Source organism: Trinickia sp. Z7 (assembly GCF_056498045.1).
Window position 1 is genome coordinate 115,344 of the sequence record NZ_JAUEQW010000001.1, and the last position, 114,213, is coordinate 229,556.

Consider the following 114,213-nt stretch of genomic DNA (forward strand, 5'->3'; position numbering starts at 1 on the left):
GTTGCTCGGCACGATGAGCGCCGAGCAGCGGGTCGCCTCCTTCCTGCTCAATGTGTCGAATCGAATGAAGGCGCGGGGTTATTCCGCAGCCGAATTCAACCTGCGCATGACGCGCGAAGAGCTGGGCAACTTCCTCGGCATGAAGCTCGAAACCGTGAGCCGCATGTTCTCGAAGTTCCAACGCGACGGGCTCTTGCAGACGCACGGCAAGCAAATCCGCATCGTCAACCTCGAGGCGCTGAACCGAGTGTAAAGGCGCGCTTACCGCACCCTGGACGCCTCCCGGAAACGCGCGTTACGCGCGGACATCGAGCACCGCGGCGCCCGAGAGCCGCCCTTCCCGAAGATCGGCCAACGCCCGGTTCGCTTCGGCCAGCGGATAGACCGTGGTTTCGATCTCGAGCGGGATATCCGCGGCGAGCCGCATGAACGCATGGCCGTCCTCGCGCGTGAGATTGGCCACCGAGACGATCCGGCGCTCGCCCCACAAATCGTCGTAGGGGAAGGACGGGATATCGCTCATATGAATCCCGCCGCAGACGACCACCCCGCCTTTGACCACTGCTCGTAATGCCGCCGGCACCAAGGCGCCGACGGGCGCGAAAATGAGCGCGGCGTCGAGCGGCGCCGGAGCCGGCTCGGCGCTGGAGCCGGCCCAATGCGCGCCCAGGCGCCTTGCGAGCGTTTGCGCCGCCGTATCGCCTGCGCGCGTGAACGCATAGACTTCCCGCCCCTGATGCCGCGCCACCTGCGCGACGATGTGCGCGGCCGCGCCGAAGCCGTAGAGGCCGATCCGATGCGCATCCCCGGCCATCGACAACGCCCGGTAGCCGATCAACCCGGCGCACAGGAGCGGCGCCGCCTGGACGTCGGTATAGCGCGCCGGCAAATGAAAACAATAACGGCTGTCGGCGACCGTGCGTTCGGCATAGCCGCCATCGATCGTATATCCCGTGAACTGCGGCGCGTCGCACAAATTTTCCTTTCCCCGCCCGCAATACGGGCAATGGCCGCATGTATGGCCTAGCCAGGGCACGCCTACCCGATCGCCCACGGCGAACGTTTTCACGCCATCGCCGAGCGCGGCCACCGCGCCCACGATCTCATGCCCGGGCACGAGCGGCGTCTTCGGCCGGGTCAATTCGCCATCGACCACATGCAGATCGGTGCGGCAAACGCCGCAGGCATGCACCTCGATCAAAAGCTGGCCGGGCCCGGCCTGCGGCTCGGCCAAATCGCGCAATTGCAGCACGGGCGAACGCCCGTCGTACACCATCGCTCGCATATCGCTCTTCTCCTTGCGTTCCTGCCGCATGCGCGCCGCATATTCGTCTACCCACGAATCGCGTTCCTCGTCCATTTGAGCGCAATCAGGCCGCCTCATCTTGACCCAGCGCAAGGCGCGGGCATGCACATCGGGCGATCATCGTTCGTAAAGCGTAACAGCGAGGCAACGCAGCTCGGCCTATCCCTTGCCCGGGGATGCCCGGCCACCGAGCACCGGAACCCGAACCGAACGCAGTAAGAGGAGGACATGACGATGCGCATCACCATCCATCTCAGTACGTTCGACGAGATCAATCCCTGCGCCTACGCGATCGTCTGGATCGATCGCGACGCGCGCAGATGGTCGCGCGAGAGCCACTTCGGATTGGATCTGCCGACGTGGGGCGTCGTCGAGTCGCAGCCCGGATCGACGCGCCTGTGCAGGGCGCGCGATGGCGAGGCGATCTGCGAGTTGACTGGATTCGATCTGGAGAACGACGAAGGCCCGTTCGAGGGCGAAACGGGCGGCGCACAACTGTGCGGCATCAAGGCGCGCGGCCATTGGCACGTCCAGTGCGTGGACGAAGAACCCATATTGGCGGAGAACAGCGTGTTCGCCGACGACGAAAGCCTCTGACGCTGCGATCGCCGCCTCGCGCCGCAACAGCACCCGCGCGCGTGCGGCGCGCGAGTTTCTAGCCGGCCGGCCTGTGAGAATGCTTACTGCGCTGCGACCGTGCGCTGCCGCTGCTCGCCGAGCCCGGCGATGCCCAAGCGTATCGTCTGCCCCGGCTTCAAGTAGACCGGCGCCGGCTTGATGCCGAGCCCGACGCCCGGAGGCGTGCCCGTCGAGATGACGTCGCCGGGCTGCAGGCTCATGCATTGGCTCAGATAAGCCACGATTTCGGCGACCCCGAAGATCATCGTGCGCGTGTTGCCGTTCTGGTAGCGGTGGCCGTCCACTTCAAGCCACAAATCCAATTGCTGCGGGTCCGGCACTTCGTCGCGTGTCACGAGCCATGGCCCGAGCGGCCCGAACGTATCGAATCCCTTGCCCTTGTCCCATTGTCCGCCGCGCTCGATCTGCCATTCGCGCTCGGACACGTCGTTGACGACGCAGTAGCCGGCCACGTAGTCGAGCGCATCGGCCGCTCGGACATAGTTGCACGGTTTGCCGATGACGACTCCGAGTTCGACTTCCCAATCGGTCTTGGTCGAACCACGCGGAATGTGCACGTCGTCGTTCGGGCCGACGATCGCGCTCGTCCATTTATTGAAGACGACCGGTTCGCTCGGCACGGGCAGGTTGGATTCGGCCGCATGATCGGCGTAGTTCAGGCCGATGCAAACCATCTTGCCCACGCGGCCGACGCAAGCGCCGAGACGCACGCCCTCGGGGGCGCGCGGCAGCGTCGACGGATCGAGCGCACGCAGGCGCGCGAGACCGGCGTCGGATAGGACGTCTCCGGCGATATCATCGATCACCGACGACAGATCGCGCACGATGCCGTCGAAGTCGACCAGACCGGGCTTTTCCTGGCCCTTGGGACCATAGCGAAGAAGTTTCATGTAGTGCTCAATCCTCAGGATGGATAAAACGCGGCAGGCGTGGCCCGCTCAGTTCGACCAGCCGCCGTCGATCAGGTGAATCTGCCCCGTGGTGAATGCCGCTTCGTCCGAGGCCAAGTAGGCAGCCAGCGCCGCAATTTCCTCGGGGCGCCCGATCCGCCCCATCGGCTGCCGGGAAATGAACGCGCTCTCGACCTCGGCTACGCTCTTGCCCTGTGCCTGGGCCTGCTCCGCGATCCGCGCCGTCAGCGAGGGGGATGCCACGGTGCCGGGGCAGATCGCATTGCAGCGAACGCCGCGCGTGACGAAATCGGCCGCCACGGCCTTCGTGAGCCCGATCACGGCTGCTTTCGTCGTGCCGTAGACGAAACGGTTGGGCACGCCCTTCACGCTCGAGGCCGCCGACGCGAGGCTCACGATCGAACCGCCGCCGCGCTCGAGCATGCCCGGCAGAAACGTCCGTATTGTCCGATACATCGACTTCACGTTCAGATCGAACGAAAAATCCCAGTCGGCTTCCCCGCATTCCAGGATGGTACCGGCATGAACGAAGCCGGCGCAGTTGACCAGCACGTCCACGCCGCCTATCTCATCGGCCAGCGCCGCGATCGCCGCGCCGTCGCGCACATCGAGCGCACGCGCCTCGAACGGCGCTTGCGCCAGCAGATCGAGCCGGATATCGGTGGCGATGACGCGAGCGCCCTCTTGGGCGAGGCGCTCGGCGCAGGCGCGGCCGATGCCCTGGGCGGCGGCCGTGACGAGCGCGGTCTTACCTGCCAGGCGCGTGGCCGGGGACGCGGGAAAACTCGTGGCGATGGCGGTCATCGTTTGCAACACTCCGTCGAAAAGTAGTTATCAAAGGCCAGCACCGGCACGCGCGGCGAACCGTCCGCCGGAGTGCCGCGCAGCCGAGCATGGCCGCGGCATCACTCGCTCGGCGTGGGCGCTCTCGGATCCAACAAACCCTCGGCGCGCAACGCCGTCCAGAGCTCGCCCGGAATCGGCGCGGCGAACGCATCGATGCTGCTTTGCAGTTCGGCTACGCTGCTGGCTCCCGTCAGCACGCTCGCAACCGCTTGGTGCGCATACGGGAAACGCAACGCGGCGCTCGGCAGCGCGACGTCGTGCGCATCGCACAGCGCCTCGATTCGCGCCACCCGCTCGATCACTGCGGCGGGCGCCGTCCCGTAATTGAATTTGAGCGCGCTCGAAGCATCCCCGCCGGGCTCCCGCAGATGCCGAACGCCACGCGCGAGGATGCCCGAATTGAACACGCCGCCCACGAGCATCGACACGCCGCGCCGCTCGCACTCGGGCAGCAGGGAGTCGAGGCTCTGCTGCTCGAGCAGTGTGTAGCGCCCGGCCAACAATGCACAGTCGATCTCGAACTCGCGCATGGCATCGAGCACCGCGCCCGCCTCGTTCACGCCCAGTCCCACGGCCCGCACCGCACCGCAAGCGCGAAGCTCGTCGAGCGCTTTGAAGCCGCCTGCGCTCAATTGCCGCCAATAGTGCGCGCTTTGCTCGCCGTGCGTGAGCGCGCCGATGTCATGCAGGAGCAAAATGTCGATGCGCGCCATGCCGAGCCGCTGCAGGCTATCGTCGAACGAGCGCAGGATACCGTCGTACGTGTAGTCGAAAACGGGCGTGAACGGCAGCGGGTGCGCCCACCCGTCCCGCGGTGCGCGTGCCGACGCCTCGCGATTGGGGTGCATGATCCGTCCCGCCTTCGTCGAAAGCACGAACGTATCGCGCTCGCGCTCGCGCAGCGCCGCGCCGACGTAATGCTCGCTTTTCGTATAGCCGTAGTACGGCGCAGTGTCGAACAAGCGAATGCCGGCTTCCCAGGCCGCGTCGATGGTCGCGCGCGCACCGGCCTCGCCGACGTCGCGGTACAAGCCGCCTAGCCCCGCACATCCGAGCCCGAGGGCCGTGACTTCGAGCGAAGTGCGGCCGATTCGGCGGCGCGCGGCCACCCCCGTGCTTGCGCCCGCGCTCATGCGCCCTCCGGCACGGACGCAACCGGGACGATCGGCAAGCAGCCGGGGCCGATCGGCTCGAACGCCTTGTAGGTCAGGATGAATTCCTGATGGCCGAGCAGTTCCGACTTCGAGCGCTCGCCTCGCCCGAGCGCGAGCGTCGCCTCGAAGATCTCGCGACCGACCTCGTCGAGTGATGCGCGTCCTTCGAGGATGCGCCCCGCATCGACGTCCATATCGCCCGACAAATTGCGATACGTGGCCGGGTTCGCGCAAATCTTGATTACCGGCGAAACGGCGGAACCGACGACGGAGCCGCGCCCCGTCGTGAATAGGATGACGTGACAGCCGCAAGCGATGAGCTCGCCGATCTCGGCGTTGTCGCTGATGTTCGGAAAGCCGAAGCGCGGCTCTCCGTCGGGCACGACGTCGAGCAAGTACAGACCGCCCGTCGGCGGAATATCGCCGGGTTTGACGATGCCGACGATGGGCGAGGCCCCGCTCTTCGCATAAGCGCCGAGCGATTTCTCTTCCTGCGTCGTCAACCCGCCATCCGCGTTGCCGACGGCGAAGCTGCCGTGCCCCATGATCGTGTAGTAACGCGCGGCCTTCTCGACACAGGCCACGATGGCCTCGCCCAATTCGGCGCGCGCCGCGCGCGACTTCATGTGATGCTCGCAGCCTACGAGCTCGCCCGTCTCCTCGAACACGCAGGCCGCGCCGCGCTCGATCATCGCGTCGAACGCGCGCCCCACCGCGGGATTGGCCGTGATGCCGCTCGTGCTGTCGGAGCCGCCGCACACGGTGCCGACGATCAACTCGTCAACGCGCATCGGCACGGGGCGCATCTGGGCAAGCGTGCGCCGAGCGCGCCGGACCCATTCGACGCCGCGCATGATGGTGCTGCGCGTGCCGCCGGTTTCCTGAATCGTCAGCACTTCGACGGGCCGGCCGCTTTCGCGCACCGCATCGACCAGCAAGTGCTTGTTCATGCTTTCGCAGCCGAGCGAGACGAACAGCACCGCGCCGACGTTCGGGTGAGTCGCGATGCGTGCGAGCATCTTCTGCGCATAAGCGTTGGGATAGCAACCCGGAAAGCCGATCAAGTGGACTTCGGGCGCCGCATCGTGGGCGTTGACCGGATCGAAATCGGCAGCGGACAGGCCAACGCCTTGCCCACCGGCCTGTTCGTCCGCCGCTACGTCGGCATCGGCATGCAGCAAGCGCGGCGCGAATTGCGTCACGATTTCGCGTGCGACGTGATGCGCGCATTCGACCAGATACGCAACGGCGACGACATTGCGTATCCCCTTGCGCCCGTCTTGCCGCACATAACCCAAAAGCGGCGCGGCATCGGATGGGATCTCGTTCATATTCGTTTCCGCTGACAGTGGTTCAATCGTCGTGTCCGACGAAGGCGTGGCCCGCGTCGAGCGTGTAAGTGGGCAAGTAATCGCTTTCGAGGTTGTGCGTATGCAGATGCTCGCCTTTGGCGACGTCGCACGTGACATGACCGATCGGCGCGCCGTAGCGCACGACTTTCTCGCCCGCGCGCAACGCGCGGCGCGCAAGTTTGTGTCCGAGCGCGATCGTCTTCGAAAGCGCCACGCGCTCGCCTTCGATGTCCACCACCACACCGGCCTCGAGCGCGGTCGCGGCGATCACGCAATTGTCGTCCGGAGAAAGCAGCAGCAGCCGCGGGTCGAGCGTCATGGTCCCTTACTCCTGGCTGCCGGCTAAACGGGCGATCATCAGCGAGCCCAGAATGATGGCGCCGTAAATCGCTTGAATCCAAAACGACGGGACTTGCGCGAGCGTCAGCAAGTTTTGCACGACGCCGAGCAACAACACCCCCGTCAACGCGCCGAACATCGTCCCCTTGCCTCCGTCGAGCGAGATGCCGCCGATCACGGCCGCGGCAAACACGGTGAAGATCATCCCGTTGCCCTGATTGGCGTTGATCGCGCCCACATACCCCGTCACGACGAGGCCGCCGATCGACGCCAGCGCGCTACCGAGCACGAACACGCCCCAAACGATTCGTTCCACGCGAATGCCGGCTGCCCGAGCCGCTTGGGCATTGCCGCCAATCGCATAAAGTGCACGGCCGATGCGGTGATAGCGCAGCACGAAGGCGGCAACGGCAAACGCGGCGGCCGCGAGCCATACCGACAAGGGCAACCCCAGCACGGTCACGGTGGCCAACGCGAAAAACGAAGGCGGCATGTCGAACAGCGTCCCGCCTTTGGTCGCGCCGACCAGCATACCGCGCAAAACGATCAGCATGGCGAGCGTCACGATGAACGCGTTCAGACGCAAGCGCACGACGAGCAAGCCGTTGACCCAGCCGATCAGCGCGCCCACCGCGACGATCGCGACAAGGCCCGCCGCCGGCGGCCACTGCCAACCGAAGCCGGCAGACGCGGCCGGCATCACGAGCATCGCGCCAAGGGCGGGGGCGAAACCGACGGTCGATTCGAGCGACAGATCGAACTTGCCGACGATGACGATCAACGATTCGGCGAGCACGACCAACGCCAGCGCAGCCGATGCCCCGAGCACGCTGATCAAATTGGCCCGCGTGAGAAAGCTGGGGCTGATCCAGGCGCCGATCGCGATCAACAGGACCAACGCGGGCAACAGCGCCAGATCGCGCCAGCGCGCCACATCCCACCGGGAGCCTTGCGCCCGCGCGGCGCCCGCGACGGCGAGGGCGGCCGCGCGCGGCTGCGCCCCTGGGCTCGAGAAACTAGGCTTCATTCAGATCGACTCCTTCAATTGATGCGATCAATTCGTGATCGGCCCAACCGGCCGCGAACGCTTGGACGATGCGTCCGCGAAACATGACGAGGACACGGTCGCAGCCGCGCAAATCGTCGAGCTCGCCGCTCGACACGATGACTGCCCGCCCCTCGTCGCGCGCGCGTTCGGCCATCGCGAGCAACGCTTCCTTCGATTTGACGTCGACGCCGGCTGTCGGGTCGATCAGAACCAGGACGCGCGGATCCGTGGCAAGCGCCCGCGCCATGACGACTTTTTGCTGATTGCCGCCCGAGAGCCCCGACACCGGCGCGAGCGGACCTGGCGCCACGATACCGAGCGCGTCGATCGCCTCGCGTGCGAGCCGCGCCTTGACCGAGGGGGGCGCCAAACCGAACGAAGCCAGCCGCCGCGCGAGCGTCATCGTCGCGTTTTCGGCGATCGATTGCGACAGCACGAGCCCTTCTCGATGGCGGTCTTTCGGCACGCACCCGATGCCCGCGTCGAGCGCGGCCGGCACATCGCCATAAGGCAACGAGACGCCCGCGCCCGCCTGCTCTCCGAACACGCGCACGGCGCCCTTACGCGGGCGCCGCAGGCCCGCGATGGCCTCGGCCGCGCTCGTGCGTCCGCTGCTCGTCGCCCCGGTGAGGCCAATCACTTCGCCTCGCCGCACGCTCAGCGAAACGTCGTGGAAGTCCTCGCCGCAAAGCGCGTCGACTTCGAGCGCAAGCGGAGCATCACCCAGCGGCGCGCGCCGCGACGCGTCGTCACGCGCGACACTGCCGGCCTCGCCCGTCATAGCCTCGATCAGCGCCTCGCGCGTCAGTTGTTCGACGCCCGCTGTCAGGATCCGGCGGGCGTCGCGCAACACGGTCACGGCCTGACAAATCTCATAGACCTCTTGCAGATGATGCGAAATGAAGAGGAACGTCACGCCGTCGCGCTGCAGCGCCTCGATCCGATGAAAGAGCCGCTTGATTTCATCGCCGTCGAGTTGCGCCGTGGGTTCGTCGAGGATGATGAACCGTGCGCCGTGCGACAACGCGCGGGCGATCTCCACGAGTTGCCGCGCTTCGACGCCCAAGTCGCCGCAGCGCGTGTCCTCGCGCACATCGATACGCCAGTGATCGAGCAGCGCGCGCGCTTCCCGCCGCATCGCGCGCCAATCGATGATCCCGCCGCGCGTCGGTTGCCGATTCACGAACAAATTCTCGGCGACGCTCAGCTCGGGAATGACGGTGGAATGCTGATAGACGCACGCCACGCGCTCGCGCCAGGCGTCGCGATCGGCGATCGGCGGCGCCAACTCGCCGCCGAACCGGATCTCGCCCTGATCGGGCTTGCGCAGCCCGGTCAAGAGCGACACGAGGGTTGACTTGCCCGCGCCGTTACGGCCGACGAGCGCATGCGATTCGCCCGGCATCACGCGTAGATCGACGCTCGAAAGCGCCGTCGTCGAGCCGAAGCGCTTGGTCGCGCCGCGCACGTCGACGACGGGCGCCATCGGGCGCCCCGGGCTTTCGCTTGAGAGAGGAACGGCTGCCATGTCGGCTCGCTGGTTCGATGGATCGAAATGGAACGAGGCGCGCACGCCGCTTACTTGAGCGTATTGCCCCAAAGGTTCTTGTCGTCGACGTTCGCTTTGGTGACGAGCGGCGCGGGCAATTGATCTTCGAGCATGCCCGGGGCCAACTCGATGATCGTGCTGCCGTGATCGGTCGGGCCCGCCTTGAAAGTCTTGCCTGCAAGCGCTTCCTTCAAATACCAGAGCCCGTATTTCGCATAGGCATCGGCCGGTTGCGACACGGTCGCGTCGATCTCGCCCTTGCGGATTGCGTCGAACTCTTGCGGAATGCCGTCGTTGCTGACGATCACGATATGCTTTGCGTCACCGACCGGAAACAACATCTGCTTGCGGCGCAGCGTCTGCAACGTCGGCGAGAGATATACCCCGCCCGCTTGCATATAGATCCCTTTGACGTCCGGGTTCGCGGTCAGCAGGCTGTCGAGCGCGGAAGCGGCCACGTCGCCCTTCCAGGCCGCCGGAATCTCCAGCACTTGCAGCTTCGGATAGTGGCTCTTGATGCAGGAGCGGAATGCTTCGGACCGGTCCCGGCCGTTGACGGACGCGAGATCGCCCATGATCTGCACCACTTTGCCTTGCGATACGTGATCACCGATGTACTTGCAGGCTTTTTCGCCATAGGCCCGGTTGTCGGCGCGCACGACCATCGCCACCTTGCCTTGCGTCGGTGCGACATCGACGGCTACGACCGGCACGTGCTTGGCCGACGCCGCATCGAGCGCCCGGCTGATGGCCGCCGAATCGAGCGGCCCCGTGACGATTCCTTTGACGCGTTGATTGAGCAGCGTGTTGATGTCGGTGATCTGTTGCGCCGGGTCGCCGTTCGAGTTGACGGGCGCGAGCATGTCCACACCTAGCTCTTTCGCGTACTGCGGCAGATAGTTGTTGTACGCCTGCCAGAACGGCGACGTGAGCAGGGGCAAATTGGCGCCCACCGCATCGCTTCCTCCTTGTGCGGCTTGCGCCGCGGGCGCAGCCCCGCCGAAGGCCGCAAGCGCGGCCGCCGTGGCGAGACTGTAGCGAACCCATGCGCGGCGGCTGGCGCGCGCACGGGCACGTGCCGAGGGCGACACCGCGAGTCGAACGACGCGAAATGCCCGAATTGCCCAATGCCGGGTATCGGCAGGCTCAAAGCTGAACGTCATGGTTGTCTCCTTGTCCTCATGCGTCGGAAAGACGCAACGGCTCGGGCTTTTCGGGCCCGATCTATGGTCCGCTCTGCGGCGGCTTCGCTATGCTGCGGATTGCGGCCTTTGCGGATGTCTGCGCCAGCCGGGTTGGTCGGCGTCACCGGTCTTCGATCGACGCACTTGTTCATGGATGAACGTATTATTCATATACGGATGATTGAACGTCAAGGACGACGTTCGCCGTGTTTTCCCTTAGTGCCCCCAAGCTGTGAGGAAGCGACGCCAGTGAAACCTGCCAAGCAAACCGCCGCGAGCGAAGCGGCGCCGGAGGGCGCAACCGACGAAGCCGAGCGCTACCGCGCGCCGGCGCTCGACAAAGGGCTCGACATCCTCGAGTTGTTGTCGGAACAAAAGGAAGGATTGACCCGCGCCGAAATCATGAAGGCGTTGGGACGCAACGCGAGCGAGATCTACCGGATGCTCGAGCGGCTCGTCGCCCGGCAATACGTGATGCGCTCGGCCGCGGGCGATCGATACTCGTTGAGTCTCAAACTATTTGCGCTTGCGCACCGGCACCCGCCGATGAACCGATTCATCGCCGAAGCCTTGCCCGTGATGCAGGCCTTCGCCGAGACGGCCGAACAGTCGTGCCATCTGACGGTCTACGATCGGGGCAATTTGCTCGTGATCGCACAGGTCGACGGCCCCGGCACGTGGGGGCTGTCGATTCGCCTCGGCTCGCGCGTGGGGTTGGTCGACACCGCCTCGGGCCAAGTCATGCTCGCATTTCAAAGCGACGCCGAGCGATCGCGCATGCTCGCCGAGCACACGAAGGTCAAGGGCGAGATCGCGCTCGGCGCTGCGGCGCTTGCCTCCTTGCTCGCCTCGATTCGCGACCGAGGGCATCTGCGCAAGGACAGCGCGCAAACGTTCGGGGTGACCGACGTCACGTTTCCGATCCTCGGCCCGTCGGGTCATGCGATCGCCTCGCTGACCACGCCTTACATGCGACGCATCGACGAGTACGTCGCCCCGTCGCTCGATGACGTGACCGTCATGCTCGATGCGGCGGCGCGCAAGCTGTCGATGCACGAGGCGAGCTAGCGCGGCGGCGCGACATAGCGCCGCGCCTTGCGCGCTCAACTTGCCGGAGCGAGCGCCGTTAACCCAAGGAAAGAACCATCGACATCGCGCAGTAGAACCTATTACGAACTCGATATGAAACCAGGCACACCGAACGAAGCAAGCGGCCTCGAGGGGACCGGCGTCGCGTCGGTCGATCTATTCGACCTCACGCCTACCTCGCTTTGGCTCGAAGACTATAGCCGCTTGCATGCGCTGTTCGCGTCCTGGCGCGAGCAAGGCGTAACCGACCTCCGAGCGTTCCTCGAGGCAGACAGCGGCCGCGTCGCGCAATGTTCCGCTTGCATCCGCGTGCTGAAGGTCAATCGGCGCACGCTGGAAATGTACGGCGCGCGCGACTTCGACGAACTGTGCGCGCGCTTGGACATCGTCCTGCGCGACGACATGCTCGAAGCGCACGTCGACGAACTCGTGCAAATGTGGTCGGGCAAGCGCACGTTCGAAAGCCAAAGCGTGAATTACACGCTGGACGGGCGGCGGCTCGACATCTTGCTCAAGGGCGTCATTCTTCCCGGCCATGAGGCTTCGTGGGATCGGGTGCTCGTGGCCATCGACGACATCACCGCGCTCGAAGACGCGCGGCGGCGCGTGACGGCAAGCCGCCAATATGCACAAGGATTGTTCGAGCATGCGCCCGTTTCGCTATGGATCGAAGACTTCCGGCGCATCAAAGGGCTGATCGACGAGGTGCGTGAACAAGGCATCGTCGACTTTCGCACGTTCACGGACGTCCATCCCGATTTCGTCGAACGTTGCATGGCGGAAATCGTCGTGCTCGACGTGAACCGCTACACGATCGATCTGTTCAAGGCCGAGGACAAGGCCTCGCTGCTGGGCCGTCTGCCCGAAGTGTTCCGCGACGACATGCGTCAGCACTTTCGCGAACAATTGATCGACCTGTGGGAGGGACGGCTGTTCCAGCAGCGCGAGGTGCTGAACTACGCGCTCGACGGCAGCGAAGTCCATCTGCATTTGCAGTTCTCGGTCTTTCCCGGTCATGAAAACGATTGGGACCTCGTGCTGCTCGCGCTGACAGACATCACCGCGCGTAAAAAAGCCGAGGCGTACCTCGAATACTTGGGCAAGCACGACGTGCTGACCAAGCTGAAGAACCGCTCGTTCTATGTCGACGAACTCAACCGCCTCGAGCGCAAGGGCCCTTTCCCCGTCAGCGCAATCATCGTCGACTTGAACGACTTGAAGACCGTCAACGACCAATTGGGCCATGCGGCGGGCGACGCGCTTTTGCGCCGTGCCGGCGAAGCGCTGGCCAAAGCGATTCAAAAGCCTTATCACGCCGCTCGCATCGGCGGCGACGAATTCGTCGTGCTGCTGCCCGGCGCGAACGAGCGCGACACCGAAGTGGTGGCCGAAAGCATCCGGCAAATCGTCGAACTCAACAATCAGTTCTATTCGGGCCCGGCGCTGAGCTTCTCGATGGGCTATGCCACGTGCGACCACGGCGAGCGCATCGAAGACATGCTGCGCGAGGCCGATGCCGCGATGTACGAAGACAAGCGCCGCCATCACGCCCCTGAAGCCGCCGCGGAAAGCTGATCGCCGATTTTTCGTTTAGGGGTTGACTATCTATCTACCAGTAGATAAAGTGATGCACATGGAAACGACGAAGCCGGTGCGCGAACAGATCCTCGATCATGCGATCACGCTTATGATGCTGCGCGGCTACAACGGCTTCAGCTACCGAGATTTGTCCGAGCTCGTTGGCGTGAAAACGTCGAGCATTCATTACTACTTCCCGTCGAAAGACGATCTGGTGCTCGAGGCTGTTCATGCCTATACGCAGGAAGTGCAACGCGCGGTTCGAACGATCGACGTTGCGCTGCCGGCCGAGGCCAAGCTCGCCAAGTTTGCGAAAATGTTCGGCCGCACGCTCGGCGATGGCGATCAGATCTGTCTGTGCGGCATGCTCGCGTCGGACATCGAAACATTGCCCGAGCCGGTCCGCATAGCGGTGCAAGCGTTCTTCAAGGCGAACGAGAGCTGGCTCGCCGAGGTCTTCGCCGAAGGCATGCGCGACGGCACGCTCGCCACGAGCGCCAAGCCCGATCAGGCGGCGCGGGCCTTCTTCGCGGCGTTGCAGGGCGCAGGCCTGGCGAGCCGGTTGTTTCGCACCAGGAGCCGGCTCGCAGAAGTGGAAGCGTCGTTCAAGTCGTCGAAATAAGCTTTATCAGGAAATCGTCGAAGCAAGGGGCGCATCATAGCGCCCTGTTTTAAGGCTTATTTATCTATCTTTTGGTAGATAGATAACTGAGTCGTTGCCCACCCGCAGCGGGAGAAATACCCACTGCACAGTAGGGTTTTGCGCATGGCCTATCTTTTACGAGCGCAGCCGCGCGCAGCCCGCCTTCATTCATTGAAAGGAGCTACACCATGTCGATCGAAAAAGTTCTCTATCGTGCCCATGCTCGCGCAACGGGCGGCCGTGACGGACGCGCAGTCGTTCCCGACAGCGGCCTGGATCTGCGTTTGACGACGCCGCGCGAATTAGGCGGCGCAGGCGGCGACGGCGCCAATCCCGAGCAACTCTTCGCGGCCGGCTACAGCGCGTGTTTCATCGGTGCAATGAAGTTCGTCGCAGCGCGCGACAAGATCGCTTTGCCGCAGGATGTGGCGATCGACGGCAGCGTCGGCATCGGCCAGATTCCGAACGGCTTCGGCATCGAGGTCGAACTGAAGATTTCGCTGCCGGGCATGGACCGCGCCGCCGCGCAAGCGCTGATCGAAAAGGCGCATGGCGTCTGCCCGTACTCGAACGCGACACGCAATAACATCGACGTGACGCTTACCCTCGTCTGAATCGGGGCTGTACGCATCGAGAAAAAAGCCCAGGCTTCACCGGCCTGGGCAAACACCACCGGGAACCCCAGCGGCTCGGAGACGATGGCGTCGCATGGCAATGCGAAAACGGTCCTGATTCGGCGCTTCGCCGAGGCGAATCGCCGAATCGTCCGCTGCGCCGTGATCGATCCTTAGTTGTGCTGATAAACGGGCGGCGAGTACGTGCTGACAGCGCCGTCGTTCGTGCGGCTGCCTGCTTGCGACGCGCCTTCCACGCTCGGGCCGTAGCCGCTCGTATCGGCTTGCGCGGCGCCTTGCTGCGCGTTGACGCGCTGCTGAGCGGCTTGAATGTTTTCCGGATAGTGTTGCCAGTCGCGCGGGTTGTAGCCGGCCTGTTCGAGACGCACCAGATCGGCGCGCACTTGGGCGCGCGTGAGCGGTTGGTTCGATTGAGCGAAAGCGGCCACAGGGGCGACGAGGGCGACGGCAACTGCAATTTGCTTGATGATTGCGTTCATGATAACTACCTCCGAATACTCTTTTAAGGGGCTGCGACACGGCTCGTGTGCAGCAGGTAGAGGCAGTGTAGGCTTAGGGTCTTCCCGGATAAATATGGGAATTCGGAATTCATTGGTGCGTGTGGAATAACAATCCTGGCCCGCCGTTCGCGGCCGGGCTTGTGCGGTCAGAAGCGTCGCGTCGCGACTTGTTCGACAATGACGCCACAGTGGCGATCGTAAAGAAAACGATACGGAGGGAGGCGTCCTATGGACCGCTTCGTTGCAATGAAGGTGTTCGCGCGAGTCGTCGAATCGCACAGTTTCGTAAAGGCCGCCGAATCGCTGCACATGGCAGCGCCGCAGGTATCGCGGATCGTCCAGGCGCTCGAGGCGCATCTCGGAGCGCGCTTGCTCAACCGCACGACACGCAGCATCAGCGTAACGGACGACGGCGAGGCCTACTACCAGCGCTGTATCCGGGTGCTGGCCGAAGTCGACGAGATGGAAGCCGAGCTCACGCATGCGAAGCTCAATCCCAAGGGGCGTCTGAAGGTGAATCTGCCGGCGCTCGTCGCCAAACTGATCATCATTCCCGCCTTGCCCGAGTTTTTCGAGCAGTATCCCGATATCGAGATCGAGATGGGATTGAGCGATCGTCAAGTCGATATCGTCGAAGAAGGCGTCGATTGCGTGATCCGCACGGGCGAGCTCGAAGATTCGGGGCTCGTGGCGCGGCGCCTCGGCAACATGCGGCGCGTGACGTGCGCCTCGCCCGCTTACCTCGAAAAATACGGCGAGCCGAAGACGATCGACGACTTGCGTGAGCATATCGGCGTCAATTACGTATCGAGCAATACGGGGCGCGTTCGCAGTTGGGACTACGTGGTCGGTGGCCGTGTCGAGACCGTCGATATGCGCGGCATGATCGCGGTGAACGATGTGGACGCCTATGTGTCGTGCGGCCTGCATGGCCTCGGGTTGCTCAAGACGGCGATTTTCCCGATTGCTCGATATCTGGAGAGTGGCGAACTAAAAGAAGTCTTGACGGGCTATTGTTCGCCGCCGCGGGCGATTTCCATCATGTACGCGCGCAATCGCCACTTGCCGCGCAAGGTCCGAGTGTTTGCCGATTGGGTGCAGGCGCTCTTCGCTAGTCAGCCGTTGATGCAGACTGCCGCCAAGGCGGCACCGAGCGTGGACGCCGCAGAAGCCGCATAGCGGCGCGCACACGACAAAAAACCCGCAAGCCTTTCGGTCATGCGGGTTTTTGTTTGCCGGCACGGTAAGCAATGGCACTCGCGCCACGCATGCCAGTGATGCCAAGAATGCGGGCCGATACCGTTCGCGAACGATGGTGGGTGCTGAGAGGCTCGAACTCCCGACCTACGCCTTGTAAGGGCGCCGCTCTACCAACTGAGCTAAGCACCCGTTCGCGAAGCTTTCGCGGCTTTTTCGCTGCTCTCGCGAACGTCAGGACATTCGCAGCCAGCAAGCCCGCTAGTTTAGCGCATCTTTTAGGGCTTTGCCAGGCTTAAATTTGGGCACCTTCGCGGCCTTGATCTTGATCGCCGCGCCCGTGCGCGGGTTGCGGCCCGTCCGTGCCGTGCGCTTGCCGACGGCAAACGTGCCGAAGCCGACGAGCGTCACGGTGCTGCCCTTCTTCAGCGCACCCTTGACGCCGCCGATCACGGCGTCGAGCGCCCGCCCGGCCGCTGCTTTGGATAGGTCCGCTTGTTGTGCAATGTGGTCGATCAGTTCCGTCTTGTTCATCCGAATCCCCGATGATGAATGTTGGGCTGCAATCGTGAGAGCACCGTCACGTGCTCGAAAGGAAGCACAGGCCATGCTGCGCAGGCCCATTAAAGGTGGACGAAACTGGAGTGTCAACCGGGGTTGCGCCCGATGCGGGCCGTACCCGGCCGCAGGATCATCAGCGGGAAGAACGAGACACCCGAAGCCGCCGATTCGATCGGCTGCATTTTTTACGAAGCCCGAGTTCGCGCGGCGCGGCCCCGTGGCTTCTCGCCTTCACCGAGCGAAAACCGCTCGACCACCACACGCATCCAATTGGGCACTTTTACGTTTCTCGTCCGATTGTGTTTCAACTGGCTCCGTAGCGCTTGAAAGTAACCGTCGCGTAGCCCGAGATCGGTTGCCAGCGTTTTAACGTCGACCTCCCCTCGCGCCTTCTTAGGGAACCATCTCAGCTCATCGAGCTTCTGCACGTGATGCCGATCAAGCACCCTGATAAGCGCCAATTGGTTTCGGTGGGTGGTTTGCTGCGGATCGTCCGATCCTCGCGGGTACCTGCCGACGAATCGAACGATATCCGCATCGGAGATCGAGGATCGGAGATTTTCGGCTTCTGCGAGCACTGTGAAATATGAGAATGCCGGAGCAGGCGCGGCACCGTGACGGCTAGCGCCTGTGTTCGATGGACCCGGCGCATCCGCAGACGCCGACGTGCTCGCCGCCCCTGGCCCGCTTGCGGGCGCGCGCCATGGAGACATAGGGCGGAAGGTCACCACCGCCTCCGTCCAATCCATGGTGTCGAGAACGGGCGCCGGGTTCGCGTGGACGGCATCTTGCTGTTCATCGTCCGATGGCCCCGGTGTGCCCGCAACCTCCAGATCCGGGTCGGGATACGCGGGGCTCATGGGCTGTTGGATCACCGCCCCGTCCCCTTCCTCGTCCACTCCCACAGTCCACGAATATCGCCTGCCGGCGCTCGACGCTTGCGCGCGAATCGGGTCTGAGGACGCGGTGCTAAGCGGCTGGAAGATCATGTCGCCCGCCCCATCGTTGCCCACTCCCCGAGTCAACGGATCTGAACCCATGGCACTGGATTGCGGCGTAGCGGCGGACGCATCCATCGCGCCGTGGACCAGATGAAACGCTAGATCCCCGAGCGTCAGGTTCCTCATGTCACCCGCGCTCACGGCCCCGCGCCCCGAAGCGATATGGCGCATGCCATCCTGCAGCGAGCCTAGGCGGCGAGCCGTGGGCCTCGGGAGCGAGTGAGCTGCGCCCGCCATACGCGCCGGCGACTGCAAATGCGGCGCCGCCCACACGACCTCGACGTCGTGATCCGAGTCGGTGGCGGCACTGGAAGGTCCGCGCGGCGGGCTCCGGCGTCGCGCCCGCTTTAACTGCGGGGGGCTGTAGTCAGGTTTCATTCATTGAATTCCTCGCCGTCGCCGCGCTAACGTCGTCGGCGCTCCATCCTTTGGAGCCGAACGCACACGACGTTTGGCAAGGCCGAGCGGCAAGACGGGCGGATCGATGCTGCCTGATGGCTCTGCCGGCCGCTCCTGGGTGAAATGCGCAATCATTATCAACCGACAGGTTTCGGTACGGCAGCACAATGCCGTGAAACTCGCAACGAAATGCCACGTTGTGAGACGACACGGCATGGGCCGGAGCAACCGGGCGTTGCGGGGGCGTGAGCACCATTTAAAAAAACCGCCCTCCTGGGCGCGGGAATGTCATTCCCATTTCCAGGAGGGCGGTTCGTGAAGCCGTCGCGTCAACGCTTCTTTGCGCGCGGCTTCAGGGAGCAGTCGCCTTCGCGACGCTTTGTCAGTGCTTGACGACTTCCGTCGCTGTCGCATCCTTGGCCGCATCGACCGGTGCAGCCTTCACCTCTTCCTCGACCAACGGCTCGGGCACGCGTTCGAGCGCGAGCTCGAGCACCTTGTCGATCCAGCGCACCGGCACGATCTCGATCGCGTTCTTCACGTTATCGGGGATATCCGCCAAATCCTTGACGTTCTCCTCGGGGATCAGAACGAGCTTGATGCCGCCGCGATGCGCCGCCAACAGCTTCTCCTTGAGCCCGCCGATCGGCAGCACCTCGCCGCGCAGCGTGATCTCGCCCGTCATTGCCACGTTCGCACGCACGGGGATACTCGTGAGCACCGAAACGAGCGCCGTCGTCATCGCGATACCGGCGGACGGACCGTCCTTCGGCGTCGCGCCTTCGGGCACGTGGATGTGAATGTCCTGCTTCTCGAACGCTTCATCCTTGATGCCCAGACGCCGCGAACGCGAACGCACGACCGACCGCGCCGCTTCGACCGACTCCTTCATGACGTCGCCGAGCGACCCCGTGCGGATGACATTGCCCTTGCCCGGCATCACCGCCGCTTCGATCGTCAGCAAATCGCCGCCGACTTCGGTCCAAGCGAGGCCCGTGACCTGACCGATCTGGTTTTCTTTCGCTGCCAGGCCGAAGTCGTACTTGCGCACGCCGAGGAAGGTATCGAGGTTGCCGCTGTCGACCTTGATCGCGCCTTCGGCCTTCTTCAGCAACAACATCTTCACGACCTTGCGGCAGATCTTCGACACCTCGCGCTCGAGCGAACGCACGCCCGCCTCACGCGTGTAGTACCGAATGATGTCGCGGATCGCTGCCTCGGTCACGTCGACCTCGCCTTCGCGCAGCCCGTTGTTCTTCTTCTGCTTGGGCAGAAGGTAACGTTGCGAGATGCTGACCTTCTCGTCTTCCGTATAGCCCGCCAAGCGGATCACTTCCATCCGGTCGAGCAGCGGCGGCGGAATGTTCAGCGAGTTCGACGTAGCGACGAACATCACATCCGACAGGTCGAAATCGACTTCGACGTAGTGATCGGCGAACGTGTGGTTCTGTTCCGGGTCGAGCACTTCGAGCAGCGCCGACGACGGATCGCCGCGGAAATCCATGCCCATCTTGTCGACTTCGTCGAGCAAGAACAGCGGATTGCGCACGCCGACCTTCGTGAGACTTTGCAAGATCTTGCCCGGCATCGAGCCGATGTAGGTACGGCGGTGGCCGCGAATCTCGGCTTCGTCACGCACGCCGCCGAGCGCCATGCGCACGAACTTGCGGTTCGTCGCGCGTGCGATCGACTGGCCGAGCGAGGTCTTACCCACGCCCGGAGGCCCAACGAGGCAAAGGATCGGCGCTTTGACCTTGTCCACACGCTGTTGCACGGCGAGGTACTCGAGAATGCGTTCCTTGACCTTCTCGAGGCCGAAGTGGTCTTCGTCGAGCACGCGCTCCGCATTGGAGAGGTCGTTGTTGACCTTGCTCTTCTTGCGCCACGGCAATGCGATGAGCGTGTCGATGTAGTTGCGCACGACGGTGGCTTCGGCCGACATCGGCGACATCAGCTTGAGCTTCTTGAGCTCGGAATCGGCCTTCTTCTTGGCCTCTTTCGGCATACGCGCGGCTTCGATGCGCTTCTCGAGTTCTTCGAGGTCCGCGCCCTCTTCGCCCTCGCCGAGTTCCTTCTGAATCGCCTTGACTTGCTCGTTCAGGTAGTACTCGCGTTGGCTCTTCTCCATTTGGCGCTTCACGCGGCCGCGGATGCGCTTTTCGACTTGAAGAATGTCGATCTCGGCCTCGAGTTGGGCAAGCAGATGCTCGAGCCGTTCCACGACGGGGAACATCTCGAGAATGTGCTGCTTCTGATCGAGCTTGAGCGGCAAATGCGCCGCGATCGTATCGGCGAGGCGCCCCGCTTCATCGATGCCCGCGAGCGAGGTCAAGATCTCGGGCGGGATCTTCTTGTTCAACTTCACGTATTGGTCGAACTGCGACACGATCGCGCGACGCAACGCCTCGGTTTCGGCGCTATCGGCGTGATCGGGCTCGAGCGGCATGACTTCGCAGGAAAATTGCGTTTCCTGCTCTTCGATCGAGAGCGTCTTGGCACGCTGCAGCCCCTCGACGAGCACCTTTACGGTGCCATCGGGCAGTTTCAACATTTGCAGGATGTTGGCGATACACCCCACTTCATACATGTCTTTTTCGGTAGGCTCATCCTTGGCCGCGGTCTTTTGCGCGACAAGCATGATGTGCTTGCCGCCCTCCATCGCGACTTCGAGCGCCTTGATCGATTTGGGCCGCCCCACGAACAGCGGGATAACCATATGCGGGAAGACGACTACATCTCGCAATGGCAGCAGCGGGAGCGTGATGCGCTCTTGAGGAAGGAGTTGGGTTCCTGACATTTCATTTCCCCATGGATGGAATCAGTTCGTTCGGTAGTTGAGGCTCGCGGTACGAATTGCAAGCCTACGCGTGTGGGAAAAGTTCAGTGAATCGAGCAGTCGTCAGTGTTACCCACAAGATAAACGAAAAAAGCCGTTCACGTCTCCATGAACGGCCATTCCTGCGAAAGCTTTAGGCCAATCAATTCGAGCCTGCGACCTTTGGCGCTTCTTCGTAGATGAGAAGGGGCTTGCCGTCGCCATCGATGACGTTGTCGTCGATGATCACCTTGCTGACCCCTTTCATCGCCGGCAGCTCGTACATGACGTCGAGCAATGCCTGTTCCAAAATCGAACGCAGGCCCCGGGCGCCCGCCTTGCGGCGAATCGCCTTGCGCGCCACGGCTTGCAGCGCATCGGGACGGATCTCAAGCTCGACGCGCTCCATCGCAAACAGCTTGTTGTACTGCTTGACGAGCGCGTTCTTCGGCTCGACCAGGATTTTCATCAGCGCCACTTCGTCCAGCTTGCCGAGCGTCGCGACCACCGGCAAACGTCCGATCAATTCGGGGATCAACCCGAATTTGATCAAGTCCTCCGGCTCGACCTCGCGCAGCACTTCGCCGGCGTCGCGCTCTTGCTTGCTCTTGACGCTCGCGCCGAAGCCGATACCCGTCTTTTCGGTACGGTCGGTGATGACCTTCTCGAGGCCGTCGAACGCCCCGCCGCAGATGAACAAGATGTTCGTCGTGTCCACCTGGATGAAGTCTTGGTTCGGATGCTTGCGGCCGCCCTGCGGCGGCACCGAGGCCATCGTGCCCTCGACGAGCTTGAGCAGCGCCTGTTGCACGCCCTCTCCCGAAACGTCGCGGGTAATCGAAGGATTGTCGGACTTGCGGCTGATCTTGTCGATTTCGTCGATGTAAACGATACCGCGCTGGGCCTTCTCGACTTCGTAATTGCAGTTTTGCAGCAGCTTTTGAATGATGTTCTCGACGTCCTCGCCCACATAGCCGGCTTCCGTCAGCGTGGTGGCGTCGGCGATGACGAACGGAACGTTCAAAAGACGCGCCAGGGTCTGCGCGAGCAATGTCTTGCCCGATCCGGTCGGCCCGATCAGCAGAATATTGCTCTTGGACAGCTCGACTTCGTCTTTCTTGTCGAGATGCTTGAGCCGCTTGTAGTGGTTGTACACCGCCACGGCCAGAATCTTCTTCGCGCGCTCCTGCCCGATCACGTATTGATCGAGGATGTCGCGAATTTCTTGCGGGCTCGGCAAGTCGGATTTGGACAAGCCTGCGTCCGGGCCGGCTCCCGCGGCCTCGTCGCGAATGATCTCGTTGCACAGGTCGATGCATTCATCGCAGATGAAGACCGACGGGCCCGCGATGAGCTTTTTCACCTCATGCTGGCTTTTGCCGCAAAACGAGCAATACAGCAGCTTTTCGCTGTTCGAACCTTTCTTGTCCGCCATGGATATACGAGCCTCCGGACACTCGAATGACAGGCACGCCGATCGCCGCCCCTAACGCAGGGTCGGATCGATTCGGCCGGCCGGCGTAACGGGAGACGCATCGGCGTCCCCGCCGTCGGCGCCCAGCACTATTATCGACCATTTCTGGCATCGCTTGAGCCGGCCACCCCACATGTGCGGGAAGATGCCGACTGCCGCCGATGCGCTTATGGGCGCTTTTGTAGGACCTGATCGATGAGGCCGTACGCCCGCGCGTCCTCTCCCGACATGAAATTGTCGCGATCGGTGTCGCGCGAGATGCGCTCGACCGGCTGCCCCGTATGGTGCGCGAGCAGTTGATTGAGGCGCTCTTTCAAATAGAGAATCTCGCGGGCTTGAATCTCGATATCCGACGCTTGCCCGCGCGCCCCGCCGAGCGGCTGGTGAATCATCACCCGCGCGTTCGGCAACGCGAAACGTTTCTCCTTCGCACCCGCTGCGAGCAGGAACGCGCCCATGCTGGCCGCGAGCCCCATGCAAAGCGTCGAGACGTCGGGCTTGATGAACTGCATCGTGTCGTAGATCGCCATCCCAGCCGAAACCGAGCCGCCAGGGCTGTTGATATAGAGGCTGATGTCCTTGTCAGGATTCTCGCTCTCGAGAAACAGCAATTGCGCCACGACGAGGTTGGCCGTTTGGTCGTTGACTTCGCCGACCATGAACACCACGCGCTCTTTCAACAGGCGCGAGTAGATGTCGTACGAACGCTCGCCGCGGCCGCTCGTTTCGACGACGATCGGAACGAGCCCCAGCGCCTGCGCCTCGAAATCGCGCGGCGCATTCGATGCCAACGTGTCCAACAGTTGAGCGCGAGAGATCATGCAAAGGGTCCTTGTTCGGAATGGGTCTTGAAACGGCGGGAACACAGCCCGCGCTCGCCGCCGCAATACATCATCGAATCACCGCGACATGAAAAACGGCGTGAGGCCGTCGCTCCGACAGCCTGCACGCCGCTTTGGCGATGCCTTACGCTTGCGCCGAGGCGCTCGCCAATGCTTCGAAGCTGACTTCCTTGTCCGTCACCTTCGCCTTGCCGAGAACGAATTCGACGACGTTGCTTTCAACGACGTACGCTTCCATCTCGGCCAGGCGTTGCTTGTTCGAATAATACCAGCGGATCACTTCCTTCGGGTCTTCGTAGCTTTTCGCGAATTCCTCGACTTCCGCGCGGATTTGCTCGGGCTTCGCCTCGAGGCCGTTTTCCTTCACCAGCTCGGCCAACACGAGGCCCAGCTTCACACGCCGCTCGGCCTGTTCCTTGAACATCTCGGCCGGAATCGGCGCGTTCTGTGCGTTGGGCACGCCGCGCTGCATCAGGTCTTGCCGCGCCATTTCGACCAGGCGCTCCTGGTCTTGCTCGATCAGCGCGTTCGGCACTTCGAGTTCGGCGACCTTGAGCAGCGCATCCATCACCTGGTTCTTGACCAGCGACTGCGTGCGGCGCTTCGCCTCGCGCTCGAGGTTCTCCTTGATCTCCGCGCGCATTTTAGCCAGATCGCCGTCGGCCACGCCGAGCGACTTCGCGAATTCGGCATCGACTTCCGGCAGGTGCGGCCATTCGATTTTCTTCATCGTGATGGTGAACTGCGCCGTCTTCCCGGCGACGTCCTTGCCGTGATAATCGTCGGGGAACTTCAGGTCGAACCCACGTGCTTGGCCAACCGACAAACCCGTCGCGGCTTGCTCGAATTCGGGCAGCATGCGGCCCTCGCCCAGCACGAACACGAAATCTTCCGCGGTGCCGCCTTCGAACGCCACGCCGTCGAGCTTGCCGACGAAATCGACCGTGACGCGATCGCCGCTCTTGGCCGCAGTGTCCGCACCGCCGTCGCCGTGCTCGCCCGCTTCGCCGCGCGCGTGGTAATGCACGCGCTGCTTGCGCAGAATTTCCAGCGTGCGATCGACTTCGGCTTCACTGATTTGCGTCACCGCGCGCTCGACTTCGGCGCTCGACAAATCGCCGAGCTTGACCTCGGGGTACACCTCGAACGTGGCGTCGAACGCGTAGGCGTCGTCCGCAGCGCCTTCCTTCGGGCTGAAGCTCGGCTGGCCGGCAACGCGCAGATTTTCCGCGCGGCTGATGTCGAAGAACTGCTTGCCCACCTTGTCGCTCAGCACCTCGGCTTCGACCTGCCCGGCGTACTGCTGGGTCACCATCTTCAGCGGCACCTTGCCCGGGCGGAAGCCCGGCATGCGGACGTTCTTCGCGAGTTGGCGGATGCGCGAATCGATCTCCTTCTGCACGGTGTCTTTCGGCAGGGAAATCGTCACACGGCGTTCAAGCTTGCCGAGGTTCTCAACAACGTTAGCCATGGCTTCAATCGTCCTAAATTGTTCAAGCGAATCGGGTATCTTCGCCGTGCCCACGTGTTGCGCTTCGCCCAAAAAAGCGCCGCAATCACCGCCGGAAGCTGCCTGAGGCTGACCGCCAGCGGCACGGTTGGATCGGAAGAATCGAATATTCTAGCAAACTATTGAACGGTGGCACCCGATTTGGCGTGGCATAGGCGCACGAAGTCGTCTCGGGCCGATCGCGTCCCGCACGCGCAAGGCGCGTGGCGCCGACGCATGAGCCCGTGCGATGCCCGCTATGCCGCCGCGTCTATCCAACGAGGCCCTCGGACTGATAAGCTCGCGCCGAGTCGAACCTCTAATATCGAGCGCCGCGGCACGACCGCGGCGCCGGCTCATTTTCGGAGACATCATGCCTCGCAGCGCCCCCGTCGTCGTCATCGCCCCCGACTCGTTCAAAGGCTCGCTGAGCGCGCAGGAAGTGGCTCAGGCGATCGCGCAAGGCGTCAAGCGCGCGCTGCCCGCGGCCCAGGTGCGCCTATGCCCCATGGCCGACGGCGGCGAAGGCACGCTCGATGCCATGCTCGCGCAAGGCGGGGAGCGGCGCCTGCTGCGCGTGCACGGCGCATCGCAAGTCCTGCGCGAGGCTGCCGCGGGCTTGTTGCCCGATGGCAGCGCTGTCGTGGAAACGGCGGAAGTGGTCGGCATCACCGACGCCATCGCGATGCAGGCGGACGTCGAAGCGCGCAGCACGCGCGGCATGGGCGAAGCGATCGCCCTCTTGCTCGATGCCGGTGCGCGGCGCTTCTTCGTCGCGCTCGGCGGCAGCAGCACGAACGACGGCGGCGCCGGGCTGCTCGTCGCCCTCGGCATGAAGCTTTTGGACGCTTACGGCCGCGAACTCGAGCCGACGCCGCGCGCACTCGCCGCACTTGCTCGCGTGGATGCATCCGGGCTCGATGCTCGGCTCGCGCAGGCCTCGTTCGTCGCCATGTCCGACGTCGACAACCCGCTGACGGGCGAGCACGGCGCGACGGCCGTCTTCGGCCCGCAAAAGGGCGTGAAGGCCGAACGCATCGACGCAATCGACGCCGTCCTCGCACGTTTCGCGGAGCTGGCCGAAGCGGCGCTCGGGCGCCGCGCTCGCGATCTGCCCGGCGCGGGAGCGGCAGGAGGACTCGGCTTCGCGCTGCATTTGCTCGGCGCCCGCTTCGAGCCCGGCGCGGAAGTCGTGGCGGCCCAAGTAGGCCTGGACGCCGCGCTCGAGCACGCGGACTGGCTCATCACCGGCGAAGGTCGGTCCGACGTCCAGACGCTGCACGGCAAAGCGCCCTTCATCGCTTGCCGGCACGCACGCGCCGCGGGCGTGCCCGCCACCCTGCTCTCGGGCGGCGTCGATCCGAACGCGCTCGCACGGCTCGCCGAGCATTTCGCCGGATGTTTCTCGCCCGCCCCCGGGCCCATCGCGCTCGAAGCGGCAATCCGCGATGCGGCGAGCCTGCTCGCCAACGAGGCGCAGCAACTGGCGCGGTTGAAATTCGGCGCGTGAGTGGGAGCGGCATCGGCCTGCATGCGCGAACGTCGTGAAATGCCGCGTTGACCGCCGCGCCGGATGCGGCAACAATCGCCCGAGTGCTTTTTCACCTGCCCCTCTTTCGACAGGATCGACGACCCCATGAAGGCTGCAGCCAAAGCCGGGCTAGAGCAATTCTTGACCTACCGCATGCACGTGTTGAACAAGCTGTCGGACCGCGGGATCAGCGAGCGCTATCAAACGAAGCTCGACATTACGCTGCCGGAGGCGCGCGTGATCGCATCAGTGGGTTCGTTCGGCCCGTTCTCGATCATGGACTTGGCCAAGCATGCCAATCTGGACAAGAGCCAAGCCAGCCGCGCAGCGGAGGCGCTCATCAAGCGCGGGCTCGTCAAACGGGAAGCCAGCAGCGACGACGGCCGCGTGGTATTGATCTCTCTCACGCAGGAGGGCCGTGCGCTGTTTCGCAAAGTGATGCCGATCGCGCGCAAGTGGAATGCGGATCTGTTCAGTTGCCTGAGCGACGCGGAGCGGGAGGCGCTGGGGCGAGTGCTGGATAAGGTCATCGCGCGGGCGCAGGCCGAAGGCTAGGGGCACACCGCGCACGGATGGGCGACGGAAACCCGCCTGCCGGCCGGACGATTGAACCCAAGGACGATTGAACCCAAGAGCCGATTGAACCCAAGCCCGGAAAAAGATGGTGCGAGGAGCGGGACTCGAACCCGCACACCATTGCTGGCGTCAGGACCTAAACCTGGTGCGTCTACCAATTTCGCCATCCTCGCGCCGAAGCGCCCCGCTTCTCGCACGGCGCTTCGATGTCAGGCTCGCTTTCGGCGCCGATGGAGCGGCGCGACGATCTTGCGATCGAAAGCGTAAGCGCGAGATTCTAACTCATTCGCGCGTGGTTGTGTCGAGGAGTCGAAGCGTCGAACGTTGCGGCGTCCCGCTCATCGCCGCGCCCCCGCGCAACGGCCGACGCAACGGCGGCAACATGGGCGCAGGCGCCCTGCTCTTTCGCCGCCGCTCCGTAAAATGGTTGTGCGTACAACTAGCCACTGCCTCGAGCCGATGATCGATTCTTCCTACAAGGTACAAGGAGTCACGCGATGAACACTCCAGGCGGGCACGGCGCCCCGCCCATGCGCATCGCCGTGGTGGGCGCCGGCGCGATCGGCGGATTGCTCTGTGCGGCGCTCGCCCGTGCGGGCCAATGCGTGTCGGTGCTCGCGCGCGGCGCCACGTTGGCCGCGATCCGAGCGCACGGCATTCGCATCCGCGAACACGACGGCTCGATCGAAGCTGCGCGCATCGATGCCAGCGACGATGCGGGCGCGCTGGGCGCGCAAGACTTCGTGGTCCTCGCGTTGAAGGCCCAAGCGCTGCCGGGTCTCGCCGCTTCGCTGCAGCCGCTCATCGCAGCCGATACAGTCGTCGTCTCCGCCATGAACGGTCTGCCATGGTGGTTTCTGCACGGCCTGCCCGCGCCGCTCGATACCGAGGAGCCCCTTGCCGCCGTTGATCCCGGCGGTCGCGTCTCGGCCGTCCTGCCCGCCGCCCGCGCGCTCGGCTGCGTCGTGCATCTATCGGCGGCCAACGAAGCCCCAGGCATCGTCAAACGCGGACGCGGCAATCGGCTCGTCGTCGGCGCCGCGAACGCCGTCCGCGCGGCCGCGGCGCGCAGCTTCGCCTCAACGCTCGCGGCGGGCGGCTTCGACGTGCAAATCGCCGAGGATATCCGCGCTGAAATTTGGGCGAAGCTCTGGGGCAACATGAACATGAATCCGCTCAGTGCGTTGACGGGTTCCACCGCCGATCGCTTGCTCGACGATCCGCTCACGCAGGCGCTCGCGTTGCGGATGATGGAAGAAGCCGACGCGATCGGACGGCGCCTTGGGTTGTCCCCGGGGATGTCGCCGCAAGCGCGTGTCGCCATCACGCGCGAACTGGGCGCGTTCAAGACATCGATGCTTCAAGACATGGAAGCGGGCCGCCCGCTCGAGGTCGAGCCGATTCTAGGGGTGTTCCCCGAGCTGGGCCGCAAGCTCGGACTGGCCACGCCTTTTTGCGATGCCGTTCTCGGCTTGCTGCGTCAACGCGCCGAGAACGACCGGTCGCGAGCGACCTCGCGTTGAGCGGCGAGCGATCGTCTACACGCCGTCGTCGACGGTCGCTGCCTCACGCATCGATTTGTTCGTAGGCGTCGCGCCCCGCACGGGCAAGGTCGCGCCACAGAACCGCGGGGCACACGTGGCCCAGTGCGCGGCGGCCCAGCAGTTCGTCGCACAGGGCGGCCAGGCGTCGAAACGACGCCAAAGGCTCGCTCTCGCGTCTGTCGCGAGCGCCGAGCACGATGCTGGCTTGACTCATGGCCCGCTCGAGCGCCAGCCATTGGGCGTCTTGAACCGGCTGCCCGTGGGCGCCCAATTGTGCGGCAGCACCGGACACGAGAAACAACTCGCGGAACGCGGCGCGCACCTGAGCGGCGATAGCGGCGTCCCGACCGGTCGCAATCGATTCCATAGACGTAGTGGCGAGAGACATGTTGGGGTGCGTGACGAGACGCAATGCGTGGGCACGCAAATGCCGGCGGCACGGGTGCACCGCGAATGCTCAAGGGATTACGGCGTCAGGCCCTTTTACTTTAGATAGGGTAAACGCCGATCATGCTTGCCGGGCGGGACCTCGTGCAATGCGTCACGCGCGTCCGCCCCAGACCGAGCGCGTGATACACTGCGGCCCCATGTCACCGTGGCGCCGCTTCCTCGTCATCGTCCTACTCGTTCTGAGCCTGCCGGCCCAGTCGCTTGCTGCTATCTCGATGAGATACGCCGCGGCCAGCACAGGCGAGTTGCCGATGCACGACACGAGATCGGTCATGCACGAAAGCGGCCATCACGCGCGTCTCGCTGCGCTGAGCGGCGACGATCATCGACACCATCACCCAAGCGACGCCTGTCGCGCGCATCCGTGCTCGACATGCTCGCTCTATTGCTCGGGCGCGGGATTGCCGGCAAGTCCGTTCGTCGCCGTCGCACCCGATGTGCGTCACATCGCACTTGCCCCAGCCTCCTCGGCCGCTGCCGCGTCGTTTCTGACCGACGGCATCGAGCGCCCTCCTCGACTGTTTCTCGTCTAGCTCTCGATCGCGGCCCCGTTGCCGCGGTGCGCCATCCGCTCCGGCGAACCTACGGGTGTTCGTCGGACGACTCATGACGAGAAAACGATGCGACCTCTAGTTTTGACTCGAATGGCGGCGACGATCACCGTCGCCGCGTTTCTCACCGGCTGCGCGACGTTCTCGGATGACGGCGGCTTCGATGCCGTGTCTTCGATCGCCAAGCAGCGGCTCGGCAAGGACGTGGTCATGCTCAAGACCGACGCCGACCGCCAAGCCGCGGCCGAGCGTACGCGGTCTCTCCTGTCCCAACCGCTCGACATGGACAGCGCCGTCCAGGTCGCGTTGCTGAACAATCCCGGCCTGCAAGCTGCTTATGCCGAGCTAGGGCTATCGGAAGCCGACCTCGTCCAAGCGAGCCGCCTGCCGAATCCGGGCTTCACCTTCAGCCGCACGCGCGCGAGCAACGGCGACTTGAGCATAGGCCGCACTGTTTCGGCGAACGTGCTCGCCATCCTGACGCTGCCGCTCGCCGCACGAATCGAGCAGCGCCGCTTCGACGAGACCAAGCTCGAGACGGCCGACGCCATGCTCAAAGCGGCAGCGCAGGCGCGCCGCGCTTACATCGATGCGGTGGCGGCCGAGCAAGCGCAACGGTACGCCGAACAAGTGAAAGACTCGGCCGACGCCGGCGCGCAATTGGCCGCCCGCATGCGTCGGGCGGGAAACTTCAGCAAGCTCGAGGACGCACGCGAGCAAGCGTTCCACGCCGAATCGACGGCGCGCTTGGACCAAGCGCGCCGGCAAGCGGTGGCGGCGCGCGAAGCGCTCACGCGCGCGCTCGGTCTATCGGGCGAAGGCGGATCCTATACGCTGCCGGATCATCTACCTGACTTACCCGAGAAACGCCCCGCTCTGACGGATATCGAGCGATTCGCCATGGAAAACCGGCTCGACATTCGGGCCGCCAAGATGCGCACGCAGGCCGTGGCATCCTCGCTCGGGCTCAGACGAGCGACGCGCTTCATCGACGCGTTCGAATTGGGTTATCAAAACAATTACGAAACCGACAAGGGACGCGAGCACGGCTACGAAATCAGCGTCGAGATTCCCCTGTTCGATTTCGGCAAAGCCAAAATCGCCCGCGCCGAGGCCGCGTACATGCAGTCGGCAAATCGGCTCGCGCAAACGGCGATCGATGCGCGCTCCGAAGTGCGCGCATCGTACCGCGCATACGTGAGCAATTACGACGTTGCCAAGCGCTATCGCGACGAGATCGTGCCGCTGCGCAAGACGATCTCCGATGAACTGATGCTGCGCTATAACGGCATGCTCGCAAGCGTCTTCGATCTGCTCGCCGATGCGCGCGAACAGGCCGGCGCGGTCAACGGCTATATCGATGCGCTCAAGGACTACTGGCTCGCCGAAGCCGACCTCGAGCAAGCGCTCGGCGGCGCTCTGCCGCAGAGCGATTCCGCGCCGGCCGCATCGTCAACGCTTTCGCAAGGAAAATGACATGGTGTCTCGTCGACAATTTCTGAGCGGCTCCGGCGCCGCGCTCCTGGGCGCCGCGATGGTCGGCAAAGCCGGCGCGGCCTCGTTGCCCGAGGCGCCCATCATGTCGAGCGCCGCCACGCAACCGCCCTTGACGCCCCGCGACGGGCGCCCCTACACGCCGGTGGCCACGTTGAACGGTTGGACGCTGCCGTGGCGCATGAAGAACGGATGGAAGGAATTTCACCTGATCGCGGAGCCGGTCGTGCGTGAGATCGCGCCCGGCATGAAGGCCAATCTCTGGGGCTACAACGGACAGTCGCCGGGGCCGACCATCGAGGCCGTCGAGGGTGACAAAGTCCGTATCTTCGTCACCAACAAGCTGCCCGAGCACACGACCGTGCACTGGCATGGCATGCGGCTGCCGAGCGGAATGGATGGCGTCGGCGGTCTCACGCAGCCGCACATCCCGCCGGGCAAAACCTTCGTCTACGAATTCCGGCTCGAGCGGCCCGGCACCTTCATGTACCACCCGCACGCCGATGAAATGGTGCAGATGGCGATGGGCATGATGGGCATGTTCATCGTGCATCCGCAGGACCCGAGCGTGATGCCTGTCGATCGCGACTTCGTGTTTCTGCTCGCCGCCTACGATATCGACCCGGGCAGCTACACGCCGCGCGTCAACGAGATGACCGACTTCAACATGTGGACGTTCAATTCGCGAGTCTTTCCCGGCATCGATCCGCTGCCGGTGCGTGCAGGCGAGCGTGTGCGCATCCGCTTCGGGAATCTGACGATGACCAATCACCCGATCCACCTTCACGGCTATCACTTCGAAGTGGCGGGCACCGACGGCGGCTGGATCCCGCCGGCGGCGCGCTGGCCCGAGGCGACCGTCGATGTGGCGGTCGGGCAAATGCGGGCCATCGAGTTCGTCGCGGACCGGCCCGGCGATTGGGCGTTCCATTGCCATAAGTCGCACCACACGATGAACGCGATGGGCCACCAAGTGCCGAACATGATCGGCGTGGAGCAAAAAGACCTCGTCGAACGCATCGGCAAGCTCGTGCCCGATTACATGGCGATGGGAAGCACGGGCGGCTCGATGGGCGAAATGGAGATGCCGCTGCCTGAGAACACGTTGCCGATGATGACCGGCGCCGGCCCGTTCGGGCCGATGGAGATGGGCGGCATGTTCACTGTGGTGAAGGTGCGCCGGGATCTTGCCCGCAACGATTACCGCGATCCGGGTTGGTTCAAGCACCCGAAAGGCACCGTCGCCTACGAATACACGGGCGAGTTGCCCGATGGCTGAATGGCCCAACGAGGTCGCGCCCGTCGCGGCCTTCGATCTCAACCCCTTCCAACGTGGAGAAAGCATGATCAAGCAAGCCGTTGTTTCGATTGCGATTGCGAGCGCGCTCGCGTTTTCCGCCGCCGCTTACGCTGCGGGCGACATGAACGACATGGATATGAGCGGCGGCGCGAAGCCGAGCGCACAAGCGGCGCGCGCCATGTCGCACGGCGAGATCAAGAAAGTCGATACGAGCGCCGGCAAATTGACCATCAAACATGGTCCGCTCGAAAACCTCGGCATGGGTGCGATGACGATGGTGTTCAAGGTGAAAGATCCGGCGATGCTCGATCAAGTGAAGACCGGCGACAAGGTCGACTTCGTGGCCGAGCGGATCGACGGCGCGTTGACCGTCGTGAAGCTGCAGAAGCAGTAATGCGGCAAGGCCCGCGCGGGGGCGCGGCGCCGATCCCTAGCGTCGCTTGATGCGGGCGTCGTAGCCCGCTTCGTACAGCGCAACGAGGAACTCTTCCGGATAGAGCCACGAATCGACGTCGATCGCGTGGGCGCGAGCGTCCACCGTCACCTGCGCTTGCGGGTCGACGCTTTCGACAGCCGCGGCAATGCGCGAACCGTCATCGTTGCCCGTCAGTTCCAACACTTCGAATCTCATTGCCCCTCCTGTACATCTCGGCCCGGTGCGCAGCGTCGCACATGGGCCGCCTCGCGCGCTCCGCCGTCGTCAAGCGTCACTTTATATCACGTTGTGATATTTACAAGCGGCCGATTGCCGCGCGTTCATTGTCATTGTCCGGATATGCCGCACCGCCCCCTTGATCTTTCTCAACAGTTCTTCGCCGTGCCGCAACGATACTGGGCACCTCCGCCAACCGAATAGGAGTTATCGATGGCCACCGTCATGAAAGCCGCTGTCGTACACGCATTCGGCGAGCCGCTGCGCATCGAAGAGGTGCGTGTGCCAACGCCCGAACCCGATCAGATCCTCGTCAAAATCGAGGCGTCGGGCGTCTGCCACACCGATTTGCATGCAGCCGACGGAGATTGGCCCGTGAAACCCTCGCTGCCGTTCATCCCCGGGCATGAGGGCGTGGGCTATGTCAGCGCCGTGGGCTCGCGCGTCAAGCATCTGAAGGAAGGCGACCGGGTAGGCGTGCCCTGGCTCTACACGGCCTGCGGTCACTGCGAGTACTGCCAGACGGGGTGGGAAACGCTGTGCCACGAGCAGAAGAACACGGGCTACTCGATCAACGGCAGCTACGCCGAATATGTGGTGGCCGACCCCAACTACGTCGGACGCCTTCCCGACAACGTCGCGTTCGACGAAATCGCACCGATTCTGTGCGCAGGCGTCACCGTCTACAAGGGCATTCGCGTGACGGACACGCGGCCCGGCCAATGGATCGCCATCTCCGGCGTGGGCGGTCTAGGCCACGTAGCCGTGCAGTATGCCGTGGCGATGGGGCTGCATGTCGTCGCCGTCGATGTCTCCAACGATAAGCTCCAGCTCGCACGCACGCTCGGTGCGCAACTGACCGTCAATGCCGCCGAGCAAGACCCGGCCGCCGTCATTCAAAAAGAAATCGGCGGCGCCCATGGCGTGCTCGTGACCGCCGTCTCGCGCAGCGCTTTCGCACAAGCACTCGGCATGGTCAGGCGCGGCGGCACGATCTCGCTGAACGGGCTACCGCCCGGGGATTTTCCGCTGCCGATATTCTCGACCGTGCTCAACGGCATCACGGTTCGCGGATCGATCGTCGGCACTCGGCGCGATTTGCAGGAATCGCTCGATTTCGCCGCCGAAGGCAAGGTGCGCGCTCACATCCACCGCGACCGGCTCGAAAACATCAACGAGATCTTCGCCGCGCTCAAGGCCGGGAAGGTGGACGGGCGCATCGTGTTGACGGCCGACTGAGCGAGCAAACGCGCGGCGCGACGCGCCGTGCGCTTCGAAGCCGGCGCGAGCCGCTATTGAAGCGATCAGTGTCGACTTCGGCGGCGTCGACACCGCGCCCGCCGCTTGCGCCGCGGCGCTCAGCACGCAACCGCACCGCCGGCGAAGCTGCGCGGATCGACGCGTTCGCACGAAATCGTCGTCCCGGCCGTGCCCTCGACGAGCCGAACCACGTCGCCGAGCGCGCCGATCGCCGCCCTGCGGCCCGTGCGCTCGGCGAAACGCGCCGCCGCCCGCAGCTTCGCGCTCATGGCGCCCGTCGTGCAGGCCAATTCGTGCAGCACGCTCGGGTGTGCATGACGAAGCAGTTTCGAATTGGCCGTGCCCCAATCGAGAAAAACGCCCGCCTTGTCCGTCGCGATGACGAACAGATCGGCTTGCACCGTTCGCGCGACGAGGGCTGCGCCATCGTGCTCGTCGATGACGGCGTCGACCGGCTCCATGGCGCCGTCGTCGGCCGCCACGACCGGGATGACACCGACGGTGCAGACGACGAGCGCGCCCTGCTCGACCAAACGACGCAGCGGCTCGGCCTGCAGCAATCGCACCGGCTGGGGGCTCGGCACGACGTGCCGATATGCAATGCCGTCGTGGGCCAGGTGCCAGCGTTTTTCCCGTGCGGCGGCGAGCGCGCGCTCGCCCGTGAGCATCGGGCCGACGGCCTTGTTCGGCGATTCGAACGCGGGATCGTCCCGATCGACCTCGACTTGCGTGTGCAGCGCCGTGCATCGGCGCGCGTGCGCAAGCATATGGCGCAGCTCGCTTGCGACGCTCGTGCCGATTTGCATGTCGGCTGCCTGCGCTTCGGCGGGCTCGGTGGAGACAGCGCCACACTCCGCGCCTTCGTGATGATGGACCGCATTAGGCCCGATCCGACACCCGTCGCTACGGACGATGACGACATCGTTGCCCTGCGCGATCCGCGCCAACTGCGCAGCCGCCGAACGAACGATGTGCGCATCTTCCGGAGCGCCATCCTTCCCGCCCCGTGTGCGCAGCGCGTCGTTTGCCAATGCGATCACGATTCGCATGTCCTCAGTCCCCCATGGTCGTCGAGCGCGCAAAGCGTCGATCGCTTCGAGATCGCGGCGCGCCGTCGTTGCCCAACCCCTTGTATAAACGAAGCGGGCGCGCTCGACTGCGTCCTGGGACACATCCAGCGGTGCAACGCGGGTTCGCGCGGCGGGTAACCCGCTCCACCGAACGCGGCGAGCAAGCGTAAGTCATGCCATCAGCGCAATCGTCTTGCGAAAGCGGGCGAGCGACAGCGCGAACAGGACGGAGCCGATCGTCGCGAGCGCGAGAAACGGTGCCCAGACGGCCTCGAAACCCGCGCCCCGATAGAGGATCGCCTGCGCGAGCTCGACGAAATGCGTCGTGGGCGCCGCGAGCATGACTTCTTGCACGAGCCGCGGCATGCTCTCGCGCGGCGTCACGCTGCCCGACAATAGTTGCAGGGGAATCAGCACGAGCACCATCAGCATGCCGAACTGAGGCATGCTGCGCGCGAGCGTCGCGAGAAAAATGCCCATCGACGTCGCGGCGAACAGATGCAGCGCCGCGCCCAGCATGAACAAGCCGACCGAGCCTTGGATCGGCACGTGCAAAGCGCCGCGCACGACGAGCGTGAGCGATAAGAACGCGGCCGTCAGCACGACGAGCCCCATCGACCAAACCTTCGCTACCATGATTTCCAGCGGCGTCACGGGCATGACGAGCAAATGCTCGACGGTCCCATGCTCGCGCTCGCGAATCAGCGCCGCGCCCGTGAGAATGATCGACAACATGGTGACGTTGTTGATGATTTCCATCAGCGCGCCGAACCACGCATGTTCGAGATTGGGGTTGAAGCGCATATGCATGGCCAGATCCACGGGGACAGGCGCCGCGCCCTTCTCGCGCGCCAGAAAATCGCGCACCTCTCCCAGCACGATCTGCTGCACGTAGCCGCTGCCCGTGAACGCCTGGCTCATGCGCGTCGCATCGACGTTCAGTTGGATCTGCGTTTGCCGCCCGGCGAGCGCGTCGCGCTGAAAGTTCGGCGGGATATCGAGGGCGAACGTGAAGCGCCCCAGGTCGAGCCCGTGATCGACGCCGGCCGCATCGACGAGCAACGGCGGTGAAAATTGCGGCGGGAAGAACGCCGAAACGATACGTTGCGCAAGGGGCGAGGCATCTTCGTCGACGATCGCGATCGGCGCCCGATGCAGCGTTTCCGGTTGCGCCGTGGCCGCCGCATAGATCGAGGCCGTGAACGTATACACGATGAGCACGAGCATCATCGGGTCGCGCGCCAAGCTCCACAGTTCCTTGATGCCGAGCCGGTAGATCGTCGAGAGCACGCGCACTCAAACCTCCTGTTTGCGCAAGAGCGCGACGGTGGCGCCCAGCAGGACCGGGATCGCGATGGCAAGCGGCAGAAAATGCGCCCGAAGGTCGGCAAATCCAAGCGCCTTGTTGAATACGCCCCGGCTGATCGCGAACATGTAGGTCGCCGGATACGCTTGGCCGATCAGGCGGCCCGTTCCCTCCATCGACGAGACCGGGTTGATGAGGCCGCAAAATTCCACCGCGGGAATCAGCGTGCCGATCAGCGTGAAAAACATCGCCGCAATTTGGCTGCGCGTGAAGGTCGACGCCAGCAGGCCGAATGCGGTCGACACCGTGGTGAACAGCAGGACGGCCAACAGCAAGGTCGGCAAACTGCCTTTGACGGGCACGTCGAAGGCGAAGCGCGCGAGCAATGCCATCAGTGCGAAGTTCAGCATGGCGAGCAACACATACGGCACTTGTTTGCCGAGCAGAAATTCCATGCGTGTCACCGGCGTGACATACAGATTGACGATGGAGCCGAGTTCGCGCTCGCGCACGACCGCCAGCGCCGTGAGCATGGCCGGCAGCATCAGCAGCAAGAGCGGAATCACGGCCGGCACCATCGCCGGCAAACTTCTGACGTCGGGGTTGTAGCGGAACCGCGTTTCGATCGTCACCTGCGCGGCGCTATCCACGCCGAACCGGTGACGCAGTTGGTCGCGCAACCACTGCTCGTGCATGCCCAACACGTAGCCCCGAATCGTCTCGGCGCGCAGCGGCATGGCGCCATCGATCCAAACGCCGATCTGCACCGGCCGCCCGTGCGCCAAGTCGCGCCCGAAACCGGGCGGGATCTCGATCGCAAGCGAAAGCTTCCCCGCGCGCATGCGTCGATCGAGCTCGCCGTAATCGCTGATCGGCCGCTGCTCGATGAAGTAGCGTGAGCCTGCGATGTTCAAGGCGTAGTCGCGGCTCAGTTCCGATTGATCTCGGTCGAGGACGGCAAACGTCAGATTCTCGACGTCGAGACTGATCCCCAGCCCAATGACGCACATCAAGACGAGCGAGCCCAACAGAGCGAGGGCGGCGCGCACCGGGTCGCGACGCAGTTCCAGCGCTTCGCGCCAAACGTACGTGAGCGCACGCGAGGCGCTGAAGCCGCGACGCGCGGCCGAGGGGGCCGGCAGCGTCGCAGTTTGTGCGGCCGGTATGGCATCGGGCGCCGCCGCGGGCCCTCCTTCCGCTTCGATCAAGTACCCGACGAACGCTTCCTCCAGGTTCTTTGCGCCGCGCGCGCTCACGATCTCGGCCGGCGCCCCGCTCGCGAGCACACGCCCCGCATGCATGAGCGAGATGCGATCGCAGCGCGCGGCCTCGTTCATGAAGTGCGTCGAAATGAAGATCGTTACCCGATCGCGTCGCGAGAGATCGAGCATTAGCCGCCAGAACTCGTCGCGCGCGACCGGGTCCACGCCCGAGGTGGGTTCGTCCAGAATCAGCATCTCCGGGCGATGCACCATCGCTACAGCAAGCGACAAGCGCTGCCGCATCCCCAGCGCTAGTCGATCCGGCAAGGCGTCGAGCACTTCGGTCAGGCCGAAGCGCGCGCTCATTTCCGTCACGCGCTCGGCGATCTTGCCTTCTTCGACCTGAAACAACCGCGCATGCAAGACGAGATTTTGCCGCACAGTCAGTTCGCCATAGAGCGAGAACGCCTGCGACATATAGCCGACGCGTCGACGCGTATCGATGTCCCTCGGGTCGACCTCTCGGCCGAACAATGTGGCTTTGCCCTCGCTCGCGCTCAAGAGCCCCGTCAACATTTTCATCGTCGTCGATTTGCCGCAACCGTTCGAGCCGAGAAAACCGAAGATCTCGCCGCGGCGAATGCGAAAGCTCACATGATCGACCGCCACGAAATCGCCGAAGCGCATCGTCAAACCTTCCGCCTCGATCGCGGCGTCGTCGCCCTCGCCGGCGATCCACGGCTCGACGGCGATCGGCCGGTAATCGCCGCGCCGCGCTTGCGGCAGCAAGGCGATGAAGGCCGCCTCGAGCGTGTCGGCGCCCGTTTGCGCGAGTAGCGCTTGCGGCGAGCCGGCCGCGAGCACACGGCCCGCGTTCATCGCCACGAGCCAGTCGAAGCGCTGCGCTTCGTCCATATAAGCGGTAGCGACGACCACCGTCATCGCGGGCCGCTCGGCGCGCAGCGCCGCGATCAAGGTCCAGAATTGCGCCCTCGCGAGCGGATCGACGCCCGTCGTCGGTTCGTCGAGAATCAACAGGTCGGGGTCGTGGATCAACGCGCAGCACAGCCCGAGCTTTTGCTTCATGCCGCCGGAGAGTTTGCCCGCCGGGCGAGCGAGAAACGGATAGAGCCCGGTGCTGCGCGTCAGCGCATCGATACGGCGCCGGCGCTGCGCGGCGTCATGACCGAACAAGCGCGCGAAGAACTGCAAGTTCTCTTCAACGGACAACGTCGCATACAGATTTTTGCCGAGCCCCTGCGGCATATAAGCGATGCGCGGGCAGACTGCCTCTCGGTGGCGCGCCGAGCGCATGTCGCCGCCGAGCGCAAACACCTCGCCGGTCTGGATCACGCGCGCGCCGGCGACGAGCGCCAGCAGGCTCGACTTGCCGACTCCATCCGGCCCGATCAAGCCGACGATCCTTCCGGCCGGGATCGCGAGCGTCACGTCTTCGAGCGCGACGCTCTTGCCGTAATGCAAGCTCACGTTGGACATGCGCACGGCCGCAGTCGCGTCATCGGTGGACGCGACGCGCGGCGCCGCCAGCGTTCGGTGCGTATCGCTCACTGCGGAACCTTGATGGCCAGCTCGCTCGGCCAAGCCGCCTTCGGATCGACCTTGACCCAAGCCACGCCCGGCACGCCGGTCTTCACGATCGTCAGATGCTTGAGCAGCAAGTCGCGGTTGATGCGCGCTTTCACGCGAAACATCAGCTTTTGGCGTTCGCTTTGCGTTTCGACGGTCTTGGGCGTGAACTGCGCCGTGCTCGCCACGAACGACACCGAAGCCGGGATCACGTATTGCGGCGCTGCGTCCAACACGAGGCGCACTTCGCTGCCCATCGCGACCTTGCCGGCCACCGTTTCCGGCAGGAAGAAGATCATATAGACGTCCGACAGGTCCACGAGGTTCATGACCTTGCCGCCGGCGGGAAGGACTTCGCCCGCTTGGGCGATGCGGTATTGCACCCGGCCGTCGCGCGGCGCGGTGAGCCTGCTGTCGTCGATCTCCGATTGCACGCGTGCGATCGTCGCGTTGGCGGCCGCCACGGCCGAGCGCGCTGCAACGAGCTGCGCGCGCGTCGCCTCGATCGCCGCTTGCGCCGCGCCTACCTGTGCAACGGCCGCTTGCACGGTCGCCTGCATACCGCGAACGCGCGCGCGATCGTCGTCGCGTTCCTGCATCGACGAAGCGCCTTCGCGCGAAAGCGTCTCCGACCGGTCGAGACGCCGGCGCGCCGCATCGAGTTCGCTGTTGCGTTGGGCAACGATGGCCTGGGCCGCGATCTTATCGCTCTCGCGCAGGGCAACCTGGGCCGCAACGCTGGCCACCGTGTTGACCGCTTGTTGCGCACGCGCACGCGCTTCATCGAGCTGCGCACTCAACGACTGAACCTCCATCTTCGCTAGCGGTTGGCCGGCTTTGACGAAGTCTCCCTCCTCGACGAAGATGGTGTCGACGCGGCCCGGCAACTTCGTCGCGACATCGATTTCAGTCGCCTCGATACGCCCGTTTCCGCTCGCGAAGCCCTCGCCCGGTCCGCTTTGCCGAGAATGCAGCCAGGCATAGCCGCCGGCAAGGACAACTGCCGCCGCGGCCAGGGCGATCGTCGCTGATTGCCTCGTGATCTTCATGGTGTGAATGGGTGAGTGTCGTTGGGTGCGGCCGCCATGCCGCTGTCATCGTGCGCGTCGCGCATCGTCGCGCCGCCAAGCGCCGTGTAGAGCGCCACACGGCTTGCGAGCAGCGCGCGACGCAATTGCACGAGTTGCTGCTGCGCGGATAACAGATCGCGTTGCGCGTCGAGGACTTCGAGAAATGGTGTGGCGCCGTCGTCGTAGCGCAATCGCGCCAGGCGCGCGCGCTCCGTTTGCGCGGCGAGCGTCGCGCGGGCAGTTTGAACTTGCTCGCCGAGCCACGCGCACGCCGAAAGCGCATCGGCGACATCGCGGAACGCATTCTGTATTGCGCTTTCGTACTGAGCCACCGCTTCGTCTCGACGCGCCTTCGCCAGAGCGAGATTGGCGCGATTTCGCCCGGCATCGAAGATCGGCAGCGCGAGGTTGGGGACGAACGCCCACATGCCCGTGCCGGACGAGAATAGCTGGCTCAATTCGGTGCTGCTCGCGCCCACCGAGCTCGTCAGCGCAATGCGCGGAAAAAACGCGGCGCGCGCGGCCCCGATGTTCGCATTAGCGGCTCGCAACCGGTGCTCGGCGGCGCTGATGTCCGGGCGCGCTTCGAGCAGCGCGGATGGCAAGCCCGCTTCGAGCGTGGGCAACACCGCGGCGTCGTCGAGCGGCCGCTCGCCGGCGTCGAGACGAGCGGGCGCGCCTATCAGGGCATCGAGCGCATGGGCCTGCGCCGCCCGCGCTTGTTGCAATTGCGCACCGAGGGTGCGCGCCTGTTCGAGCAAGATCTCCGATTGCTCGAAATCGAGCTTCGACGTCGATCCGACTTCGTACCGGCGTCGAAAGATATGCAGCGACTTCTCTCGGCTTGCGATCGTATCGCGCGTGAAAGCGATGCGCTCGTCCAGCTCGCATAGGCCGAAGTAGGCGTCCGCGATGTGAGCGACCAGACTCAATGTCACGGCCCGTTGCGCCGATTCGCTTGCGAGTAGATCTTCGAGCGAAGCCGCACTCGTATCGCGCAGCCGCCCCCACAAATCGATCTCCCAGCTGCTTTGCAACAGCCCCGCGTCATACACGGTCGCGACGATGGGTTTGGGCGAGAGCAATCCAGCGGGCAAGCGCACGCGCGCCGCGGTCGCCGTCGCGTCGATGCTCGGCAACTGCGCGGCGCGGCGCAAACCGTATACGGCGCGTGCCTGCTCGATGCGCGCACTCGCGATGCGCAAATCCCGATTGTTCGAAAGCGCTTGCGCGATCAACGCGCGCAAGCGCGGATCGACGAAATAGTTGCGCCATTCGGGCAGGCCGGACGAGGCCAGTCGCTGCGAGGGCGCGCTCGGCTCGGTTGCGTGGTCGCTCGGATAGCTATCCGGCACCGGCAAGTCGGGACGGGTGTAGTGCGGTGCGAGCGACACGCAGCCTGTCAAGGCGAGCAGACATGCGAGCGTCGAGACGCCCGCCCGCCACGCTCGACGCGCCAGCCGGTGCGACCGGTTGCCGCCGTGACATGGCGGCGTCGGCTCGTGTTCGGGGGGAAATGCGAAATCGCGCATGAAGACGCCGTTGAGGATTGCTTGGATCGCCGCCGCCTATTGGGCGGAGTCGACTGCGGCGATCGCTTCGAGCGATTGCACCGCTCGGGCCGCTGACCCCTTTATATCCGAGCAAACCCTTATGCCGTCTTGATCCACGTCAAGCGAGGTCCGACCATGCAGTCGTTAACATCTTCGAATTGCCCCGGCCTGGACGCGAACGGGTTTTGCGTCTCCCACGGGTCACGAACCTTCAACGCCGATCCTCATGCACGCCATCTCCGCTCAACTGCTTCCCGACACGCGACGTCGCCGGCTGCCGCCCGACGTTCGCGTCGCGCAAATCCTCGACGCCGCGTACGACGTGTTTTCCACCCGCGGCTTCCCGCACACGCGCATCGACGACATCGCGGCGCGGGCTGGATTGTCCAAAGGCGGCATCTATGCGCACTTCGAGAGCAAGGATGAGATCTTCGAGGCTTTGCTCAACCGCACGTTGAAGCCGATCGGCATCGACGAACCGGCGTTGTTTCGCACTCCGGTCACCGTCGAGCGTATCGTCGATTTGCTCGGCAACCGTCTCTATTCGTGGGCCGTGAGCGCACCGGCCGTTGCAACGCTGCGCCTATTGATCGCGGAGAGCGCGCGCGTTCCGAACGCCGTCGAGCGGTGGCGCTGCTACATGGATCGGACGATCGTCGTGGCGGTGCGCACGCTCGTCGTCAAGGGCGTGCGCGAGGGTACGCTGCGCGACGGCATCGCGGCGCGATCGCCGTCTCTGTTGATCGCGCCAATCGCGCAGGCCTGCCTTGCCGAAGTGCTCCGAACGGCGGAGCGAGCGGCCGGCGAACTCGAGCGCGCCCGCGCCGATTACGCTCGCTTGCTGCACGAGCTGCTGGCGCTGCCTCGCCCAGCTTAGGCATACCCGCCTCGCCGACGAGAAGCTTCGCGGCGGTTGACCAATGTCAACCTGCTTGGTTCGCGTTGGCGAACAATGGAGCTGGGGCGCGGATCGCTCGCGCAGGTGCGGCTTACCGGCGCCGATTGCAAGCACGAACCGCGCGCTTACGCCCCGTCATTCTCTTTGGCCCATCGACTCAACCGATTATGAAACTACCCCTGGAAATCTCATTCGAAGGCCTGGACCGCTCCGCAGCGCTCGAAGACGCCGTGCGCAAGCACGCCGACAAGCTCGAGCAGCACCACGAGGACATCATGCGCTGCCGTGTCGCCATCGTGTGCGACGGCAAGCACAAGCATCAGGGCAAGCCGTTCGGCGTCGTGATCGATCTGACCATCCCCGGACACGAGATCGTCTCGAACCGCGAAGTCGGCGAAGACGTGTACGTGGCGGTGCACGACGCCTTCAAAGCCGTGTCGCGCCAACTCGATCAAGTTACGCAGGCGCGGCAAGCCAAACGGGTTTGAGTGCTGCCCGCGCCCCGCGACGCACGCACGGGGCGCCGGCCGGCGCAAGCCTCGAATCGGCGTGCACCGGCCCCTCTAATCTTCATCACCCTCTTGCACCTGCAAAATCTCATAGATGCGGGCGGCTTTTCCGTGCAATTCGTAATCGAGCCGGCGCTCCAGCAGTTGATCGGAGCGATACCTCGTATAAGCGTCGAGCACTTCAGCGCTCGTCGCGCCTACATCGACGATTCGGGCGATCACCTCGTCTTCGAGCTCTCCCACAATGTGACGAATATCGCTGGCCGTTGCGGCCGGTAGTCGCGTGCTGTCATCGGCAATCATCGTGCTTTCTCCGATAGGCGTCCAAGGCTTGGCGACCGAGCGAGACGCCGGTCGAGCCAACGATGCGGGCCGGCGCCGTCGCGCCGGCCCGCCCTCCGTCGCACATTCTCAACCGTTGCGCCGCGCGCCCGCGCTCAAGCGCCGCGAGCGCACGAGTTGATACGGACGCAACGCATAGGCCACCGTCCCGAACCCGCTCCAGATATGCACGAGGCGCGTGAACGGGAACAGCAAAAACACCGTCATCCCCAGCACCAGATGCAGCTTGAACGGCCACAGCACCGACGCCATGGCGCTCGCATCGGGGCGCAACGTGACGATGCGCTGCGCCCAATCGGCTAATACCAGCATCTCATGCGCATCGGCGCGCTGGGCATAGGAGAACGGCAGCGTCAGGAGCCCCAGGCACAATTGCACCCACAGCACGATGAGCAGCGCCAAATCCGTGCGACGGCTCGTTTTGCGAATGCGCGGGTCGAACATGCGTCGATGCAGCAACATCGTCAAACCGATGAAGCAAAGTGTGCCGGCCGTCCCGCCCGAGACGATCGCCAGCATTTGCTTCTGCGAAGCCGTAATGAAGACCGAGTAAAGCGCGTGCGGTGTCAACAGGCCCAGCGTGTGGCCGAACAACAGGAACAGCACCCCCACGTGAAACAGATTGCTGCCCCAGCGCAACTGCGCACGCCGCAACAACTGCGAGGAATCGCTCTTCCACGTGTACTGAGCGCGCTCGAATCGTCCCAAGCTGCCGATCAAGAACACCGTCAGGCAAACGTACGGATAGACCGAGAAGAAAAACGTATTCAGAGAAGTGCTCATGCCCGTGCTCCTTGCGCCGCGTTCGAAGCAGCATGTGAATCGGCCGCCGGAGCCCGGCGCACGAGATGCACCGGCTGGGGTTGCCCCGCTCCTTGCTGCCCTGCGTTGCCGCAGCCGTCGAATGCCGCCGGCTCCTGCCAGGCCTCGTCCAGGTCCTGCTCGGGCTCGGGCGGCTGAGCCGGCATGGCGCTATCGACGCCCGCCACGTCGAGCAGCGCGCCCAGCACCGCGGCATAGGCGCTGCCGCGCTTTTCGACGGCGCCGTGAATGCGCTGCAAGATGTGCGCGACTTCCCCGAGCAATGCCACCGCCGCTTCACGCGGCTGGGTCGACGCGTACTCGAGCAAGACCGTCAAATGATCGGGCAACTCGTCCGTGTTCAGCGCGAGTCCGGCTTGCTCGTAAGTCGCGATCAAATCGAGCATGGCAGGGCCGCGCTCGCGCGAATCGCCGTGCACGTGCTCGAACAAATGCAGCGCAGTGCCCCGGCCGCGGTCGAACAATTCGACATAGGACGCTTCCGCTTCGAGCTCTTCGGCGCGCCTGATCGTGTCCAGCAGGGCCTCGATCGCCTCCAGCCGGGCCGGGCCGAGCACGGCCGTCTCGCGCAGCGCGTCGCTCACTTCATCCAGATGCACGCGCCAAGCTGCATCGGGGTAGCGCAGCAAGAAAGACAGCGCGCGCAGCGTTTGCGCGAACGCGGCCTGCCGTGGGTCCATTCGTGCCATGGTCACTCCTCCACCTTGATCGGAATCGTCCGCTTGCCTTCGCCGCCGAACAGGCTCGGCTCGTCGTCGCCATGATGGCAGCCGTTGCCGAAGCTGAAGCCGCAACCGCCGCGCATATCGAACGCGTCCTCGGCATATTCGCGATGCGAGGTGGGGATCACGAAGCGATCCTCGTAGTTCGCGATCGCCATCACGCGGTACATCTTCTCCATCGTTTCCAAGCTCAAGCCCACTTGGCGCAGCACCGTATCGTCGGTTACGCCGTCGACATGCTTGGCGCGCTGATAGGCACGCATCGCCAGCATGCGCTCGAGCGCCCGCACAACCGGCGCTTCGTCGCCTGCCGTCAACAAGTTGGCCAAGTACTTCACCGGAATGCGCAACTGGCCGACGTCGGGGATCGCGCCGTTCGCGCCGATGTGGCCGGCTTGCGCGGCGCCCGTGATCGGCGAAAGCGGCGGCACGTACCACACCATCGGCAGCGTGCGGTATTCGGGGTGTAGCGGCAAGGCCACTTGCCATTGCACCGCCATCCGGTACACGGGGCTGTTGCGCGCGGCCTCGAGCCAGTTCTCCGGCACGCCGTCACGGCGCGCGGCCTCGATCACGGTGGGATCGTGCGGGTCGAGGAAGACGTCCAACTGCGCGCGATACAGGTCCTTTTCGTTTTCTACGCTGGCCGCCGCTTCGATGCGATCGGCATCGTAGAGCAGCACGCCCAAATACCGAATGCGGCCAACGCACGTTTCCGAGCACACGGTCGGCTGCCCCGCCTCGATGCGCGGGTAGCAGAAAATGCACTTCTCGGCTTTGCCTGACTTCCAGTTGTAGTAGATCTTCTTGTACGGGCATCCGCTCACGCACATGCGCCAGCCGCGGCACTTGTCCTGATCGATCAACACGATGCCGTCTTCCTCGCGTTTGTAGATCGAGCCCGAGGGGCACGACGCGACGCAGGCGGGATTCAAGCAGTGCTCGCACAAGCGCGGCAGGTACATCATGAACGTGTTCTCGAACTGTCCGTAGATGTCCTTCTGAATCGCCTCGAAGTTGCTGTCTTGGCTACGCTTGGAAAACTCGCCGCCGAGAATCTCCTCCCAGTTCGGGCCGCCGGTGATCTTCTCCATCGGTTGGCCCGTAATGAGGCTGCGCGGCCTAGCCGTCGGCGCCGCCTTCATCTCGGGCGCGCTTTGCAGGTGATCGTAGTCGAACGTGTAAGGCTCGTAGTAGTCGTCGATCTGCGGCAGGTTCGGGTTCGCGAAGATGCGCGAAAGCACCTTCAGCTTGCCCCCCTGGCGCGGCTCGATCGAGCCGTCCTTTTTTCGAATCCAGCCGCCGTTCCACTTCTCCTGGTTTTCCCATTGCTTCGGGTAGCCGACGCCGGGCTTGGTCTCGACGTTGTTGAACCATGCGTATTCCATGCCGGGCCGGTTCGTCCAGACGTTCTTGCAGGTGACGCTGCAGGTATGGCAGCCGATGCATTTGTCCAGATTCAGCACCATGCCGATTTGGGCGCGCACTTTCATTTTCCAGCTCCTTGCGTTTGCGCCGCGCTCACCGCAGCAGCGGGCTCGTCGAGCCAATCGACGCGCCGCATCTTGCGCACGACCACGAATTCGTCGCGGTTCGTGCCGATCGTTCCGTAATAGTTGAAGCCGTAGCTCAGTTGCGCGTAGCCGCCGATCATGTGCGTCGGCTTCAACACGATGCGCGTGACCGAGTTATGGATCCCGCCGCGCACGCCCGTGATCTCCGAACCGGGCGTGTTGATGATTTTTTCCTGGGCGTGGTACATGAGCACCATGCCGGGATTGACGCGTTGGCTGACGACCGCGCGCGCCGCGATCGCGCCGTTGACGTTGAACAGCTCGATCCAGTCGTTGTCCTCGATGCCGGCGCGGCGGGCGTCGTCCTCGCTGAGCCACACGCAAGGACCGCCGCGATTGAGCGTGAGCATCAGCAAGTTGTCGCTGTACGTGCTGTGAATGCCCCACTTTTGGTGCGGCGTGATGAAGTTCAATACGATCTCGGCATTGCCGTTCGGCTTGACCCCGTTCATCAACGCCGTCGCCTTCAAATCGACCGGCGGCCGGTAGGTCGAAAAGCCTTCGCCGAACGCGATCATCCAAGGATGGTCTTGGTAGAACTGCTGACGGCCCGTGAGCGTGCGCCATGGAATCAGTTCGTAGACGTTCGTGTAGCCGGCGTTGTAGCTCACGGTTTCGCTCTCGATGCCGCTCCACGTGGGCGAGCTGATGATCTTGCGCGGCTGCGCTTGCACGTCGCGATAGCGAATCTTTTCGTCCTCGCGCGGCAAGGCCAGATGGCTGTGGTCTCGCCCGGTTGCCTTGGACAAGGCTTCCCATGCCTTGACCGCCACATGCCCGTTCGTCTCCGGCGCAAGTTGCAGGATCACTTCGCAGGCATCGATATCGGTCACGATGCGCGGCATACCGCGCGTGACGCCTTCCTCTTCCGTCAAACCGTTCAGTTCTCCCAACTGTTTGACTTCGACCTCCGTTTTCCACGCGATGCCCTTGCCGCCGTTGCCGATCTTCGACATGAGCGGGCCGAGCGCCGTGAAGCGTTTGTACAGATTCGGATAGTCGCGTTCGACGAGCGTCACTTGCGGCGCGGTCTTGCCCGGGATCGCGCGGCATTGCCCCTTGCGCCACTCGCGCACTTCGAACGGCTGGGCGAGCTCACCCGGCGTGTCGTGCATGAGCGGCGTCATCACGACATCCTCTTCCACGCCCAAATGCCCCGGGCAGACTTCGCTGAACGCTTTCGCGAAGCCCTTGTAGATTTCCCAATCGGAGCGCGATTGCCACACCGGGTCCACGGCCGCCGAGAGCGGATGGACGAACGGATGCATGTCGCTCGTATTGAGGTCGTTCTTTTCGTACCAGCTCGCCGTCGGCAGCACGATGTCCGAATACAGGCACGTCGTGCTCATGCGGAAATCGAGCGTGACGAGCAGATCGAGCTTGCCCTCCGGCGCTTGCGCGTGCCAGTTCACTTCTTGCGGCTTGGCGTCGTCCGGGCCCAGGTCCTTACCCTGCACCCCGTTGCTCGTGCCGAGGAAGTGCTTGCAGAAGTACTCGTGGCCCTTGCCGGACGATCCCAGCAAGTTCGAGCGCCACACGAACATGTTGCGCGGCCAGTTCTCCGGCGCATCGGGGTCTTCGCAGCTCATTTGCAAGCTGCCGCTCTCCAGACCCTGCGCGACGAATTCGCGGACATCCTTGCCGGCCGCCGCGGCCATTTGCGCGAGATGCAGCGGGTTCGTCTTCAACTGCGGCGCGCTCGGCAGCCACCCCATCCGCTCGGCGCGAACGTTGTAGTCGATCATGCTCGCCTGCGCGTGCGAGGTATCGGCCAGCGGCGAGGCGATTTCGTCGGGGCTCAGCTTTTCATAGCGCCATTGATCGGTATGCGCATAGAAGAAGCTCGTGCTGTTCGTCTGGCGCGGCGGCCGCGCCCAGTCGAGCGCGAACGCAAGCGCGGCCCAGCCCGTCTGCGGCCGCAGCTTTTCCTGGCCGACATAGTGCGCCCATCCGCCGCCGCTGCGGCCGATGCAGCCGCACATCATCAAGAGGTTGATGACGCCGCGGTAGTTCATGTCGGCGTGATACCAGTGATTCATGGCGGCGCCGATGATGACCATCGACTTGCCGTGCGTCTTGTCCGCGTTCTCCGCGAACTGGCGCGCGAGCGCAACGATCTGCCCGCGTGCGACGCCCGTGATCGATTCGGCCCAGGCGGGCGTATAGGCGGCGTCCGCATCGTAGCTCGATGCACCGCTGCCCAACCCGCGGTCCACGCCGTATTGCGCGGCTTGCAAATCGAAGACGGTCGCCACGAACGTTTCGTTCGCACCCTGCTCGCCGGCGAGCTCGAGGCGCACGGCCGGCACGCGGGCCACGCTGATGCGCCCGCTTTGCGCGTTCGCCGGGAAATGCGGGTTCTGCACGCCGCCGAAGTACGGGAACGCCACGTCGACGATCTCGTGAGCCTGCGCTCCATCTTCCAGCACGGAAAGCTTCAGGCTCGCCGCTTCGCCGCTTTGCGCATCTTTTTCTTCGAGATTCCACTTGCCGGTATCGTCGCGCCCTTCCGCGCCCCAGCGGAAACCGATGGAGCCGTTTGGCAACACGACACGGCCCGAACGATCGAAAGCGACGGTCTTCCATTCGGGATTGTTCTCTTGCCCGAGCTGCCCATCGAAGTCGGTCGCGCGCAGATAGCGATCCGGCACGAGCGTCGTGCTGCCGTCGGGCAACGTATGCCGCTTGAGCATCACGAGCATCGGCATGTCGGTGTACCGGCGCACGTAGTCGTCGAAGTAAGCGCTACGCTTGCGGAAGAAGAATTCCGTCAGCACGACGTGGCCCATCGCCATCGCAAGGGCCGCATCCGTGCCTTGCTTCGGGTGCAGCCAAAGGTCGGCGAGCTTGGCCACTTCGCTGTAGTCGGGCGTGATGGCGACCGTCTTCGTGCCCTTGTAGCGCACCTCGGTGAAGAAGTGCGCATCGGGCGTGCGTGTTTGCGGGACGTTGCTGCCCCAGGCGATGATGAACGTCGAGTTGTACCAGTCGGCCGACTCCGGCACGTCCGTTTGCTCGCCCCACACTTGGGGGCTTGCCGGCGGCAGATCGCAGTACCAATCGTAGAAGCTCATGCACACACCGCCGATCAAGCTCAGATAGCGGCTGCCCGCCGCGTAGCTGACCATGCTCATGGCGGGGATCGGCGAAAAACCGATGACGCGATCGGGGCCGTGGCGTTTGATCGTGTAGACGTTCGCCGCGGCGACGAGTTGATTGACCTCGTCCCACGAACTGCGCACGAAGCCGCCCATGCCGCGCGCCTGCTGATAGTCGCGCCTTGCTTCGTCGTTTTCGACGATCGACGCCCACGCTTGGACCGGATCGGTGAGCTGCGCGAGCGCGGCGCGCCAGCGCTTGAGCAAACGGCCCCGCACCATCGGGTATTTGACGCGATTCGCGCTGTACAGGTACCACGAGTACGACGCTCCGCGTGCACAACCGCGCGGCTCGTGATTCGGCATGTCCCACCGGGTGCGCGGATAGTCCGTCTGCTGCGTTTCCCAGGTGACGATGCCGCCCTTCACGTAGATTTTCCACGAGCAGGAGCCCGTGCAATTGACGCCGTGCGTGCTGCGCACGATCTTGTCGTGCGACCACCGGTTGCGATAGGCATCCTCCCACTTGCGATTCTCGCCAGTGGTCACGCCGTGGCCTTCCGAAAAGCGCTCGGACGGCAGCGCAAAGTGAATCAGACGATCGAGAAAGTGACTCATGGATGCTCCGAACTCAACAAGGCATCGGTGCTCGACGGCGCGCATACTGCCACCAAGTCACCGCGATACAGATCAGATAAAAACCGATGAACAGGTACAGCGCGGCCTCGGGGCCGCCGGTCAGCTTGATCGAGCTGCCGTAGCTCTTCGGAATGAAGAAGCCGCCGTATGCAGCAATTGCCGCGGTGAAGCCGAGCGTCGCCGCCGCTTCGGTATTGCCTTGCTTGGTCGCGCGCTCGACGGCGTCGCGATCGCTCGGGTCGGCGTCGCGCAAATTCAACGCGAGAAAGATTGCGGGAATCATGCGGAACGTCGAGCCGTTGCCGATGCCGGTCGTGAAGAACAGCACGAGGAAGCTCACGAAGAAGCCGCCGAAGCTGCCACCCGACGGTCCCGACGGCAAGAAGAAGAGGACGCCGCCCACGGCCAGCGCCATCGCTATGAAATTCCACAGCGTGACGCGCGCGCCGCCGAGCTTATCGGCGAGCCAACCGCCGAACGGCCGCACGATCGCGCCGATCAGCGGGCCGAGCCAGGCATAGGCGAGCGGATTGATGGCCGGGAATTCGTTTTTGATCAACAGCGGGAAGCCCGCCGCATAGCCGATGAACGAACCGAAGGTGCCTAGATACAGCAAGCACATGAGCCAGTTGTGCTTGCGGCGGAAAATCGCCGCTTGCGCCGCGAACGATGCCTTCGCTTGCGCGATGTCGTTCATGCCGAACCAGGCGGCGATCGAGGCGACCGCAATCCACGGCACCCAAATGAAGGCCGCATTTTGCATCCACACCTGCGACGTGTGACCTGCCTTGACGATCGTTTGCGGTGCGCCGCCGAAGATGCCGAGCACGCCGGCCGTGACGACGAGCGGGCTCAGGAATTGAACGACGGACACGCCCAAATTGCCGAGCCCCGCGTTCACGCCAAGCGCCGATCCCTTGCGCTCCTTCGGAAAAAAGAAGCTGATGTTGGCCATGCTCGAGCTGAAGTTGCCGCCGCCGAAGCCGCACAGCAATGCCAGCACGAGCATCGTCGTGTAAGGCGTGGTGTTATCTTGCACCGCGAAGCCGATGCCGAGTGCGGGCACGAGCAACGAAGCGGTGGAAATCGCGGTCCAGCGCCGCCCGCCGACGAGCGGGACCATGAACGAGTAAAAGATGCGCAACGTTGCACCGCTGAGCGCCGGGGCCGCCGCGAGCCAGAAGAGTTGGTCGGTCGAGTACTTGAAACCGAGCGCCGGCAAACTTACTGCCACCACGCTCCATACCTGCCAGATCGCGAAGGCCAAGAACAGGGCCGGCACGGAGATCCACAGATTCAACTTCGCGACGGCTTCTCCCTCGCGCTCCCAAAAAGCTTTGTCTTCGGGCGTCCAGATTTCGAGCGTATGACCGCTTCGCTGCGTCAGCGAACGGATGTTCATGACGACACCTCTATCAATTGGATTTGGCGTCGGCGTCGCGCTGGTTGGAGAGGTGTTGCGAACAAGCTCGCGCCGACGACTGAGAAGCTAACCGGTCGGCGCGTTGCGCAAATTGATGCGGATCAACTAGCTCAAAGAGTGATATTTCACGCGACAAGATGTCCGAAGCGACTCTGTCACGTTCATGCGAGGTGTTGACGCGCGTCAAATTCGCGCAAGCGGGAGAGGGGCAGAATCGATCGAGCTGCAGCCAGCTGAGCGCGGCAATGGACGAGCGCCGCGCGGCGGGCAACGGCGCTAGGCATGAATGGCGCCCCAGGGCAGGACGCCTGCTCTATCACGGCATCAAGTAAGGCGAGATGCGCTTGAGCGTGTTCTCCACGTACGCCTCTTTTTCGCCCACGGGCGCCACGTAATGCAGCGCCGAAGCGGCGGCCTCGATCCCCTCCGTACGCGCAATGATCCACGCCGCGAGATAAGGCGAGGCCAGGCAGCCGCCCGCCGTCGCGACGTTTCCTTTCGCGAAGAACGGCTGATCGAGGACCTCGACGCCAGCCTCTTTCACCCAAGGCTTCGTCGTCAGATCCGTGCAAGCCACCATGCCCTCGAGCAAGCCCAGCTTCGCCAAGACGAGCGCGCCCGAGCACTGCGCCGCAACCAATTGACGGCTCGGATCCAGCGCGAGACGCGACAACAGTTGGGCATCGGCGACGATCTCGCGCGTCTTCACGCCGCTGCCGACCAGCACCGCATCCGCGGCGCGAGCGTCTTCCAGCACGGACTGCGCGCGCACGCTGACGCCATTCATCGAGACCACCTCGGCTTGCGGGCAACAGAGCGATACGCGCCAATTCGGCTTTTTGATGCGATTGAGCACACCCAGCGCGATCAGGGAGTCGAGTTCGTTGAAGCCGTCGAAGGTAAGGATGGCGATATGCATAGGATTTAACGGGCGGTGACGCCTTGTATGGCTTGAGGGGTGGACTATCCTATGCCCAATGCGCCGTGCAATCAAAAGAAGAATGACGGAAGGTGCGATTGACGCCAATCAACGCGAAGACGGCCGCGCTCGCCTACGATGGCGGCAACGGGAGCGCAGCCCCCAACAGGCGCGCGCGAACAGAAACCAGGGCCGCATCACCGCGGCAAGGAGCATCGCATGGACGACAGCTACGAGCGCCGAGCCCTGCTGCTGCATTTGGGCAGCGTAATGCAAACGACGAGCCTGCTGATGGAACACCAGCGCGGCGATGAAACGCTCGCCGAACTGATCGAGGCGCAACCGCTGCTCGCGGATGTGCCGCTTCTCGAATACAGCTACCAGCAGATGACCGTGCGCGATCTCGCAGCGGCCGCCTTGCGCGCGTTTTGCTTATGGCCGCAGTTGCTGTTGGAAGCGCCGCTCGATCGAGCAGCGCTCGCCGCGTCGGTACGTGAGCATCTATTCCGCGACAACCCGCAGGGCTGGTCCTCTTATGCCGCCTCGCTGCAAGCGGAGGTCGCATGGTTCGGGAAACCGGCAGCCGTAGCGAACGGCAGCCGCAAGGACGGCGACGCGCGCCGTAGCGCGTAGCGGGCCTGGCCCGCCCCGCTGGCGCGCCGGACGGTCGAACCGCTCAGTGAGCGCTCGGCTGAAACCCCGCAGCGCCCACCTGCCAGAGGGAAAACGCCCACTCATCGGCGAAACGATCGGCCGTTTGCTTGACGCTCGAGCCGATGCCGTGCCCCGCATCGTAATCGACACGCAGCAGGACCGGCCGCCCGCTCGAAGTCGCCGCCTGCACGCGCGCCGTCATCTTCAGCATGTGCCACGGCGACACGCGCGGATCGTTGGCGCCCGTCGTGAACATGACTGCCGGATAGGGCGTCCCGTCATGAATGTGTGTATACGCGCTCATCGCATAGAGGCCGTGAAACCCTGCTTCGTTCGATGTCGAGCCCATCTCGGGCACGTTCGGCGGCCCATTGGGCTCGGTCTCGAAGCGCAACGCGTCGGATACGCCGACATCGTCGAGCACCACGCGGAACAACCCCGGATCGATCGTCAGCGCGCCGCCCATCACGATGCCGCCTGCGCTGCGGCCGTTGGCCACCAAATACCGGCGCTGCGTGTAGCCTTGATCGATCATGTATTGCGCGCCCGCCAGGAAGTCGAACATCGTATTGATCTTCCAGCGCTTCTGCCCCGCGCGATGCCAGGCGTCGCCGTACTCCCCGCCCCCGCGCATGTGCACGACCGTCATGATGCCGCCCTGCTCGAACCAAGCGCGCCATGCGCTCTGGTAGTTCGGATCCAGCGACAAGCCGTAGCTGCCGTAGCCGTAGATGATGGTCGGGTGCGAACCGTCGCGCCGGATGCCCTTCGTCGAAATGATCGAAATGGGCACGCGGGTGCCGTCGTAGCTCGTCGCGAAGGTTTCCTGCGCTTCGAGTTCATCGGACTCCGTCTTGGACGGCGGAATCAATCCGGTATCGGCTGCGGCCTGCGCCCCGGGCGCATAGGCAACCTCGCGCGGCGCCTTGATCCAGCCGCGCAATTCGAACATCACGCCCGGCAGCTTCGCATCGGGCTTGAGATCGCGGATCGCGCCCGCGAACGGCAGCCCGATCGTGCGCGCGTCATTGCCGTCCAGTCCCGTGCGATGCAGCTCGAACGTCGCGCCCGCGCGCTCGGCCAGATAGATGCCGTCGCTTGCGAGCGTGAAGCTGTCGATGACGTTGGCGCCTTCCGGCACGACTACCTGTGCGTGTGCGAGATCGGGGTGGGCCAGCGGCGCCGATACGAGCTTGAAACGCGGGGCATCTTTGCCCGTCAATGCGTAGAGGCGATCGCCGTGCAGTTGAACGTCGACGACGCCGTCCTCGGGGCTCGCGATCTTTTTCCACGGCGTGCCGGCGCCGTGGATCTGCGCGACCCGAGCGACGTAGAACGTGTTCGGGTTGTCGTCCATGTTGTGGTTCGCCACGGCAACGGCGTAAGGCGAATCGGGCGCAAGCAGCACATAGGTGCCCTGCCCCTCGGGCACGTCGAGCTTGGGTGACACGCCGCGGCCGAAGACGGCTTCGTCGCCTTCGCCGTCGGCGTGCCGGCCGAGCACATGCAATCGCGTCACCGCGTTGTATTCGCTCAATGCGGGCGGCGTATCGGGGCCCGCCTGCGGGTAGCGCAGATAAAAGAACGAGCGGTTGTCGTGGCGCCAGGAGACGACGCAGGAGCTCGTGCGATCGATCGCCTCGGTGAGCGCCTTGCCGCTTTCCACTTCCACTACATGCAGCACGCTCTTCTCTGAGCCGCCCTCCGAAATGCCGTAGGCCACGTAGCGCCCGTCCCACGACGGCGCATACCAATCGAGCGCGAAATGGCGCGAGCTATCGGTCGAGAGCGCGGCCGGATCGACGAGCACATGCTCCTGTCCATCGACGCCGTCGCGATACGCGAGCTTGAAGAGGTTTTCGCCCGCTGCGGCCGTTTGATAAAACAGGCGATGACCGCGGCGCGTGAAATCCGTACGCCGCAAATCGCCGCCCATTAGCGTTTCGATGCGCGCGGCGAGCGCGTCGCGCCCGGGAATGGAGGCCAACACGCGGCGGGTGTAGTCGTCCTGCGCTTTCATCCAGGACTGTACCTCGGGGGCCTTCAGGTTCTCCATGTAGCGGTAATTGTCGACGAACGGCGTGCCGAAATAGGTGTCGGTCACCGGCCGCACCGGGGCGACGGGGGGCGCATCGGCAGACCACGCAGTGCTAGCGGCGCTCAGGCAAGACAGAAGCGTTACGACCAGAAGAGACTTGTTTCGTTTCATTGTTGTGATCGCTCCAAGTAACGACGCGCAAGATTAACGCGCGGCGTGCCTCGCGATGGTAGAGAGCTTGCTCGAATGACGCCGCGAATCGCGCATCGATGCGGGTATTGCGGACGCCACAACCGCGCGCTGCCGTAACGCCCGCGCGCGACCAAAGGGCTCGCCCACGGCGGCAGCTGCCCCGCATCAAGCCGCCGCTTCGAATTCGCGCGCGACGATGTCGACGAACGCCTGCACACGTGCGGTCTTGTACAAATCGGTATGGGTCACGAGCCAAACATCGAAGCGGTCGCAGCGCTTGGGCATGATGCGGACCAGTTCGGGCTCGTCATCGGCTCGAAAACACGGCAGCTCGGTGACGCCCAGCCCGCAAATGGCCGCCTCGAACAGCATCATCGTCGAAGAGGTTTGAAAGGCGACCCTGCCGCGATGAGTCGGCTCGCCGCATAACGCTTCCCACATCGACGGCACCACGGGCCGTTGATACATCACGAGATCGTGGCCGTCGAACGCCTCGCCCTCGCGCGGTTCGCCCCGTGCCGCCAAATAGGCGCGCGAGGCATAAAGGCCCGACTCCAGTTGCGCCAGGCGGCGCACGATCAGATCGGGCGACTCGGGCCGCAGCGTGCGAATGGCGATGTCCGCCTCGCGCCGCGTCAGATTCGCCACGCCCGGCGATGTCACGCAGATGACTTCGATGCCCGGATGCGCCGCCCGCAACTTGGCGATCGCGGGCACGACGAAGCGCTTGCCGAGCGAATCGGTGGTCGCCACCCGTATCGCGCCGCACAATTGGTCGTCCATGCCTACGATGCGCCGCTCGACTTGATGCACGGCTTGCTCCATCGCCTCGCACGGCCCGATCAGCGCCTCGCCGGCCGGGGTCAGCACGTACATGGTCGGCGTGCGCAAGAAAAGGCGCGCCGACAGCGCCTGCTCGAGCGTCGCGATGCGACGGCCGACCGTCGCTTGATCGACGCCCAGCCGCGCCGCGGCGCCGCGCAACGTACCCGCGCGCGCCACCGCCAAGAAAAAACGTGCGTTGTCCCAGTTTGTCATCGCTATCTACGAAGCCTCGTACACCGCTGAGCTTGATGCATTTTTGCATCACGGCCGTGCAGATTCACTGCTTTATCGCAGCGCCACCAGTTTATAGACTTGCGGTATTGAATTGAACACCATGCTTCTAGCCGGAGGCTTCCATGACCGACTGCATCGCACAACCGCTCACGTCCGCACCCCGCGCCGACCGCTATGCCGCCGCGCGGCGGCGCCTCACGCTCGCTTTCGTGGCGAGCGGCATGTTCATGGCCGTGCTCGATACGACGATCGTCAACGTCGCACTGCCCGCGATGCGCACGCATCTGGACGCATCCGTCGGGGCCCTCGCGTGGATCGTCGATGCCTATACGCTCAGCTTTGCGGCATTGATCCTCGCCGGTGGCGTCGCATCGGACCGCTTCGGCGCCAAAACGGTCTACCTATGCGGCTTGGCGCTGTTCGTTCTCGCCTCGGCGGCATGCGGGCTCGCGCCGTCGGTCGCGCTCTTGATCGCCGCACGCTTCGCTCAGGGCATGGGCGCCGCGTTGTTCTTACCCGCCTCCCTCGCCATCGTGCGTGCGACGTTCGATGATCCAACGCAGCGCGCCAAGGCGATCGCCGCGTGGGCCGGCATCGCGTCGGTCGCTGCCGCGATCGGCCCCGTGGCCGGCGGGCTGCTGGTCGACGCTTTCGGCTGGCGCAGCGCATTTCTCGTCAACGTGCCGACCGGAATCGCGGCGCTGGCAGGCGCCGCGATAGTTGTTCGCGCAACCAATCCGGCGAAGTTCCGCCGGTTCGACTGGGCCGGCCAAGTCGCCAGCACCATTGCGCTTGCCGCGCTCTGCTTCGCGGCGATCGAGCTGCCCACGCGCGGCATCGGCGCACGCGAAGTTCACGCGGCCATTGCGCTCGCGCTCCTCGCCACGGGGTTGCTGATCGTTGCCGAGCGCCGCAACGCCGATCCCATGGTGCCCCTTGCGTGGTTTCGCAATGCGACCTTCGTCGCGATGAACGTGAGCGGTACGCTCGTCTATGTCGGCTACTTCGGTCTGCTGTTCGTGCTGAGCCTGTATTTGCACGGCGTACGCGGCCTCGATGCACGGCACACCGGGCTGGCGATGTTGCCGATGGCAGCGAGCCTTTCGCTGGGCAACGTGCTCGCCGGAAAGCTGCAAGCACGCTTGAGTGCAACGCATCTCATGACGATCGGCCTTGCGGTCGCCACCGTCGCAGGACCGGCCATGGCCCTAGCGCTCGAATGGAACGCCGTCTGGGAACTCGTCTTCGCGGCCATGACCGCCTTCGGCATCGGTACCGCCCTCTCGGTGCCGCCGATGATTGCGGCGGTTCTCGAACAGGTGCCCGGCGAATCGGCGGGCGTCGCATCGGGCCTGCTCAATGCGTTGCGCCAAGCCGGGAGCTTGTTGGGGGTCGCGTTCGCCGGTGCGGCCACACTGTTGTGTGCGCAACTGTCGACGGCTTTGATCGTGGTCGGCGCGATGGCGGGCGTAACTTATGCGGGTTCCGCGTTCCTGGCCGCTCGATCGGCGGGCGCCGCGCGCCGGGATATCTGACCTGCGGCGCAGTGGACTGTCAATGAACGACAACCGGCCGGCATAGGTACGCTTGTTCAATGCGCCATCAAACCAACCGACGACCTGCGCCGAAACGTGCCGTCGCTGCTCTGCAGCGGCTGCCCTAGGCAGGGCTGAATCAAGACAAAACCAGAGGCGAGCTGTGGCGAGAGCTGTCGCCGGTTCGCCAATCCGGCATGCTGCGAGAATTGGGATTAATCTGACAGCCGCGCAGCATTGCCATACAGCAACGAAGAATCTGCGCAATATTCATCGTTCGGAGACGGAAAGCGAGCGAATATTGCATAATCGAGCAACATCTTCCGCGCCCTTGCAGACGACACGCGCCGAAGCATTCCTTAAACGGATTTGACGGTAATCCTGGCTCGTATATGCTCATCTGTAGGTTCTGGTCGGCGATGTGTCGTAACCGGTGATAGCTGCACCGCGCTGCGCCGCATCGGTCGATGCTCGGCGCCGACCCGGCCTGGGCGTCCGCCGAGTCGTGCCATGCGCTGTGCGCGTGGGACCCGCAATACCCTGAACATCACCGAGTCGAGTGTCATCGTGAGAGTCCGAGGCCCTTTGGTTAGATGGAATCGCAGTACGCGCGCGAATGGTTTGCGCGCCGACCGCGCCATCGCCGACGGCTGCACCGGCAAACTTGCGTTTCGCCGGGTTCTGTCCGTCTTCACCATCCTTTCGCGCCGCTCCATTCGCCGCCACAACGTCACGTCGGCCCGCGCGCATATCGCCGTGCATATCGACGACGCGGCCTCGTTGCTGCCGTAGCGCCTCCTTTCCGCCGCAACTCATCCAGCGCCGTGCGCAAGCGATTCACGCCTCTTCGGCGTGCGGGTCCGCGCGCGCCTAGCAAAGCCCCGCGGGGTCGCGCATGCCGGCAACGACCGCACATCATCCGATATTAGTTAGTTATGCTAAACAAACCGCTCGTCGGCGTGATCGCCGACACGACCGAATTCGGTGCCCACCCGGCGCACGTCGCAGGCCACAAATATGTCATGGCCGTGGTGGACGGCGCGCAGGCGCTCACGGTCATCGTGCCTGCACTCGGAGCACGGCAATCGAGCGCGGACATGCTGGCGGCGCTCGATGGCCTCGTCTTCACCGGCAGTGCGTCGAACGTCGAGCCCGATCGTTACGGCGGCGAGCCGAGCGAGCCGGGCACGCTGCACGACCGTGCGCGCGACGCAACGGCGCTGCCGCTCATGCGCGCCGCGATCGACGCGGGCATGCCCGTGCTTGCCATCTGCCGCGGATGCCAAGAGATGAACGTCGTCTACGGCGGCACGTTGCATCAACGCGTGCATGAAGTCGACGGCCTCACCGATCACCGCGAGCGTCACGCCGATCCGCTCGACGTGCAATACGGCCCCGCCCATGAGGTTCGTCTCGTCGAAAACGGCTTGCTGCACACACTGAACGGCGGCTGCGCGCAGGCTCGCGTGAACTCGCTGCATACGCAAGGGATCGCCGCGCTCGCACCGGATCTCATCGTCGAGGCCATCGCCCCCGACGGCCTGATCGAAGCCATCCGCCCCGCCGGTGCGCGCACGTTCGCGCTAGGCGTGCAGTGGCACCCCGAATGGAGGCATGCGCACGATCCGCTTTCGCGCGCCATCTTTCGCGCCTTCGGCGAGGCATGCCGTGCGCGGCTAGCCGCGCGCGGCTCATAGCGTTTCCGAAGCGCGCGGCCGACGCGCACATCACAACGAACCGAGAAAAGCCATGCAAGTCATCGACGAGTTTCTTCGCAAACATCACATCACGGAAATCGAGGCGATCATCCCCGATATGGCCGGCATCGCGCGCGGCAAGATCATTCCGCGCAGCAAGTTCGAAGCGGGCGAAGCGATGCGCCTGCCGCAAGCGGTCATGATCCAGACCGTCACCGGCGAATATCCCGACGACGGCAGTCTCACCGGCATCACCGACCCCGACATGCTCTGCGTGCCCGATCCCTCGACGATCCGGCTGATCCCATGGGCAGTCGATCCCACGGCCCAAGTGATCCACGACTGCGTGAAGTTCGACGGCACGCCGGTGGCGATTTCCCCACGAAGGGTGTTGCGCCGCGTGCTCGAGTTGTACGAGGCCAAGGGTTGGAAGCCTGTCGTTGCGCCCGAACTCGAGTTCTATCTGGTCGAAGTCAACAAGGACCCCGACTTGCCGTTGCGCCCGCCCGTGGGCCGCACGGGCCGTGCGGAAACGGGCCGGCAAGCCTACTCCATCGAGGCCGTCAACGAGTTCGACCCATTGTTCGAAGACATCTACGAATACTGCGACCTTCAAGAGCTCGAGGTGGACACCTTGATTCACGAGGTGGGCGCAGCGCAGATGGAGATCAACTTTTTGCACGGCGACCCGCTCAATCTGGCCGACCGCGTCTTTCTATTCAAGCGCACGGTGCGCGAAGCGGCATTGCGTCATCACATGTACGCCACATTCATGGCCAAGCCGATGGAAGGGGAACCGGGCTCCGCCATGCACGTGCACCAAAGCTTGGTCGATGCGGAAACGGGCCGAAATTTATTTACGGGCAGCGAGGGCGAGCCCACCGAACTGTTCTATCAATACATCGCGGGCCTGCAAAAATATACGCCCGCACTCATGCCTATTTTCGCGCCGTACATCAATTCGTATCGCCGCCTATCGCGCTTCATGGCCGCCCCGATCAACGTCCAATGGGGCTACGACAACCGCACCGTGGGCTTTCGCATACCGCATTCTTCGCCCGCCGCACGCCGCATCGAGAATCGCATCCCAGGCGTCGACTGCAATCCCTATCTGGCGATTGCCGGCACGTTGGCCGCGGGCTATCTCGGCCTCACGCAACGCCTGGTGCCGACCGAGCCGCTTGCAAACGACGGCTACCGCATGCCCTACCAATTGCCGCGCAATTTGGAGGAAGGCCTGACGCTGATGGGCGCTTCCGAACCGCTCGCCTCGATTCTCGGCGAAACCTTCGTGAAAGCGTTTCTCGCGCTGAAGGAAACGGAATACGACGCATTTTTCCGCGTGATCAGTTCTTGGGAGCGCCGGCACTTGCTGCTGCACGTTTGAAGCACTCGACGCATCGCAACCGAATGGAGCCAACCCGATGAATTCCGAATTCGACATCTTCGATCGGCCCGATCTCGCACCCGATGGGCAAGCGCGCCCCGAGCCGAGCACGGCCCACTACCGCGCGCTCGATGCCGCGCACCATCTGCATCCGTTCTCCGATATGGGTGCGCTCAATCGTGCAGGTAGCCGCGTGATAGTCAAAGCCGACGGCGTCTATTTGTGGGATTCGGACGGCAATCGCATCATCGACGGCATGGCAGGGCTATGGTGCGTCAACGTCGGGTACGGCCGCAAAGAACTCGCCGAGGCCGGCTACCGCCAATTGTCGACGCTGCCCTACTACAACACCTTCTTCAAGACCACGCATCCGCCCATCATCGAACTCTGCGCATTGCTGGCCGAACTCGCGCCCGCGCCGTTCAATCATTTCTTCTATTGCAGCAGCGGCTCGGAAGGCAACGACACCGCGCTGCGCATCGTCTATCGATACTGGGCGACGCAAGGCCAACCGTCGAAGAAATACGTGATCTCGCGCAAGAACGGCTATCACGGATCGACGATCGCGGGCGCCACGCTCGGCGGCATGGCGTACATGCATGAACAGATGCCGTCGAAAGTCGAGCACGTCGTTCACATCGATCAGCCCTACTTTTTTGGGGAAGCGAGCGCCGACACGACGCCCGAGGCATTCGGCCTGGCTCGCGCGCGGCAACTGGAAGCGAAGATCCTCGAATTGGGCGCCGACAACGTCGCTGCGTTCATCGGCGAGCCGTTTCAAGGCGCGGGCGGCGTCATCTTCCCACCCGCCGTTTATTGGCCTGAAATCGAGCGCATTTGTCGCAAATACGACGTATTGCTCATTGCGGACGAAGTGATCGGCGGGTTCGGGCGCACCGGCGAGTGGTTTGCCCATCAGCACTTTGGTTTCAACCCCGATCTGCTCACGCTCGCCAAGGGCCTCACGAGCGGATATGTCCCGATGGGCGCGGTCGCGCTCCATGATCGCATCGCTCGCCCCATCATCGAGAACGGCGAGTTCAATCACGGGCTGACGTACTCGGGGCACCCGGTGGCAGCGGCAGTCGCCGTGGCCAACCTCACGCTCTTGCGCGACGAGCGGATCGTCGAGCGCGTCAAAGCCGACACGGGCCCCTACTTTCAAGCTTGCCTGCGGCAAGCGTTCGAAGACCATCCTATCGTCGGAGAAGTCGCAGGCGTGGGCCTCGTCGCCGGCATTCAACTCGCGCAAGCACCGCGAACACGGACGCGCTTCGCGAACGGCGGCGAGATCGCCTCGCTCTGCCGCGACTTCTGCTTCGACGGCAACCTCATCATGCGCGCCTCGGGCGACCGCATGTTGCTCTCGCCTCCGCTCGTCATCACGCGCGCGCAAATCGACGAAATCGTGGAGAAGGCGAAATGCGCGATCGATGCGACGGCAAAGCGAATCGGCTCCTGAGGCGGGCTCGTGCTTCGCAGCCTACGAATCACCGCTTACGGCCCGAGCCCCGCGTCGAGCCGACGCGCCAACTCGCGCAAGCCGTCGGAAATCGCCACGGGGTACGGCTCGTTGCGGTCCAGCGCGCGCTGCGCCGGCGTCAGCGCCCGCAGCCCTCGCTGCGCGTGCTGGCGCGCCGCTTCAAGCGTCACCGGCGGCCCGCAGCGCCTTCCGCCGCGCATGACGGGCTCGAGCAGCGGCTCGCCGTCGCGCCGTTCGCGCTCGAGCGTAACGAGGTCGCCCGCCATGACGCCGTTCGCTCCGTACACGCGGTACACGGCCTTGCGTCCCGGCCACGTCGCCTTTCCTTCCGAACGCTTGCGCCGCGGCTCGTTCGCGTACTCGACGAGCTTGTACGCGCAGTCGAGATATGGCGCATCGGCCGACGTGTTCATGCGCGTGCCCACTCCGAAGCCGTCGATCGGCGCCTGCTCGTCCATCAATTGACGCAGCCGGTACTCGTCGAGGTTGCCGCTCGCGAAGATCGTGACGCCGGCGAGGCCGCCCGCATCGAGGATGCGCCGCACGCGTCGCGCGTGTTCGCCCAAATCGCCGCTATCGAGCCGCACGGCTTGAATCGAGATGCCGTCCTTTGCCAGACGCGGCGCGAGCGCGACGACTTTGCGCGCCGCGTGTTCCGTGTCGTACGTGTCGATGAGCAGCGTCGCGTTCGTTGGCTGAGACCGTGCGAACTGCTCCAACGCATAGGCTTCGTCGTCGTGCGCCTGCACATACGAATGCGCCATCGTCCCATAGACGGGAATGCCGAACGCGAGTCCGGCGCTCAGCGTTGCCGTGCCGCCAAAACCGGCTAGGAAGCTTGCACGCGCCGAAAGCCAGGCGGCTTCCGCGCCGTGGGCGCGGCGCAGCCCGAAATCGACGAGCAGCTTTTCGGGCGCCGCGAGCACGCAGCGCGCGGCCTTGCTTGCGATCAAGGTTTCGAAATGCGCAAGATTCATGAGGCGGCTTTCGACGAGCTGCGCTTCACGCATCGGCGCGGTAATGCGTAAAAACGGCTCGTCGGGAAAGAACACCGTGCCCTCGCGCATCGCGTCGACGTCGCCCGTGAAGCGCAGGTGCTCCAGCGATCTGAGAAAGGGTGTGGAGAACCGCCCGGTGCGCGACAACGACGACAACTCTTCGGCGCTGAAACGAAGTTGCTCGAGGTAGTCGACGACTTGCTCGAGCCCGGCCGCCAGCAGAAAGTTGCGCCCCGTGGGAAGCGCACGCACGAACAACTCGAACGATGCGGTGTCGTTCATGCAGGCGTCGAAATACGCCTGGAGCATCGTCAATTCATACAGATCGGTGAGAAGCGCGCTACCGAGCGATAGCTTCATGGCGTTCCTCTCCCGTTCGGGTCATCGCATCACATGATGCCCGACTCCCGCCTAGCGCTGAGCGCGGTCGCTAACGTATGCGCACGATTCCCGGTGCGACGCGGCGGCAATGTTCCGATCAATGTCTGCCGCCGTCATCCTTCGAACCGCTTCCCCAGGCCGTGAACCGACGCGAATCAACCCGGTTTGCCGTCGATCCGGGGAGAGGTCAAGAAAGGCGCGTAGCGGACCAGATAGACGAGAAACGCCGCGCACCAAGCGCCGCCGGCGATATCGATCCACATGTCGGTCGCGCCGGGGAACATCAGCGGACCGAACACGCGTGCGAGCGCGGCGACGATCATCAGCCAGTAGCAGGCGATTTCGAACGGACCGGCAACCAGCACACGCCCTGTATGGCCGAGCGCGGTGCGGGTGATCATCGCCATGATCGCGCCGCCCATCGCCCCAACCGTCAACGCGTGAATCGCGAGCGAATGCGGAATCAAGCCGAGCGCAGAGCAAGCGAGCAGCGCAAAACCCACCGGAATCCAGAGACACGCCAAGTGCAGCACCCACAGAATCGGGCGCGCCCCGACCCGCCATGAGCGCCACCCCGCCATGCGCACCAGATGAATGATCGCCGTTGCGGCGGCGCAGGCGGCGACGAGCGGCCCCGGTGCGCCGGCCGCATCCGCAATCAGAGCGATCAGGGGCATGGGAGTCGCCCAGGCGTCGATGAACTTCCAACGTTTGATGGTCAAGCCTTTGATCGCGTTGGTCGTGAACATCGGCACGACACGGCCCGTGATGACGGCGATGAACATGATGACGAGGCCCGTCGTTGCATAGGCCGCGCGCAAAGCCAGATCGACGCGGCCCTGCCATGCGTACCAATGAAACAGCGCATTGAGCACGCCCAACAACGCCAGCGCGACAGGCAAGAACATGTTGCGCCGATTCTTAGCCGCGATCAGCACGCGCAAAAGCACGAGGGCCGCAATCGGCAGGAACGCCACGTCGACGACGGCGGCAACGGGCTCGGGGCCGGTCCAAACCAGCACGCGCCCCGCCGCCCAAAGCAACCAGAGCGCGCCTAGCGACGCGCCGGTGGGCGTCGGCCGCGAAGTCCAGGCGCGCACGGCCGTCAGCAAGAACCCGACGACGATCGCCGCCGCGAACCCGAACAGCATCTCGTGCACGTGCCAGAGCACGCCCGACAATTGCGCCGTCTGCCCCGCCCCGCCGTGACCGCGCAGCGTCGATAACCAAAGCGCGATGCCCACGAAACCGAATGCGGCCCCGGCTAGATAAAAAGGACGGAACCCGAGGCGCAAGACCGGCAGCCCCGGTGCCTGCTCGGTTGCGCCGCGCTCGAGCGGCTCATTGATCTTCATTGTCATGCCGTTTCCCCTTGAGCGGCATATCGCCGCCCGAGGCATTCATATTAGGCGTTCGTTTCGTCCGCCGAATGCGCGATTTGCGAAGCCGATCGCGCCTGCTCCCGCGTCCGTGCGGGATTCCGATGCCCCATCCATATACATCACATGGTGATACAAATACGGCAAGCATAGCGCGTTGGTAGCCGTTTGGTGGGTCACTGCGACAATTTGCTCGTCAGCAGGATCCCGCCGTCGCTCTATCGTGTAGCTGAAACCAGTCATCGGCCAAGGGAGGAAGACATGCTCAGTCCACACGAATTCGCCGCGCTCCTGCTGATCGGAGGCAAACGCGACTTGGACGGCGTCGATCGAGACGACTTGGCTTCGCTCGTCGAGCGCCAACTCGTCGCGCTGGACAAATTGGTTACGGGCCCGCAGTTGCGACTGACCGAACGCGGCGCGAGCGTAGTCAGGGCGGTGACGAGACGCCCGCATTAAGTCCCGCGAGCCGGCCGGCGATGACGGCGGTGGGTAGCGAAGTGCGGTAGTATCCGCACCGAAGCGCGCAGCGAGCGTCGCGCGGCGGCGCTGGCCGGCAGGCCGGCCGCGTGCGCCGCTCGCTCGCAGCCCGTCCACCCATTCGATGTCCCACCGTTCGTCCACCGTGTCACAGTCCCGTTCTTCCTCTGTTCCAAGTTTCGACGAATATTGTGCGCAGAAGGCCGCGCCCGCCGGTTCGAGCGCCTACTATGCTCTGCGCCAGGCGCCGCTCGCGCGGCAGCCGTTGTTGACCGCCCTGTTCGCGCTGCGCCGGGAGTTGGAAGAAACGGCGAAGGACACGACCGATCCGACCGTCGGACGGACGAAGTTGGCGTGGTGGCAAAAGGAAACGGCCGCGCTGGCCGGCGGACAACCCTCACACCCGGTCTCCCAAGCGCTCGCTGCCCACTGCGACGATATCGAAGCGCAAGCGCCGATGCTGCGCGCACTCGTCGCCGGCTTCGAGATGGATTTGGACCAAGCGCGCTACCTCGATTTCGCCAATCTGACGCGTTACGTCGAACGCGTCGGCGGCGCATTCGCGAGCGGCATCGCTCGCGTCACGGCACGCGAGCCGGAGCGCACTCGGGAATGGGCGCCCGCGCTCGGCAACGCGCTCATGCTCGCGCAGTTCGTGCAAGAGCTCGGCAACGACGCGCGCCACGGGCGCATCTACCTGCCGATCGACGAATTGCAGCGCTACGGCGTGACAGCGGCCGAACTAATCAACCGCAAGTACACGCCGGCCTTCACGGAACTCATGCGTTTTCAAACGAATCGCGCGCGCGATTCGCTGCATGCGGCGCTTGCCGGCGTACCGCCGGCCGAGCGCCCCACGCAGCGCACGCTCAAAGCGCAAGCGGCCCTGTCGCTCGCGCTGCTCGAGGAGATCGAGCGCGACCGGTTTCAAGTGCTTCACCAACGGATTGCACTCACGCCGATCCGAAAACTGTGGATCGCTTGGCGCGCGGCCCGCAAGCGCTGACATGCCGCAGATTCACGTCGGCCCGCGTGAGAACAGCTGGGCAATCCGGCCTCGCGGGCCAACGGTTTAAGGGCCTAAGGCCGTATGTGCCGTACGTGTCTAATGGACACTAACGGGAGAGCTCGCCGCGACGATGCAAGTCGAACATAGCAAACGGGTTGTTGCCGCGCTCGAAGGCGCGTGGGCCAGCGCTTACCGCTTGTAGAGTTCGCGCACTGCGTCTTCGATATGCTGCCGCAACAAGCGCCGTTCGTCGGCAGTCATGTGGCCGTCGCGTTGGTGATCGCTGAAATCGCCCGGTGCGGAAGCGGTGTGCACGATCGATGCGGAGGCGCCCGGCGGCGCCGGATTCGCGAGCGGCGCGCGCTGCGGCGGCAGGTAACGACGATGCGCCGGATGGGCTGCTGCCCGCTCGCGCAGCGGCCCTTGTGCCTGTGCTTCGGCTGTGATGGTCAGACTGGCGACAGCGCCGGCGATGGCGACCGCGGCGACCCGCGCACGCAAGCGCGGCAACGCGCGTCCCACCGTCATCTTGTTCCCTTCGTCATGCGGCAACCGGCTACCTCGAATTACGTGTGCAGATGCCCGATCGATGTCGAGCGCGAGCGAAAGATGTTATGGGATGAAGTATCCACCGAACAGCCGCTATTCGTGAAGCAGTTTAAGTGGACGCCGTTTACGCGGCGCATCAACACGGGTAAATTTTGTAACTGTCTGTAACCCTACAATTTCACGTTTCGCGCCCTGCTTTCCAATCGCGCTAAGATGCCGCCCATGGAAACTAAAAACCCTTCGAAGATTCTCGTCGTCGACGACGACCCCCGCTTGCGCGATCTGCTGCGCCGTTACCTAGGCGAGCAAGGCTTCAACGTCTACGTTGCGGAGAACGCGCCCGCGATGAACAAGCTCTGGGTGCGCGAGCGGTTCGACCTGCTCGTGCTCGATCTCATGCTGCCCGGCGAAGACGGCCTGTCGATTTGCCGCAGGCTGCGCGGCAGCAACGATCGCACGCCGATCATCATGCTGACGGCCAAGGGTGAGGACGTCGATCGCATCGTCGGCCTCGAGATGGGCGCCGACGACTACCTGCCCAAGCCTTTCAACCCGCGGGAACTCGTCGCGCGCATTCACGCGGTGCTGCGGCGCCAGTCGCCGTCGGAATTACCCGGCGCGCCTTCGGAGACCGCCGAGGTATTCGAATTCGGCGATTTCGCGCTGAACCTGGCCACGCGCACGCTGACCAAGTCGGGCCAAGAGATCCCGCTCACGACGGGCGAGTTCTCCGTGCTGAAAGTATTCGCGCGCCATCCGCGCCAGCCGCTCTCGCGCGAAAAGCTGATGGAGCTTGCGCGCGGGCGCGAATACGAGGTCTTCGACCGCAGCCTCGACGTGCAGATCTCACGTCTGCGCAAGTTGATCGAGGTCGATCCCAGCAGTCCCCGCTTCATTCAAACCGTCTGGGGCCTCGGCTACGTCTTCATTCCCGACGGCGCGGCGTGACCTTCGCTCTGTCGCCTAGCGCACCGGAATAATCCCCATGCGCATCGACCGGCGGTTTCTCGCCCACGCGTTCGGGGGCTTGTTTTGGCGCACGTTTCTTTTGATCGCGCTGTTGATCGCGGTCAGCCTCGCCGCGTGGTTTCAAAGCTTCCGCGTGATCGAGCGCGAGCCGCGGGCGCAGCGCGTGGCGCTGCAGCTCGTGGCTGTCGTCAAGCTCACGCGCACGGCCCTGCTGTACTCCGATCCTGACTTGCGCCGCGCGCTGCTCCAGGACTTGGAAAGCAACGAAGGCGTGCGGGTCTATCCACGCGAATCCACGGACAAGTTCAAGCTGCAGCCCGACGAGTCGCTGAACCGACTCATCGAGCACGACATCCGCGGCCGGCTCGGGGACGATACCGTCATCGCGCAGTCGGTCAACGACATACCCGGCGTGTGGATCAGCTTCAAGATCGACGACGACGACTACTGGGTCGCGCTCGATCGCGATCAGCTCGATAGCGTCACCGGGTTGCAGTGGGCCGGCTGGGGCGTGTTCGCGCTCGCGCTATCCTTGTTCGGCGCCGCCTTCATCACGAGCCTCGTGAACCGGCCGTTTGCGCGCTTGGCGGCCGCCGCCCGCAAAGTCGGCCTGGGTCACACGCCGGAGCCGCTGCCCGAGCGCGGCCTGGGCGTGGCGGCGGAGACCAATCGCAGCTTCAACCAAATGGTGCGCGACCTAGAGCAACTCGAGGCCGACCGTGCGCTGATGCTCGCGGGCATCTCGCACGATCTGCGCACCCCGCTCGCGCGCTTGCGGCTCGAAACGGAAATGAGTCCGTCCGATCAAACGACGAAAGACGCGATGATCGACGACATCGAGCAGATGGACTCGATCATCGGGCGCTTCCTCGACTACGCGCGGCCGCCGCAACACTTCTCGCGTGCGGTCGATCTCTCCGTGATCGCGGGCGAAATGGCCGCGCGCATGGCGAGCGAGGACGGCGTGCGCCTGATTTCGCGGCTAGCCGACGAAGCCGTCATCGAAGCCGACGAAACCGATCTGCGGCGCGTGGTCGGCAATTTGCTGGAAAACGCCAAGAAGTACGGTGTGAGCGAAGGCGACGGCATTCCGCACATCATGCTGGAAACCCGCGTTTCGCATTCGCGCGTAGAGTTGAGCGTGCTGGACGAAGGACCCGGCATTCCCGAGGACCAAATCGGGCTCGTCACGCGTCCGTTCTATCGCGTCGATTCGGCGCGCACCCAGGCAAACGGAACCGGCCTAGGCATGGCCATCGTGCAGCGCCTCGTGAGCCGTCACCGCGGCACGCTCAAGCTGCGCAACCGCGCACCGGGTCCGGGGCTCGAAGTTACGATCGAGTTCCCCCTCGCAAAGAGCGCGTGAGGCGCGAAAACGGCGGCGGCGCGCGCAGGCTATCGCCCCAGTTGGAAAATTCTATCCCGTTCGTTAGTTAAATTCTATTGCTTATTGAATTCAATAGGAATACAGTAGGGCTGTGTAACGCATTCGTTACAGCGAGCAGGTACTTTTGAACAACGCTTTTCTTCCCAACCAGACACAGGAGTCACCGCATGAAAACCGTCGGCGATAAACTCGAAGCGTTCACCGTCACCGCAGCAAAGCCGGGCTTCAACCACCACGAAGAAAACGGTCAATCGGCATTCGAAGAAATCACCGAACAGTCGTTCCCCGGCAAGTGGAAGATCATCTATTTCTATCCGAAGGATTTCACGTTCGTTTGCCCGACTGAAATCGTCGAATTCGCCAAGCTGCAAAAGGATTTCGAAGAGCGTGACGCCGTGCTGCTCGGCGGCAGCGTGGACAACGAGTTCGTCAAGCTCGCATGGCGCCGCGAGCACAAGGACCTCGACAAGCTGAACCACTATGCGTTCGGCGACGTCAAGGGCGAGCTCATCGATCAGTTGGGCGTGCGCGACAAGGAAGCCGGCGTGGCCCTGCGCGCAACGTTCATCGTCGATCCGGACAACACCATTCAGCACGTTTCGGTCAACAACCTGAACGTGGGCCGCAACACGCAAGAAATCCTGCGTATCCTGGACGGCCTGCAAACGGACGAGCTGTGCCCGTGCAACCGCTCGGTCGGCGGCGCGACGCTGTAAGCGCACCCTGGCGCGAAGCCCGCTATGGTCTCTCGAAGCCGGCGGGCTTTTTTATCGACGCAGCGATAGGAGAAAACAATGGAATTCTTGAATTCAATTAAGGAACTCATCCCCGACTACGCGAAGGATATTCGCCTGAACCTGGACGGTACGATCGCGCGTTCGTCGCTGGAAGGCAATGACGCGGTGGGCGTGGCGCTGGCCGCCGCATTCGCTGCCAAGAGCCGCACGATCGTCGAGGCGATCCGCGCGTCGGGCGTGCTCTCGGCCGAGGAATTGAACGGCGCGCTGACGGCGGCTGCGTTGATGGGGATGAACAACGTCTGGTATCCGTTCGTCGAGATGGCAGACGACGCCGATCTGAAGACCCAACGCGCCGAGCTGCGGATGGGCGCCTACGCCTCGCATGGCGGCGTCGACAAGCGTCGTTTCGAAATGTATGCGCTGGCCGCATCGATCGTGGGCAAGTGCCATTTCTGCATCCAGTCGCACTTCGCGCTGCTCAAGAACGAGCAAGGAATGTCGGTGCAGCAGCTGCGCGACGTGGGTCGTATCGCTGCTGTGGTCAACGCCGCCGCGCAAGTGATCGCCGCGGAAGGGAAGTAACGGGACCAGACTCGATTCGCCGGGGCCGTGCGCGGGCCTATTGCGCATACCGTTGCGCATACCGTGCAAGAGCCCTTGCACGGGTCCCCGCGCGAGCCGCGGCGCGGCCCCACCGTGCCCCCGCCTGACCCAAGGGGGCTCTGCATGAGCTGCCGCTTGCCCCCTATGCGTCTCCCTACGCTTCTTGTGCCGCGCCGCTGAGCAATACGACGGCCTGCGCCTCGATCCCTTCCCCCCGGCCCAAATACCCGAGCTTTTCATTGGTCTTGGCTTTGACGTTCACGCAGGCGAGAGGCAGTGCGAGGTCCTGCGACAGGTTGGCGCGCATGGCCTCGATATGCGGCGCGAGCTTCGGCGTCTGAGCAACGACGGTGCTGTCCACGTTCACGATCGCAAAACCTGCCTGCTTGATGCGCGCCGCGCATTCTCGCAGCAGCACGCGGCTGTTCGCGCCGGCGAAACGCGTGTCCGTATCGGGGAAATGACGACCGATATCGCCCAGCCCCGCGGCGCCGAACAGCGCGTCGGTCACGGCATGCAGCAGCACGTCCGCATCCGAGTGCCCAAGCAAACCGCGTTCGTAGGGAACGGTCACGCCGCCGATAATGAGCGGCCGCCCGGGCACCAACGCATGCACGTCGTAGCCCTGTCCGATTCTGAGATTCATGTTCACGTCCTATGGGTTGCCAATTGCCGCCGCGATATCGACGGCGATCGTGATTGCGGCCGAGGGATGGTTCGTTCCTGGCACGTGCCGGCAAACGGCGGCGTTATCGCCCGCCTTGCGGCCGATCCTGCGTCAAGATGGCCTCGGCGAGCGCGAAGTCTTCCGGATACGTAACCTTGAAGTTGCGCAAGCTGCCCTGCACGAGGCGGGGCGCATGCCCCAACCATTCGACTGCGCTCGCCTCGTCGGTCAAATCGTGGCCGTCGCGCTCGGCCCGCGCGATTGCCTCGCGCAACATGCCGATGCGGAACATCTGCGGCGTCTGCGCCTGCCATAGGCCATTGCGCGACTCGGTGCGTGCGATGCGATCGCCGCGATCGATGTCGACGCGCTTGAGCGTATCGGCCACGGGCAGCGCCATGATTCCCCCCACCGGGTCGTTCGCGAGCGCGGCGATCAGCGAGCGGATGAGCGCAGGCGTGATGCCCGGCCGCGCCGCGTCGTGCACGAGCACCCAGTCGTCGTCGCGTGCACCCAACGTTGCCAGCGCGTCGAGCCCGTTCTTCACGGATGCTTGTCTGGATGCCCCGCCGCACCGCCGCGCGACAAAGCGCGACGGTGCGAAGCGGGCTTCGTCGAAATGCGTGTCATCGGGCGAAATGACGACGAGCGTTTGCGAAAGTTCGTCGCAGGCGTCGAACGCGGCGAGCGTGAAATACAACAGTTCGCGCCCGGCCACGGTGCGGTATTGCTTGGGCATCGGCGCGCCGGAGCGGCTGCCGGTGCCCGCGCAAGGAATCAATGCGAAAAAGCGGGAAGTCACGAAATCGGGCGGGCCGCGCAGGCGGCCGATCAAAAATAGACAACGGATTTTATAATAGGCGTTTTGCGCCGGGCGCCTTATCGATCGACGGTCGTGCGCCCGGCACTCGAAAGCCCCTCTTCGCACGCGCCTCACGGCGTCGCAGCGGGGCTTCGCCACGCTCACACGCAAGGCCGCTCGCTCCTGCTCATGCCGCAAACCGATCACTCTTTAGCCGCCGTCACTCTACCGCTCCAACGCGTCAAACCGGGGCAACGCTTCGCGTTCGACGGCACGCACGGCTCGTCCGACGCCCTGCTGCTCGCCCGCTACAGCCAAGCCGCACGCGAGCCGCAACAGAGTTCGACCGCCGGCGCGGCGCCGCTCCTGGCCGTCGTCTGCGCTAGCGCTGTCGATGCCCAGCGCCTTGCGCAAGAGATTCCATGGTTCGCACCGGACGCTCGCGTGCGCTTGCTGCCCGACTGGGAGACGCTGCCCTACGACACCTTTTCGCCGCACCAGGACCTCGTCTCGGAACGGCTCGCGACGCTGCACGATCTCGGCGAGGGCCGCTGCGACATCCTGCTCGTGCCCGCCACGACAGCACTCTATCGCATGCCGCCGGCCGCCTTTCTGGCCGCCTATACGTTCTCGTTCTCTCAAGGCGAGCGGCTGGACGAAGCCAAGCTCAAGGCGCAATTGACGCTGGCCGGCTACGAGCACGTGAGCCAAGTCGTGCGTCCAGGCGAGTATTGCGTGCGCGGCTCGCTGATCGATCTGTTTCCGATGGGCTCGCCGCTGCCGTACCGCATCGATTTGTTCGACGATCAAGTCGATTCGATTCGCGCGTTCGACCCCGACACGCAGCGCAGCCTCTACCCCGTGCGCGACGTGCGCTTGCTGCCGGGGCGCGAGTTTCCTTTCGACGAAGCGGCGCGCTCGGCTTTCCGCAGCCGCTGGCGCGAAGTGTTCGAAGGCGATCCGAGCCGTTCCTCGATCTACAAGGACATCGGCAACGGTGTCCCTTCGGCCGGCATCGAGTACTACCTGCCGTTGTTCTTCGACGAGACCGCCACGCTCTTTCACTACCTGCCCGAGGGCACGCATTTGGCGTTCGTGGGCGATCTCGACCAGGCGATCCGCCGCTTCACGCTCGATACGAAGCAGCGCTACAACTTCCTCTCGCACGATCGCGAGCGCCCCATTCTCGAGCCGCAGCGTCTGTTTCTGTCAGACGACGATTTCTACGCGCTCGCCAAGCCATTCGCCCGCCTCGTGCTACCGGCGAGCGGCGATGGCGCTTGGGCGAGCCCGCTGCCCGCGCTCGCCGTCGATCGCCATGCCGACGATCCCCTGCTCGCGCTGCGCCGGTATTTGGAAAGCGGCGAGCGGCGGGTGCTCGTCGTCGCCGAATCGGCCGGGCGGCGCGAGACGATCGCGCAACTATTCGCCGAGCACGGTTTGCGCCCCGCCACCATCGACAGCTTCCAAGATTGGCTGACGAGCGACGAGCGCTTCGCGCTGGGCGTCGCGCCGTTGACGGGCGGCTTCTCGCTGCCCGGCGCAGGGCTCGCGCTCGTTACCGAGACCGAGCTCTACGGCATGCTCGCCCGGCGCGCCGGCCGCCGCCGCCAAGAGCAGGCGAGCAGCGTCGATTCGATGGTGCGCGATCTGTCGGAACTGAAGGTCGGAGACCCCGTCGTGCACGCTCAGCACGGCATCGGCCGTTACATGGGCCTCGTCACGATGGATTTGGGCGAAGGCGAAACCGAATTTCTGCACCTCGAGTATGCGAGCGACAGCAAGCTCTATGTGCCCGTCGCCCAGTTGCACGTCATCTCGCGCTACAGCGGGGCCGACCCGGAAAGCGCGCCGCTGCATGCACTCGGCTCCGGCCAATGGGAAAAGGCGAAACGCAAGGCAGCGCAACAAATTCGGGACACGGCGGCCGAATTATTGAATCTCTATGCAAGGCGCGCGGCGCGCGAAGGCCACGCATTCAAGCTCGAACCGCGCGACTATGCGAAATTCGCCGAAAGCTTCGGTTTCGAAGAGACGCCCGACCAGGCCGCGGCCATCGCCGCGGTGATCGGCGATATGACCGCGGGCCGTCCGATGGACCGGCTCGTCTGCGGCGACGTCGGCTTCGGCAAGACCGAAGTAGCGCTGCGCGCCGCGTTCATCGCCGTGATGGCCGGCAAGCAAGTCGCCTTGCTCGCGCCCACCACGCTGCTTGCCGAACAGCACACGCAAACGTTCACCGACCGCTTCGCCGATTGGCCCGTGCGCGTGGCCGAACTGTCGCGCTTCAAATCGACCAAGGAAGTCAACACGGCCATCGCGCAAATCAACGAAGGCTCCGTGGATATCGTCATCGGCACGCACAAGCTGCTTTCGTCCGATGTGCACTTCAAACGGCTCGGACTCGTCATCATCGACGAAGAGCACCGCTTCGGCGTGCGCCAGAAGGAGGCGCTCAAGGCGCTGCGCGCCGAGGTGGACGTGCTCACGCTCACCGCCACCCCGATTCCGCGCACGCTCGGCATGGCGCTCGAGGGCTTGCGCGATTTTTCCGTGATCGCGACCGCGCCGCAGAAGCGCCTGGCCATCAAGACATTCGTGCGGCGCGAGGAAGACGGCGTGATTCGCGAGGCGATGCTGCGCGAGCTCAAACGCGGCGGCCAAGTGTACTTCCTGCACAACGAAGTGGAAACGATCGAGAACCGCCGGGCAATGCTCGAAGCGCTCGTGCCAGAAGCGCGCATTGCGGTGGCCCATGGGCAAATGCACGAGCGCGAACTCGAACGCGTCATGCGCGATTTCGTGGCGCAGCGTGCGAACGTCTTGCTGTGCACGACCATCATCGAAACCGGCATCGACGTGCCGAGCTCCAATACGATCATCATTCACCGGGCCGACAAGTTCGGCCTCGCTCAGTTACATCAATTGCGCGGCCGCGTCGGGCGCTCGCATCATCAGGCGTACGCGTACCTGCTCGTGCACGACCCGCAAGGGCTCACGAAGCAAGCGCAGCGGCGGCTGGAAGCGATTCAGCAGATGGAGGAGCTCGGCTCGGGGTTTTATCTCGCGATGCACGACCTCGAAATTCGCGGCACCGGGGAGGTGCTCGGCGACAAGCAATCGGGGGAGATTCACGAGATCGGCTTCCAACTGTACTCGGATATGCTCGCGGACGCGGTCAAAGCGCTCAAGAATGGCAAAGAGCCCGACCTCACCGCGCCACTCGCGGCAACGACCGAAATCAATCTGCACGCGCCGGCGATTCTGCCGGCCGATTATTGCGGCGACGTCCAAGAGCGCTTGTCGATCTACAAACGGCTCGCGAGCTGCGAGAGCAGCGACTCGATCGACGATATCCAAGAAGAACTCATCGACCGCTTCGGCAAGCTGCCGCCACAGGCGCATGCGCTCGTGGAAACCCATCGGCTCAGGCTAGCGGCGAAGCCGCTCGGCATTTCGAAGATCGATGCGGGCGAGAACGCGATCAGTCTGCAATTCATCCCCAATCCGCCGATCGACGCCATGCGCATCATCGAGATGGTGCAGAAGCACAAGCACATCAAGCTCGCGGGGCAAGACAAGCTTCGAATCGAGACGCGCAGCCCGGATCTCTCGGTGCGCTTGGCGACCGTCAAGGAATCGCTGCGCGCCCTCGGTGCGCCGGCGCGGCAGAACGCACCCGTGGCCGCGCGCTGAACCGACCCGCGGCGGCGGGCGCCGAGTTCGCCGCGCGCGGGCCGCACGGTTCGCCTCGGCGAGACCTGCGCCGCTCCGATACCGCAGTGCACAATCGACAGCGTATGCATCATTTGGGTCCGCTCGTGTTTTTTCGGTATGATCGGACCACTGAAAAGCTGGAGCTTCGCCATGTCGCACGATGTCGAAACGGCGCACTTGTCCTCCCCTTCATCCCTTTCTCGGCCGGCTTCGGCTTCAACCGCCTCCCCTTCGCAATCGCCGATCAGCCTTTCGTGGGTCGAGCGTTTGGTCGAGATCGATACAACTAGCCGCGTCCCGAACCTCGGCCTGATCGAGGTCGTGCGCGACGCGCTCGCGGGGCTCGGCGTTGCTTCGACGCTCACCCAGGACGGCCGCGGCCAATGGGCGAATTTGTTCGCGACGATCCCGGCCCGCGATGGAGCCACGAACGGTGGCGTCGTGCTCTCGGGCCATACGGACGTCGTGCCCGTGGACGGTCAGGCGTGGGACAGCGATCCGTTCAAGCCGCAAGTGCGCGACGGCCGGCTGTACGGTCGCGGCACGTGCGACATGAAGGGCTTCATCGGTGCGGCGCTTGCGCTCGTTCCGCAGATGCAGGCAGCGCAGCTTGCCAAGCCGATCCATCTCGCACTGTCCTTCGACGAAGAAATCGGCTGTGCGGGCGCGCCCTACATGATCGCCGACTTGCTGCGTCGCGGCGTGAAGCCGGAAGGCTGCATCGTCGGCGAGCCGACGAGCATGCGCCCGATCGTGGCGCATAAAGGCATCAATGCTTATCGCTGCTGCGTGCGCGGTCATGCGGCGCACTCGTCGCTCACGCCCAAGGGGTTGAATGCGATCGAGTACGCCGCGCGGCTGATTTGCCACATTCGCGATCTAGCCGATGAAATGCGCCGCGACGGCCCTTTCGACGAAGACTACGACGTCCCGTTCACCACGGCGCAAACGAGCACGATCGAAGGCGGGAACGCAATCAACACCGTGCCTGCCGAGTGCCGCTTCGGCTTCGAGTTTCGCAACCTGCCCGCGCTCGACCCGGAAGCCGTCTTCACACGGATCGAACGCTATGCGCACGAAACGCTCTTGCCGCAAATGCGGCGCGAGCACGCGAACGCGGCAATCGAGTTCACCAAGATCGCTTCGGCCCCAGGACTCGACGCGTCCGAGCAAGCCGCCATCACTGCGCTCGTGCGCGCGTTGACGGCCAATCGCGAAACCCGCAAGGTCGCCTACGGCACCGAGGCTGGCCTGTTTGCGCGCGCGGGCGTGCCGAGCATCGTCTGCGGCCCCGGCGATATCGAGCAAGCGCACAAGCCCAACGAGTACTTGGCGCTCTCGCAGCTTGCGGCCTGCGAAACGTTCCTGCGCAAATTCATTCGCAGCATGTCGGTCGATGCGCAAGCCTAGCGCGCAAGAATCTCTAACCGACGCGCTCCGAACTATGTCCACCGCCATGTCGCAGCCGACCGATCGAACCATCGACGCAGAGCCGATTCCGACGCTCGATGCAATCGCCACACAACATTTCGCGCTCACGCCCTGGGTGTTTCGCACGCCCGTGTTCGAGCGCCACGACTTTCCATCGCTTGAAGGCACCGCGATCAACTTCAAGTTCGAGCTGCTGCAAGCGAGTGGAACCTTCAAGGCGCGCGGCGCCTTCACGAACCTGCTGGCGCTCGACGCCGCGCAGCGCAGCGTCGGCGTGACGTGCGTCTCGGGCGGCAACCACGCCGCGGCCGTCGCGTATGCGGCGATGCGGCTTGGCGTCAGCGCGAAGGTCGTCGTCTTTCGCACGACGACGCCGACACGCATCGATTTGTGCAAGCAGTATCGCGCCGAGGTGGTCGTGGCCGATACGCCGGCCGAGGCGTTCGATCTCGTGCGCCGCATCGAGACCGAAGAAGGACGCTTCTTCGTGCATCCGTTCAACCGCTATCGAACCGTTCTGGGCACAGCCACCCTCGGCTACGAATGGGCGACGCAAACACCCGACCTCGATGCGGTGATCGTGCCGATCGGCGGCGGCGGCCTCGCCGCGGGGGTGTCGACCGCCCTACGCCTGGCCAATCCGCGAGTTCACGTATACGGCGTGGAGCCCGAAGGCGCCGATGCCATGAACAAGAGCTTCGCCGCCAACCACACGATCAAGATGGGTCCGATGCATTCGATCGCCGATTCGCTGATGGCGCCGCATACCGAGCAATACAGCTACGAGCTCTGCCGGCGCCATATCGATCGGCTCGTGACCGTATCCGACGACGCGTTGCGCGCAGCCATGCTGAAGCTATTCACGCAGTTGAAAATCGCCGTCGAGCCGGCCTGCGCGGCGGCCACGGCTGCGCTGCTCGGCCCGCTGCGCGAAACGTTGCAGGGCAAACGCGTCGGTGTGCTGCTGTGCGGCTCCAATACCGACCCCGCCACCTTCGCATCGCAGGTCCAATCGGTGCGGACATAAGCGCCACTGCACTCGAGCGCATCGTTTCGCGCCTCCTCGCCGCTTCTTGCCACGCAAGCGTGACGGGCAGGGACTCGACTTATCCCCAGATTGTGTTGACAGAGCTGTTGATAAGCTTTGGGCGATCGCGCTAAGCGGTTGTACGCACAACGAATTTTTCTCGCGCGCATTGTTCGAGGCATAGCGAGGCAGCCGGGGCTTTGCGAGGGGCGATACGCACGCTAGCCGCGTGCGTATCGCGCGTTACGGCCGGCCGTCCTCGAACAGATTCAAAATCTGCTTTTGCTCTTGCTTGCTCACGTCCGGCGTGGCCAAACCCGCGGGGCCCACCGAGCCGACCGCATCGCTCGCCCCGGTGCCCGCCAGCGCTGTGCCGGCATCGGTGCCGATGCTTGCGACGAAGCCGTTTCCTGGGATCTTATCGGCCAGATAGATTTCGCCTGCGACCGTGGCGACGCCTTCGGGCATCGGCATCGGCTGATCTGGCACGCCGCGCAGCGCACGGCTCATGTAGTCCACCCAAATCGGCAAGGCGAGCTGCGCGCCGAACTCGCGGCTCCCCAAGCTCTTCGGTTGATCGTAGCCCATCCAGGCCACGGCAACGAGCGTTGGCTGATAGCCCGCGAACCAACCGTCCTTCGCATCGTTGGTCGTACCGGTCTTGCCCGAAAGGTCACTGCGATGCAGGGCGTTCGTGCCCGCCCCCGTGCCGGCGGTCGCCACCGAGTGCAACAGGCTGTTCATGATGTAGGCGTTGGCCGCACTGATCGAGCGCGGCGCGTTTTGACCCGCGACGATCGGTTGGGCTTTCGAAACGGGTTGCCCGCGCGCATCGTCCACTTCCGCGATCAGATACGGATTGACGCGATAGCCGCCGTTCGCGAACACCGAATACGCCGCGGCGGACTGCAGCGGCGTGACCAGGCCCGCGCCGAGCGCCATCGGCAAATACGGCGGGGTTTTATCGGCGTCGAAGCCGAAACGCTGCGTGACGTAATCTTGGGCGTACTTGGTGCCGATGTACGACAAGATTCGAATGGACACCAGATTCTTCGATTTCTCGAGCGCGACGCGCATCGACATCGGTCCTTCCGGCTGGTCGTCGTCCTTCGGCTCCCAGGGATCGCCGCCGGGCGTGCTAGGCGGGAAATACAGCGGAGCGTCGTTGATGATGGTTGCCGGTGCGAGCCCTTTCTCGATCGACGCCGAGTAGATGAACGGCTTGAAGCTCGAACCCGGCTGGCGCCACGCCTGCGTGACATGGTTGAACTTGTTCTTGTTGAAATCGAAGCCGCCCACGAGGGCGCGTACCGCACCGTCCTGCGGGGCCAGCGAAACGAGTGCGCCCTCCACTTGAGGAAGCTGCGTGATTTGCCAATTGCCCTTCGCATCGGGCATCAAGCGCACGATCGAGCCGGGTCGGATGCGCTGCGCCTGAGACGCGCGCGGGCCGAGCGCGAATGCGGCGAACCGCAACCCCTCGCCGGTGACCTTGGCCGAGCCGCCGTCGACGAATTGCACCGTCACTTCCTTCGGGCTCGCGCCCGTCACCACGGCCGCGACGAGCTCGCCGTCATCGGGATGATCGGAGAGCGCATCGTCGATCGCTTCGTCGCGATCGTCGCCCGCGGCCGGCAGTTCGACGAACCCCTCCGGCCCGCGATAACCATGGCGGCGCTCGTAGTCCATGACGCCTTTGCGCACGGCGCGATACGCGGCGTCCTGGTCGGCCGAATCGATGGTGGTCGTCACGCTCAGGCCACGCGTATACGTCTCGTCTTTGTATTGCGCGTACATCATCTGCCGCACCATCTCGGCCACGTACTCGGCGTGAACGCTGTACTCGCTGCCGGCGGCTTTGGTGCGAATCGGCTCCTTGGCGGCCTCGTCGTACTGCGGCTGCGTGATGTAGCCCAGATCGAGCATGCGTTTAAGGATGTACTCCTGGCGAATCTTCGCGCGCTTGGGGTTGACGACCGGGTTGTAGGCGGACGGCGCCTTGGGCAAGCCGGCCAGCATCGCCGCTTCGGCCAGCGTGATGTTCTTCAGATCCTTGCCGAAATACACGCGCGCCGCGGCGGCGAAGCCGTAAGCGCGCTCGCCCAGATAGATCTGGTTCATGTACAACTCGAGGATCTGGTCTTTCGTGAGCGCGCGCTCGATCTTATAGGCGAGCATCATCTCGTAGATCTTGCGCGTGTACGTCTTCTCGCTCGACAGAAAGAAATTGCGCGCCACCTGCATCGTGATCGTGCTCGCGCCCTGCGAGGCGCCGCCATGCAGCAGGTCGGCGGTGCCCGCGCGTAAGATGCCGATGAAATCGACGCCGCCGTGCTCGTAGAAACGGTAATCCTCGATGGCGAGCACCGCTTTCTTCATCACGTCGGGAATGTCCGCGAAACGAACCAAGCTGCGCCGCTCTTCGCCGAACTCGCCAATCAGCACGTGATCCGCCGTATAGATGCGCAACGGGACTTTCGGGCGGTAATCGGTCAACGCCTCCAGCGAGGGCAGTTGCGGGGCCATGACGATCAGCGCATAGCCGACGATCAGCGCACCAACGACGGCAACGGTGGCCATGAGGCCCACGAACGTCAACGCGATCCGCCCACCTAGCGAGCGACGAGCGCTGCGGGAATTTTCGGAGGGGCGGGGAGGAACTCGGTCGGCCGGGCGGCCATCGGAAGGCGGTCTTTTGATGATAGGCATGACGGCATGAATGGCGCGGCTCTCGGCGCCTCTTCGCCGCGAGCGGTGCTCGCAGCGTGACTCGTAATGTATGTAATCGTGAGGTTGGCCGCCTTCGGCGGCGAACCGCCGAGCGCGGGGCAACAGCGCATTTTAATTAAATCGCCGCCGCGGCACCGGAATTTTTTTTGTAAGAATTCGCACGGAACGGCACATTCGCCCGATAGCGGCAAGTTATCAACAGAAAATGTTGAAAGGCCTGTGGAGAAGTGGCAGAAAACACGCATAAGTGATTGATGGCGCACGAATATCGCGCTCGGGTGCGTTTGAGGGCAGCGTCTGCCGCTTTATCATGAGGAACATCGCCGCCCCGCCCCGCTTTTCCGCTTTCGATGCCAGCGAGCCTATCATGAGCCAGAGCAGCGAACGTCTCGTCGTCTTCGTCACGCCTGCGCAAAAGCGCGTGCTCGCCGCGCGCGCGCAGCGCATGGGCATTAGCTTGAGCGAACTCGTGCGGCGCGCCCTCCTCGCCTTCGACGACACCGGCGAAGAAGTACGTGCGGCGGGGCTCGTCGACCGGCTCGGCGCGGCCGCCCACCATCACATCGTCGATGACGACCTGCTACGGCGTCTGGCGGGACTGCCGGAGCAGCAGGGAAACGCAGCGCCCACCGTGTCCGCGACGCGGCCGGGGTCCTTCGTGCAAGGTGGCTCATCCGGGAAAACGGACGGTAGCGCCGAACGACCGGTTCCCGAACTAGGCGCTCCGGCGCCAAACCTGGCGCCGAACGGGACTACTCTGCCCAGCGCCCCGCAAACCGAGCCAGAAAGCGACGTGGCGCCGGCGGTACTGCCCGTCGCCGCCGCCGTGGCGCGGGCGCTCGCGGCAGAGGCGGACGCGCCCGCCCAGCCTGGTCCCGATCGCGAGGACGAAGCGGCCGTCGCCCGAGCGATCGCCAGCGAGTCGCGCGATTTAAGCCGGTTTTAACCATACCCTGCTGTACTATCGCGAGCGGCGCTACGGGGAACGCACGGCTACGCGCCGCTTGCGCGTCTTGCGCCTCTTGCAATTGCGCCGCGCGTCCCGACATTCGGCAAGCGCGATGCGCCGTTCGGCTCGCGCCGCGCCGCCGGTCGCAACGCGGCGTAGCATAGAGCGTCGGGCATGCCCGAATCGCCGCCGCCTGCATTCGGCGCCGACATCATTTCACGGAGGATTTCATGTCGTTATTCGACTCAATTTCGCGTACTGTCAAAGGCTTGCTCAACGATGCGGCCGAGTCGGTGCAGGACCCCTCGCGCGATGCACGCCAAATCGTGCGCGAGCTCGACGACAGCATCGGGAAAGCCGAAAACGCGCTGATCGAGATCGAAGCGCAAGTCGCGACGCAGCAAAGCAAGCGTGACGCCGCCGCCGAAAAGGCGAAGAAGTACGAAGACGGCGCCAAGCGTGCCCTGCAATCGGGCGACGAAGGCCTTGCACGCGAAGCGCTGGCCGCGCAAGCGAACGCGGAGGCCGAACGCGATGCGCTCGCCAAGGAACTGGCGACGCTCGAGCCGTCAGTCGATCAATTGAAAACCCAGATCGCCGATATGCGCCAGCGCCGCAACGATTTGAACGCTCGCTCGAGCATCCTTCAAGCGAAGCAAGAGATTGCGCAAGCCAAGGATGTCGCGGCCACCGCTCTGGGCGGCATTGGCGGCAAGAACTTGTCGGAGGATTTCCGTAAGCTCGAAGACAAGGTCGCGCTCTCGAACGCCCGCTCCGACGCGCGGCTCAATTCGGCCGACACGTCCTCGGGCAAGGCGCTCGAGGACAAATTGGCGGCGCTCGATCATGGTCCGTCCGTAGAGGACCGCCTTGCCGCGCTCAAGCAGCAGATGAACGCGAACACGAATACGCCTGCGCAATGACGCACGGCGACGCGGCGGCCGGTCCGTCCGAGCGGACGCGCCGGCCGCCGCGCGCGGGCCGAAACAGGTCGATGGTTACGGAGACGGGCGTTCGCGCCCGGTTGAGTCAATGAAGACATTCCTCGCGGCCGCGTTCGCCGCCCTGCTATTCGCGTCCGGTGCGGCGTTCGCCGCGCCGAGCGCGAGTCAAGTCGAACGCGCGATGGCGCAAGGCAATTGGCAGCAAGCCGACGCCGAGCTCTCGCAGGTGCTCGCCGAGCATCCGAACAATGCGCATGCGCACTATTTGTACGGCCAGGTGCTCGCGAACGAAGGCCGCTATGCCGATGCGCTCGCACAGATCGAACAGGCCAAGTCGCTCGATCCGCAGTTGCGATTCACGACCGCGTCCCGCTTCGCGCAAGTCGAAGCGCGTGTGCGCGCGGCCGCCAATCGCACGAGCGTCCCGGCGCCCGCCGCCGCGGCCCACAGCGCGGCCAATCCGTTCGCTCAAGCATTGCCGTCCGCACCGGCGCCCACGCGTCATGGCCCGTCGATGGCCGCATGGATCGGCCTGGCCGTCCTGATCGTCGCCATCGTCCTGGTCTTGCGCTGGACGCTGCGCCGCGCGCGTTCGAACGAAGACGGCCGTGCCGACGAAGAGCGCCGGTCCCAGTTGAAGCGCGCGACGGAGTTGCTCAACGCGGCCCGCTCGCTCAAGCTCGACGCGCGGCTCTCGAGCGCCCAGGGGCATGAAACGCTGGCCGGCGAAGTCGAAGGCGTGGAGAACCAGTTGCGCGCGCTCGTGGAATCGCTGTCGAACAAGGGCAACCCGGTGCCAACCTATCAGCTCGACGACCTGGCGCGCCAGCTCGAGAGCCTTCGAGCCCGAACCGAAGGGCGGCCCGACCCCACGCGCTCCGACGCTAACTCGCCCACGCCTGGCGGCAACCCGTCGCCCTATGCGCAAGAAGCCGAGCGCTTGCAGCAACAGCAGGCCCCCTACGGCATGCAACAACCCTATCCACCACAGCAACAGCCGCCGGTCATCGTCCAACAAGGCGGCGGCGGCATGGGCGGGCTCCTCACGGGCGTGCTGCTCGGCGAAGCGCTTTCGCATGGACGCGACCGCGTGATCGAACGCGAGGTCGTCGTCGACGACGACGCGGCCCGCCGCCGCGCAGCGGAGCGCGGCGACACGGGCGGCGTCGACTTTGGCCAAGGGTCGAACGATTGGAACGACGGCGATAGCGGTGCGAGCGGCGGCGGGGTCGACTTCGGCAACGACGATTCGGGCGGCTGGAGCGACACCTGAACGTGGGCGGCTCGAGCACGATCGGCCTGCGTGTCGCGATTGTCGGCAGCGGGTTCGCCGGCATCGGCATGGCGATCCGGCTGCGCCGAATGGGGCTCGCCTCCGTGACCGTCTACGAAGCCGCCGCCGAGATCGGCGGTACCTGGCGAGACAATGCCTATCCCGGGGCCGCGTGCGATATCCCTTCGCATCTGTACTCGTTCTCGTTCGCGCCCAGTCCGTCGTGGACGCGTACGTTCGCTTCGCAGCAGGAAATTTTGGCGTACCTGAAGCGTTGCGCGCACGATCATGGCGTGGCGCCACTGATTCGCTGCAATGCGCGCGTGGCGGCAGCGCGTTTCGACGACCTGCGCCGAATCTGGCGTCTCGAAGTCGTCGCGACCGAGCACGGCCGGCCCGGCGCCACGAGCGGCCGCGCACCGAATGACACGCAGAACGCGCCCGAAACCGTGGAAGTCGACGTCCTCATCGCGGCCAGCGGCCCGCTCTCGCGCCCGGCGATGCCTGCGATCGCCGGACTGGATCGCTTCCGCGGCGCCCTGTTTCATTCGGCTCGCTGGGACCACGCGTATCCGCTCGAAGGCAAGCGCGTCGCCGTAATCGGCACCGGCGCCAGCGCCGTGCAGTTCATCCCGCGCATCCAGGCGCGCGTGGCGCGGCTGCACGTATTTCAACGCACGCCGCCCTGGATCATGCCCCGGCCCGACCGTGCCATCGATCCACGAGTGCAGCGTCTGTTTCGCTGGGCGCCCTGGGCCCAGCGGCTCGCGCGCTGGTCGATCTATTGGCGCCATGAAGCACGCGCGCTCGCCTTCATCGTCAATCCTAAATGGATGAAAGCGCCGATGCGCTTTGCCGCCAGCTATCTGGAACGCCGCGTGAGAGATCCGGCGTTGCGCGCCAAACTCACGCCTAGCTACCTGCTCGGCTGCAAGCGCGTGCTCCTTTCGAGCGACTACTACCCCGCGCTCGTGCAACCGAACGTCGATTTGGTGACAACGCCGATTCGTGAAGTCGTCGAAGACGGCATCGTGACCGAAGACGGGCGCGAGTATCGCGTCGATGCGATCATCTGCGGCACGGGCTTCGACGTGGCCGACGCAGGCGCGCCGTTTCCCCTATTCGGCCCGCGCGGGGCGAATCTGGATGCCCAATGGCGCAGCGAGGGGCCGCACGCCTATCTCGGCGCGAGCATTGCCGGCTTTCCGAACTTCTTCATGATGATCGGCCCGAATACGGGCCTCGCCCATAACTCGATGGTGTACATGATCGAGTCGCACATCGCCTATATCGCAAGCTGCCTGCAATTGCTCGTTCGGCGCGGCGCGAGGACGATGGAGGTCCGCGCCGACGTGCAAGAGGCCTATAACGACACGATTCGGAAAGCGTTTGAAGGAACCGTCTGGATGAGCGGCTGCCGCAGTTGGTACTTGTCCGCGCGCGGCAGGAACACGGCTCTGTGGCCCGGCTTCTCGTTCGCCTTTCGGCGGCTGACTCGGCGTGCGCGACCTGAGGATTACCAGTTCGACGAAACGCAGAGCAAAGTCTGACGGACCGGCGCCCGGATCGCCCCCGCACGCTCTTCACTCAACGCTTGGACCACGGCCCGTTGCCGCCCGCTAACACGGCGCACGCGCTCGTCAGAGCGAACGCATGCGCCGTGCGCCACGGCCCGTGCCGAGCGTCGCTGCGAAACCGGCGCTTGGCGCCACGGCTTCAGCCGGCCAGCGCCGGCAACGCGGTGTGCGCATCGTGCGCGACTCGGGACGTAGCCGCGCGTGGCGCCGCTTCGAGCGCATACGCTTCGACGCGGAATGCGGCGACGGCCGCATCGAGCTGCGCCGCCTGCTCCTGCAGCGAGGACGCCGCCGCAGCAGCCTGCTCGACGAGCGCAGCGTTTTGCTGCGTGACGGAGTCCATCTGCACCACTGCGAGATTGATCTGCTCGATGCCCGTCGATTGTTCGCCGGAGGCCGCGCTGATCTTGCCGATGATGTCGGCGACGCGATGCACGGCCGCGACGACTTGGCCCATGGTCTGACCGGCGCGACCCACCAGTGCGCTGCCGGCCTGCACCTTGTCGGCTGAAGCCGCGATCAGCGATTTGATCTCCTTCGCGGCGCTGGCGCTGCGTTGCGCGAGGCTGCGCACTTCGCCCGCCACCACCGCGAAGCCGCGGCCCTGCTCGCCGGCCCGTGCGGCTTCCACGGCCGCGTTCAGCGCAAGGATGTTCGTCTGGAACGCGATGCCCTCGATCACGCCGATGATGTCGCCGATTTGGTTCGAGCTCGTTGCGATGTCCTCCATCGTGCGCACGACGTCGCTCACGACCTCGCCGCCGCGAGCCGCCGTTTCCGACGCATCGTGCGCGAGGCCGCTCGCCTCCACCGCGTGCGCAGCGTTGAGCTTCACCGTCGAGGTCAATTGCTCCATGCTCGACGCCGTTTCCTGCAACGAGGCCGCTTGCTGTTCGGTGCGCTGCGACAGGTCGGCGTTGCCCGTCGCGATTTCGCGCGCACCGTGCATGATCGCTTCCGAACCGGTGCGCACGCGCGACACCGTCGCCACGAGCGCCGCCTGCATGCTTTGCAGGCCGATCAGCAAACGTCCCATTTCGTTGTTGCTGGTGGCGTTGATCGCGCCCGTCAAGTCCCCCGACGCGATGCGCTCGCAGTGGCGCACGACACTGTCGATGGGCCGCACGACGGCTGCGACGAGCGCCGCGCGCGCGAACAACCCGATGATGAATGCGATGGCCGCGATGATCGCCGCCCCCGTCGCCAGCGTGTGAAAGAGCGCTTGGGACGCCGCATAGCGCGCTTCCTGATGTGTGACCTGCAACGCCTCGAGTTCGCCGATCGCCGTTTCGTAACGGGCGTAGAGGTCATTCGCAGTCTGCCCCTGAAGCGTGCGGAACGTGTTGAAGTCATTTTGCTCGAGCGCTTGAAACTCCGGCTCGATCGCTTGCTTCACGAGCGCCGTGCGCGCCGCCGTGACGGTGTCGGCAAGCCGCGACTCGTTCTCGTCACGCGGCTTCTTCAAATACTCGGCCCATTGCGCATCGCTGTCCTTGAGCACGCCATGCGCCTTGGGCAGCAGGTCGTCACCGGCCTTGCCCATCGAAAATAGGGTCTCGTAGCTGCCGAGCGCAAGGCGCACCTGGAGCATGCGCTCGGAGCTCGTCTTCAAATGCGTCAGCGCGGCCGTATCGGTCGCGTACATTTGCTGCAGAGCATCGTTGCTCTGCTTCAGACCCAACATGCCGGCGGCCATTGCCGCCATCAGCGCGAGCGTATAGCCCGCGATCGTGAGCGTCAGCCCGCCGCGAATCGTAAAGCGTTTGAACATGGCTACGTCGTGCGCGCGCTGGTCGCCCAAGCGTGGCACGGTCCCCCTCTGCGTGGTGGTGGTAATGCGCGCACTGTCGGCTCTTCTGGTGGAGCGTCGAATGGTCCCGGCCTGCTGCGAGAGGTCTATCGGGCGCGTCGTGCGTGCGAAGGTTCTCGCGCAATCTAAGCGTTTCGAGACGAATGCGCAATGGCTGGAAGCACTATTGTCATACTATCGACTTCCCCCCTTCAGCCAAGCCCCATGCCGTCCGTAAACACAGAGGACAGCCTGGCGACGCCTCGCCCGAACCGGTGCCAGGATCGCGCACCGGCGCGTAAGCGTCACGTAAGCTGACTTGGTTAGATATGGGCTGCAAGCCGCATTTCGCGGCGGCAATAGACGAACGACAGAGCGGCGGATCGAACGGGATCCGCCCAAAGGAGACCTTCATGCGCTTGATCTTGCGCCGGCGTAGCGCCGCGCGTTCGCTCGTGGCGGACATCGCCGAGCACGCGAGCAAACTCGGCATGGAGATATGCGATGTCTCCGGCCACGTCGAAGAAGTTGCGAGCCGCGTCGCCCACCATGCTCACGTTTGCCGCTCTTTGCGCGAATCGGCATCGGTGACGATGCAAGGCAATCAGCGTATCGCCGAGGCCGCGCGGCAAGTACGCGTCGTCAGCAGAGAGGCGTCGGGCGCCGTCGAGCAATCGCGGCAAACGCTGGACGCATCGCTATCGGATATACACGGACTCGTCGAAGGCGTGACGGGCATTGCTACGCAAATCGAAGCTTTGCGCGAGGCGCTCGATCACGTCAGCACCGTTTCTGAAGAGATTTCGCTGATCGCGCGGCAAACCCACTTGCTCGCCATCAACGCGGCGATCGAGGCGGCCCGGGCCGGCGAATCGGGCAAGAGCTTCGCGGTGGTGGCGGCGGAAGTCAAAAACCTATCGAGCAAAACTGCACAGGCCACGGCGCAGATCGAAGCGACGCTTGCCCGTCTGACGCAGCAGACCGAACAGCTCATCGCCGACGGCGCCGAAAACACCGCGCGGGCGCATCGCGTCCGGGAAGGGTCGGCGACGATTGGCGGCATCGTGCAATCGACCGGCACCGCCATCAATCAATTGCATGAAGAGGCCGAGCAGATCGCCACGCTGACCGACGACATCGAGGCGCAGTGCCACCAACTCGAGGAGCAAGTAGGCGAGATGGCAAGCGGCGTCGAGCAATCGAGCGAAAACTTCTTGCAGGCGAAGGACCGTATCGGGTCGCTCCTGACCGTGTCCGAAACGCTGATCGAGTTGACTGCCGCAGCCGGAGTGGAAACGCCCGACACCCGCTTCATCGAAGCCGCGCAGCGCACCGCGGCGCTGATCGGCCAACGCTTCGAGCAAGCGCTCGCGCGGGGCGAGATCACGGAAGCCGCGCTCTTCGACGCCAACTACGCACCGATCGCAGGCACCGATCCGCAACAGTTCATGACGCAATTCGCCTCATTCACGGATCGCGTGCTCCCCGATATCCAAGAACCCCTGCTTGCGCTCGACGAGCGCGTGGCGTTTTGCGCGGCAGTGGACGTGCGTGGCTATCTGCCGACGCACAATCGCAAGTTTTCGCAGCCGCAGCGCCCAGGCGAACCGGTCTGGAACGCGGCCAACTGCCGGAACCGACGCATCTTCAACGACCGCACCGGACTTGCGGCTGCGAGCCACACCAAGGCGTTCCTGCTGCAGACCTACCGGCGCGACATGGGCGGCGGCGCATTCGCGATCATGAAAGACGCTTCCGCGCCGATCGTCGTGCACGGCCGCCATTGGGGCGGCCTGAGACTCGCCTATAAGACCTGAGAGATGAAACACCCGAAGGATTGACTATCCGACAATTCGAATGCCTGACGGGCGCCGGCGCGCGCCAAAAATCCTCCCGCACTGATCGACCGTTCGCTATCATGGCCGCGATGGCGTGCGCCTTGCGCCGCTCGATGCGTGCGCCTACAACCCAGTCAAGCAAGGAGGAAAAAACGATGGGTATCGTCAAGGAATTCAGGGAATTCGCGGTCAAAGGCAATATGATGGACCTGGCCGTCGGCGTCATCATCGGCGGCGCGTTTTCCACGATCGTCAATTCGATCGTCAAAGACCTCATCATGCCGATCGTCGGCGTTGCCACGGGCGGCCTGGACTTCTCGAACAAGTTCGTGCGCCTCGGCGATATCCCGCCCTCCTTCAAAGGCAACGCCGATTCGTTCAAAGACTTGCAATCGGCCGGCGTGGCCGTGTTCGGCTATGGCTCGTTCATCACGGCCGTCATCAATTTCGCCATTCTCGCGCTGATCGTGTTTGCGATCGTCAAATTCATGAACTCGCTGCGCAAGCGCGAGGAAGCCGCGCCGGCGGCGCCCGCCGCTCCGCCGGAAGACGTCGTCTTGTTGCGCGAGATCCGCGACGTGCTCAAGCAGCGTTGAGCAAAGCGATGAGGCAGCGATAGCTTCGCTCGGCGATACCCCGAGCGGGCCCGCCGCGCAAACACCGAAACGCGCGCCTATCCCGCGCGCTGCGGCGCCCCGCCTTGGCCTTTCGCCTCGGCCGTGCGCTGTATCAGCACTTCCAATTGCGAGAAGTTGACCGGCTTGGTCAGATGGGCTGTAAATCCGGCCGCTAGGCACCGCCGTATGTCTTCGTCCGAGCCATAGCCCGTCAAGGCAATGGCCGGCACCTGCGAGCTGCGGCGCACCGAACTGACGAAATCGAGGCCCGTTCCATCGGGCAACCCCACGTCGCTCACGATCAGATCGAAGGTGCGCGCTCGCGTGGCGGCGAGCGCTTCCGCGACGGACGCCGCTACCGCTACGTCGTGACCGAGCGAGCGCATCAAATGCGCCATCACGTCGGCCGTATCGACGTGATCCTCCACCAACAGAATGGCGATTCGTTCATCGGCTGCGGCGCGCGCCGATACCGGGGGCACCGGCTCGGCAGCGGGCGCCGACGTCGTCGGCAACGCAATCGCGAACGTGGCGCCGCAATGCGGCCCGGGGCTGCGCGCACTCACCGAGCCGCCGTGGGCATCGGTCAACGCCTTCGTAATCGCAAGGCCCAGCCCGAGCCCGCCGAACTGCTGGGTCATGCGTTGGCTGCCTTGCTCGAAAGCATTGAACAGTTTGCCGATCTGCTCCGGCGCGATCCCGATGCCCGTGTCCTCGATTTCGACTTCGATGCGCATGCGCGCATCTCGCGTGCGCACGTAGATATGGCCACCGTCGGGCGTGAATTTCGCGGCATTGCGCACGAGATTCCACAGCATCTGCTGCAACCTCGCCGGATCGGCCAGCACGTAATGATTCTTGGCGCTTTTCTCGACGTGCACGTCGAGCGCCTTCACCTGGATCTCGGCGTGAAACAGTTCGAGCACACTGTCGATGACGTCGTGGACGTCGACCGTTTCCAGCGCGAGCCGCAGCTTGCCGTTCGCCACGCGCGTCAAATCGAGCAAATCGTCGATCAGGCGCGCTTCGAGTTCGATGTTGCGTCGAATCATCTTGACGCACGACTGCGCCGCGCCAGGCAACTCCGGCATCGTTTCCAACACGCGCGTGCCGGCGAGCACGGGCGTGAGCGGCGTGCGCAGCTCGTGAGAGAGCATGGCCAGGAAGCGGTCCTTGGCCCGGTTGGCTTCCTCCGCCGTCTGGCGCGCGCACTGCTCGGCCGTCAAGAGCCGTTCGCGCTCTTCCATCGCCTCGCGTTGCGACTGGATGTCGGTGCAACTGGCGAACCACTTCCCGACCCCACCGCTCGCGTCCCTAACCGCGGCAATACGCATGTCGAACCAGCGATAGGTGCCGTCGGCGGCACGCAGGCGCAGTTCGTGCCGGTAGTCGGCCCCGGCCGCGCCGCTCACGGCGTCGAGCCACGAGCGGCGCAGCACATCACGATCGTGGGGGTGGACGGCGGCAAGCCACCCGAGCCCACGCGAAGCGGCCTCGTCCAAACCGGTGTAGGCATACCACTGTTTCGAAAAGAAATCGCACTCCCCGCGCGCATTGCTCGTGAACACGAGATGGGGCAACGCCTCCGACAAGCTGCGGTAATGCGCCTCGCGGTCGCGCAGCAGCAACGCCTCGGCCGACGCACGCTGCAATCGAACCTGGGTCAGGACGCGCTCGACGGCCTCCGGCAAATAGTCGAGGTACCCGCCGGACTTCGGCACGACGTCGGATACGCCCGCGCGCAATGCCTCGATCACGCGCGATTCATCGGTGAACCCGGTAACGAGGATCGCGGGCAACGTGACGCCCTCGGCGCGCAAGCGGCGGAAGAAATCGAGGCCGGTCTCGGCGCTGCCGAGTTGATAGTCGAGCACGAGCAGATCGGGCGCGTCGGCGGCAAGCTGCGCGTGCGCAGCCTTCACGCTCGGATAGCCGAATACGCGACAGCCTGCGCGCTCGAGCGACTTGCGCGCTAAGCGCAAAATGCCCTCGTCGTCATCGATGATGAGTACGCGGGCGCCTTCCTGGCGAGAAACTTCGGTCATGCTCAATTTTGGCTCATTCGGCTCGATGCCTTATGCATCAAGTCATTCGCAACGGCTGCTCTGGCAACGTCACGTAAAAAGTCGAACCGACGCCCTCCGTCGATTCGACCCATGCACGTCCACCGTGCCGCTCGGTCACCCGGCGCACGAGGGCGAGGCCAATGCCGTCGCCTTTGGCCCGATCGCCGTGCAAGCGTTGAAAAGCGCTAAACATTTTCGGCATGCAAGCGGCGGGAATGCCGAGCCCGTTATCGCGCACGTAGTATGTTCGCATTCTAGGCGCTCGTTCGCCGACCTCGGGCTGCGGCTGCTCGAGCGTGCCGATTTCGATGCGGCCGGGGCGGGAAGTGTCGAGATAGTTCACCGCGTTGCCGATCAAATTGGCGAAAATCTGCTCGATCGCCGTGGGGTCGCCCCACACGGGCGGCAGCTCGCCGACCGACACGACCGCACCGCGCTCGGCGATCGCCTGGTGCAGCGATTCCACGACGCGAGCGACCGCGCGGGCCACGCTTACGCGCTGCCACTGATATTCGAGCCGGCCCGCGCGGGAAATCCGCAGTAGCGCGTCGATGATCGAGGCCGAACGTGCCACCGCGGTGCGCAAATAGTGCAGCGCTTCGCTCAGATTGCCGTCGAGCACCCGCGTGATGCGCGAGCGCTCCGCCTCCGGCAAGCGGGCGGCGTCGAGCATCGTGCGCAACTCGTCGCACGACACTTGCAATTCGCGCGAGAACCCTTGCAGGTTCACGAGCGGCGAGCGCAGATCGTGCGAGACACTATAGATGAACATGTCGTTGTCCTGCTTTTGCTGGCGCAGATTATCGTTCACCTGCGTCAACTCTTGCGCACGCATCTCGAGCGTAGCCTGCAACGTAGCCTGATCGTGCTCCGCTTCGGTCAAGCGTTGGCTCGTCCGGTGCAACGCCGCGTCGAGTTGCGCCAATTCGTCGTCGCCTGCCAGCGGCGCGCCGAGCGCCTGGGAACGCCCCAGCCGCTGCGCATTGGCCGTCAACGTGCGCAGGCGCCGCCCGATGTTGCCGGCGAACGCCAGCGCCGCGATCGCCCAAATCAGCATCGAACCCGCGATGGCGGCGATCAGCGCATAGCGCTGCTGCTCACGCGTGGCGGCCAGCTCCGAACTGCGCTCGGCGTCGAGCCGCGATTCGTCGGCCACGAATGCGCCCAGTTCATCGCGAAACGTTTGGATAGGCGGCGGCAGCGGCGCACTGTCGAGCGAGGCCAATTGCAGGCGCTGCTCATCGTGCAACGCCGCATAAACCTTGTCCGTCAGCGCCCGGTAGTCATTGACGGCTTCGCGCATGCGCCGCACCCGCTCGACCTGCAGCGGATCGTCCGCCACGAGCCTCTCGAGCCGCGACAGCCGATCGCCCAGATCGACCCACACGACATGCCGATCGATGAACGAAGGATCGCCGACGATGAGGCCCGCACGCACGCGCGACGCCTCGCGCAATAGAGGATCGACGATGGCCGACGCCTGATAGAGCACCTGTTTGCTGTGCGATGCCCATTGGCCCGCTTGTGCAGCCTGCTCCTGCGTCTTCGACAGCATGCCGACGAGCGCCAACTCGATCAAGCTCGGCACGGCGATCAGCAGCAGTCCCTTCGTGAATAGTTTCATGCGTCCTTGGCGGCCCATCGAGTCGTCTCGCACGGGTCGAGCGAGCCGCGCCGCAGGCTTGTGCGACGGCACGGCGCTTGCATCGCACGACGTGCAAACGTGAAACCGAACCATTATCCGTGCTGTTTCGAGATATTTCAACGGACGATATGCCAGCGCGCATGCCCACAGAAAACGGCATTTTTTATGAGTTGGATCAGCACGGGAACGAAACTCGGGCCTATTATTGCCATAGATGTCGAGCGCAGCGCGACACGACTCGCGCACCCGTTCCGGCATGACTGCATGCGAACCGCGTCGATCGTTCGAGCGGGACCGTAACGGGTCGTGAAGATGCCGATTTCGTATGCTATAAAAGATCGGACGTGCGGCGCGCGAGAGCCGGGAGTGGTCGCATGAGGACGCTGTGTTTCTTGCAATTCTTTTTCAGGCGAATGTTTATGTCCTTCCCGAGAAAGCGTAGGCGCGCGAGCGCGGACAGTAAGGAGTCGTTTCTCGCCGTCCTGCGCCAGTTCAAACCTTTCGTCCAGCTGGATACGAAGATCGCGCGCGCCCGTTCGCAGGATGAGCCCGTGCTCTACGAACATGTCTTGCCGGGGCTCGACGTTCTGCTGTGCACGGTTCGAGGCGCGCAACCGCCCTATCCTGACGTCGACGAATTGCGCCGGCGCTGTCTCGAGTCGATCGCGAACGCGCTCGAACAGCCGCTCGAGGGCCTCGAGAACGGCGGGTACTGGTATGAAACGAATGGGTTCGGCTTTCTCGTCTTCGCGAGCCGGGCGCGCGCGAAGGTTCTCCCCGAATTCGGCGCCGGCGTGGCCGCGCCCAATGCGCGGCGGCAAAACGCGGGCGATGCCGCACCGCGCTCGTTTCGCTGACGCCTCCTGAGTTGGCGGCGCGGCTGATAGGTAGCCGCGGGCGCTACCGCTTGGCGCGCTGCGCGCTCGCCTGCGGTTGGACGATGTCGATAAAGGCCGCCAAATCGGCATCCGCCAGCCCCATCGCCGCGCCCAAGCGCAACATCTGCTGCACCGCGCCCACGACGGGCATGACCGCGCCCGTTTCCCTGGCGGCGTCCGCTACCGTATCGATATCTTTTTGAAACGTTTTCAGCGAACCGAGCGGGGCGTGTCCCGCCTCGGTCATGCGCGGCACGAAGGTGCGCAGAAGAACGGAATCGGCCCAACCGCCCCCTAGCGCTTCGGGTAGACGCGCCGCATCTATCCCCGCCGCATGGGCCAAGCCCACCGCTTCCGCAATGCCCGCCACCGTCGCACAAACGATTGCCTGATTGCAAAGCTTCGTCGTTTGGCCCGCCCCCACCTCGCCCATATGCGTCACGCGGGCGGCATATGCGGCCATGACGGGTGCGAGGGCGGCGATGTCCTCGGCGCTTGCGCCCGCCATGACTGCGAGCGTGCCGGCTTGCGCGCCCGGAACGCCGCCCGACACGGGCGCATCCACCCAACCGATTCCGCATTGAGCCGCGCGGGCGGCAAAGGCGCGCGTCGCGGCGGGCGCGATGCTCGAATGATCGACGATCCAGCGCAGGCGCCCCAACCCGGCCCCGGGTGCGGCCAGCAAGCCGCCGGGGCCGAAAACGACTTCCTCGACGGCGTGCGTGTCGGATACGCACAAGAAAACCGCCTGGGCATGCGCGAGCAAGTCGCACGGCGCGTCGACGACCCGCGCGCCATCGGCCGCCAGCGCTTGCGCCTTCGTGCGCGTGCGATTCCAGACCCATACGTCATGGCCCGCGCGCAGCAGATGCCGAATCATCGGCGCCCCCATCAGCCCGGGCCCGCAAAATCCGAGTTCCATCGTTTCGTGTTCTCCTGCCGATAGGCGGGCCGCCCTGCTACTTGCCCGGGCGCGCCCAACCGTCGTTGCCTATACTGGTTGTTCCATTTGCGACGAAATGCGGAGCCGACTCATGAACGATCACGTCTACAAGTACGTCGAATTGACCGGATCATCGACGAAATCGAGCGACGATGCCGTGCGCTGCGCCATCGAACGCGCATCGAAGACGCTGCGCAACTTGCACTGGTTCGAAGTCACCGAAACGCGCGGGCATATCGACGGCGGCAGCGTCGCACATTGGCAAGTGACCCTCAAGGTGGGACTGCGCTTGGAGGATTGAGCCGGGCGACGCAGAACGCGCCGCCCGCTCGCTCGTTGGCGAACGCAGGCCATTACTTCGGCAGCGAACCGTCGACGCCTTCGACGTACCAATTGAGCCGTTGGAGCTCCGCGTCGGTGAGCGTCTTGCCCGCAGCCACCTTGATCGTGCCCGCTTGATCTTTGATCGGGCCCGTGAAAACGTCGCGGCTACCGCTTGCGATCGCATCGTGCGCCTTCTTCTCGTCCGAGCGCGCCGCAGCATCCACGGACGGGTTCAGATCTTCGAGATCGACTGCCTGCTGGGCCAGCCCCCACCACACCGGGTCATTTTTCCATTTGCCGTCGAGCACTTGTTGGATGGCAGCCATGTAATACACGCCCCAATGCGCTACCACCGAGCCGAGCGCCGCGTTCGGGCCAAACTTCTTCATGTCCGAATCCCACCCGAACGCATGCACCTTCTTCTCCTCGGCCGTCGCCAGCGTCGCGCTCGAATCGGTGTTCTGCAGCAGGACATCGGCGCCCTGCCCGATCAGCGTTTCCGCCGCCTGCTTTTCCTTGCCGGGGTCGAACCAGCTGTTGATCCAAATGACCTTCGTATGGACCTTCGGATTGACCGAGCGAGCGCCGAGCGTATAGGCGTTGATGTTGCGCACGACTTCCGGGATCGGCACCGACGCGACGAACCCTAGCGTGTTCGTCTTGGTCATGTGGCCCGCAACGATGCCCGCGAGATAAGCGCCTTGATACATGCGCACGTCGTAAGTGCCGAAGTTCTTGCTCTTCTTATAGCCCGTCGCATGCAGGAATACGGTGTCGGGGAAGTCTTTCGCCACTTTCAGCTCGAAATCCTGATAACCGAAACTCGAACCGAAAATGATCTTGTTGCCCTTGTTCGCCAGATCTCGAAACACGCGCTCGGAGTCGGCCGATTCCGGCACGTTCTCGACGCGCGTCACCTTGATCTTGTTGCCGAACTTGGCCTCGGCTTGCTTGGAGCCCTGATCGTGCGCGAAAGTCCAGCCCGCATCGCCGGGGTTGCCCAAGTAAACGAAAGCGACGCCCGGCGCATCGGCCGCATGCGCGACGGGCGCAACGGCCGCGCCTAGCGCGAGCGCCGCACCAGCGGCGAGCAGTGGCAACGTTCTTCTTTTCATCGAACTTCTCCAGTGGTGTGGGGGAATCGGTCGATCCGACCTCGCTCGCTCAGCTCGTCGCGAAAAACGGCTTGCCAAGCGAAGCGGGCGCATTGAGCTTGATCGTATTGGGGTTGCGCGAGATGACGGCCAGCACGACGATCGTCGCCAAGTACGGCAGCATGGCGAGGGCCTGTGTCGGCACCGGCACACCCACCGCCTGCGCATAAAACTGCAAGCCCGTGACCGCGCCGAACAGCAGCGCGCCGAGCAGCAAGCGCCAAGGACGCCACGTGGCGAACACGACCAGCGCGAGTGCGATCCAGCCTCGGCCCGAGGTCAGTTGTTCCTGCCATAGATGCAGGTAGACGATCGAATAGTAACCGCCCGCGAGCCCCGCCATGCCGCCGCCGAACAACGTCGCGCCGTAGCGCACGCCGATCACCGGGAAGCCGACCGAATGGGCCACCGCGGGCGATTCGCCCACCGAGCGCAGCACGAGCCCCGCCCGCGTCCGGTAAAGAAACCACCCAACGAGTGCGAAGGCCGCGAACGCGAGATAACCCAGCGGCGTCAGCGCGAACAGCGCCGGCCCTAGCACCGGAAGCTTGGCCAGCCCCGGCACGGGCCACGCTTCGATCGTCGCGCTGACCGACGCCGATGTATACGGCTTGCCGACATAGGCCGACAAGCCGATGCCGAAGATCGTGAGCGAAAGCCCGGTCGCAACCTGATTGGCTAGCATCGTCAGCGTGAGAAAGCCGAACAGCAACGCCATCGCGACACCGGCCGCCATCGACGCCGCCACGCCTAGCCACGGGTGCCCGGTCGTGACCGTGACGGCATAACCGGTCACCGCGCCCATCAACATCATCCCTTCGACGCCCAGGTTCAGCACCCCCGACTTTTCAGTGACGAGTTCGCCGATGCCCGCGAACATCAGCGGTATCGCGGCGACGACCGCACTCGAAGCAAGATTGCCGGCTTGTTGGATATCCATGATTCGTTCTATTTCGATTGGCTAGTCATGCGCTTGCACCGCGCGCCCGGTCGGATCTCGCGCGCTCATCCATGCGCGACGCGGGGCGCCCGGCGCAGACGGTAATTGACGAACAAGTCGGCTCCGAGCAAACAAAACAGCAATAGGCCCTGGAAAACGCCCGACAGCGCTTGCGGCAATTGCATCGACGTTTGCACCGCCTCGCCCCCCAAATACAGCAACGCCATCAACAAGCTCGCGAGCACGATGCCGAGCGGATGCAGCCGCCCGACGAACACGACGATGATCGCGGTGAAGCCGTAGCCGGGCGACCAACTCGCCTGCAACTGCCCGATCGGCCCTGCAATTTCACCCATGCCCGCGAGCCCGGCCAACGCTCCGCTGATGAGCAGCGACATCCAAACCGTGCGCGTATCGGAGAAGCCCGCATAGCGCGCGGCGAGCGGGGCAAGCCCTCCCACGTTCATGCGAAAACCGGCGAAGCTCTTGCGCATGAACAGCCACGCGAGCGGCACGGCCGCCAGGGTCACGAAAATCGAAGCATTCAGACGCGTACCGCGCAACCAATGCCAATGCCAGTCGCCGCCGAAAGTCGGGTAGAGCGCATCGCCCGAGAACATCTCCGAGATCGGGAAGTTCATTCCTTGCGGGTCGCGCCACGGCCCGCTCACGAGGTAGATCAGCAATTGCGTCGCCACATAGGTCAGCATGAGGCTCGTCAAGATCTCGTTGGTGTTGAACCGCGTTTTCAGGAAAGCGGGAATCGCGGCCCAAACCATGCCGCCGAGGATGCCGGCGCCCATCATCGAGAACAGGATCCACCCGCCGCTCGCTTGATCGAAGTGGATGGCGACGCCGCTAGCGGCCATGCCGCCCGCCAGCATTTGACCTTCCGCGCCGATGTTCCAGACGTTGGCGCGATAGCCGATAGCGAGGCCAAGGCCGATCAAGCATAACGGCGAAGCTTTGAGCAGCAGTTCCGACCAGCCATTGACGTTCGCGAGCGGTTCGACGAAAAAGGCGTGCATCGCTTGAGCGGGGTCGCGCCCGACGAGGCCGAAGATCACGAACCCGATAGCGAGGGTCAACAGGGCGGCGATTGCCGGCACCGCGAGTTGCATCGTTCGCGAGGGCGTCGGTCGGGCTTCGATTCGGTAGGGAAAATACATGGTCTATGCGAGCGTCGATAGTTCGAATGTAAGGGTCGGCACGGCGCCGGCGCCCTCAAGCATGGACAGCTTGCTGCGCCGGCGGCGCAGCCCCGCGATCGCCGAAGAGGCCCGCCATCCACAAGCCGATCTCTTCAGCGTTGGTCTCGCCCGTCTTGCGCGAGGGCGACAAGCGCCCGCGCGCGAGCACCGCGATCCGATCGCAAATGTCGAACAGCTCGTCGAGTTCCTCCGAGATGACGAGCACGGCCACTCCCTTGGCCGATAGATCGAGTAGTTGCTGCCTGATAAAGGCCGATGCACCGACGTCCACGCCCCATGTCGGCTGCGCGACCACGAGCACCTTCGGCGCCTGCAGCAGCTCGCGGCCGACGATGAATTTTTGCAAGTTGCCGCCCGAGAGCGACTGCGCCAACGCATCGGGGCCGCCGCAGCGCACGTCGAACGCTTCGATGCAGCGCGATGCGAAGGCGCGGATCGCTCGCGCGCCGATCCAGCCGTGACGGACCATGCCCGCTTGCCGATGCGCGGTGAGGAGTCCATTTTCGGCGAGCGACATCGCGGGCACGGCGCCACGCCCGAGCCGCTCCTCGGGCACGAAGGCGAAGCCGAGGCGGCGCCGAGCGCCGGCCGAGAGCCGGCCCGCGCTTTCGCCGCAGATCGTGACGGCATCTGCCGCGGCAGCCACGCGCCTTTCGCCCGATAGCGCCGCGAGCAACTCCGCTTGCCCGTTGCCCGATACGCCTGCGATGCCGAAGATTTCGCCGGCATGCACGTCGAACGTCACGTTTTCCAGCGAGGTGCCGAACGGGTCGTCGCTCGCCACCGACAATTGCTTGACGCTCAGCAACGCCGCGCCCGGCGCATGCGCACGGCGCGTGTAATCGGGCAGCGCATGGCCCACCATCAACTGCGCGAGCGAAGCGTGCGTCTGCTCGCGAGGCCGGACCTGGCCCGTGACGCGCCCGCCGCGCATGACCGTCGCCGTATCGCAAAGCTCTTGGATTTCATCTAGCTTGTGGCTGATGTAGAGCACGCTGCAGCCCTGCTGCGCCAATCGTTTCAGCGTATCGAACAGCTTGCGCACGGCCTGCGGCGTAAGCACCGAGGTCGGCTCGTCCATGATGAGCAGCCGCGGATGCTGCAGCAGGCAGCGCACGATCTCGACGCGCTGGCGCTCGCCCACGGTCAGGCTGTGCACGTGCCGCTGCGGGTCGATATCGAGCCCGTACTCGTGCGATACCTCGCGAATGCGCTTGCCGAGCGCACCGAGGTCGAAAGGCTCGTCGAGCGCGAGGGCAATGTTTTCGCCCACGGTCAGCGTCTCGAACAAAGAGAAGTGCTGGAAAACCATGCCGATACCGAGCTTGCGCGCCTGCGCGGGGCTGCCGATCTCGACGACGTCGCCCTCCCACCGAATCTCGCCCGCATCGGGGCGCACCGAGCCGTAGATGATTTTCATCAGCGTGCTCTTGCCCGCGCCGTTCTCGCCCAGCACCGCGTGAATCTCACCCGGCGCCACGACGAGATGCACATCGTCGTTGGCGCGCACCGACGGATATTGCTTGCTGATGCCCGCCAGCGCCAGCCGCGGCACGATGGCGTGGCCCGCGCCCGCGGCATCGCGGAAAGTTGATTGATTGCTCATGAGATCCGTCGCCGAACGTTCCTGCTGTCTGCCCGCTCTTCTGCTTCAATGCGACGTGCGCTTCGCCCATCGCCCCCGTTTCTCCTGCTGCGCGTCATGCGAGGTTCGTCCCGCTCGCCGTCCTCCGCCTGCCGCGCCGTGGGCCCGACGATACCCAAATCGCGCCCGAGCGTCGAGCCGCCAATATCGTGCGAGCGCTCGATTCGACCTATGCGCCACACGGGTTTATGTGAGCTTGACGCGTTTTAACAGACATATTAAAAATCACATACCCGAACCCACGATCGATCAGCCTAACCATATATTGGAGCAACCATGAGTCAGCAACGCGAGGCGATCGATACGTACCTCTTGCGCGTCTTGCACACCCTCTTGATGGAGCGCAGTGTCACGCGCGCAGCCGTCAAGCTCAACCAATCGCAACCGGCTATCAGCGCCGCACTGCGCCGCCTGCGCGACATCACGGGCGACCCGCTGCTCGTGCGCGGCAAGTCGGGCATGGTGCCAACCGAATACGGCCTGCGCCTGCTCGAGCCCGTTCAAAACGCCTTGCGCGAAATCGAGCGCATTCGTTTCCAGCAGCACAACTTCGATCCTGCCACGTCGATTCGTTGCTACCGCATCGGCTGTCCCGACTATCTGAATGTCCTGTTCGTGCCGACCGTCGTCGAGCGCTTCAGGCAGGCCGCACCCAACGCTCAATTGGAATTCCATTCGCTCGGCCCCTCTTTCGACTACGAGTTGGCGCTCGAAGACGGTAAGCTCGACGTCGTCGTCGGCAATTGGCCCGAACCGCCCGAGCAGTTGCACCTGTCGAATCTGTTCGTCGACGAGATCGTCTGTCTCATGAGCAATACGCACCCGTTCGCCAAACGCGGGACGCTCACGCTCGATCAATATCTGAACGCCCCGCACCTCGCGCCTTCCCCGTATTCGGTCGGCCAGCGCGGCGCGATCGACGTCCACCTCGCGCGCGAGCGGCTAAAGCGCCACGTCGTCGTCACGTTGCCGTACTTCAATCTCGCCCCGTACGTGCTCGTCAAATCGGACCTCATCTTCACGACGACGCGCCTGTTCGCCGACCACTACGCCAAATTCTTACCGCTCACCGTGCTGCCCGCGCCCCTCGACTTCCCGCCGATGCAGTATTACCAGTTGTGGCACGAGCGCTGCCACTATTCCGACGAAGTGCGATGGCTGCGCAGTCTCGTGGCCGAAGCAACGCACGCGCTCGTCGATCGCCCGTAACGGGGCGGCCTGCACCGTTGCGGCCGGCGCGCTCACGCGCTACGCGGGCCCGCCGGCTCGGGCACGAACGCCGGCTCCAGCGCGACTCGCAGAGCGGCGCGCGATTTCCGTCAAGCGAGGCGCGCCGCTTCCCCCAACGAGCGTGCCAGCCGGTTATGGCGCTCGAGCAGCGGCCGCAGTTCGAGCGTCGTCAATCGGCCCTCTTGCACGATGACCTCGCCGTTGATCACGCTCATCGTCACCTGCGACGGAGCGCAAAACACGAGTGCCGCAACCGGATCGTGCAGTGCGCCGGCAAAATTCGGCTGATTCAGATCGAATGCAACGAAATCGGCGGCCATACCGGGCGCCAGCGCACCGATGTCGTCGCGCCCCAGCACGGCAGCGCCGCCTAGCGTAGCGATTTCCAGTGCCTCGCGCGCGGTCATTGCATCCGGCCCGAATCCCACGCGTTGCAGCAGCAGCGCCTGCCTCGCCTCGCCGACGAGATGCGCGCCGTCGTTCGACGCCGATCCGTCGACGCCCAGACCGACGGGTACACCCGCATCGCGCATGCGCCGGATCGGTGCAATGCCCGATGCGAGCCGCATGTTGGAACATGGACAATGCGCCACACCGGTGCCGGTACGCGCAAATAACGCGATGCCGGCGGGATCGAGTTGGACGCAGTGCGCATGCCAGACGTCGGCCCCGACCCAGCCCAGATCCTGCGCGTATTCGGCAGGCGTCATTCCGAAGCGCTCGCGGCTGTACGCGACGTCGTTCGCGTTCTCCGCTAGGTGCGTGTGCATCGACACGCCGTACCGGCGGGCCAGCGCAGCCGACTCGCGCATCAGATCGCGGCTCACCGAAAACGGAGAGCACGGCGCCACGACCACCCGCAACATCGCGTAGCGGCCCTCGTCGTGATAGGTTTCGATCAAGCGCTGCGTGTCGGAGAGGATATCGGCCTCGCGTTCGACGAGCGAATCGGGCGGGAGCCCTCCGTCCTTCTGCCCCACGCTCATACTGCCGCGGCTCGCATGAAAACGCATGCCGATGCGCGCCGCCGCCGCGATGCTGTCGTCCAGCCTGCTGCCGTTCGGATACAAGTAGAGATGATCGCTCGAGGTCGTGCAGCCCGACAGGAGCAGTTCGGCCATCGCCGTAAGCGTCGACACCTCGATCATCTCGGGCGTCAGATGCGCCCACACGCGATACAGGCTCGTCAGCCAACCGAACAACTCGGCGTTCTGCGCCGCCGGCACCGCACGCGTCAGGCTTTGATACATGTGGTGATGGGTGTTCACGAGCCCGGGCATGACGAGGTGGCCGCGCAGATCAAAGACTTGGTCGGCCTCGCCCGGCAGCTCGCCCGACGGGCCGACCGCCACGATACGATTGCCCTCGACGAACAGCCCTGCATCGCGCAGTTCGCGGCGCTCGCCGTCCATCGTGACGAGCACATCGGCATGCTTGACGAGCATCGTTTTGGGGCGAGTGGCATGGGGCGCGCGCGGGGGCGGTTCAGCGATCATTCGATCTTCCGGGTTGAAACGATTGGCATAACGATCGGAAGCCAAAATAGCGCTGGCAATGTACGCAGGTGCGATACTCGCCTTCACGGTTCCGATATGTTGATTCGATTTCGCCGTTTTCGCGCCGGCGCGGCGCTTCGCCTCATGCGGCCGCTCTTATCTTTCCTATCGCACGCGCGCCGAGTGCCGCCGACTTCATAGAATGGCGATACGGCGCTCGCATCGAATCGCCGACGGGTATGTAGCCACGCGCTGTGGAGCCTCGATCCGCCGCCTGCGCATCGGATCGAGCCGCCCTCACTACTTTTCGCATTCATCTAAGAGGAAAACTGCGAATGGGCAAGCTGACTACCCACGTTCTGGATACGGCGCACGGCCGTCCCGGCGCCGGTATCGCGATCGAGCTGTTCAAGCTCGACGGCGGCGCACGACGCTCGCTCAAGCGGACCGTCACCAATCAGGACGGCCGCTGCGACACTCCGCTTCTCGAAGGCGACGCATTGACCGCGGGCGAATACGAGCTCGTCTTCGACGCCGGCGACTACTTCGCTGCCGCCGGTGTCGTCGTGCCCACGCCCCGCTTCGTCGATCGCGTCGTCTTGCGCTTCGGCATTGCCGACGCCACCGCACACTATCACGTACCGCTCCTAGTCTCCCCCTGGGCTTACAGCACCTATCGCGGCAGCTGATTCCCCCATACCAACGATTATCAGGAGCTTTGGAGGCGTTTCATGGAAGGTTTCATCACCGACTGGCTGAATCTCGCGATTCGCTGGCTGCATGTGATCGTCGCAATCGCGTGGATCGGAGAATCGTTTTATTTCGTTGCGCTGGACAATAGCTTGAGGAAGCCGAAGGATCAAGCGCTCACGGAGCGCGGCGTATTCGGGGAGTTGTGGCATGTGCACGGCGGCGGCTTCTACCATATGCAAAAGTACATGGTCGCGCCCGCGCGAATGCCGGAGGAACTGCACTGGTCGAAATGGCCGTCTTATACGACCTGGATGTCGGGATTCGGCTTGTTCACCGTGCTCTACCTTTGTTCCCCCGAAACCTATCTCATCGACAAGAACGTCCTCGATATGGGGCCTGTCGTCGCAATTGCGGCTGCGCTCGGCTTTTTGGCCGCGGGCTGGATCGTCTACGACTCGCTGTGTCGGCTGTTGGGCCACAACGATCGGCTGCTCGGTGCGATCGTCGGGCTTTACGTGTTGGCTGCCGCGTGGCTCGCCTGCCATATATTCGCCGGCCGTGCGGCATACCTGATCGTGGGCGCGATGCTGGCCACGATCATGTCGGCCAACGTGTTTTTCGTCATCATCCCGGGGCAGCGCAAGATGGTGAACGCCATGCTGAAGGGAGACGCGCCCGATCCGGTATACGGCAAACGCGGTAAGCAGCGCTCCGTGCACAACACGTACTTCACGCTCCCGGTGGTATTCGCGATGCTGTCGAACCACTACGCGATGACGTACACGCACCCCTATAACTGGGCCGTGCTGACCGTCATCATGCTCGCCGGGGCGCTGATTCGCCAGTTCTTCGTCATGCGCCATCGCGGACGAGTGCTGTGGTATCTCCCTGCGGGCGGCATTGCCCTGCTGGCCGCGGCGCTGGCCATTACGCTACCCAAACCCATGGCCCAACAAGCGCAAGCGGCCAACATGCCTGTGGTCAAGCTGGCCGATATCGAACCGATCTTGCAGCAGCGCTGCGTTGCTTGCCACTCGGCGCACCCCACGCTAATGGGCAGTGCACCGGCAGGCGTCCTCTTGGATACACCTGGCGAGATCTCGAAAAACGCGCAGCGGCTGTATCAACAAGCGGTGGTGCTCAAAGCGATGCCGCTAGGCAACGTCACGCAGATGACGAGCGCGGAGCGCGAGAAGGTGGCCGCCTGGTTCAACGCACGCGCGCAGCACTAGCCGTTTGGGCGCTGCCGCCAGGCTGGCGGCGCAAACGCGGTGCGCGCGCCTGAAAAAATAAAACCCCTCTGACCAAGACAAGCCGAGGGGCTGAACTGAACGGACGCAGCCGGAACTGCGCCGCTTATCGCTGCGGCGTTGGGCTTATTTGAAAAGCGCAACCACCGCCAACACGGCAGCCGTAGCGACGGCAAAAATGGACACGCCTGCACTCCAGCGGACGGCGAAGCGATCAATGTTCTCTTGGGACCCGACGAAATTGAGTAGCCTGTTCATCATTCCTCCTTCAAGGTGCCCAAGTGTAACACATTCCCTTCAATCAGCTTACAATCATATGTAATGCCCCGAACAACAACGCGGCTGCGCCGGTCAGCCATACCGCGGCGCTCACCGTTGCGTCCTCAGGCAGACGCATGCTAGTCGGGAGCGGCCATGCGGTGGCTTGCGTCCGGCGGTGCGCGAAGGCGAACGCGCGGTCATCGTGTTGCTTTAGGGTGACGAGCATCACGAGCATCGAGCACGTGAAGGCGATCATCAGAAACGCAGCGATTGCGAGTTCGAATAGGGGAGCCGGCCCCACTTGTCGTTCGAGCGCGGTTGCACTCTCGTATATCGCCGTCGCCGAAATAGCGATGGTGGTCCATAGAAGCTGTCCACCCTTGAGCGACTCGTAAATCAAGAGGCGCGCCACCCCTTTCCCATGCGTGACTGAAAACAGGCCAAGCATGCAGACGGGCCCGGCAATCGGTACGCCTATATTGAGAAGCCACCAGAAAAATGCGTTCATCGGCCGAGCGTGCGAACGTTGTGGATCGAGCGTTCAATGTTACCGCCGATCACCGCTCGGGCGCCGAGCGAGGAGCAATCGTTAGCTAGCCGGCCAAGGAAAGCGCCGCGGTAGCGGTTCGCTGCGCCGCACGGCAGACGTCACGCGGCCTGCGCGTCGAGCCCTTCCCCTTCCGGCACGCGCGCGGCCGGCGGCGTCAATGCAGAGAACATCGAGCGGTCGTTGAAGCGGAAGAAGCATACGAGTTGATCGCATCCGGCCAGCTTGAGTAGCTGGGGGCCCGATAGGTCGACGATGATGTCGGCCACCTGTGTCGACAACCCTAGCCGTTGCACGCCTGCTTCTCGGTCGGCACGCAGCAGGCGCTGGGCGAGCGAGAGATACGACAGGTTGATTTCGCGGATCGATTCGAGGGTCTCGCTACCGTTCATGACTGTCTCCGCCAGAAAATGGTGATTCGGATAAAAGGTCGACGGACTGTATGGCAATCGCAAGGAAGGCCACCCGGTGCTCCATCGTAAAAAGTGTCGCTTAGGCAAACGTTTGCCCTTATGGTCCGAGCAGATCAGCAGCCGTCGCGCTCGTCCGCAACGCCGGCGGCGATCAGGTTGCGAGCGATCTCGCGCAACAGGTGTTGCGTAAGCGCACCCGAACCGCCAAGGCAAAGACGTTGCAGTTCGAGGAGGTCTTGGGCGAAGCGGCTCATGGCGATCTCTCCGGTGATTCGAAGTTGGAAACGTCGGTGCCCGGTTGCGTGGCGCGAAACGTTTTCCTGTGATCAAAGTATCGGCGAGCACCGCGTCAAAACAAATCAGCCGGCGCTGAACCTCACGTAATACGTGGCGGCGCGCTTGTCAGCCATTTCCTACGACAGATGTTCGGCAGGGCTACGCCGCGGCGGGCCCATCTGGCCATGCATGTAAAAACGCCCGCATGACGATGCGGGCGTGATGGCGCGGGCAGACGCCGGGCCTGCTATCGCCGAGCCGCCGCCATGGCCTCGCTGGTAAGCCACAGCGACTCGGGCAAGACCTGTTCGTCGCAGTTGGCCCCTTCGCCGCCGCGGTCGATGACGATGAAATCGCTGATCGCATCGAGCGCGATCAACGGATGGTGCCACACCCCTTTTGCGTAGTTGACGCCCTGCCATCCGCGCGTCACGAAAGCGCGGACCGCTTCCGGCGCGAGCGAGCCTGCGGGGGCGACCACGACCAGATACGGCCGGTCCGTCATCGGCAAAAAAGCCTGCGAGCCTAGGGGGTGACGCTCGAGCATCGTCACTTCGAACGGCATAGTGCGCGGTTGGCCGCGAAACACATTGATGAGCGGCCGCCCTCCGCCATCGCCCACGTCAACGCGTGCGAGATCGTGATAACGCATCGTCGTGCCCGAGTTGATCGGAATCTGACGAGCGCCCTCGAGCTCGATGACGTCGCCGAAGGGCTCGAACGCCGCCCGCGTCAGCGGCTCGATCGTCAGCGATTTGGTACGGGCGCCGCTCATTCCAATTGGCCCCAAGCGCGCAGTCGCGACACGCCGCCATCGGGAATGATATTCAAGCGAAGATGCGTGACGGGGCCGATTGCTGCCAGTTCCGCTTCGAAGAAATGTTGTTTGTCCATCTGCAGCTTCTGCTCGCCGAGCAATATCGGCCAAAACATGGATTGGGTCACGAGCGAGCTGTCCGTGCCGCCCTTGACGTATGCCGCCTGGATCGAGCAGCGATCCGGGTAGTTGCCTTTGAAGAAGGCTGTGTCGACTTCGATCTTCGTAATCGTGCCGGGCCTGGCCAGCGCGACGATGGCCCAATCGTTGCCCGGTTCGCGCCGCCGCCGCGTCTCCCACCCGTCGCCCATGTTCACGCCGCGGCCGGGCATCAGCAGATTCGAGGCGGCACCGAAATGTTGATTGTTCACGGCGACGATATACGCGCCATGTTCCATCGCCGCGAGATCGACCGGCGCGTCGCGCCCCGCTTCCTCCCAATCGACCTGGGGCTGCCCATATACGCGCAACCGCGCCACGCCGCCGTCGGGATACAAGTTCAGCCGCACGTGCGTGTACGCGCGCGTGTCCGCGACCGCGAGGTAGTGATGACTATTGCCCTGCAGCGTCGTCGACGGCACGATCTCGCGCCACTCGGTGTCGCCGTCGGGTTGTGCTCCGCCGGGCACGTGGGCTGCCTCCACCGATGCGGCCGGGGGAAAGTTGCCGGTGAAATGGCTCGTATCGATGTCCAAGCCCGTTACGACGCCTGCGCGCGCCAGCTTCACGATGCACCAGTCGTATCCTGTCGTGCGCTTGCGCCGCGTCTCCCAGCCGTCCATCCATTTGCCGTGATCGTCGTATTTGCCCGGAATGAACACGGCCGGCTCGGCATTGAGCATGCGCTCTTTCGGCGCAAAAAATTCGTCGCTTGCTTCGAGCGCCTGCGCGCCCAGTCGCGGATCGGCCAGGTTCACGTAGCGGCGTGTGAAGTCGGGCGCGTTAGGGTCGAGAATCGGAAGAGCCATCGTTGTCGTCCTTCATGTCTGTCATTGCATTCATGCTGCTATTCGGAACGGCGTAGCCACGCAGCGGCGAGCGTGCGGGCGCAGCCGCCGGCCGTTCGCCGCTCGCGCTGTCATCCGGTCACGAGATCGTCGATGCGGAAGCGGGCGATGCGAAAAACCTGCTCCAAGCTCGTACGCAACTCGTCCTCGCGCGCGTTGCTCAAGCGCGCTTCGAAATTGGCGATAATGCCGGCCCGATCGTAGCCGCGCACGGCCAGAATGAACGGAAAGCCGAATTTTTCCCGGTAGGCCTCGTTCAAGCGCCGAAGCTTGTCGAACTCTTCTTGCGCGCAGTGCGCGAGACCGGCGCCGCTTTGCTCGCGCGTCGATTCGGCAGTCAACTCCCCTCGCACCGCCGCTTTGCCGGCCAACTCCGGATGCGCATCGATAAGGGCAAGCTGGCGCTGGGCGCCTGCATTGCCGACGATCTCGCACATCGCCGCGTAAAGCGCATCGGCGCTGGCAAACGGACGCATTCGAGCTGCCCGCTCGGCCACCCACGGAGAGTGTTCGAAAATGCCCGCGAGCGCAGCCTCGAACGCGTCGGGCGGCATCGTATTGAGTTGTTCCAGCGTATATTGCATCGGGTTCATGCGGCGCGGCGGCCCATCAGAGGCTCAAAGGGATGGCGCGCATGCCAGTGGCGCGCGATGTCGACACGGCGGGCCACCCATACGCGATCGTGCCCTTCGATATGGTCCAGAAAGCGCTGCAATGCCCGAAAGCGCCCGGGGCGGCCCAGCAGCCGGCAATGCATACCGACCGACAGCATCTTCGGTGCTTCGTCGCCCTCTTCATAGAGCACGTCGAACGCATCGCGCAGATAAGCAAAGAAGTGATCGGCCGTGTTGAACCCCTGCGGGGTCGCGAAGCGCATATCGTTCGTATCGAGCGTATATGGCACGATCAGCTGCGGCCGCTGTTCTCCGCCCGTCACTTGCACCTGCGTCCAAAACGGCAGATCGTCACCGTAATAGTCAGAGTCGTATAAGAAGCCGCCGTATTCGGCGACGAGCCGGCGCGTGTTCGGGCTATCTCGGCCCGTGTACCAACCGAGCGGCCGGACCCCGGTGACACGCTCGATTGCCTCCATCCCCAACCGCATATGCTCGACCTCCTGCTCGGGCGGCATATCTTGGTAGTGGATCCATCGCCACCCATGGCACGCGATCTCGTGCCCCAACTCGACGAATGCGTGCGCCACGTCTGGATTGCGTTCGATGGCCATGCCCACGCCGAACACCGTCAGCGGCAGACGGCGTTTTTCGAACTCCCGCAGGATGCGCCAGACCCCCGCACGCGAGCCGTACTCGTAGATCGACTCCATGCTCATGTGCCGGGCGGGATACGCCGCGGCGCCGACGATCTCCGAGAGAAACTGCTCCGAACCCGGATCGCCGTGCAAGACGCAGTTCTCGCCGCCCTCCTCGTAATTGAGCACGAACTGGACGGCGATGCGTGCGCCTGCGGGCCAGTCGGCCTGAACCGGTTGACGGCCGTAGCCGATCAAATCGCGGGGATAGCGGGTATCGGATGTCATAGCAAGGATTCTTTACGAGCGTGGTGACGACGATGCCGCGACGCAGCGTGCAAGCCGCTCGGCGCACCGATACGTCGCTGTGCAATGAGTGTATATAAAACACCCCCTCGCGCCCATACGAGCGGGCCGATATCGAGGCTCACCCCGCTCGTATGTCGGGCGAGCCCGCCTGCGGCGGCAAGCGGCTCAAGCAGATCACGCGCCTCGCGCCTCGCGCGGCCCGAAATCGGCCAACGGCCCGTCATAGCGCTTGGGCAAAGGGTGATCGTACTCGCCGCGCTTAGCCGTGCCGAGTCTCAAGGAAACGAGCGCCTCGGCCCACTTGAGTGCTGCCGTCACCCCCTCTACGACCGGCGCGCCGATCTCGCGCTCGACGGCATGGCACAGATCGGCCATGCCGGCACAGCCGAGGACGATGGCATCGGCGCCATCTTGTTCGAGCGCTCGGCGGCACTCCTCCACGATCAACTGCCGAGCCGCACTGCCGGGCCGATCGAGTTCGAGCACGGGGACCTCGGTCGCGCGCACGGAGCGGCAGAAACGCTTCATACCGTAGCGCTCCGCGAGATGCCATGCCATGCCGGTCGTGCGCGCGAGCGTCGTCACGACGGAAAAGCCTGGCGCGATCACGCTGGCCGCGTGCATGGCCGCCTCCGCAATGCCGACGACGGGGCCGCGGGCGAGCTCGCGCGCCGCGAACAAGCCCGGATCGCCGAAGCACGCAATCACGTACCCGTCCACGCCTTCGCGCTCGCCCGCCGCGACTTCGGCCAGCAGGCCCGGCAGCGCAAGCGACTCGTCGTACCAGCTTTCGATCGACGGCGGTCCCATGGCCGATGTGGCCGCGACGACTTCGGTACCGGCGGCCGCAACGGCGCGTGCGCAGTGCGCCATCGTTTCCGTCATGCGCGCCGTGGTGTTTGGATTGATGAGCTTGATTTTCATCGCGCTGCGCCTCCAATGGCGGAATGTCTTGAATCAGCGACCCACTGTGCGCGCCGCGAACGCATAGAAAATGCCCGCGAGCGCAACCCCGATGAACCAAGAGAAGTTGGCGAGGGGCGCAAGCGCCGGGGTCATTACGCACACCACGGCGATGGCTGCCGCGGGCAGCACGGCCGCCACAGCGCGCCAATTGACGCCACCTCGATACCAGTAGGCGCCCGATTCCGACATCGAATAGAGATCGTCGAGCACGACGTGTTGTCGCTTGACGAGGTAGTAATCGACGATCAAGACGCCGTACAGCGGCCCGATGAACGAGCCGAGCACATCGAGCGTGTAGTGGATCACCGCCGGGTTGTTGAAAAGATTCCACGGCGTGATGAAGATCGAAGCCGTCGCAGCGACCATGCCGCCCGCGCGCCAACTGATGTGCTTGGGCGCGACGTTGGAGAAATCGAACGCGGGCGAAACGAAGTTGGCGACGATGTTGATGCCGATGGTCGCGATCATGAACGTCAACGCGCCCAACACCACGGCGAACGGTTGATCGATGCGCCCCACCGTGGCGACGGGGTCGGTGATCAACTCGCCGAAGACAGGCAGCGTCGCCGATGTCGTGACCACCGTCACCAGCGAAAACGCGAGAAAATTGACGGGCAGGCCCCAGAAATTGCCGCGCTTCACGCTCGAATAGCTCTTGCAGTATCGCGAAAAGTCGCCGAAGTTCAGCATCGGCCCCGAGAAGTACGAAACGACGAGCGAAATCGCGGTGATCGTGACGGGCAAGGCTTCCCAACCGTGGTACTTCACCGTGCCGAGATTGAGACTGATGTTCGAGATGCCCGCGCGGGTCACCATGTAGCCAGCCAAGATGAACATCACCACATAGACGGCGGGGCCGGCGAAGTCGATGAACTTCTTGATCGTCTCCATGCCGTTCCAAAACACGAACGCTTGCAGCACCCAAAGCGTCATGAAGCCGGCCCAACCGAGCGCGGACAATCCGAGCCACCCGTGGCGATGGACATCGGCATACGGCATGAGCTGCGGAGCGAATTTGAGCAGAACGATGACGAAGGCGCTCGATGCGAGATACGTTTGAATGCCATACCATGCGACGGCGATCAGGCCGCGGATCACGGCCGGGATGTTCGCCCCGAGCACGCCGAAGGTCGCGCGGCAAATGACGGGATAAGGCACGCCGGTGCGCTGGCTCGATTTCGCGATCAAGTTGGCAAACATGTTCACGATGCCGATGCCCACCAGCAGCGCAATCAACACTTGCCAGCTCGTCAAGCCGAGCGCGAACAAACTGCCCGCGAAGACATAACCGCCCACGCTATGAACGTCCGACATCCAGAACGCGAAGATGTTGTAGGTGCCCCAGTGCTGATCGCGTAGCGGCGCTAGGTCGGCATTGCACAGGCGTTCGCTGTAGCCGGCGGGCAAGCCGGCGCCGCTAGTCGAGGGCGATGGGCCAACGGCGCCCGCATCGGTGGGTATGGTCAGGTCAGGCATGAGCGTCTCCGGTGAAGGAAAAGAGCGTTGCCGCGCAGCGCCAAGGCGCCGCGCACGTGACGAAGCGCCTCGTTCAACCGGTCGCAGTCGGCGCAACCTGCGACCTTCGCCCCAAGGATAGTTAGTTCTCCTAAATAAATCGTCTGGCTTGGCGCGCTCTGCACGGCGCGCCGGAAAACGTTCGAGCTAAGGGCCGAAGACTTCACGCAGATCGGCTGCGCCGCGCGCAGGCCGATCGAGCATCTTCAATTCCACCGTCTCCAAATGCCGCACCATCAGGTCCGATGCATGCGCCGTATCGCCGGCCTCTATTGCAGCGACGATTTGCGCATGCTCGTCGAACGAGCACGGACTGCGTCCGAGCGATTCGTACAACGCCGAAATCAACGTCGAGCGCGCAACGAGTCCGGTCAAGCAATTGCAGAGCACGCGATTGCCCGTTAGCACGGCCAAGGCCGTATGGAATTCGCCCGACAGGCGAATCCACGAACGGAAATCGCGGCGCTCGAATGCCGTGCGTTCGCGCTCGATCATCTTCGCGATCGACTTCAAGTGCGCCGCGCCTTGGCCGCCTTGATTGCGACATACGCGCTCGATCACGGCCGCCTCGATAATGCGGCGCATTTCGAACACTTCATGAACTTCCTGAAGCGACGGACTTGCAACGAACGCCCCGCGATTCGGCTCCAGATCGACGAGATGCTCGGTGGCCAGCAACGACAAGGCTTGGCGCACGCTCCCGCGCTTGACGCCGAACACGTCGCACAGTTGCGCCTCCGTCAGCTTTGCCCCGGGTTCGAGCCTATGCTCGAGAATCGCGTCGCGAATACGTTCGGCGATCGCCGCGGGCGTTGCCGGCTCCGATGATTT

General features: G+C 64.2%; 101 protein-coding genes and 2 tRNA genes (2 of these 103 running past the window's edge). 44 read left to right on the plus strand and 59 right to left on the minus strand.

The features are described from left to right. Positions 1-253: the 3' end of a fumarate/nitrate reduction transcriptional regulator Fnr gene (gene fnr / locus QQS38_RS00505; RefSeq protein ID WP_479643423.1), read on the plus strand. 542 nt of this gene lie to the left of the window's left edge; 253 of the gene's 795 nt are visible here — the last part of the coding sequence; its start codon lies off the left edge, out of view; its stop codon occupies positions 251-253. 42 nt (positions 254-295) lie between these two features. Here the strand turns inward: fnr and QQS38_RS00510 are convergent, their stop codons facing one another. Beyond that, on the minus strand, positions 296-1,285 hold the full coding sequence (locus QQS38_RS00510; RefSeq protein WP_479644067.1) for a zinc-dependent alcohol dehydrogenase family protein: 990 nt from the start codon (positions 1,283-1,285) through the stop codon (positions 296-298). Positions 1,286-1,534: 249 nt separating this feature from the next. Here QQS38_RS00510 and QQS38_RS00515 point away from each other — a divergent pair, with 249 nt between their 5' ends. Beyond that, a complete protein-coding gene (locus QQS38_RS00515; RefSeq protein WP_479643424.1) occupies positions 1,535-1,903 on the plus strand; it encodes a DUF3564 family protein in 369 nt (122 codons plus the stop codon). Between the two features lie 83 nt (positions 1,904-1,986). On the opposite strand, the gene QQS38_RS00520 is transcribed toward QQS38_RS00515, so the two are convergent. The 8 genes from QQS38_RS00520 to QQS38_RS00555 all read right to left on the minus strand — a co-directional run bounded on the left by QQS38_RS00520 (position 1,987) and on the right by QQS38_RS00555 (position 10,307). Then, entirely contained in the window at positions 1,987-2,835 is an 849-nt protein-coding gene (locus QQS38_RS00520; protein ID WP_479643425.1) for an ureidoglycolate lyase, read from the minus strand. Positions 2,836-2,883: 48 nt separating this feature from the next. Beyond that, positions 2,884-3,660, minus strand: coding sequence for an SDR family oxidoreductase (locus tag QQS38_RS00525; protein ID WP_479643426.1), 777 nt, complete (start codon positions 3,658-3,660; stop codon positions 2,884-2,886). Between the two features lie 101 nt (positions 3,661-3,761). Beyond that, a complete protein-coding gene (locus QQS38_RS00530; protein ID WP_479643427.1) occupies positions 3,762-4,835 on the minus strand; it encodes an aldo/keto reductase in 1,074 nt (357 codons plus the stop codon). Further along, positions 4,832-6,187, minus strand: a complete 1,356-nt coding sequence (locus QQS38_RS00535; protein ID WP_479643428.1) for a UxaA family hydrolase — start codon at positions 6,185-6,187, stop codon at positions 4,832-4,834. Before QQS38_RS00535 ends, QQS38_RS00530 begins: the two co-directional genes overlap by 4 nt. A 22-nt stretch (positions 6,188-6,209) precedes the next feature. After that, positions 6,210-6,527, minus strand: a complete 318-nt coding sequence (locus QQS38_RS00540; RefSeq protein ID WP_479643429.1) for a UxaA family hydrolase — start codon at positions 6,525-6,527, stop codon at positions 6,210-6,212. Between the two features lie 6 nt (positions 6,528-6,533). Further along, positions 6,534-7,574, minus strand: a complete 1,041-nt coding sequence (locus tag QQS38_RS00545; RefSeq protein WP_479643430.1) for an ABC transporter permease — start codon at positions 7,572-7,574, stop codon at positions 6,534-6,536. Next, positions 7,564-9,123: a sugar ABC transporter ATP-binding protein gene (locus QQS38_RS00550; protein ID WP_479643431.1), complete on the minus strand. Its 1,560-nt coding sequence runs from the start codon at positions 9,121-9,123 to the stop codon at positions 7,564-7,566. The genes QQS38_RS00545 and QQS38_RS00550 overlap by 11 nt, the downstream gene beginning before the upstream one ends. Positions 9,124-9,173: 50 nt before the next feature. Further along, entirely contained in the window at positions 9,174-10,307 is a 1,134-nt protein-coding gene (locus QQS38_RS00555) for a sugar ABC transporter substrate-binding protein (RefSeq protein WP_479643432.1), read from the minus strand. A gap of 270 nt (positions 10,308-10,577) precedes the next feature. Here QQS38_RS00555 and QQS38_RS00560 point away from each other — a divergent pair, with 270 nt between their 5' ends. From QQS38_RS00560 to QQS38_RS00575, 4 genes are all read left to right on the plus strand, one after another. Next, the gene (locus tag QQS38_RS00560; protein ID WP_479643433.1) at positions 10,578-11,396 is read left to right on the plus strand and encodes an IclR family transcriptional regulator; all 819 of its coding nucleotides are present in this window, start codon (positions 10,578-10,580) and stop codon (positions 11,394-11,396) included. A 114-nt stretch (positions 11,397-11,510) separates the two neighbouring features. Continuing rightward, entirely contained in the window at positions 11,511-12,992 is a 1,482-nt protein-coding gene (locus QQS38_RS00565; RefSeq protein ID WP_479643434.1) for a sensor domain-containing diguanylate cyclase, read from the plus strand. A 58-nt stretch (positions 12,993-13,050) separates the two neighbouring features. Continuing rightward, positions 13,051-13,617 carry a TetR/AcrR family transcriptional regulator gene (locus QQS38_RS00570; RefSeq protein WP_479643435.1) on the plus strand — a complete coding sequence of 189 codons (567 nt, stop codon included), beginning with the start codon at positions 13,051-13,053 and terminating at the stop codon, positions 13,615-13,617. Positions 13,618-13,826: 209 nt separating this feature from the next. After that, positions 13,827-14,252, plus strand: a complete 426-nt coding sequence (locus QQS38_RS00575; protein WP_479643436.1) for an organic hydroperoxide resistance protein — start codon at positions 13,827-13,829, stop codon at positions 14,250-14,252. Positions 14,253-14,425: 173 nt separating this feature from the next. Here QQS38_RS00575 and QQS38_RS00580 read toward each other — a convergent pair whose 3' ends face one another. Then, positions 14,426-14,752, minus strand: coding sequence for a DUF4148 domain-containing protein (locus tag QQS38_RS00580; protein WP_479643437.1), 327 nt, complete (start codon positions 14,750-14,752; stop codon positions 14,426-14,428). 249 nt (positions 14,753-15,001) lie between these two features. Between QQS38_RS00580 and QQS38_RS00585 the strand changes: the two genes are divergently transcribed. Then, a complete protein-coding gene (locus QQS38_RS00585) occupies positions 15,002-15,952 on the plus strand; it encodes a LysR family transcriptional regulator (RefSeq protein ID WP_479643438.1) in 951 nt (316 codons plus the stop codon). 134 nt (positions 15,953-16,086) lie between these two features. Here QQS38_RS00585 and QQS38_RS00590 read toward each other — a convergent pair. The 7 genes from QQS38_RS00590 to tig form a co-directional block, all read right to left on the minus strand. Continuing rightward, a tRNA-Val gene (locus QQS38_RS00590) sits at positions 16,087-16,162 on the minus strand. A gap of 69 nt (positions 16,163-16,231) precedes the next feature. Beyond that, entirely contained in the window at positions 16,232-16,504 is a 273-nt protein-coding gene (locus QQS38_RS00595; protein ID WP_277428114.1) for an HU family DNA-binding protein, read from the minus strand. Between the two features lie 212 nt (positions 16,505-16,716). Continuing rightward, complete coding sequence (locus QQS38_RS00600) at positions 16,717-17,658, minus strand: hypothetical protein (protein ID WP_479643439.1); 942 nt, start codon at positions 17,656-17,658, stop codon at positions 16,717-16,719. Positions 17,659-18,313: 655 nt separating this feature from the next. Continuing rightward, on the minus strand, positions 18,314-20,728 hold the full coding sequence (lon, locus tag QQS38_RS00605; protein WP_479643440.1) for an endopeptidase La: 2,415 nt from the start codon (positions 20,726-20,728) through the stop codon (positions 18,314-18,316). A 181-nt stretch (positions 20,729-20,909) separates the two neighbouring features. Further along, on the minus strand, positions 20,910-22,181 hold the full coding sequence (gene clpX / locus QQS38_RS00610) for an ATP-dependent Clp protease ATP-binding subunit ClpX (RefSeq protein ID WP_479643441.1): 1,272 nt from the start codon (positions 22,179-22,181) through the stop codon (positions 20,910-20,912). Positions 22,182-22,387: 206 nt separating this feature from the next. Next, a complete protein-coding gene (clpP, locus tag QQS38_RS00615; RefSeq protein ID WP_277428111.1) occupies positions 22,388-23,041 on the minus strand; it encodes an ATP-dependent Clp endopeptidase proteolytic subunit ClpP in 654 nt (217 codons plus the stop codon). Positions 23,042-23,186: 145 nt separating this feature from the next. Beyond that, positions 23,187-24,533 carry a trigger factor gene (gene tig / locus QQS38_RS00620; RefSeq protein WP_479643442.1) on the minus strand — a complete coding sequence of 449 codons (1,347 nt, stop codon included), beginning with the start codon at positions 24,531-24,533 and terminating at the stop codon, positions 23,187-23,189. Between the two features lie 391 nt (positions 24,534-24,924). Between tig and QQS38_RS00625 the strand changes: the two genes are divergently transcribed. Together QQS38_RS00625 and QQS38_RS00630 are read left to right on the plus strand one after the other, a co-directional pair. Then, positions 24,925-26,061 (plus strand): glycerate kinase, encoded by a 1,137-nt coding sequence (locus QQS38_RS00625; RefSeq protein WP_479643443.1) that lies wholly within the window; start codon positions 24,925-24,927, stop codon positions 26,059-26,061. Positions 26,062-26,187: 126 nt separating this feature from the next. After that, positions 26,188-26,637 carry a MarR family winged helix-turn-helix transcriptional regulator gene (locus QQS38_RS00630; RefSeq protein WP_479643444.1) on the plus strand — a complete coding sequence of 150 codons (450 nt, stop codon included), beginning with the start codon at positions 26,188-26,190 and terminating at the stop codon, positions 26,635-26,637. A 107-nt stretch (positions 26,638-26,744) separates the two neighbouring features. On the opposite strand, the gene QQS38_RS00635 is transcribed toward QQS38_RS00630, so the two are convergent. Further along, positions 26,745-26,831, minus strand: a tRNA-Leu gene (locus QQS38_RS00635). Positions 26,832-27,155: 324 nt separating this feature from the next. Here QQS38_RS00635 and QQS38_RS00640 point away from each other — a divergent pair. After that, a complete protein-coding gene (locus QQS38_RS00640; RefSeq protein WP_479643445.1) occupies positions 27,156-28,181 on the plus strand; it encodes a 2-dehydropantoate 2-reductase in 1,026 nt (341 codons plus the stop codon). Between the two features lie 43 nt (positions 28,182-28,224). Here QQS38_RS00640 and QQS38_RS00645 read toward each other — a convergent pair whose 3' ends face one another. After that, positions 28,225-28,590, minus strand: a complete 366-nt coding sequence (locus tag QQS38_RS00645) for a hypothetical protein (RefSeq protein WP_479643446.1) — start codon at positions 28,588-28,590, stop codon at positions 28,225-28,227. 199 nt (positions 28,591-28,789) lie between these two features. Between QQS38_RS00645 and QQS38_RS00650 the strand changes: the two genes are divergently transcribed. The 4 genes from QQS38_RS00650 (at position 28,790) to QQS38_RS00665 (ending at position 32,391) form a co-directional block, all read left to right on the plus strand. After that, complete coding sequence (locus QQS38_RS00650) at positions 28,790-29,185, plus strand: hypothetical protein (protein ID WP_479643447.1); 396 nt, start codon at positions 28,790-28,792, stop codon at positions 29,183-29,185. 87 nt (positions 29,186-29,272) lie between these two features. Then, complete coding sequence (locus tag QQS38_RS00655) at positions 29,273-30,679, plus strand: TolC family protein (RefSeq protein ID WP_479643448.1); 1,407 nt, start codon at positions 29,273-29,275, stop codon at positions 30,677-30,679. A 1-nt stretch (position 30,680) separates the two neighbouring features. Further along, entirely contained in the window at positions 30,681-31,976 is a 1,296-nt protein-coding gene (locus QQS38_RS00660) for a multicopper oxidase domain-containing protein (RefSeq protein WP_479643449.1), read from the plus strand. A gap of 64 nt (positions 31,977-32,040) precedes the next feature. After that, a complete protein-coding gene (locus QQS38_RS00665) occupies positions 32,041-32,391 on the plus strand; it encodes a copper-binding protein (RefSeq protein WP_479643450.1) in 351 nt (116 codons plus the stop codon). Positions 32,392-32,427: 36 nt separating this feature from the next. On the opposite strand, the gene QQS38_RS00670 is transcribed toward QQS38_RS00665, so the two are convergent. Next, positions 32,428-32,628: a copper chaperone gene (locus QQS38_RS00670; RefSeq protein ID WP_479643451.1), complete on the minus strand. Its 201-nt coding sequence runs from the start codon at positions 32,626-32,628 to the stop codon at positions 32,428-32,430. A gap of 234 nt (positions 32,629-32,862) precedes the next feature. Between QQS38_RS00670 and adhP the strand changes: the two genes are divergently transcribed. Then, positions 32,863-33,888, plus strand: coding sequence for an alcohol dehydrogenase AdhP (gene adhP / locus QQS38_RS00675; protein WP_479643452.1), 1,026 nt, complete (start codon positions 32,863-32,865; stop codon positions 33,886-33,888). 119 nt (positions 33,889-34,007) lie between these two features. On the opposite strand, the gene QQS38_RS00680 is transcribed toward adhP, so the two are convergent. The 5 genes from QQS38_RS00680 to QQS38_RS00700 all read right to left on the minus strand — a co-directional run bounded on the left by QQS38_RS00680 (position 34,008) and on the right by QQS38_RS00700 (position 41,676). Then, positions 34,008-34,958 (minus strand): amino acid kinase family protein, encoded by a 951-nt coding sequence (locus QQS38_RS00680; protein ID WP_479643453.1) that lies wholly within the window; start codon positions 34,956-34,958, stop codon positions 34,008-34,010. Positions 34,959-35,150: 192 nt separating this feature from the next. After that, a complete protein-coding gene (locus QQS38_RS00685; RefSeq protein WP_479643454.1) occupies positions 35,151-36,275 on the minus strand; it encodes an ABC transporter permease in 1,125 nt (374 codons plus the stop codon). Next, positions 36,276-38,984: a ribosome-associated ATPase/putative transporter RbbA gene (gene rbbA / locus QQS38_RS00690; protein WP_479644068.1), complete on the minus strand. Its 2,709-nt coding sequence runs from the start codon at positions 38,982-38,984 to the stop codon at positions 36,276-36,278. Positions 38,985-39,052: 68 nt separating this feature from the next. Then, positions 39,053-40,123: an HlyD family secretion protein gene (locus tag QQS38_RS00695; protein WP_479643455.1), complete on the minus strand. Its 1,071-nt coding sequence runs from the start codon at positions 40,121-40,123 to the stop codon at positions 39,053-39,055. Next, on the minus strand, positions 40,120-41,676 hold the full coding sequence (locus tag QQS38_RS00700; RefSeq protein WP_479643456.1) for an efflux transporter outer membrane subunit: 1,557 nt from the start codon (positions 41,674-41,676) through the stop codon (positions 40,120-40,122). The genes QQS38_RS00695 and QQS38_RS00700 overlap by 4 nt, the downstream gene beginning before the upstream one ends. Positions 41,677-41,923: 247 nt before the next feature. On the opposite strand from QQS38_RS00700, the gene QQS38_RS00705 reads away from it, so the two are divergent. Continuing rightward, on the plus strand, positions 41,924-42,574 hold the full coding sequence (locus tag QQS38_RS00705) for a TetR/AcrR family transcriptional regulator (RefSeq protein WP_479643457.1): 651 nt from the start codon (positions 41,924-41,926) through the stop codon (positions 42,572-42,574). 188 nt (positions 42,575-42,762) lie between these two features. Then, a complete protein-coding gene (locus QQS38_RS00710) occupies positions 42,763-43,083 on the plus strand; it encodes an HPF/RaiA family ribosome-associated protein (protein WP_479643458.1) in 321 nt (106 codons plus the stop codon). Between the two features lie 75 nt (positions 43,084-43,158). Here the strand turns inward: QQS38_RS00710 and QQS38_RS00715 are convergent, their stop codons facing one another. From QQS38_RS00715 to QQS38_RS00740, 6 genes are all read right to left on the minus strand, one after another. Then, entirely contained in the window at positions 43,159-43,407 is a 249-nt protein-coding gene (locus tag QQS38_RS00715) for a hypothetical protein (RefSeq protein WP_479643459.1), read from the minus strand. A gap of 108 nt (positions 43,408-43,515) precedes the next feature. Then, positions 43,516-44,229 (minus strand): respiratory nitrate reductase subunit gamma, encoded by a 714-nt coding sequence (gene narI / locus QQS38_RS00720; RefSeq protein WP_479643460.1) that lies wholly within the window; start codon positions 44,227-44,229, stop codon positions 43,516-43,518. Then, positions 44,226-44,957 (minus strand): nitrate reductase molybdenum cofactor assembly chaperone, encoded by a 732-nt coding sequence (gene narJ / locus QQS38_RS00725; protein ID WP_479643461.1) that lies wholly within the window; start codon positions 44,955-44,957, stop codon positions 44,226-44,228. Before narJ ends, narI begins: the two co-directional genes overlap by 4 nt. 2 nt (positions 44,958-44,959) lie before the next feature. After that, complete coding sequence (gene narH / locus QQS38_RS00730; RefSeq protein ID WP_479643462.1) at positions 44,960-46,483, minus strand: nitrate reductase subunit beta; 1,524 nt, start codon at positions 46,481-46,483, stop codon at positions 44,960-44,962. After that, the gene (locus tag QQS38_RS00735; RefSeq protein ID WP_479643463.1) at positions 46,480-50,280 is read right to left on the minus strand and encodes a nitrate reductase subunit alpha; all 3,801 of its coding nucleotides are present in this window, start codon (positions 50,278-50,280) and stop codon (positions 46,480-46,482) included. Before QQS38_RS00735 ends, narH begins: the two co-directional genes overlap by 4 nt. Before the next feature lie 13 nt (positions 50,281-50,293). Further along, a complete protein-coding gene (locus tag QQS38_RS00740) occupies positions 50,294-51,703 on the minus strand; it encodes a NarK family nitrate/nitrite MFS transporter (RefSeq protein WP_479643464.1) in 1,410 nt (469 codons plus the stop codon). Positions 51,704-51,861: 158 nt separating this feature from the next. On the opposite strand from QQS38_RS00740, the gene QQS38_RS00745 reads away from it, so the two are divergent. Continuing rightward, complete coding sequence (locus tag QQS38_RS00745; protein ID WP_479643465.1) at positions 51,862-52,056, plus strand: hypothetical protein; 195 nt, start codon at positions 51,862-51,864, stop codon at positions 52,054-52,056. Here the strand turns inward: QQS38_RS00745 and QQS38_RS00750 are convergent. Continuing rightward, on the minus strand, positions 52,041-52,643 hold the full coding sequence (locus QQS38_RS00750) for a DJ-1/PfpI family protein (RefSeq protein ID WP_479643466.1): 603 nt from the start codon (positions 52,641-52,643) through the stop codon (positions 52,041-52,043). The genes QQS38_RS00745 and QQS38_RS00750 overlap by 16 nt on opposite strands. Positions 52,644-52,862: 219 nt before the next feature. On the opposite strand from QQS38_RS00750, the gene QQS38_RS00755 reads away from it, so the two are divergent. Beyond that, entirely contained in the window at positions 52,863-53,276 is a 414-nt protein-coding gene (locus tag QQS38_RS00755; RefSeq protein WP_479643467.1) for a hypothetical protein, read from the plus strand. Between the two features lie 43 nt (positions 53,277-53,319). Here QQS38_RS00755 and QQS38_RS00760 read toward each other — a convergent pair whose 3' ends face one another. Both QQS38_RS00760 and QQS38_RS00765 read right to left on the minus strand, forming a co-directional pair. Beyond that, the gene (locus tag QQS38_RS00760; RefSeq protein ID WP_479643468.1) at positions 53,320-55,506 is read right to left on the minus strand and encodes a prolyl oligopeptidase family serine peptidase; all 2,187 of its coding nucleotides are present in this window, start codon (positions 55,504-55,506) and stop codon (positions 53,320-53,322) included. A gap of 186 nt (positions 55,507-55,692) precedes the next feature. Continuing rightward, a complete protein-coding gene (locus tag QQS38_RS00765; protein WP_479643469.1) occupies positions 55,693-56,565 on the minus strand; it encodes a LysR family transcriptional regulator in 873 nt (290 codons plus the stop codon). A gap of 143 nt (positions 56,566-56,708) precedes the next feature. Here QQS38_RS00765 and QQS38_RS00770 point away from each other — a divergent pair, with 143 nt between their 5' ends. The 5 genes from QQS38_RS00770 (at position 56,709) to QQS38_RS00790 (ending at position 62,667) form a co-directional block, all read left to right on the plus strand. Next, positions 56,709-58,121, plus strand: a complete 1,413-nt coding sequence (locus tag QQS38_RS00770; protein ID WP_479643470.1) for an MFS transporter — start codon at positions 56,709-56,711, stop codon at positions 58,119-58,121. A gap of 585 nt (positions 58,122-58,706) precedes the next feature. Further along, positions 58,707-58,913 (plus strand): hypothetical protein, encoded by a 207-nt coding sequence (locus tag QQS38_RS00775; RefSeq protein ID WP_479643471.1) that lies wholly within the window; start codon positions 58,707-58,709, stop codon positions 58,911-58,913. A 143-nt stretch (positions 58,914-59,056) separates the two neighbouring features. Further along, on the plus strand, positions 59,057-59,818 hold the full coding sequence (locus QQS38_RS00780) for a gamma-glutamyl-gamma-aminobutyrate hydrolase family protein (protein WP_479643472.1): 762 nt from the start codon (positions 59,057-59,059) through the stop codon (positions 59,816-59,818). 52 nt (positions 59,819-59,870) lie between these two features. Further along, entirely contained in the window at positions 59,871-61,205 is a 1,335-nt protein-coding gene (locus QQS38_RS00785) for a glutamine synthetase family protein (protein ID WP_479643473.1), read from the plus strand. Between the two features lie 37 nt (positions 61,206-61,242). Then, positions 61,243-62,667, plus strand: coding sequence for an aspartate aminotransferase family protein (locus tag QQS38_RS00790; RefSeq protein WP_479643474.1), 1,425 nt, complete (start codon positions 61,243-61,245; stop codon positions 62,665-62,667). Between the two features lie 35 nt (positions 62,668-62,702). On the opposite strand, the gene QQS38_RS00795 is transcribed toward QQS38_RS00790, so the two are convergent. Together QQS38_RS00795 and QQS38_RS00800 are read right to left on the minus strand one after the other, a co-directional pair. After that, positions 62,703-64,046 (minus strand): nicotinate phosphoribosyltransferase, encoded by a 1,344-nt coding sequence (locus QQS38_RS00795; RefSeq protein WP_479643475.1) that lies wholly within the window; start codon positions 64,044-64,046, stop codon positions 62,703-62,705. A gap of 176 nt (positions 64,047-64,222) precedes the next feature. Beyond that, entirely contained in the window at positions 64,223-65,422 is a 1,200-nt protein-coding gene (locus QQS38_RS00800; protein ID WP_479644069.1) for an NnrS family protein, read from the minus strand. A gap of 285 nt (positions 65,423-65,707) precedes the next feature. On the opposite strand from QQS38_RS00800, the gene QQS38_RS00805 reads away from it, so the two are divergent. Then, the gene (locus QQS38_RS00805; protein ID WP_479643476.1) at positions 65,708-65,905 is read left to right on the plus strand and encodes a hypothetical protein; all 198 of its coding nucleotides are present in this window, start codon (positions 65,708-65,710) and stop codon (positions 65,903-65,905) included. A gap of 145 nt (positions 65,906-66,050) precedes the next feature. Then, a complete protein-coding gene (hpnD, locus tag QQS38_RS00810; RefSeq protein WP_479643477.1) occupies positions 66,051-66,932 on the plus strand; it encodes a presqualene diphosphate synthase HpnD in 882 nt (293 codons plus the stop codon). A gap of 192 nt (positions 66,933-67,124) precedes the next feature. Here the strand turns inward: hpnD and QQS38_RS00815 are convergent, their stop codons facing one another. Further along, positions 67,125-67,463, minus strand: a complete 339-nt coding sequence (locus QQS38_RS00815; RefSeq protein WP_479643478.1) for a hypothetical protein — start codon at positions 67,461-67,463, stop codon at positions 67,125-67,127. Between the two features lie 234 nt (positions 67,464-67,697). On the opposite strand from QQS38_RS00815, the gene ompR reads away from it, so the two are divergent. From ompR to QQS38_RS00835, 4 genes are all read left to right on the plus strand, one after another. After that, complete coding sequence (gene ompR / locus QQS38_RS00820) at positions 67,698-68,432, plus strand: osmolarity response regulator transcription factor OmpR (protein ID WP_414719320.1); 735 nt, start codon at positions 67,698-67,700, stop codon at positions 68,430-68,432. A gap of 37 nt (positions 68,433-68,469) precedes the next feature. Beyond that, a complete protein-coding gene (locus QQS38_RS00825) occupies positions 68,470-69,819 on the plus strand; it encodes an ATP-binding protein (protein WP_479643479.1) in 1,350 nt (449 codons plus the stop codon). A 188-nt stretch (positions 69,820-70,007) separates the two neighbouring features. Further along, positions 70,008-70,556 carry a peroxiredoxin gene (locus QQS38_RS00830; protein ID WP_479643480.1) on the plus strand — a complete coding sequence of 183 codons (549 nt, stop codon included), beginning with the start codon at positions 70,008-70,010 and terminating at the stop codon, positions 70,554-70,556. Positions 70,557-70,634: 78 nt separating this feature from the next. Next, a complete protein-coding gene (locus QQS38_RS00835) occupies positions 70,635-71,162 on the plus strand; it encodes a carboxymuconolactone decarboxylase family protein (protein ID WP_479643481.1) in 528 nt (175 codons plus the stop codon). 175 nt (positions 71,163-71,337) lie between these two features. On the opposite strand, the gene ispF is transcribed toward QQS38_RS00835, so the two are convergent. After that, entirely contained in the window at positions 71,338-71,829 is a 492-nt protein-coding gene (gene ispF / locus QQS38_RS00840; protein WP_479643482.1) for a 2-C-methyl-D-erythritol 2,4-cyclodiphosphate synthase, read from the minus strand. A gap of 103 nt (positions 71,830-71,932) precedes the next feature. After that, complete coding sequence (gene ispD, locus QQS38_RS00845; protein WP_479643483.1) at positions 71,933-72,652, minus strand: 2-C-methyl-D-erythritol 4-phosphate cytidylyltransferase; 720 nt, start codon at positions 72,650-72,652, stop codon at positions 71,933-71,935. A 189-nt stretch (positions 72,653-72,841) separates the two neighbouring features. On the opposite strand from ispD, the gene mfd reads away from it, so the two are divergent. The 3 genes from mfd (at position 72,842) to QQS38_RS00860 (ending at position 78,827) form a co-directional block, all read left to right on the plus strand. After that, the gene (mfd, locus tag QQS38_RS00850; RefSeq protein ID WP_479644070.1) at positions 72,842-76,348 is read left to right on the plus strand and encodes a transcription-repair coupling factor; all 3,507 of its coding nucleotides are present in this window, start codon (positions 72,842-72,844) and stop codon (positions 76,346-76,348) included. A 171-nt stretch (positions 76,349-76,519) separates the two neighbouring features. Continuing rightward, positions 76,520-77,779 carry an acetylornithine deacetylase gene (gene argE / locus QQS38_RS00855; RefSeq protein ID WP_479643484.1) on the plus strand — a complete coding sequence of 420 codons (1,260 nt, stop codon included), beginning with the start codon at positions 76,520-76,522 and terminating at the stop codon, positions 77,777-77,779. A 34-nt stretch (positions 77,780-77,813) separates the two neighbouring features. Next, positions 77,814-78,827 (plus strand): threonine/serine dehydratase, encoded by a 1,014-nt coding sequence (locus QQS38_RS00860; RefSeq protein WP_479643485.1) that lies wholly within the window; start codon positions 77,814-77,816, stop codon positions 78,825-78,827. A gap of 243 nt (positions 78,828-79,070) precedes the next feature. On the opposite strand, the gene QQS38_RS00865 is transcribed toward QQS38_RS00860, so the two are convergent. Next, positions 79,071-81,536: a penicillin-binding protein 1A gene (locus QQS38_RS00865; RefSeq protein WP_479643486.1), complete on the minus strand. Its 2,466-nt coding sequence runs from the start codon at positions 81,534-81,536 to the stop codon at positions 79,071-79,073. Between the two features lie 388 nt (positions 81,537-81,924). Between QQS38_RS00865 and QQS38_RS00870 the strand changes: the two genes are divergently transcribed. The 4 genes from QQS38_RS00870 to QQS38_RS00885 all read left to right on the plus strand — a co-directional run bounded on the left by QQS38_RS00870 (position 81,925) and on the right by QQS38_RS00885 (position 86,273). Then, positions 81,925-82,503, plus strand: a complete 579-nt coding sequence (locus QQS38_RS00870; RefSeq protein ID WP_479643487.1) for a hypothetical protein — start codon at positions 81,925-81,927, stop codon at positions 82,501-82,503. Positions 82,504-82,736: 233 nt separating this feature from the next. Continuing rightward, positions 82,737-83,429 (plus strand): PspA/IM30 family protein, encoded by a 693-nt coding sequence (locus QQS38_RS00875; RefSeq protein ID WP_479643488.1) that lies wholly within the window; start codon positions 82,737-82,739, stop codon positions 83,427-83,429. Between the two features lie 109 nt (positions 83,430-83,538). Continuing rightward, positions 83,539-84,723, plus strand: coding sequence for a tetratricopeptide repeat protein (locus QQS38_RS00880; protein WP_479643489.1), 1,185 nt, complete (start codon positions 83,539-83,541; stop codon positions 84,721-84,723). Between the two features lie 2 nt (positions 84,724-84,725). Beyond that, a complete protein-coding gene (locus tag QQS38_RS00885) occupies positions 84,726-86,273 on the plus strand; it encodes a flavin-containing monooxygenase (RefSeq protein WP_479643490.1) in 1,548 nt (515 codons plus the stop codon). Between the two features lie 166 nt (positions 86,274-86,439). Here QQS38_RS00885 and QQS38_RS00890 read toward each other — a convergent pair whose 3' ends face one another. After that, positions 86,440-88,071 (minus strand): methyl-accepting chemotaxis protein, encoded by a 1,632-nt coding sequence (locus tag QQS38_RS00890; RefSeq protein ID WP_479643491.1) that lies wholly within the window; start codon positions 88,069-88,071, stop codon positions 86,440-86,442. Positions 88,072-88,502: 431 nt separating this feature from the next. On the opposite strand from QQS38_RS00890, the gene QQS38_RS00895 reads away from it, so the two are divergent. Together QQS38_RS00895 and mscL are read left to right on the plus strand one after the other, a co-directional pair. Then, positions 88,503-89,906 carry a methyl-accepting chemotaxis protein gene (locus tag QQS38_RS00895; protein WP_479643492.1) on the plus strand — a complete coding sequence of 468 codons (1,404 nt, stop codon included), beginning with the start codon at positions 88,503-88,505 and terminating at the stop codon, positions 89,904-89,906. A 176-nt stretch (positions 89,907-90,082) separates the two neighbouring features. Further along, positions 90,083-90,523 (plus strand): large conductance mechanosensitive channel protein MscL, encoded by a 441-nt coding sequence (gene mscL / locus QQS38_RS00900; RefSeq protein WP_479643493.1) that lies wholly within the window; start codon positions 90,083-90,085, stop codon positions 90,521-90,523. Between the two features lie 77 nt (positions 90,524-90,600). Here mscL and QQS38_RS00905 read toward each other — a convergent pair whose 3' ends face one another. Further along, positions 90,601-92,589, minus strand: coding sequence for a hybrid sensor histidine kinase/response regulator (locus QQS38_RS00905; protein ID WP_479643494.1), 1,989 nt, complete (start codon positions 92,587-92,589; stop codon positions 90,601-90,603). Between the two features lie 37 nt (positions 92,590-92,626). Continuing rightward, complete coding sequence (locus QQS38_RS00910) at positions 92,627-94,234, minus strand: sensor histidine kinase (RefSeq protein ID WP_479643495.1); 1,608 nt, start codon at positions 94,232-94,234, stop codon at positions 92,627-92,629. Between the two features lie 395 nt (positions 94,235-94,629). Between QQS38_RS00910 and QQS38_RS00915 the strand changes: the two genes are divergently transcribed. Further along, positions 94,630-95,112, plus strand: a complete 483-nt coding sequence (locus QQS38_RS00915; protein WP_479643496.1) for a hypothetical protein — start codon at positions 94,630-94,632, stop codon at positions 95,110-95,112. Positions 95,113-95,155: 43 nt separating this feature from the next. Here the strand turns inward: QQS38_RS00915 and QQS38_RS00920 are convergent, their stop codons facing one another. Beyond that, on the minus strand, positions 95,156-96,055 hold the full coding sequence (locus QQS38_RS00920) for an NAD(P)-dependent oxidoreductase (RefSeq protein ID WP_479643497.1): 900 nt from the start codon (positions 96,053-96,055) through the stop codon (positions 95,156-95,158). 112 nt (positions 96,056-96,167) lie between these two features. Here QQS38_RS00920 and QQS38_RS00925 point away from each other — a divergent pair, with 112 nt between their 5' ends. After that, complete coding sequence (locus QQS38_RS00925) at positions 96,168-96,377, plus strand: dodecin (RefSeq protein ID WP_479643498.1); 210 nt, start codon at positions 96,168-96,170, stop codon at positions 96,375-96,377. A 52-nt stretch (positions 96,378-96,429) separates the two neighbouring features. Here QQS38_RS00925 and QQS38_RS00930 read toward each other — a convergent pair whose 3' ends face one another. From QQS38_RS00930 to QQS38_RS00945, 4 genes are all read right to left on the minus strand, one after another. After that, complete coding sequence (locus tag QQS38_RS00930; RefSeq protein ID WP_479643499.1) at positions 96,430-97,515, minus strand: BMP family ABC transporter substrate-binding protein; 1,086 nt, start codon at positions 97,513-97,515, stop codon at positions 96,430-96,432. A gap of 49 nt (positions 97,516-97,564) precedes the next feature. Continuing rightward, positions 97,565-98,494: an ABC transporter permease gene (locus QQS38_RS00935; protein WP_479643500.1), complete on the minus strand. Its 930-nt coding sequence runs from the start codon at positions 98,492-98,494 to the stop codon at positions 97,565-97,567. 65 nt (positions 98,495-98,559) lie between these two features. Further along, entirely contained in the window at positions 98,560-99,663 is a 1,104-nt protein-coding gene (locus tag QQS38_RS00940; protein WP_479643501.1) for an ABC transporter permease, read from the minus strand. Between the two features lie 55 nt (positions 99,664-99,718). Next, positions 99,719-101,311: an ABC transporter ATP-binding protein gene (locus QQS38_RS00945; RefSeq protein WP_479643502.1), complete on the minus strand. Its 1,593-nt coding sequence runs from the start codon at positions 101,309-101,311 to the stop codon at positions 99,719-99,721. A gap of 315 nt (positions 101,312-101,626) precedes the next feature. Between QQS38_RS00945 and QQS38_RS00950 the strand changes: the two genes are divergently transcribed. Continuing rightward, the gene (locus QQS38_RS00950; RefSeq protein WP_479643503.1) at positions 101,627-102,559 is read left to right on the plus strand and encodes a LysR substrate-binding domain-containing protein; all 933 of its coding nucleotides are present in this window, start codon (positions 101,627-101,629) and stop codon (positions 102,557-102,559) included. A 110-nt stretch (positions 102,560-102,669) separates the two neighbouring features. Here QQS38_RS00950 and QQS38_RS00955 read toward each other — a convergent pair whose 3' ends face one another. Continuing rightward, on the minus strand, positions 102,670-104,076 hold the full coding sequence (locus tag QQS38_RS00955; protein ID WP_479643504.1) for an 8-oxoguanine deaminase: 1,407 nt from the start codon (positions 104,074-104,076) through the stop codon (positions 102,670-102,672). Positions 104,077-104,411: 335 nt separating this feature from the next. On the opposite strand from QQS38_RS00955, the gene uraH reads away from it, so the two are divergent. After that, positions 104,412-104,765 carry a hydroxyisourate hydrolase gene (gene uraH, locus QQS38_RS00960; protein WP_479643505.1) on the plus strand — a complete coding sequence of 118 codons (354 nt, stop codon included), beginning with the start codon at positions 104,412-104,414 and terminating at the stop codon, positions 104,763-104,765. Positions 104,766-104,807: 42 nt separating this feature from the next. Next, positions 104,808-106,001, plus strand: coding sequence for a urate hydroxylase PuuD (locus QQS38_RS00965; protein ID WP_479643506.1), 1,194 nt, complete (start codon positions 104,808-104,810; stop codon positions 105,999-106,001). 319 nt (positions 106,002-106,320) lie between these two features. Here the strand turns inward: QQS38_RS00965 and QQS38_RS00970 are convergent, their stop codons facing one another. The 10 genes from QQS38_RS00970 to QQS38_RS01015 form a co-directional block, all read right to left on the minus strand. Beyond that, positions 106,321-106,788: a hypothetical protein gene (locus QQS38_RS00970; RefSeq protein ID WP_479643507.1), complete on the minus strand. Its 468-nt coding sequence runs from the start codon at positions 106,786-106,788 to the stop codon at positions 106,321-106,323. Positions 106,789-106,928: 140 nt separating this feature from the next. Continuing rightward, a complete protein-coding gene (gene flhD, locus QQS38_RS00975; RefSeq protein ID WP_479643508.1) occupies positions 106,929-107,219 on the minus strand; it encodes a flagellar transcriptional regulator FlhD in 291 nt (96 codons plus the stop codon). Positions 107,220-107,353: 134 nt separating this feature from the next. Next, the gene (locus tag QQS38_RS00980; RefSeq protein WP_479643509.1) at positions 107,354-107,494 is read right to left on the minus strand and encodes a hypothetical protein; all 141 of its coding nucleotides are present in this window, start codon (positions 107,492-107,494) and stop codon (positions 107,354-107,356) included. 269 nt (positions 107,495-107,763) lie between these two features. Further along, entirely contained in the window at positions 107,764-108,291 is a 528-nt protein-coding gene (locus QQS38_RS00985) for an ureidoglycolate lyase (protein WP_479643510.1), read from the minus strand. Further along, complete coding sequence (alc, locus tag QQS38_RS00990; protein WP_479643511.1) at positions 108,288-109,301, minus strand: allantoicase; 1,014 nt, start codon at positions 109,299-109,301, stop codon at positions 108,288-108,290. The genes QQS38_RS00985 and alc overlap by 4 nt, the downstream gene beginning before the upstream one ends. A gap of 110 nt (positions 109,302-109,411) precedes the next feature. Beyond that, a complete protein-coding gene (gene uraD / locus QQS38_RS00995; RefSeq protein WP_479643512.1) occupies positions 109,412-109,933 on the minus strand; it encodes a 2-oxo-4-hydroxy-4-carboxy-5-ureidoimidazoline decarboxylase in 522 nt (173 codons plus the stop codon). Next, the gene (gene puuE, locus QQS38_RS01000; RefSeq protein WP_479643513.1) at positions 109,930-110,880 is read right to left on the minus strand and encodes an allantoinase PuuE; all 951 of its coding nucleotides are present in this window, start codon (positions 110,878-110,880) and stop codon (positions 109,930-109,932) included. Before puuE ends, uraD begins: the two co-directional genes overlap by 4 nt. A 195-nt stretch (positions 110,881-111,075) precedes the next feature. Next, the gene (locus QQS38_RS01005) at positions 111,076-111,825 is read right to left on the minus strand and encodes an aspartate/glutamate racemase family protein (RefSeq protein WP_479643514.1); all 750 of its coding nucleotides are present in this window, start codon (positions 111,823-111,825) and stop codon (positions 111,076-111,078) included. Between the two features lie 33 nt (positions 111,826-111,858). Beyond that, a complete protein-coding gene (locus tag QQS38_RS01010) occupies positions 111,859-113,343 on the minus strand; it encodes an NCS1 family nucleobase:cation symporter-1 (protein WP_479643515.1) in 1,485 nt (494 codons plus the stop codon). A 186-nt stretch (positions 113,344-113,529) separates the two neighbouring features. Further along, a protein-coding gene (locus QQS38_RS01015) for a GntR family transcriptional regulator (protein WP_479643516.1) crosses the window boundary here: on the minus strand, positions 113,530-114,213 show its 3' portion. 12 nt of this gene lie beyond the right edge of the window; only the last 684 of its 696 coding nucleotides appear in the window; the start codon falls outside the window, past its right edge; the stop codon is at positions 113,530-113,532.

What these genes read in the sequence shown, in the direction of transcription:
- QQS38_RS00510 (WP_479644067.1), bottom strand. Translation starts at nt 1,285, where the DNA reads ATGCGAGCGATGGTGTACGACGGGCGTTCGCCCGTGCTGCAATTGCGC.
- QQS38_RS00935 (WP_479643500.1), bottom strand. Translation starts at nt 98,494, where the DNA reads ATGGATATCCAACAAGCCGGCAATCTTGCTTCGAGTGCGGTCGTCGCC.
- QQS38_RS00830 (WP_479643480.1), top strand. Translation starts at nt 70,008, where the DNA reads ATGAAAACCGTCGGCGATAAACTCGAAGCGTTCACCGTCACCGCAGCA.
- QQS38_RS00535 (WP_479643428.1), bottom strand. Translation starts at nt 6,187, where the DNA reads ATGAACGAGATCCCATCCGATGCCGCGCCGCTTTTGGGTTATGTGCGG.
- QQS38_RS00755 (WP_479643467.1), top strand. Translation starts at nt 52,863, where the DNA reads ATGGACGACAGCTACGAGCGCCGAGCCCTGCTGCTGCATTTGGGCAGC.
- QQS38_RS00815 (WP_479643478.1), bottom strand. Translation starts at nt 67,463, where the DNA reads ATGACGGTGGGACGCGCGTTGCCGCGCTTGCGTGCGCGGGTCGCCGCG.
- QQS38_RS00695 (WP_479643455.1), bottom strand. Translation starts at nt 40,123, where the DNA reads ATGAAGATCACGAGGCAATCAGCGACGATCGCCCTGGCCGCGGCGGCA.
- QQS38_RS00585 (WP_479643438.1), top strand. Translation starts at nt 15,002, where the DNA reads ATGGACCGCTTCGTTGCAATGAAGGTGTTCGCGCGAGTCGTCGAATCG.
- QQS38_RS00980 (WP_479643509.1), bottom strand. Translation starts at nt 107,494, where the DNA reads ATGAGCCGCTTCGCCCAAGACCTCCTCGAACTGCAACGTCTTTGCCTT.
- QQS38_RS00955 (WP_479643504.1), bottom strand. Translation starts at nt 104,076, where the DNA reads ATGATCGCTGAACCGCCCCCGCGCGCGCCCCATGCCACTCGCCCCAAA.
- QQS38_RS00740 (WP_479643464.1), bottom strand. Translation starts at nt 51,703, where the DNA reads ATGAACATCCGTTCGCTGACGCAGCGAAGCGGTCATACGCTCGAAATC.
- QQS38_RS00780 (WP_479643472.1), top strand. Translation starts at nt 59,057, where the DNA reads ATGCTAAACAAACCGCTCGTCGGCGTGATCGCCGACACGACCGAATTC.
- QQS38_RS00680 (WP_479643453.1), bottom strand. Translation starts at nt 34,958, where the DNA reads ATGCGAATCGTGATCGCATTGGCAAACGACGCGCTGCGCACACGGGGC.
- QQS38_RS00715 (WP_479643459.1), bottom strand. Translation starts at nt 43,407, where the DNA reads ATGATTGCCGATGACAGCACGCGACTACCGGCCGCAACGGCCAGCGAT.
- puuE (WP_479643513.1), bottom strand. Translation starts at nt 110,880, where the DNA reads ATGACATCCGATACCCGCTATCCCCGCGATTTGATCGGCTACGGCCGT.
- QQS38_RS00760 (WP_479643468.1), bottom strand. Translation starts at nt 55,506, where the DNA reads ATGAAACGAAACAAGTCTCTTCTGGTCGTAACGCTTCTGTCTTGCCTG.
- QQS38_RS00825 (WP_479643479.1), top strand. Translation starts at nt 68,470, where the DNA reads ATGCGCATCGACCGGCGGTTTCTCGCCCACGCGTTCGGGGGCTTGTTT.
- narH (WP_479643462.1), bottom strand. Translation starts at nt 46,483, where the DNA reads ATGAAAGTGCGCGCCCAAATCGGCATGGTGCTGAATCTGGACAAATGC.
- QQS38_RS00970 (WP_479643507.1), bottom strand. Translation starts at nt 106,788, where the DNA reads ATGAACGCATTTTTCTGGTGGCTTCTCAATATAGGCGTACCGATTGCC.
- QQS38_RS00580 (WP_479643437.1), bottom strand. Translation starts at nt 14,752, where the DNA reads ATGAACGCAATCATCAAGCAAATTGCAGTTGCCGTCGCCCTCGTCGCC.
- QQS38_RS00550 (WP_479643431.1), bottom strand. Translation starts at nt 9,123, where the DNA reads ATGGCAGCCGTTCCTCTCTCAAGCGAAAGCCCGGGGCGCCCGATGGCG.
- QQS38_RS00625 (WP_479643443.1), top strand. Translation starts at nt 24,925, where the DNA reads ATGCCTCGCAGCGCCCCCGTCGTCGTCATCGCCCCCGACTCGTTCAAA.
- QQS38_RS00645 (WP_479643446.1), bottom strand. Translation starts at nt 28,590, where the DNA reads ATGTCTCTCGCCACTACGTCTATGGAATCGATTGCGACCGGTCGGGAC.
- QQS38_RS00515 (WP_479643424.1), top strand. Translation starts at nt 1,535, where the DNA reads ATGACGATGCGCATCACCATCCATCTCAGTACGTTCGACGAGATCAAT.
- QQS38_RS00925 (WP_479643498.1), top strand. Translation starts at nt 96,168, where the DNA reads ATGAACGATCACGTCTACAAGTACGTCGAATTGACCGGATCATCGACG.
- QQS38_RS00835 (WP_479643481.1), top strand. Translation starts at nt 70,635, where the DNA reads ATGGAATTCTTGAATTCAATTAAGGAACTCATCCCCGACTACGCGAAG.
- QQS38_RS00545 (WP_479643430.1), bottom strand. Translation starts at nt 7,574, where the DNA reads ATGAAGCCTAGTTTCTCGAGCCCAGGGGCGCAGCCGCGCGCGGCCGCC.
- QQS38_RS00770 (WP_479643470.1), top strand. Translation starts at nt 56,709, where the DNA reads ATGACCGACTGCATCGCACAACCGCTCACGTCCGCACCCCGCGCCGAC.
- QQS38_RS00795 (WP_479643475.1), bottom strand. Translation starts at nt 64,046, where the DNA reads ATGAAGCTATCGCTCGGTAGCGCGCTTCTCACCGATCTGTATGAATTG.
- alc (WP_479643511.1), bottom strand. Translation starts at nt 109,301, where the DNA reads ATGGCTCTTCCGATTCTCGACCCTAACGCGCCCGACTTCACACGCCGC.
- QQS38_RS00880 (WP_479643489.1), top strand. Translation starts at nt 83,539, where the DNA reads ATGAAGACATTCCTCGCGGCCGCGTTCGCCGCCCTGCTATTCGCGTCC.
- QQS38_RS00915 (WP_479643496.1), top strand. Translation starts at nt 94,630, where the DNA reads ATGAGGACGCTGTGTTTCTTGCAATTCTTTTTCAGGCGAATGTTTATG.
- QQS38_RS00895 (WP_479643492.1), top strand. Translation starts at nt 88,503, where the DNA reads ATGCGCTTGATCTTGCGCCGGCGTAGCGCCGCGCGTTCGCTCGTGGCG.
- QQS38_RS00575 (WP_479643436.1), top strand. Translation starts at nt 13,827, where the DNA reads ATGTCGATCGAAAAAGTTCTCTATCGTGCCCATGCTCGCGCAACGGGC.
- hpnD (WP_479643477.1), top strand. Translation starts at nt 66,051, where the DNA reads ATGTCCCACCGTTCGTCCACCGTGTCACAGTCCCGTTCTTCCTCTGTT.
- QQS38_RS01010 (WP_479643515.1), bottom strand. Translation starts at nt 113,343, where the DNA reads ATGCCTGACCTGACCATACCCACCGATGCGGGCGCCGTTGGCCCATCG.
- QQS38_RS00890 (WP_479643491.1), bottom strand. Translation starts at nt 88,071, where the DNA reads ATGTTCAAACGCTTTACGATTCGCGGCGGGCTGACGCTCACGATCGCG.
- QQS38_RS00600 (WP_479643439.1), bottom strand. Translation starts at nt 17,658, where the DNA reads ATGAGGAACCTGACGCTCGGGGATCTAGCGTTTCATCTGGTCCACGGC.
- mfd (WP_479644070.1), top strand. Translation starts at nt 72,842, where the DNA reads ATGCCGCAAACCGATCACTCTTTAGCCGCCGTCACTCTACCGCTCCAA.
- QQS38_RS00930 (WP_479643499.1), bottom strand. Translation starts at nt 97,515, where the DNA reads ATGAAAAGAAGAACGTTGCCACTGCTCGCCGCTGGTGCGGCGCTCGCG.
- QQS38_RS00985 (WP_479643510.1), bottom strand. Translation starts at nt 108,291, where the DNA reads ATGAGCGGCGCCCGTACCAAATCGCTGACGATCGAGCCGCTGACGCGG.
- QQS38_RS00790 (WP_479643474.1), top strand. Translation starts at nt 61,243, where the DNA reads ATGAATTCCGAATTCGACATCTTCGATCGGCCCGATCTCGCACCCGAT.
- QQS38_RS00800 (WP_479644069.1), bottom strand. Translation starts at nt 65,422, where the DNA reads ATGAAGATCAATGAGCCGCTCGAGCGCGGCGCAACCGAGCAGGCACCG.
- argE (WP_479643484.1), top strand. Translation starts at nt 76,520, where the DNA reads ATGTCGCACGATGTCGAAACGGCGCACTTGTCCTCCCCTTCATCCCTT.
- QQS38_RS01005 (WP_479643514.1), bottom strand. Translation starts at nt 111,825, where the DNA reads ATGAAAATCAAGCTCATCAATCCAAACACCACGGCGCGCATGACGGAA.
- QQS38_RS00750 (WP_479643466.1), bottom strand. Translation starts at nt 52,643, where the DNA reads ATGCATATCGCCATCCTTACCTTCGACGGCTTCAACGAACTCGACTCC.
- QQS38_RS00705 (WP_479643457.1), top strand. Translation starts at nt 41,924, where the DNA reads ATGCACGCCATCTCCGCTCAACTGCTTCCCGACACGCGACGTCGCCGG.
- lon (WP_479643440.1), bottom strand. Translation starts at nt 20,728, where the DNA reads ATGTCAGGAACCCAACTCCTTCCTCAAGAGCGCATCACGCTCCCGCTG.
- QQS38_RS00765 (WP_479643469.1), bottom strand. Translation starts at nt 56,565, where the DNA reads ATGACAAACTGGGACAACGCACGTTTTTTCTTGGCGGTGGCGCGCGCG.
- adhP (WP_479643452.1), top strand. Translation starts at nt 32,863, where the DNA reads ATGGCCACCGTCATGAAAGCCGCTGTCGTACACGCATTCGGCGAGCCG.
- QQS38_RS00700 (WP_479643456.1), bottom strand. Translation starts at nt 41,676, where the DNA reads ATGCGCGATTTCGCATTTCCCCCCGAACACGAGCCGACGCCGCCATGT.
- clpP (WP_277428111.1), bottom strand. Translation starts at nt 23,041, where the DNA reads ATGATCTCTCGCGCTCAACTGTTGGACACGTTGGCATCGAATGCGCCG.
- QQS38_RS00555 (WP_479643432.1), bottom strand. Translation starts at nt 10,307, where the DNA reads ATGACGTTCAGCTTTGAGCCTGCCGATACCCGGCATTGGGCAATTCGG.
- rbbA (WP_479644068.1), bottom strand. Translation starts at nt 38,984, where the DNA reads ATGTCCAACGTGAGCTTGCATTACGGCAAGAGCGTCGCGCTCGAAGAC.
- QQS38_RS00735 (WP_479643463.1), bottom strand. Translation starts at nt 50,280, where the DNA reads ATGAGTCACTTTCTCGATCGTCTGATTCACTTTGCGCTGCCGTCCGAG.
- QQS38_RS00540 (WP_479643429.1), bottom strand. Translation starts at nt 6,527, where the DNA reads ATGACGCTCGACCCGCGGCTGCTGCTGCTTTCTCCGGACGACAATTGC.
- QQS38_RS00520 (WP_479643425.1), bottom strand. Translation starts at nt 2,835, where the DNA reads ATGAAACTTCTTCGCTATGGTCCCAAGGGCCAGGAAAAGCCCGGTCTG.
- ompR (WP_414719320.1), top strand. Translation starts at nt 67,698, where the DNA reads ATGCCGCCCATGGAAACTAAAAACCCTTCGAAGATTCTCGTCGTCGAC.
- QQS38_RS00655 (WP_479643448.1), top strand. Translation starts at nt 29,273, where the DNA reads ATGCGACCTCTAGTTTTGACTCGAATGGCGGCGACGATCACCGTCGCC.
- QQS38_RS00945 (WP_479643502.1), bottom strand. Translation starts at nt 101,311, where the DNA reads ATGAGCAATCAATCAACTTTCCGCGATGCCGCGGGCGCGGGCCACGCC.
- QQS38_RS00905 (WP_479643494.1), bottom strand. Translation starts at nt 92,589, where the DNA reads ATGACCGAAGTTTCTCGCCAGGAAGGCGCCCGCGTACTCATCATCGAT.
- QQS38_RS00650 (WP_479643447.1), top strand. Translation starts at nt 28,790, where the DNA reads ATGTCACCGTGGCGCCGCTTCCTCGTCATCGTCCTACTCGTTCTGAGC.
- uraH (WP_479643505.1), top strand. Translation starts at nt 104,412, where the DNA reads ATGGGCAAGCTGACTACCCACGTTCTGGATACGGCGCACGGCCGTCCC.
- QQS38_RS00965 (WP_479643506.1), top strand. Translation starts at nt 104,808, where the DNA reads ATGGAAGGTTTCATCACCGACTGGCTGAATCTCGCGATTCGCTGGCTG.
- flhD (WP_479643508.1), bottom strand. Translation starts at nt 107,219, where the DNA reads ATGAACGGTAGCGAGACCCTCGAATCGATCCGCGAAATCAACCTGTCG.
- clpX (WP_479643441.1), bottom strand. Translation starts at nt 22,181, where the DNA reads ATGGCGGACAAGAAAGGTTCGAACAGCGAAAAGCTGCTGTATTGCTCG.
- uraD (WP_479643512.1), bottom strand. Translation starts at nt 109,933, where the DNA reads ATGAACCCGATGCAATATACGCTGGAACAACTCAATACGATGCCGCCC.
- QQS38_RS00875 (WP_479643488.1), top strand. Translation starts at nt 82,737, where the DNA reads ATGTCGTTATTCGACTCAATTTCGCGTACTGTCAAAGGCTTGCTCAAC.
- narI (WP_479643460.1), bottom strand. Translation starts at nt 44,229, where the DNA reads ATGAGCACTTCTCTGAATACGTTTTTCTTCTCGGTCTATCCGTACGTT.
- ispF (WP_479643482.1), bottom strand. Translation starts at nt 71,829, where the DNA reads ATGAATCTCAGAATCGGACAGGGCTACGACGTGCATGCGTTGGTGCCC.
- QQS38_RS00570 (WP_479643435.1), top strand. Translation starts at nt 13,051, where the DNA reads ATGGAAACGACGAAGCCGGTGCGCGAACAGATCCTCGATCATGCGATC.
- QQS38_RS00785 (WP_479643473.1), top strand. Translation starts at nt 59,871, where the DNA reads ATGCAAGTCATCGACGAGTTTCTTCGCAAACATCACATCACGGAAATC.
- QQS38_RS00670 (WP_479643451.1), bottom strand. Translation starts at nt 32,628, where the DNA reads ATGAGATTCGAAGTGTTGGAACTGACGGGCAACGATGACGGTTCGCGC.
- QQS38_RS00920 (WP_479643497.1), bottom strand. Translation starts at nt 96,055, where the DNA reads ATGGAACTCGGATTTTGCGGGCCCGGGCTGATGGGGGCGCCGATGATT.
- tig (WP_479643442.1), bottom strand. Translation starts at nt 24,533, where the DNA reads ATGGCTAACGTTGTTGAGAACCTCGGCAAGCTTGAACGCCGTGTGACG.
- QQS38_RS00565 (WP_479643434.1), top strand. Translation starts at nt 11,511, where the DNA reads ATGAAACCAGGCACACCGAACGAAGCAAGCGGCCTCGAGGGGACCGGC.
- QQS38_RS00665 (WP_479643450.1), top strand. Translation starts at nt 32,041, where the DNA reads ATGATCAAGCAAGCCGTTGTTTCGATTGCGATTGCGAGCGCGCTCGCG.
- QQS38_RS00805 (WP_479643476.1), top strand. Translation starts at nt 65,708, where the DNA reads ATGCTCAGTCCACACGAATTCGCCGCGCTCCTGCTGATCGGAGGCAAA.
- QQS38_RS00525 (WP_479643426.1), bottom strand. Translation starts at nt 3,660, where the DNA reads ATGACCGCCATCGCCACGAGTTTTCCCGCGTCCCCGGCCACGCGCCTG.
- QQS38_RS00660 (WP_479643449.1), top strand. Translation starts at nt 30,681, where the DNA reads ATGGTGTCTCGTCGACAATTTCTGAGCGGCTCCGGCGCCGCGCTCCTG.
- QQS38_RS00865 (WP_479643486.1), bottom strand. Translation starts at nt 81,536, where the DNA reads ATGCCTATCATCAAAAGACCGCCTTCCGATGGCCGCCCGGCCGACCGA.
- QQS38_RS00910 (WP_479643495.1), bottom strand. Translation starts at nt 94,234, where the DNA reads ATGAAACTATTCACGAAGGGACTGCTGCTGATCGCCGTGCCGAGCTTG.
- QQS38_RS00745 (WP_479643465.1), top strand. Translation starts at nt 51,862, where the DNA reads ATGTCCGAAGCGACTCTGTCACGTTCATGCGAGGTGTTGACGCGCGTC.
- QQS38_RS00940 (WP_479643501.1), bottom strand. Translation starts at nt 99,663, where the DNA reads ATGTATTTTCCCTACCGAATCGAAGCCCGACCGACGCCCTCGCGAACG.
- mscL (WP_479643493.1), top strand. Translation starts at nt 90,083, where the DNA reads ATGGGTATCGTCAAGGAATTCAGGGAATTCGCGGTCAAAGGCAATATG.
- QQS38_RS00640 (WP_479643445.1), top strand. Translation starts at nt 27,156, where the DNA reads ATGAACACTCCAGGCGGGCACGGCGCCCCGCCCATGCGCATCGCCGTG.
- QQS38_RS00595 (WP_277428114.1), bottom strand. Translation starts at nt 16,504, where the DNA reads ATGAACAAGACGGAACTGATCGACCACATTGCACAACAAGCGGACCTA.
- QQS38_RS00870 (WP_479643487.1), top strand. Translation starts at nt 81,925, where the DNA reads ATGAGCCAGAGCAGCGAACGTCTCGTCGTCTTCGTCACGCCTGCGCAA.
- QQS38_RS00710 (WP_479643458.1), top strand. Translation starts at nt 42,763, where the DNA reads ATGAAACTACCCCTGGAAATCTCATTCGAAGGCCTGGACCGCTCCGCA.
- QQS38_RS00530 (WP_479643427.1), bottom strand. Translation starts at nt 4,835, where the DNA reads ATGAGCGCGGGCGCAAGCACGGGGGTGGCCGCGCGCCGCCGAATCGGC.
- narJ (WP_479643461.1), bottom strand. Translation starts at nt 44,957, where the DNA reads ATGGCACGAATGGACCCACGGCAGGCCGCGTTCGCGCAAACGCTGCGC.
- QQS38_RS00860 (WP_479643485.1), top strand. Translation starts at nt 77,814, where the DNA reads ATGTCCACCGCCATGTCGCAGCCGACCGATCGAACCATCGACGCAGAG.
- QQS38_RS00630 (WP_479643444.1), top strand. Translation starts at nt 26,188, where the DNA reads ATGAAGGCTGCAGCCAAAGCCGGGCTAGAGCAATTCTTGACCTACCGC.
- QQS38_RS00950 (WP_479643503.1), top strand. Translation starts at nt 101,627, where the DNA reads ATGAGTCAGCAACGCGAGGCGATCGATACGTACCTCTTGCGCGTCTTG.